The organism is Mesorhizobium sp. M0870, from assembly GCF_040319775.1.
Lineage (GTDB): Bacteria > Pseudomonadota > Alphaproteobacteria > Rhizobiales > Rhizobiaceae > Mesorhizobium.
This window is the reverse complement of the sequence record NZ_JAMYOI010000001.1, coordinates 112313-227655: the sequence shown is the minus strand read 5'-3', so window position 1 is coordinate 227655 and position 115343 is coordinate 112313. Positions and strand designations below refer to the sequence as shown.

The 115343-nt window shown below is 60.9% G+C and carries 98 protein-coding genes and 1 tRNA gene (2 of these 99 running past the window's edge); 52 read left to right on the top strand and 47 right to left on the bottom strand.

Annotated elements, in window-relative coordinates; genetic code table 11:
• The 16 genes from NKH97_RS01050 to NKH97_RS00975 form a co-directional block, all read left to right on the top strand.
• On the top strand, positions 1 to 912 hold the 3' portion of the coding sequence (locus NKH97_RS01050; protein WP_352795236.1) for a glycosyltransferase family 4 protein. It extends 231 nt beyond the left edge of the window; 912 of the gene's 1143 nt are visible here — the last part of the coding sequence; the start codon falls outside the window, past its left edge; its stop codon occupies positions 910 to 912.
• Positions 913 to 969: 57 nt separating this feature from the next.
• On the top strand, positions 970 to 1404 hold the full coding sequence (locus tag NKH97_RS01045; protein ID WP_127295725.1) for a hypothetical protein: 435 nt from the start codon (positions 970 to 972) through the stop codon (positions 1402 to 1404).
• A 152-nt stretch (positions 1405 to 1556) separates the two neighbouring features.
• Positions 1557 to 2615, top strand: a complete 1059-nt coding sequence (locus NKH97_RS01040; protein WP_352795235.1) for a Fic family protein — start codon at positions 1557 to 1559, stop codon at positions 2613 to 2615.
• Between the two features lie 656 nt (positions 2616 to 3271).
• Entirely contained in the window at positions 3272 to 3598 is a 327-nt protein-coding gene (locus NKH97_RS01035; protein ID WP_352441357.1) for a hypothetical protein, read from the top strand.
• A gap of 333 nt (positions 3599 to 3931) precedes the next feature.
• Complete coding sequence (locus NKH97_RS01030; protein ID WP_352441356.1) at positions 3932 to 4252, top strand: hypothetical protein; 321 nt, start codon at positions 3932 to 3934, stop codon at positions 4250 to 4252.
• Between the two features lie 121 nt (positions 4253 to 4373).
• Complete coding sequence (locus NKH97_RS01025) at positions 4374 to 5183, top strand: tyrosine-protein phosphatase (protein ID WP_352441355.1); 810 nt, start codon at positions 4374 to 4376, stop codon at positions 5181 to 5183.
• On the top strand, positions 5183 to 5965 hold the full coding sequence (locus NKH97_RS01020) for a polysaccharide biosynthesis/export family protein (RefSeq protein ID WP_031212196.1): 783 nt from the start codon (positions 5183 to 5185) through the stop codon (positions 5963 to 5965). Before NKH97_RS01025 ends, NKH97_RS01020 begins: the two co-directional genes overlap by 1 nt.
• Positions 5966 to 5994: 29 nt before the next feature.
• Positions 5995 to 8373 carry a GumC family protein gene (locus NKH97_RS01015; protein WP_352441354.1) on the top strand — a complete coding sequence of 793 codons (2379 nt, stop codon included), beginning with the start codon at positions 5995 to 5997 and terminating at the stop codon, positions 8371 to 8373.
• Positions 8261 to 9520 carry a tetratricopeptide repeat protein gene (locus NKH97_RS01010; RefSeq protein ID WP_352795234.1) on the top strand — a complete coding sequence of 420 codons (1260 nt, stop codon included), beginning with the start codon at positions 8261 to 8263 and terminating at the stop codon, positions 9518 to 9520. The genes NKH97_RS01015 and NKH97_RS01010 overlap by 113 nt, the downstream gene beginning before the upstream one ends.
• Complete coding sequence (locus tag NKH97_RS01005) at positions 9517 to 10848, top strand: O-antigen ligase family protein (RefSeq protein ID WP_352721789.1); 1332 nt, start codon at positions 9517 to 9519, stop codon at positions 10846 to 10848. Before NKH97_RS01010 ends, NKH97_RS01005 begins: the two co-directional genes overlap by 4 nt.
• A gap of 144 nt (positions 10849 to 10992) precedes the next feature.
• Positions 10993 to 11874 carry a glucose-1-phosphate thymidylyltransferase RfbA gene (gene rfbA / locus NKH97_RS01000; protein WP_023808535.1) on the top strand — a complete coding sequence of 294 codons (882 nt, stop codon included), beginning with the start codon at positions 10993 to 10995 and terminating at the stop codon, positions 11872 to 11874.
• 3 nt (positions 11875 to 11877) lie between these two features.
• On the top strand, positions 11878 to 12429 hold the full coding sequence (rfbC, locus tag NKH97_RS00995; RefSeq protein ID WP_023808534.1) for a dTDP-4-dehydrorhamnose 3,5-epimerase: 552 nt from the start codon (positions 11878 to 11880) through the stop codon (positions 12427 to 12429).
• A gap of 22 nt (positions 12430 to 12451) precedes the next feature.
• The gene (gene rfbB / locus NKH97_RS00990; RefSeq protein ID WP_352441351.1) at positions 12452 to 13522 is read left to right on the top strand and encodes a dTDP-glucose 4,6-dehydratase; all 1071 of its coding nucleotides are present in this window, start codon (positions 12452 to 12454) and stop codon (positions 13520 to 13522) included.
• Complete coding sequence (gene rfbD / locus NKH97_RS00985) at positions 13519 to 14421, top strand: dTDP-4-dehydrorhamnose reductase (protein ID WP_352441350.1); 903 nt, start codon at positions 13519 to 13521, stop codon at positions 14419 to 14421. Before rfbB ends, rfbD begins: the two co-directional genes overlap by 4 nt.
• Positions 14418 to 19001: a glycoside hydrolase family 99-like domain-containing protein gene (locus tag NKH97_RS00980; protein WP_352441349.1), complete on the top strand. Its 4584-nt coding sequence runs from the start codon at positions 14418 to 14420 to the stop codon at positions 18999 to 19001. Before rfbD ends, NKH97_RS00980 begins: the two co-directional genes overlap by 4 nt.
• A 54-nt stretch (positions 19002 to 19055) precedes the next feature.
• Positions 19056 to 20168 carry a polysaccharide pyruvyl transferase family protein gene (locus tag NKH97_RS00975; protein WP_352441348.1) on the top strand — a complete coding sequence of 371 codons (1113 nt, stop codon included), beginning with the start codon at positions 19056 to 19058 and terminating at the stop codon, positions 20166 to 20168.
• 199 nt (positions 20169 to 20367) lie between these two features.
• Here NKH97_RS00975 and NKH97_RS00970 read toward each other — a convergent pair whose 3' ends face one another.
• From NKH97_RS00970 to NKH97_RS00930, 9 genes are all read right to left on the bottom strand, one after another.
• Positions 20368 to 21261 carry a class I SAM-dependent methyltransferase gene (locus NKH97_RS00970; RefSeq protein WP_352795233.1) on the bottom strand — a complete coding sequence of 298 codons (894 nt, stop codon included), beginning with the start codon at positions 21259 to 21261 and terminating at the stop codon, positions 20368 to 20370.
• Positions 21262 to 21454: 193 nt separating this feature from the next.
• Positions 21455 to 22597 carry an acyltransferase family protein gene (locus tag NKH97_RS00965; RefSeq protein ID WP_352441346.1) on the bottom strand — a complete coding sequence of 381 codons (1143 nt, stop codon included), beginning with the start codon at positions 22595 to 22597 and terminating at the stop codon, positions 21455 to 21457.
• Positions 22598 to 22653: 56 nt separating this feature from the next.
• The gene (locus NKH97_RS00960) at positions 22654 to 24183 is read right to left on the bottom strand and encodes a glucosyltransferase domain-containing protein (protein WP_352441345.1); all 1530 of its coding nucleotides are present in this window, start codon (positions 24181 to 24183) and stop codon (positions 22654 to 22656) included.
• Positions 24159 to 24539, bottom strand: coding sequence for a GtrA family protein (locus NKH97_RS00955; protein WP_164748973.1), 381 nt, complete (start codon positions 24537 to 24539; stop codon positions 24159 to 24161). Before NKH97_RS00955 ends, NKH97_RS00960 begins: the two co-directional genes overlap by 25 nt.
• On the bottom strand, positions 24529 to 25479 hold the full coding sequence (locus tag NKH97_RS00950; protein WP_352441344.1) for a WxcM-like domain-containing protein: 951 nt from the start codon (positions 25477 to 25479) through the stop codon (positions 24529 to 24531). Before NKH97_RS00950 ends, NKH97_RS00955 begins: the two co-directional genes overlap by 11 nt.
• Positions 25476 to 26414: a glycosyltransferase family 2 protein gene (locus NKH97_RS00945; RefSeq protein WP_206517162.1), complete on the bottom strand. Its 939-nt coding sequence runs from the start codon at positions 26412 to 26414 to the stop codon at positions 25476 to 25478. The genes NKH97_RS00950 and NKH97_RS00945 overlap by 4 nt, the downstream gene beginning before the upstream one ends.
• Entirely contained in the window at positions 26411 to 27511 is a 1101-nt protein-coding gene (locus NKH97_RS00940) for a DegT/DnrJ/EryC1/StrS family aminotransferase (protein WP_164748809.1), read from the bottom strand. Before NKH97_RS00940 ends, NKH97_RS00945 begins: the two co-directional genes overlap by 4 nt.
• A gap of 157 nt (positions 27512 to 27668) precedes the next feature.
• Entirely contained in the window at positions 27669 to 28409 is a 741-nt protein-coding gene (locus NKH97_RS00935; protein ID WP_352441343.1) for an ABC transporter ATP-binding protein, read from the bottom strand.
• Positions 28410 to 28416: 7 nt separating this feature from the next.
• Positions 28417 to 29304 (bottom strand): ABC transporter permease, encoded by an 888-nt coding sequence (locus NKH97_RS00930; RefSeq protein ID WP_245273030.1) that lies wholly within the window; start codon positions 29302 to 29304, stop codon positions 28417 to 28419.
• A gap of 357 nt (positions 29305 to 29661) precedes the next feature.
• On the opposite strand from NKH97_RS00930, the gene NKH97_RS00925 reads away from it, so the two are divergent.
• The 3 genes from NKH97_RS00925 to NKH97_RS00915 all read left to right on the top strand — a co-directional run bounded on the left by NKH97_RS00925 (position 29662) and on the right by NKH97_RS00915 (position 33227).
• Complete coding sequence (locus NKH97_RS00925) at positions 29662 to 31596, top strand: SDR family NAD(P)-dependent oxidoreductase (RefSeq protein ID WP_352795232.1); 1935 nt, start codon at positions 29662 to 29664, stop codon at positions 31594 to 31596.
• Positions 31597 to 31629: 33 nt separating this feature from the next.
• Positions 31630 to 32565, top strand: coding sequence for a glycosyltransferase family 2 protein (locus tag NKH97_RS00920; protein WP_352441341.1), 936 nt, complete (start codon positions 31630 to 31632; stop codon positions 32563 to 32565).
• Between the two features lie 122 nt (positions 32566 to 32687).
• The gene (locus NKH97_RS00915; protein ID WP_352441340.1) at positions 32688 to 33227 is read left to right on the top strand and encodes a sugar transferase; all 540 of its coding nucleotides are present in this window, start codon (positions 32688 to 32690) and stop codon (positions 33225 to 33227) included.
• Positions 33228 to 33276: 49 nt separating this feature from the next.
• Here NKH97_RS00915 and NKH97_RS00910 read toward each other — a convergent pair whose 3' ends face one another.
• On the bottom strand, positions 33277 to 34224 hold the full coding sequence (locus tag NKH97_RS00910) for an NAD-dependent epimerase/dehydratase family protein (RefSeq protein WP_352441339.1): 948 nt from the start codon (positions 34222 to 34224) through the stop codon (positions 33277 to 33279).
• Positions 34221 to 35537: an O-antigen ligase family protein gene (locus NKH97_RS00905; RefSeq protein ID WP_352795231.1), complete on the bottom strand. Its 1317-nt coding sequence runs from the start codon at positions 35535 to 35537 to the stop codon at positions 34221 to 34223. Before NKH97_RS00905 ends, NKH97_RS00910 begins: the two co-directional genes overlap by 4 nt.
• A gap of 488 nt (positions 35538 to 36025) precedes the next feature.
• Between NKH97_RS00905 and cysD the strand changes: the two genes are divergently transcribed.
• Genes cysD through cysQ form a run of 3 tightly spaced genes read left to right on the top strand, consistent with a single transcriptional unit; the run spans position 36026 to position 39670 of the window.
• Positions 36026 to 36931: a sulfate adenylyltransferase subunit CysD gene (cysD, locus tag NKH97_RS00900; RefSeq protein ID WP_027035869.1), complete on the top strand. Its 906-nt coding sequence runs from the start codon at positions 36026 to 36028 to the stop codon at positions 36929 to 36931.
• Between the two features lie 2 nt (positions 36932 to 36933).
• Positions 36934 to 38871: a sulfate adenylyltransferase subunit CysN gene (gene cysN / locus NKH97_RS00895; protein ID WP_352758979.1), complete on the top strand. Its 1938-nt coding sequence runs from the start codon at positions 36934 to 36936 to the stop codon at positions 38869 to 38871.
• Positions 38872 to 38881: 10 nt separating this feature from the next.
• Complete coding sequence (gene cysQ / locus NKH97_RS00890) at positions 38882 to 39670, top strand: 3'(2'),5'-bisphosphate nucleotidase CysQ (protein WP_023808517.1); 789 nt, start codon at positions 38882 to 38884, stop codon at positions 39668 to 39670.
• A 15-nt stretch (positions 39671 to 39685) separates the two neighbouring features.
• Here cysQ and NKH97_RS00885 read toward each other — a convergent pair whose 3' ends face one another.
• From NKH97_RS00885 to NKH97_RS00870, 4 genes are all read right to left on the bottom strand, one after another.
• Positions 39686 to 40828, bottom strand: coding sequence for a DegT/DnrJ/EryC1/StrS family aminotransferase (locus NKH97_RS00885; RefSeq protein ID WP_023808516.1), 1143 nt, complete (start codon positions 40826 to 40828; stop codon positions 39686 to 39688).
• Positions 40829 to 41076: 248 nt separating this feature from the next.
• The gene (locus NKH97_RS00880; RefSeq protein ID WP_023808514.1) at positions 41077 to 42000 is read right to left on the bottom strand and encodes a carbohydrate kinase family protein; all 924 of its coding nucleotides are present in this window, start codon (positions 41998 to 42000) and stop codon (positions 41077 to 41079) included.
• On the bottom strand, positions 41997 to 42443 hold the full coding sequence (locus NKH97_RS00875; protein WP_023808513.1) for an RbsD/FucU family protein: 447 nt from the start codon (positions 42441 to 42443) through the stop codon (positions 41997 to 41999). Before NKH97_RS00875 ends, NKH97_RS00880 begins: the two co-directional genes overlap by 4 nt.
• Entirely contained in the window at positions 42443 to 43669 is a 1227-nt protein-coding gene (locus NKH97_RS00870; protein ID WP_352441335.1) for an ROK family transcriptional regulator, read from the bottom strand. The genes NKH97_RS00875 and NKH97_RS00870 overlap by 1 nt, the downstream gene beginning before the upstream one ends.
• Positions 43670 to 43878: 209 nt before the next feature.
• Here NKH97_RS00870 and NKH97_RS00865 point away from each other — a divergent pair, with 209 nt between their 5' ends.
• The 10 genes from NKH97_RS00865 (at position 43879) to bglA (ending at position 60205) form a co-directional block, all read left to right on the top strand.
• Positions 43879 to 44913, top strand: a complete 1035-nt coding sequence (locus tag NKH97_RS00865) for a sugar ABC transporter substrate-binding protein (protein ID WP_502895158.1) — start codon at positions 43879 to 43881, stop codon at positions 44911 to 44913.
• Between the two features lie 159 nt (positions 44914 to 45072).
• On the top strand, positions 45073 to 46134 hold the full coding sequence (locus NKH97_RS00860; protein WP_352441334.1) for an ABC transporter permease: 1062 nt from the start codon (positions 45073 to 45075) through the stop codon (positions 46132 to 46134).
• A complete protein-coding gene (locus NKH97_RS00855; RefSeq protein ID WP_352441333.1) occupies positions 46110 to 46919 on the top strand; it encodes an ATP-binding cassette domain-containing protein in 810 nt (269 codons plus the stop codon). Before NKH97_RS00860 ends, NKH97_RS00855 begins: the two co-directional genes overlap by 25 nt.
• 235 nt (positions 46920 to 47154) lie before the next feature.
• Entirely contained in the window at positions 47155 to 49623 is a 2469-nt protein-coding gene (locus tag NKH97_RS00850) for a glycogen/starch/alpha-glucan phosphorylase (protein WP_352609893.1), read from the top strand.
• A 106-nt stretch (positions 49624 to 49729) separates the two neighbouring features.
• A complete protein-coding gene (gene glgB / locus NKH97_RS00845) occupies positions 49730 to 51943 on the top strand; it encodes a 1,4-alpha-glucan branching protein GlgB (protein WP_352441331.1) in 2214 nt (737 codons plus the stop codon).
• A gap of 35 nt (positions 51944 to 51978) precedes the next feature.
• Positions 51979 to 53244 (top strand): glucose-1-phosphate adenylyltransferase, encoded by a 1266-nt coding sequence (gene glgC, locus NKH97_RS00840; protein ID WP_023808506.1) that lies wholly within the window; start codon positions 51979 to 51981, stop codon positions 53242 to 53244.
• Between the two features lie 3 nt (positions 53245 to 53247).
• The gene (glgA, locus tag NKH97_RS00835; protein ID WP_352795230.1) at positions 53248 to 54693 is read left to right on the top strand and encodes a glycogen synthase GlgA; all 1446 of its coding nucleotides are present in this window, start codon (positions 53248 to 53250) and stop codon (positions 54691 to 54693) included.
• Between the two features lie 3 nt (positions 54694 to 54696).
• The gene (locus NKH97_RS00830; RefSeq protein ID WP_352795229.1) at positions 54697 to 56325 is read left to right on the top strand and encodes an alpha-D-glucose phosphate-specific phosphoglucomutase; all 1629 of its coding nucleotides are present in this window, start codon (positions 54697 to 54699) and stop codon (positions 56323 to 56325) included.
• Positions 56326 to 56580: 255 nt separating this feature from the next.
• Positions 56581 to 58596, top strand: coding sequence for a glycogen debranching protein GlgX (gene glgX / locus NKH97_RS00825; RefSeq protein ID WP_352461321.1), 2016 nt, complete (start codon positions 56581 to 56583; stop codon positions 58594 to 58596).
• Positions 58583 to 60205: a beta-galactosidase BglA gene (gene bglA, locus NKH97_RS00820; RefSeq protein ID WP_352441327.1), complete on the top strand. Its 1623-nt coding sequence runs from the start codon at positions 58583 to 58585 to the stop codon at positions 60203 to 60205. Before glgX ends, bglA begins: the two co-directional genes overlap by 14 nt.
• An 11-nt stretch (positions 60206 to 60216) precedes the next feature.
• Here bglA and NKH97_RS00815 read toward each other — a convergent pair whose 3' ends face one another.
• Both NKH97_RS00815 and NKH97_RS00810 read right to left on the bottom strand, forming a co-directional pair.
• Positions 60217 to 61998 (bottom strand): TadG family pilus assembly protein, encoded by a 1782-nt coding sequence (locus tag NKH97_RS00815; protein ID WP_352752537.1) that lies wholly within the window; start codon positions 61996 to 61998, stop codon positions 60217 to 60219.
• Positions 61999 to 62454, bottom strand: coding sequence for a TadE/TadG family type IV pilus assembly protein (locus NKH97_RS00810; protein ID WP_164780233.1), 456 nt, complete (start codon positions 62452 to 62454; stop codon positions 61999 to 62001).
• 368 nt (positions 62455 to 62822) lie between these two features.
• Here NKH97_RS00810 and NKH97_RS00805 point away from each other — a divergent pair, with 368 nt between their 5' ends.
• The 4 genes from NKH97_RS00805 to NKH97_RS00790 all read left to right on the top strand — a co-directional run bounded on the left by NKH97_RS00805 (position 62823) and on the right by NKH97_RS00790 (position 68256).
• Positions 62823 to 64415: a peptide ABC transporter substrate-binding protein gene (locus NKH97_RS00805; protein WP_023808499.1), complete on the top strand. Its 1593-nt coding sequence runs from the start codon at positions 62823 to 62825 to the stop codon at positions 64413 to 64415.
• A gap of 164 nt (positions 64416 to 64579) precedes the next feature.
• A complete protein-coding gene (locus tag NKH97_RS00800; protein WP_027035849.1) occupies positions 64580 to 65503 on the top strand; it encodes an ABC transporter permease subunit in 924 nt (307 codons plus the stop codon).
• The gene (locus tag NKH97_RS00795; RefSeq protein WP_352441325.1) at positions 65496 to 66620 is read left to right on the top strand and encodes an ABC transporter permease; all 1125 of its coding nucleotides are present in this window, start codon (positions 65496 to 65498) and stop codon (positions 66618 to 66620) included. The genes NKH97_RS00800 and NKH97_RS00795 overlap by 8 nt, the downstream gene beginning before the upstream one ends.
• Positions 66621 to 66636: 16 nt before the next feature.
• Positions 66637 to 68256: an ABC transporter ATP-binding protein gene (locus NKH97_RS00790; RefSeq protein ID WP_023808496.1), complete on the top strand. Its 1620-nt coding sequence runs from the start codon at positions 66637 to 66639 to the stop codon at positions 68254 to 68256.
• Between the two features lie 33 nt (positions 68257 to 68289).
• On the opposite strand, the gene NKH97_RS00785 is transcribed toward NKH97_RS00790, so the two are convergent.
• From NKH97_RS00785 to NKH97_RS00765, 5 genes are all read right to left on the bottom strand, one after another.
• Entirely contained in the window at positions 68290 to 68634 is a 345-nt protein-coding gene (locus tag NKH97_RS00785) for a hypothetical protein (protein WP_023808495.1), read from the bottom strand.
• Positions 68635 to 68857: 223 nt separating this feature from the next.
• Positions 68858 to 69298 (bottom strand): hypothetical protein, encoded by a 441-nt coding sequence (locus NKH97_RS00780; protein WP_023808494.1) that lies wholly within the window; start codon positions 69296 to 69298, stop codon positions 68858 to 68860.
• A 6-nt stretch (positions 69299 to 69304) separates the two neighbouring features.
• The gene (locus NKH97_RS00775; RefSeq protein ID WP_023808493.1) at positions 69305 to 69520 is read right to left on the bottom strand and encodes a hypothetical protein; all 216 of its coding nucleotides are present in this window, start codon (positions 69518 to 69520) and stop codon (positions 69305 to 69307) included.
• Positions 69521 to 69621: 101 nt separating this feature from the next.
• On the bottom strand, positions 69622 to 69879 hold the full coding sequence (locus NKH97_RS00770) for a hypothetical protein (RefSeq protein ID WP_352795227.1): 258 nt from the start codon (positions 69877 to 69879) through the stop codon (positions 69622 to 69624).
• A gap of 573 nt (positions 69880 to 70452) precedes the next feature.
• A tRNA-Pro gene (locus NKH97_RS00765) sits at positions 70453 to 70529 on the bottom strand.
• 200 nt (positions 70530 to 70729) lie between these two features.
• On the opposite strand from NKH97_RS00765, the gene NKH97_RS00760 reads away from it, so the two are divergent.
• Positions 70730 to 72250, top strand: coding sequence for a phosphomannomutase/phosphoglucomutase (locus NKH97_RS00760; protein WP_352441323.1), 1521 nt, complete (start codon positions 70730 to 70732; stop codon positions 72248 to 72250).
• A gap of 11 nt (positions 72251 to 72261) precedes the next feature.
• Positions 72262 to 74499, top strand: a complete 2238-nt coding sequence (locus NKH97_RS00755; protein WP_352550709.1) for a mannose-1-phosphate guanylyltransferase/mannose-6-phosphate isomerase — start codon at positions 72262 to 72264, stop codon at positions 74497 to 74499.
• A 23-nt stretch (positions 74500 to 74522) separates the two neighbouring features.
• Here the strand turns inward: NKH97_RS00755 and betB are convergent, their stop codons facing one another.
• From betB to betI, 5 genes are read right to left on the bottom strand one after another with little or no spacing between them, the layout of a single operon-like run.
• The gene (gene betB, locus NKH97_RS00750; protein ID WP_352441321.1) at positions 74523 to 75986 is read right to left on the bottom strand and encodes a betaine-aldehyde dehydrogenase; all 1464 of its coding nucleotides are present in this window, start codon (positions 75984 to 75986) and stop codon (positions 74523 to 74525) included.
• Positions 75987 to 76031: 45 nt separating this feature from the next.
• A complete protein-coding gene (gene betA, locus NKH97_RS00745; RefSeq protein WP_352795226.1) occupies positions 76032 to 77684 on the bottom strand; it encodes a choline dehydrogenase in 1653 nt (550 codons plus the stop codon).
• Positions 77677 to 78678 carry a threonine/serine dehydratase family protein gene (locus tag NKH97_RS00740; protein WP_352795225.1) on the bottom strand — a complete coding sequence of 334 codons (1002 nt, stop codon included), beginning with the start codon at positions 78676 to 78678 and terminating at the stop codon, positions 77677 to 77679. The genes betA and NKH97_RS00740 overlap by 8 nt, the downstream gene beginning before the upstream one ends.
• Positions 78678 to 80207 carry a choline-sulfatase gene (gene betC / locus NKH97_RS00735; RefSeq protein WP_352795224.1) on the bottom strand — a complete coding sequence of 510 codons (1530 nt, stop codon included), beginning with the start codon at positions 80205 to 80207 and terminating at the stop codon, positions 78678 to 78680. Before betC ends, NKH97_RS00740 begins: the two co-directional genes overlap by 1 nt.
• Positions 80204 to 80794, bottom strand: a complete 591-nt coding sequence (gene betI / locus NKH97_RS00730; RefSeq protein WP_023812766.1) for a choline-binding transcriptional repressor BetI — start codon at positions 80792 to 80794, stop codon at positions 80204 to 80206. The genes betC and betI overlap by 4 nt, the downstream gene beginning before the upstream one ends.
• Before the next feature lie 200 nt (positions 80795 to 80994).
• Between betI and NKH97_RS00725 the strand changes: the two genes are divergently transcribed.
• Entirely contained in the window at positions 80995 to 82161 is a 1167-nt protein-coding gene (locus NKH97_RS00725; RefSeq protein ID WP_127292472.1) for an acetyl-CoA acetyltransferase, read from the top strand.
• Positions 82162 to 82186: 25 nt separating this feature from the next.
• Positions 82187 to 83191, top strand: a complete 1005-nt coding sequence (locus NKH97_RS00720) for an asparaginase (protein WP_352441316.1) — start codon at positions 82187 to 82189, stop codon at positions 83189 to 83191.
• Here NKH97_RS00720 and NKH97_RS00715 read toward each other — a convergent pair.
• Positions 83184 to 84560, bottom strand: coding sequence for a TIGR03808 family TAT-translocated repetitive protein (locus NKH97_RS00715; protein ID WP_352441315.1), 1377 nt, complete (start codon positions 84558 to 84560; stop codon positions 83184 to 83186). The two genes, NKH97_RS00720 and NKH97_RS00715, sit on opposite strands and share 8 nt — an antisense overlap.
• Before the next feature lie 121 nt (positions 84561 to 84681).
• Here NKH97_RS00715 and greA point away from each other — a divergent pair, with 121 nt between their 5' ends.
• A complete protein-coding gene (gene greA / locus NKH97_RS00710) occupies positions 84682 to 85155 on the top strand; it encodes a transcription elongation factor GreA (protein ID WP_352441314.1) in 474 nt (157 codons plus the stop codon).
• Here the strand turns inward: greA and NKH97_RS00705 are convergent.
• The 4 genes from NKH97_RS00705 to NKH97_RS00690 form a co-directional block, all read right to left on the bottom strand.
• Positions 85152 to 85538 (bottom strand): type II toxin-antitoxin system death-on-curing family toxin, encoded by a 387-nt coding sequence (locus tag NKH97_RS00705; RefSeq protein WP_352441313.1) that lies wholly within the window; start codon positions 85536 to 85538, stop codon positions 85152 to 85154. The genes greA and NKH97_RS00705 overlap by 4 nt on opposite strands.
• Entirely contained in the window at positions 85535 to 85765 is a 231-nt protein-coding gene (locus NKH97_RS00700) for an AbrB/MazE/SpoVT family DNA-binding domain-containing protein (protein WP_023760503.1), read from the bottom strand. Before NKH97_RS00700 ends, NKH97_RS00705 begins: the two co-directional genes overlap by 4 nt.
• A 70-nt stretch (positions 85766 to 85835) precedes the next feature.
• The gene (gene scpA / locus NKH97_RS00695; RefSeq protein ID WP_352441312.1) at positions 85836 to 87953 is read right to left on the bottom strand and encodes a methylmalonyl-CoA mutase; all 2118 of its coding nucleotides are present in this window, start codon (positions 87951 to 87953) and stop codon (positions 85836 to 85838) included.
• Positions 87950 to 89392: a methylmalonyl-CoA mutase subunit beta gene (locus tag NKH97_RS00690; protein WP_352441311.1), complete on the bottom strand. Its 1443-nt coding sequence runs from the start codon at positions 89390 to 89392 to the stop codon at positions 87950 to 87952. Before NKH97_RS00690 ends, scpA begins: the two co-directional genes overlap by 4 nt.
• 347 nt (positions 89393 to 89739) lie before the next feature.
• On the opposite strand from NKH97_RS00690, the gene NKH97_RS00685 reads away from it, so the two are divergent.
• Positions 89740 to 91287, top strand: coding sequence for a helicase HerA-like C-terminal domain-containing protein (locus NKH97_RS00685; RefSeq protein WP_023812775.1), 1548 nt, complete (start codon positions 89740 to 89742; stop codon positions 91285 to 91287).
• Positions 91288 to 91429: 142 nt separating this feature from the next.
• Here NKH97_RS00685 and NKH97_RS00680 read toward each other — a convergent pair whose 3' ends face one another.
• The 4 genes from NKH97_RS00680 to NKH97_RS00665 all read right to left on the bottom strand — a co-directional run bounded on the left by NKH97_RS00680 (position 91430) and on the right by NKH97_RS00665 (position 95500).
• Complete coding sequence (locus NKH97_RS00680) at positions 91430 to 92479, bottom strand: class I SAM-dependent methyltransferase (RefSeq protein ID WP_023812776.1); 1050 nt, start codon at positions 92477 to 92479, stop codon at positions 91430 to 91432.
• A gap of 158 nt (positions 92480 to 92637) precedes the next feature.
• Positions 92638 to 93720: an alpha/beta fold hydrolase gene (locus tag NKH97_RS00675; protein ID WP_352441365.1), complete on the bottom strand. Its 1083-nt coding sequence runs from the start codon at positions 93718 to 93720 to the stop codon at positions 92638 to 92640.
• 121 nt (positions 93721 to 93841) lie between these two features.
• Entirely contained in the window at positions 93842 to 94666 is an 825-nt protein-coding gene (locus tag NKH97_RS00670) for a L,D-transpeptidase (protein WP_023812778.1), read from the bottom strand.
• Positions 94667 to 94837: 171 nt separating this feature from the next.
• Positions 94838 to 95500 carry a haloacid dehalogenase type II gene (locus NKH97_RS00665; RefSeq protein ID WP_023812779.1) on the bottom strand — a complete coding sequence of 221 codons (663 nt, stop codon included), beginning with the start codon at positions 95498 to 95500 and terminating at the stop codon, positions 94838 to 94840.
• 157 nt (positions 95501 to 95657) lie between these two features.
• Here NKH97_RS00665 and NKH97_RS00660 point away from each other — a divergent pair, with 157 nt between their 5' ends.
• The 4 genes from NKH97_RS00660 (at position 95658) to NKH97_RS00645 (ending at position 98960) form a co-directional block, all read left to right on the top strand.
• On the top strand, positions 95658 to 96536 hold the full coding sequence (locus NKH97_RS00660; protein WP_023812780.1) for a branched-chain amino acid aminotransferase: 879 nt from the start codon (positions 95658 to 95660) through the stop codon (positions 96534 to 96536).
• 106 nt (positions 96537 to 96642) lie between these two features.
• The gene (locus NKH97_RS00655; RefSeq protein WP_023812781.1) at positions 96643 to 97239 is read left to right on the top strand and encodes a superoxide dismutase; all 597 of its coding nucleotides are present in this window, start codon (positions 96643 to 96645) and stop codon (positions 97237 to 97239) included.
• 323 nt (positions 97240 to 97562) lie between these two features.
• The gene (locus NKH97_RS00650; protein WP_023812782.1) at positions 97563 to 98000 is read left to right on the top strand and encodes a c-type cytochrome; all 438 of its coding nucleotides are present in this window, start codon (positions 97563 to 97565) and stop codon (positions 97998 to 98000) included.
• Positions 98001 to 98009: 9 nt separating this feature from the next.
• Positions 98010 to 98960 (top strand): cytochrome c, encoded by a 951-nt coding sequence (locus NKH97_RS00645; protein WP_352441310.1) that lies wholly within the window; start codon positions 98010 to 98012, stop codon positions 98958 to 98960.
• Here NKH97_RS00645 and NKH97_RS00640 read toward each other — a convergent pair.
• The 3 genes from NKH97_RS00640 to NKH97_RS00630 all read right to left on the bottom strand — a co-directional run bounded on the left by NKH97_RS00640 (position 98957) and on the right by NKH97_RS00630 (position 102269).
• The gene (locus NKH97_RS00640; RefSeq protein WP_023812784.1) at positions 98957 to 99364 is read right to left on the bottom strand and encodes an SET domain-containing protein; all 408 of its coding nucleotides are present in this window, start codon (positions 99362 to 99364) and stop codon (positions 98957 to 98959) included. The genes NKH97_RS00645 and NKH97_RS00640 overlap by 4 nt on opposite strands.
• A gap of 158 nt (positions 99365 to 99522) precedes the next feature.
• Entirely contained in the window at positions 99523 to 100149 is a 627-nt protein-coding gene (locus NKH97_RS00635) for a LysE family translocator (protein WP_023812785.1), read from the bottom strand.
• On the bottom strand, positions 100146 to 102269 hold the full coding sequence (locus NKH97_RS00630; RefSeq protein ID WP_352774662.1) for a S9 family peptidase: 2124 nt from the start codon (positions 102267 to 102269) through the stop codon (positions 100146 to 100148). Before NKH97_RS00630 ends, NKH97_RS00635 begins: the two co-directional genes overlap by 4 nt.
• A 164-nt stretch (positions 102270 to 102433) precedes the next feature.
• Here NKH97_RS00630 and NKH97_RS00625 point away from each other — a divergent pair, with 164 nt between their 5' ends.
• Together NKH97_RS00625 and NKH97_RS00620 are read left to right on the top strand one after the other, a co-directional pair.
• The gene (locus NKH97_RS00625; protein ID WP_352795223.1) at positions 102434 to 102802 is read left to right on the top strand and encodes an SH3 domain-containing protein; all 369 of its coding nucleotides are present in this window, start codon (positions 102434 to 102436) and stop codon (positions 102800 to 102802) included.
• 441 nt (positions 102803 to 103243) lie between these two features.
• Entirely contained in the window at positions 103244 to 103669 is a 426-nt protein-coding gene (locus tag NKH97_RS00620) for a Ros/MucR family transcriptional regulator (RefSeq protein ID WP_013532660.1), read from the top strand.
• Positions 103670 to 103810: 141 nt separating this feature from the next.
• Here the strand turns inward: NKH97_RS00620 and NKH97_RS00615 are convergent, their stop codons facing one another.
• Positions 103811 to 104239: a SufE family protein gene (locus tag NKH97_RS00615; protein ID WP_127292519.1), complete on the bottom strand. Its 429-nt coding sequence runs from the start codon at positions 104237 to 104239 to the stop codon at positions 103811 to 103813.
• A gap of 100 nt (positions 104240 to 104339) precedes the next feature.
• A complete protein-coding gene (locus NKH97_RS00610) occupies positions 104340 to 104693 on the bottom strand; it encodes a DUF5330 domain-containing protein (RefSeq protein WP_023812789.1) in 354 nt (117 codons plus the stop codon).
• Between the two features lie 537 nt (positions 104694 to 105230).
• On the opposite strand from NKH97_RS00610, the gene NKH97_RS00605 reads away from it, so the two are divergent.
• The 3 genes from NKH97_RS00605 to NKH97_RS00595 all read left to right on the top strand — a co-directional run bounded on the left by NKH97_RS00605 (position 105231) and on the right by NKH97_RS00595 (position 108310).
• Positions 105231 to 106961, top strand: coding sequence for an ATP-binding protein (locus NKH97_RS00605; protein WP_352774664.1), 1731 nt, complete (start codon positions 105231 to 105233; stop codon positions 106959 to 106961).
• A complete protein-coding gene (locus NKH97_RS00600) occupies positions 106936 to 107733 on the top strand; it encodes a peptidoglycan-binding domain-containing protein (RefSeq protein WP_352795222.1) in 798 nt (265 codons plus the stop codon). The genes NKH97_RS00605 and NKH97_RS00600 overlap by 26 nt, the downstream gene beginning before the upstream one ends.
• A gap of 229 nt (positions 107734 to 107962) precedes the next feature.
• On the top strand, positions 107963 to 108310 hold the full coding sequence (locus NKH97_RS00595) for a DUF1491 family protein (RefSeq protein ID WP_128302985.1): 348 nt from the start codon (positions 107963 to 107965) through the stop codon (positions 108308 to 108310).
• On the opposite strand, the gene NKH97_RS00590 is transcribed toward NKH97_RS00595, so the two are convergent.
• Positions 108288 to 109325, bottom strand: coding sequence for a hypothetical protein (locus NKH97_RS00590; RefSeq protein ID WP_352795221.1), 1038 nt, complete (start codon positions 109323 to 109325; stop codon positions 108288 to 108290). The two genes, NKH97_RS00595 and NKH97_RS00590, sit on opposite strands and share 23 nt — an antisense overlap.
• Before the next feature lie 188 nt (positions 109326 to 109513).
• On the opposite strand from NKH97_RS00590, the gene NKH97_RS00585 reads away from it, so the two are divergent.
• Positions 109514 to 109702: a hypothetical protein gene (locus NKH97_RS00585; RefSeq protein WP_023812794.1), complete on the top strand. Its 189-nt coding sequence runs from the start codon at positions 109514 to 109516 to the stop codon at positions 109700 to 109702.
• On the opposite strand, the gene NKH97_RS00580 is transcribed toward NKH97_RS00585, so the two are convergent.
• From NKH97_RS00580 to NKH97_RS00560, 5 genes are all read right to left on the bottom strand, one after another.
• Positions 109699 to 110268 (bottom strand): DUF1254 domain-containing protein, encoded by a 570-nt coding sequence (locus NKH97_RS00580; RefSeq protein WP_128302988.1) that lies wholly within the window; start codon positions 110266 to 110268, stop codon positions 109699 to 109701. The two genes, NKH97_RS00585 and NKH97_RS00580, sit on opposite strands and share 4 nt — an antisense overlap.
• Entirely contained in the window at positions 110261 to 110845 is a 585-nt protein-coding gene (locus NKH97_RS00575; RefSeq protein WP_352795220.1) for a DUF1214 domain-containing protein, read from the bottom strand. The genes NKH97_RS00580 and NKH97_RS00575 overlap by 8 nt, the downstream gene beginning before the upstream one ends.
• Positions 110846 to 110964: 119 nt before the next feature.
• On the bottom strand, positions 110965 to 113118 hold the full coding sequence (locus NKH97_RS00570) for a transglycosylase domain-containing protein (protein ID WP_023812797.1): 2154 nt from the start codon (positions 113116 to 113118) through the stop codon (positions 110965 to 110967).
• Positions 113119 to 113360: 242 nt separating this feature from the next.
• A complete protein-coding gene (locus NKH97_RS00565) occupies positions 113361 to 114800 on the bottom strand; it encodes an FAD-binding oxidoreductase (RefSeq protein WP_352795219.1) in 1440 nt (479 codons plus the stop codon).
• A 238-nt stretch (positions 114801 to 115038) separates the two neighbouring features.
• Positions 115039 to 115343: the final stretch of a dimethylarginine dimethylaminohydrolase family protein gene (locus NKH97_RS00560; RefSeq protein WP_352795218.1), read on the bottom strand. The gene runs 628 nt beyond the window's last position; only the last 305 of its 933 coding nucleotides appear in the window; the start codon falls outside the window, past its right edge; its stop codon occupies positions 115039 to 115041.

Genomic DNA, 115343 nt, shown 5'->3' with positions numbered 1-115343 from the left:
CGCTACTGGCGTCTCTTGCGGCGCGAGAGACCGCTGGCGTTTGTCGGCTTCACGATCAAGCCCAATGTGTTCGGCTCCATCGCGGCCAATCTGAACGGCATTCCCGTCATCAACAACATTTCGGGATTGGGGACGGCGTTCGTCCGCGGTGGTCTGCTGCTCAGGATTGCCAAGGCCTTGTACCGGGTGGCATTGGCCCGTTCCAAAATGGTTTTCTTCCAGAATGACGATGACCGGATGCTGTTCGTCGACGAACGTCTGGTTCGCAAGGATCGAACCGCGCTTTTGCCTGGCTCCGGGATCGACCTCGTGCGTTTTGCCCCGTTGTCCGAAGCGCGCACCGGGTCTGGCGCCATCGTCTTTCTTCTCGTGGCCCGGCTTCTCTGGGACAAGGGTGTCGGCGAGTTCATCACGGCGGCCCGTCGGGTTTGCCGTGAGGTGCCCGGAGTGCGTTTCCAGCTACTCGGCTTTCTTGATGTCGAAAACCGGACCGCGGTCAGCCGCGAGCACGTGGAAAAATGGGTTGGCGAGGGATTGGTCGAATATCTCGGCTCCACCGACGATGTGCGGCCTTTCATGCGTGCCGCCGATTGTGTCGTGCTGCCCTCTTACAGGGAGGGAACGCCGCGCTCGCTGCTCGAGGCGGCTGCGATGGGCAAGCCGCTGATCGCAACCGACGTGCCAGGATGCAGGGAAGTGGTGGACCACTCCGTCAATGGCTTCCTATGCAAGGTGAGGGACCCTGATGACCTTGCGAGCAAGATGGTCGAGTTTGCGCGGCTGGACGGCTCGTCCAGGGACAGGATGGGGGCACAGAGCAGAAACAAGGTCGAGCGGCAGTTTTCGGAAACGATCGTCATCGAGAAGTACATGCAGCAGATAGAAAGACTGAGCGCCCTTGCGACGAAATGAGCGGACCGGCCGCACAGGGTCGGATGGAGGATGGTTTTGTCAGTCAGGAGCATAGCGTTGCTTGCCGTCGTGGCTGTTTTGTTTGGTGTTGGCTTTCTGGGCATCATCGTGATGCAGAGGGGCGGCCCGTCCCCCGCGAAGCCGGTAGCCGAGCTCAAGCCGTTTGACGGCAAGCTCGCAATCCCATCGGTCGATGATCTACGCGTCGGCGGTCGCAAGATCCTGCTGTGCGGAGCGGCGTTTTCCAGGCCTCAGGCTATGCGCCTCCTGGTGACGGAAGCGGCGCGCCGAGACTACCAGGGGCTCGTCCTGGCCTGCAAACCTGTCGGTGCCGGAACACCTTGCGACGGCAAGATCGCCTCCAGGGTTGGCGATACCCTTGTTGTGCAGTGCTTGACGGCCGAGGGCGAAGATTTGGCCACCATACTTACGCAGGGCGGAATTCTCTGCGGCCAGCCGGTTCAGGCCGGCGCAACGTACAAACCTTGCTGAGCAGGTCGCCAGTAAAGACCGGAGCCTCTTGCGGCGAAGTGAGTGGGTCTTGTTCTCAAGCTGGCCGGCTGCCCGTATTTGGGTATTTATGGGTCCTTTCTTGGGTATGTCGGTTCTTGAATTTTCGGGTATTTGTGGGTATATTTGTGGGTATGACCCTGAAGATCGACTCTCTGCAAATTACCACCGAAATCCTTGCCCTGGTCTCGGAGATCGACGAATTCAAAGGGGCTTGGCGAGCGATGGGCGCGCTCGCTCCGGAGCGCCTATCGGCTCTGCGCCGCGTTGCGACCATCGAGAGCATCGGCTCTTCTACCCGTATCGAAGGAAGCAGGCTTACTGACGGCGAAGTGGAGCGGCTGCTCGCCAACCTCGACATCAAATTCTTTGAGTCCCGAGACGAGCAGGAAGTCGCCGGATATGCGCAGGTCATGGGAATGATCTTCGCACATTTCGATGCGATTGATCTGACCGAAAACCACCTGACACAATTACACCGTGACCTGCTGGCGTTCAGCAACAAGGATGAACGCCATCGCGGTGCATATAAGACACTTGCCAATAATGTCAGTGCGTTCGATGCCGACGGAAAAGAGATCGGCGTCATCTTCGAAACGGCGACGCCTTTTGATACGCCGAAGCGGATGAAAGAGCTCGTCGAGTGGACACGCGACACACTCAACGAGCAAAGCCTTCACCCTCTGCTCGTCGTCGCAATCTTCACGGTGGTGTTTCTGGAGATACACCCATTCCAGGACGGGAATGGACGGCTGTCGCGCGTTCTGACGACGCTCCTGCTGATGCGCAGCGGATATGTGTATGTGCCTTACTCTTCCCTCGAAAGCGTGATTGAGAACAGCAAGGAAGGCTACTATCTGGCGCTACGCCAGACCCAGAAGACGATCCGCAGCCCGAACCCCAATTGGCAGCCATGGGCTGTGTATTTCCTACGCGCTCTGCAGCAGCAAAAGCGGAGGTTGGAGAAAAAAATCGAGCGGGAGCGCCTTGTGCTCGGCACGTTGCCCGAACTCTCGCTGCAAATCGTTGAGGCCATCAATGAGCGTGGGCGCATAACCATCAGCGAGATCGTCAACTTGACAGGTGCAAACCGAAATACCGTCAAAAAACACTTGGCCATTCTGGTCGAAGCGAACCATCTGGCCCAACATGGAACCGGCAAGGGAACGTGGTACGGCCAAAATAGGCGGTAAAGGCTCCAAGTCTGAGGCACGTCGACTTGGTGAATTGGATCGAGGTGGGGGCATGGAGCCAGATCTCCATGGCCGAGAGATGAGGAATGGGTAGCCGAGCCGGCCGTCTACCCCCGTTGGCCGCGATTGGTATCGAGCCGATCTCGAATTACATGCTGTCAGCAGGAATATCTACACCGAAAATGTATCTATAATTCAATATATTAGCTTGGGTGTCGGAAGGTTTGGCGCGCTCAGCTTGGTCAAATCTTATCGAGCCAGTCACCACAGAAAGGAGACGTCAAATTTTTGCCCGATAATAAGAAACCTGTGAAAGTTAGTCGAAAACTATTAATGCGATTTGGCTAAAGTACTGTGCACGGACAGACACGCATCAGCTTAAATCGCTTCGCGCGCGCGAAACAGGTTGGAATTGTGGCCAAAAACTGGTACGCGCTGATGCACTGCCTTTGACTGGGTGCGTCTGAAGTGGTGCAGCAAGAAGGGATCGAAGACTGATGAACCTTGTGGTTAAAACTGCGCTTGCCGTATTTGTCGTGTCAATCGGGTTTGGTCCAGCTTCATCGTTTGCCCAGGATGCTTCGTGCAGCTGCGCGACACCCTATCAAGGTTCGGCAAACCCGATCGGATCCATCCGTTCCGCCATCGGTGATGTGATGGTGTCGCAGACGGCGGGCTATGGCGCTGCCAAGGTTGGAAGCGCGCTCGATTTCGGCAGCCGTGTGGTGGTTGGCGCCAAGGGCGAGGCCTCCGTTCTGGTCGGCGGCTGCAATCTGGAGGTTTCGGCCAATTCGAGCCTCGACGTTTCCCGCCTTGGCGACAACATTTGCCTCAAGCTTGTCGGCTCGGAGCAGACGGCTGCTATTCAGCCCTCCGGGGGCGGCGCTGGGTTCGGTCCGCCGGAGGCGATTTTCGCCGGGGCGCTTCTGACGTCTGGCGTGCTCGCGGCGACGCAGGACGACGACAACGGCGTCAGCCGCTGACGAAGATATGGCGGCGTCGGCCGCTGTAGAGAAGGGTCTGGATAGGTTGGCGGGGCCGGCTGGTTTGTTGGGTTTGTTAACCATATTGTTCTATTGCTTGGAGCGGGGCGGGCTGTAATTCGTACCAACAGGGCGAGTTACAGGTTTTGGTGGGGTAAAATGATGAGTTGCCATCGGTTCGGGGCTGCTTTTGCTTTTGTTGCATTCGTCGCAGGGGGCGTCCTGTTCGCCGCTCCCGAGGCTGTAGCTCAGCAAACCTGTTCCTGTCTTGCGCCCGTGCCGGCGTCCGAAGACGCGATAGGTCGTCTTACGCAGGTCCGGGGTGATGTCCAGATGTCCCAGGCCAGCGGCTATGCAGGGGTGGATGCCGAGGCGCCGGTGTATGCGGGCGCGCGCATCATGACCGGGGCGCATGCGTCTGCTTCGCTGGCTATCGGAGCCAATTGCGCGCTCGATATTCCAGCCAATGCCACCGTCAAGGTCGACCCTATCGAAGGCGGCATGTGCGTTTCGCTTGAGACACCATCTGCGACGATCGTACCCGCCAGCTCAGAACCTGGCATGCTGCCGGTTCTCTTGGGCGGCGCCGCCGTCGGTGGTGCCGTCGCCCTTATTATCGGCCTGCAGGATGACGACGACGCGGTCAGCCAATAGGCGGGATACGACCCCCGTTGTTTTGCGTAAATTTGTCAAATGCGTCATTCGCCTTCATGCGGGTGACGCGTTTCTATTTTTGTCGAGGCGAAGCTTTGCCTCCTCTCAACCAGAAACGCCAATGATCGACCTGCATTCACATATCCTGCCCGGTCTCGATGACGGTTCTCCTGACTTGGCCATGTCGCTGGAGATGGCACGGCTGGCAGTCGCCGACGGTACAACGCATATGGCATGTACGCCGCATGTAATGCCTGGGGTTTATGAGAACGCCACGCCAAACATTGCCGAGGCTGTTCAGGCGTTGGAACTGGAGCTTCATCGCGCTGCCATACCGCTTACCCTATACGTTGGCGCTGATGTTCATCTCGCGCCTGATCTTCCCGATCGGTTGAGGCTTGGTACGGTGCCGACTCTGAACGGATCCCGCTATTTCCTGTTCGAACCGCCACATCACATTCTGCCTCCGCGGCTCGAAGATTTCGCCGCGCGTCTCATAGGCGCCGGCTTCGTGCCGATCCTCACTCATCCAGAGCGGTTGACCTGGATCAAGGCGAATTACGACGTCATCGAGAGGTTGAATACGCTAGGCTGCCTTATTCAGCTCACGGCTGATTCTGTGACGGGGGCCTTTGGACGTACGGCGCTCTACTACTCGGAGAAGCTGCTGGATGAGGGCAGGGTGGATATTGTCGCCTCCGACACGCACGGCGCCAGCCGGCGGCGGCCAGGGCTTTCGCAGGCGGTTGTCGCCATCGCGAACCGGTGTGGGGAAGATGAGGCTTACAACATGGCAGTGAAACGCCCGGACGCGATATTGCAAAATCGGCCGCTCGTGCCCATCGGAAAGCAAAGCGCGAGGAAATCGGGCGGCAGCAGTGCGGGGCGGTTTGGCGGATTGGGCCGGTTGTTCAAGAGCGGGGCTCTTTGATGGGCATTTTCGATCTTGCAAGAAGTCATGCGGGCACCGTGCCCGCTTTGCTCGCATCGCTAGCAATATCTGCTTGCGCAAGCACTTCGTCGACATCGACGTCCTCCACCAGTTCTGTCGATGCGCTGCAGCCGATGGCGTCTTCATCGGCGCTCTCAGGCGGTGGTACGCTGCAGGTGGTCAAGGATCTCCCGCCGCCGCAGAATACCCAGAACGGCAGCGAGCAGCCGCTGTCTGCCAACGATGTACTCGAGGTCAGTGTGTTTCAGGTCGATAATTTGAACAGAACAGTTCAGGTCGACGCGGGCGGGCAGATTTCGCTTCCGCTGATTGGAACCATGACCGCAGCCGGCAAGACCGTTCGTCAGCTCGAGAAGGAAATCGAGACTGCCTACGGTGAAAAGTACTTGCAGTCGCCTGACGTGACGATTTTCGTCAAGGAGTCGATTGGCCAGCGCATCACGGTCGATGGTGAAGTCAACAAGGCCGGCATTTATCCGGTGTCCAGCAGCGCTTCCTTGCTCGACGCGATCGCCCTTGCCGGAGGGTTCAATCCGGTCGGTGATGCCGGTAAGGTCTTCGTCTATCGCAATGTCGGCCAAAACAAGCTGGTCGCAAATTACAATGTCGAGGAAATCCGCGCCGGCAAGAACCGCAACCCGCGGATCTATGGCGGCGACGTGGTCGTCGTTTTTGCTTCGAAGTCGAAAATCGCGATGAACAATTTGAAGGATGCGCTGGGCCTCGCCTCCAGCGCTGCCCGCATTGCGGTCATTCCGTAGACACGGACAACCCCAGGATCACCTCGCGTATGCTCGATCGCAACAGGCAGCCCCAACTTGCCGGACCCGGACATGGCCAGGCCCTGTCCGCGGACTCCTATTACGACGTGCCGCAAAACTACGGTCCCTATGGTCGCGACTATGCGGGCCAGGATGAGGGGTTCAACCCGCTCAAGCTGCTTTTATACATCGTCCAGTATCGCTGGCTGATCGTCATGATGGCAGCGGCCGGGCTCGTTGCCGGCGTCATCGTGACGATGATGCAGACACCAAAATATCTGGCGACGACGCAGCTCGAAGTTCTGGTGCCTTCGGCGAAAGTGTTTCAGGACATTGAGGTTGTTTCCGAAAACAGCGACGTCCGGGCCTTCCTGACCGCTCGGGAGAAGCTGAAGAGCCGGGCATTGGCTCAGCGCGTGGTGTTCCAGCTTGGGCTTAGCGAAAAACCGGATTTTCTGTTTCCGACGCCGAGCTTTTCCCCGAGCAATATTGTCTACCGTGCGTTCGGGATGTCCAAGTCACCCTCCATTGAGGAGAAAACGCCCGAAGAGCGCGAGGCAATTGCGATCAAGCGCATCCAGGAAGATCTGACGGTCAATCTGGTCACCAATACAAGCCTGCTATCGATCACCTTCGTCGATCAAAAGCCGAAATATGCAAGCGACGTTGCCAATCAGGTTGCGCAGAGTTTTATCGATCAACGTCTCGATCAGACCAGCGAGACCTCTGACCTGGCACGGCAGTTCATCCAGGAACAGGTTTTGCAAGTGAAGCAAAAGCTGCAGACCTCCGAAGAGGAACTGGTCACCTATGCAAAAGATGCCGGCATCACGGTTACCGGCGATGACAAATCGCTGATCGGCTCCAACATCGAAGCCCTGAACACCGCCCTGGCCACGGCAATCCAGGAGCGTCTTGATGCGGGGCGGGTGGTCGATCAGATAGAAAAGGGCCGCGGGTCGAGCCTCGGTCCGGTTCTGGAAAGCGAAGGTTTGCAGAAGCTTAGCGATAAGCTGGCGGATCTGACCAGCCAGTATCAGCAGAAATTGGGCATCCTGAAGCCCGGTTTTCCGGAAATGCAGCAATTGCAATCGCAGATCAAGGAACTGCAGCGACTCTACAACAACGGCGTGCTGGCGATAACCGATTCGTTGCGGCTGAAATATCAGGAAGCGCAGAACAAGGAAACCGACCTCAAGTCCAAGCTCGCGGAGATGGAGAGGCAGCAGGTCGTCTTCAACGACAAGAATATCAAATACACGATCCTAAAACGCGAAGTCGACTCCAACCGATCGCAGTATGACAGCCTTATCGCCAAGCTGAATGAAGTCGGCGTTAGCTCGGAGCTCAAGACGCAAAGCGCTGCGATAGTCGATTTCGCTTCGCTGCCCACAGCCCCCTATTCTCCACGTCTGAGCATCAATCTTGCAGTCGCTCTCGCGCTTTTCATGGCCCTGGCTGCATCGATCATCTACATCATCGAGTTGCTGAACAACACTTTCACCAACCCGGAGCAGATCGAGAAAGAGCTGGGGCTGGCGATGCTCGGCATCCTGCCGCTTGTCGGTGACCGCGAACTCATAGCCAGCATCGCCGATCAAAAATCCGGGCTCTCCGAGGCCTATCGTTCGCTGCGAACATCGCTGCAGTTCTCCGGTGCGGAGGGCGCGCCGCGATCGCTGCTGGTGACCAGTTCGGAACCGTCGGAAGGCAAGTCGACCACGTCGTTCAAGCTTGGCCAGGATTTCGCGGCACTCGGCGCAAGGGTTCTGCTTGTCGACGGCGATCTCCGCAAACCCAACCTGCACCGGCTGTTCGGCCTCGACAATGCGATCGGGTTGAGCAACCTGCTGACAAATACCGTTCGCAAGGACGATCTGCCGAGCATTTTCAGACCGACGAAATACCCCAATGTCACCGTGCTGACGTCCGGAACGATTCCGCCGAATCCGGCCGACCTGCTCTCGTCGCCGAAGATGGCGTTGATCTTGACCAATCTAGGCAAACGCTTCGATCTGGTCATCATCGACGCCCCGCCGGTCGTCGGTCTTTCCGACGCACCAATCCTCAGCCGGCTTGCCGAAGGCACATTGATGGTCGTTTCGACCAATCAGGTCACACGCAAGTCAGCCAAAACGGCACTCAAGCGTCTGCGCTCAGCCGGTGCGAACGTGATCGGAGCGGCGATGTCGAAATTTACGGTCAACAAGTTCGATTACAATTACGCCTATAAATACATGAACTATCAGTACTACGACTATGGCGCGAGTACCCCGAAAATTGAGGGCAAAGTCGATGACGGAGCAGGCCAGCCCGCTCACGCGAAATCTCCGGCGTTCAGGCGTTTGGTTCGTCGCCTCCGTTCTGGTGTTGGCGGTTTCGTCGATAGGGCTAAGTCGGCTTCTTGAGTCGGAAACGCCGGCCGTCTCGCTTGCGCTCGATCCCTTGAACACAGATGCCTTGATAGGCGAAATTGCCGGTCGGTTGAGCGAAACAGGCGACGGTGTTGATCTCGACGTCTTGGCGACAAAGGCGAAGGGCGCGCTTCGTTTCAATGTCGCGGATGCCCGGCTCTACAGCCTGATAGGCGAGATTGAGTATCGACAAGGTGAGAAAGACGAGGCTTTTGAACTCTTCGACCAGGCTCGAAAGCTGTCCAAGACTGAAATCCATTCGCTTCAGAGATCGATCGATCGCTCGATCGCAGTGGGCGATCTGTCAAAGGCCGTTGCCGAGATCGACACGTTGCTGCGTCGGTGGCCCGACAGATTTCCAGTCATTGCGGCGGGCATGCCGGCTATTCTTTCAAACCCGGACGGATATCAGGCTGTCCTGGCAGCCTTAAGGATCGAGGCACCGTGGAGGTCCAATCTTTTCTCCGCCCTTGGTAAGGATCCGCGGGGCCTGCGCGTCGCAAATCAACTGTTGCTGGACCTTGCCGGATCGAGCTCACAACCGACGTTGAAGGAGTTGTCTGCCGTAATCAACGGGTACATCCGGCAGAAGGAATACGAGGCGGCCTATCGGCTGTTCCTGTTCAGTCTGTCCGATCAGGAGCGGACACTGGCCGGATACATTTTCAACGGCGGCTTTGAGCATATCCTCAGCGACAAGCCATTCGACTGGCAGGTTCGCGACCCCTCCGGTCTGGAAATTACCTTTGCCGGGGCGCGCGATGTCGGCGAAAGCGATAGCGGAGCGACTGTTCGATTCCTGAATACGCCGGTGAAGAACGCCGCGCTCCAGCAATATGTCGAACTGCCTCCCGGCTCCTACAGGATTTCCCTGATCGCCTCCGCGAGAAACCTGAAGCTGCCCAAACAGTTGTTCTGGTCCATCAGATGCGCGGATCCGGCGGGCGAAATAGCGCGGTTCAACATTCCGGAAGGCACATTCAATCGGCGGCAGTTGAGCCTGGATTTCGCGATCGGACCAGGCGCGTGTCCCATGCAATTGTTGCGGCTGGAAACAGCTGCCATCGCTGAGAGCTGGCGATTTCGGTACGTTGGCACGCTGGTCATGCACAAATTGAGCATCGAAAGAGTTTCATCTTGAGAGAGCGGTCAACCCGGTCCACGGAATGGGAAAAATATCTGCTTGGGTCGGTTCTTTTCCTGTCAGTGCTGATTGGCGGCGGCACCGCGAGCGGTCTCTACACCGAAGCGCTGATCGAGGTGGCGGCGATTGCAGCGGCCGCGGCCGTCTTTTCAAGGCCGTCGGAGCACGGCATCCCTCGCTCGGCCCTGTGGTTGCTTGCTCTGGGCCTAGCCGTGTTCTGTTTTCAGATCGTGCCGCTGCCTGCCGCCCTGTTGAGCGGATTGCGGCCTGAGGTTTTACTTGCAAATCCATGGCTGAGCGGTGAAACCGGGCTGCGTTTCGTCAGTGTCGGCGTGGGACGTACGATCGAGTGTCTGTTGTACTTCGTGGCGATGGCTGCATTCTTTCTGAGCGTCACCCGCTTGCGCCCAGATCAGATCTACGGTCTTCTGCCCTTCTTTTTCATGGGTGTCATCTGTAACGGACTGGCTGCGGCGATCCAGTATTCGCTCTCCGACACGGTTGCCATACAGGGTTTGCTGCCGTTCACGATCAATGCGGGACTGTTTGCCAACCAGAACCATTTTTCAGCTTTGCTCTTCGTCTCCGTCCCCTTCGTCGTCTACTACGGCCTGTTTCGCGGGCACCTTCTGTCCGGGTCGCTCGGCTTGATAACGCTGCTGCTGTTGCTCCTGGCCGCCGGTTCGCGCGCCGGTATTCTGATAGGGCTGGCGATCACAATAATATCGGTTGTCTTTCTGTCCGCGCGCTCGAGGCTGGGCGGGTATGGAATACCCGCTGTCTTCATCGGGCTTTCGCTTTACACGATCGGGGCGTGGACGAAGATCGATGAGGAAGTGGTTGACCCGGCCTTTGGACGGGCCGAATTTGCCCGCACGACGATCGCGGGAATTGAAGAGAACTGGGCGACGGGCGTCGGCTTTGGCAGTTTTCCGAAAGTCTACCAGATTTACGAAAAGGGAGAGATGATCTTCAAGCCCTACGTCAATCACGCCCACAATGATTATCTGGAATTGGCACTTGAAGGTGGCGCGCCTGTTGTCTTTCTGGTCGCGGCCTACTCGGTATTGGTTTTTGCGTTTTCCCTTGCGGCACGGCGAGATCCGCTGCAGAAAATGGCATTTCTCTCAGTATCGTTTCTGCTCGTTCATTCCCTGGTCGATTATCCCATGCGAACGGCGGCGCTTGCGATGACTTTCGCCTATATGAATGGCATCATCTTTCACAAGGGATTCGCTGGGCGGTTAAGCCAGAGAGGCGAGTCGACCGAGGCCCATGATGACAATCTGCTTGTTCCCGTCAGGCCGGCCTTGGCAAGACGATAGCAATGCGTCGCCTGGAATTGGCCATGGATTGGCGCTGGACCGTGACCCGGTCGTTTGCCGAACGCCGAGATTGACAAGCCATTGCATGGAACCTAAGCACGGGCGGCTGGGGCCGGGGGGTTCAGGCATGTCAAGGAGAGCTTCTTGAAAGGAATTATCCTTGCTGGAGGCAGTGGAACGCGTCTTTATCCACTAACATTAGCAGTCTCTAAGCAAATTCTGCCGATATACGACAAGCCGATGATCTATTATCCGCTGAGCGTTCTGATGCTCGCGGGTATCCGTGAAATTCTGATCATTTCGACGCCGCGTGACCTGCCGATTTTTCGCGATCTGCTTGGCGATGGATCGGAGTTCGGCCTCGACCTGTCCTATGCCGAGCAACCGCAGCCCAACGGGCTGGCGGAGGCCTTCATCATCGGCCGCAATTTCATCGGCAAGGACAACGTGTCGATGATCCTCGGCGACAACATCTATTTCGGCGACGGGCTGTCGCAGCTTTGCCGCGACGCAGCCTCGCGCGAAAAGGGCGCTTCGGTGTTCGCCTATCATGTCGAGGATCCCCAGCGTTATGGCGTGGTTTCCTTCGACAAGGCCACAGGAACGGCGCTGACGATCGAGGAAAAGCCGCAGGTGCCGAAATCCAACTGGGCGGTCACCGGTCTCTACTTCTATGACAACGACGTCGTCGACATCGCCCCTGCCATCCGTCCCTCGGCGCGCGGCGAGCTCGAGATCACGGCGGTCAACAACGTCTACCTCGAGCGCGGCCAGTTGCATGTGCATCGGTTGGGGCGCGGCTTTGCCTGGCTCGACACCGGCACGCATGACAGCCTGCATGAGGCCTCGTCATTCGTGCGCACCATCGAGCACCGCCAGGGCATCAAGGTCGCCTGTCCCGAAGAGATCGCCTTTGAACAGGGTTGGCTGACAGTGGACCAGGTTCTGCGTCGCGCCGACCACCTGGGCAAGAATGAATATGCCGCCTATCTGCGCCGGCGTGTCGTCGACCTGTCGGAGGGCTAGGCGTTGGAGGTCAGGCCCCTTGGCATCGATGGCGTGCTGGAAATCGTTCCGAAGCGACATGGCGACGCGCGCGGCTTCTTCGTGGAAACCTACAATGCCGAGCGCTTTTCGCAGGCCGGCATAGACCTGGCCTTCGTGCAGGACAATCATTCCTATTCCGCCGCGGCGGGCGTCTTGCGAGGGCTTCATTATCAGCTTGCGCCGCGCGCGCAGGACAAGCTGCTGCGCGTCATCCGGGGCAGCATTCTCGATGTGGCGGTCGACATTCGCCGCGGTTCGAAAACCTTCGGAAAATGGGTCGCTCTCGAAGTATCGGCCGAGAAGGGCAACCAGATTCTGGTGCCGAAAGGCTTCGCGCACGGCTTCGTGACGCTCGTGCCCGACACCGAGGTCCTGTATAAGGTGACCGACACCTATTCGCAGGCGCATGATCGGTCGATCCGTTTCGACGATCCCGACATCGGCATCGAATGGCCGTCATTGACCGGCGGGTTCCAGCTCTCGGACAAGGACCTCAAGGCGCCGCTGCTGGCCGCCGCCGAGGTGTTCGCCTGATGGGTTACGTGAGGACAGCGGCATGAATTTTCTGGTGACGGGCGGTGCGGGCTTTATCGGTTCGGCGGTGTGCCGGCATCTGTGCGCCAACCCGGCCTATCGGGTGACCAATCTCGACAAGCTTACCTATGCGGGAAACCTGGCCTCGCTGCGGCCGATCGAGAACGCACACAATTATCGCTTCGCGCAGGCCGATATCTGCGACGAAAAGGCGGTGCTCGACATCCTCCGGCGCGACGATATCGACATCGTCATGAACCTTGCCGCCGAGAGCCATGTCGACCGCTCGATCGATGGGCCGGGCACCTTCATCGAAACCAACATCGTCGGCACCTACAAGATGCTCAATGCCGCGCTGGAATACTGGCGCGGCCTGCCCGAAGACAGGAAGAGCCATTTCCGCTTCCATCATGTCTCGACCGACGAGGTGTTCGGCGATCTTCCCTTCGACGGCGGCATGTTCGTCGAGGAAACGCCCTACGCCCCATCCTCGCCCTATTCCGCCTCGAAAGCGGCCTCGGACCATCTGGTGCGGGCCTGGCACGAAACCTATGGCCTGCCGGTCGTGCTTTCCAATTGCTCGAACAATTACGGGCCCTATCACTTTCCCGAAAAGCTGATCCCGCTGGTCATCCTCAATGCGCTCGATGAAAAGCCGCTGCCGGTCTATGGCGCCGGCGCCAATGTGCGCGACTGGCTGTTCGTCGAGGATCACGCGCGCGCGCTGGAACTTGTCGCGACCAGGGGACTGCCGGGCGAAAGCTACAATGTCGGCGGCAATTCCGAGCGGACGAACCTTGGCGTCGTCGAGACGATCTGCGATCTCCTCGACAGCAGGCGGCCGCGGGCAGGGGGCAAGAGCTATCGCGACCTGATTTCCTTCGTCACCGACCGCCCCGGTCACGATCGCCGCTATGCCATCGACGCCTCGAAGATAGGCCGGGACCTGGGCTGGGCGCCCAATGAGAATTTCGACAGCGGCCTCGCCAAGACCATCGACTGGTTTCTCGACAACACATGGTGGTGGGGACCGATCCGCGAGCAGCGCTATGCCGGTGAACGGCTGGGCGAAGCGCGCAAGGGGGCGGCGTGAGGCTGGTTGTCACAGGACGCGACGGGCAGGTCGCGGCAAGCCTCCTGGAGGCCGGCCAGGCGACCGCCGGCGTTGAGGTCATCGCCATTGGCCGTCCGCAACTCGACCTTTCAAGACCCGACACCGTGATCGAAGCCATCGCGGCCGCGAAGCCGGATATCGTCGTGTCGGCTGCCGCCTACACGGCGGTGGATCAGGCCGAGGATGAGCCCGATCTGGCATTCGCGGTGAACGCCATCGGCGCCGGCAAGGTGGCGGAAGCGGCGGCGCTGCTTGGCGTTCCCGTCATTCATCTTTCGACCGACTATGTCTTCGACGGCACCAAGGACGCGGCCTATGTCGAGACCGACGCGACCGCATCAGCCAGCGTCTATGGCGCCTCCAAGCTTGCCGGCGAGCAGGCGGTTGCATCGGCCAATCCGCGCCATCTGATCCTGCGCACGGCATGGGTCTACAGCCCGTTCGGCAAGAATTTCGTCAAGACCATGCTGCGGCTGGCCGCCGACCGCGACGAGATCGCGGTGGTGGCCGATCAATGGGGAAATCCGACATCTGCACTTGATATCGCAGACGCAATCCTGCATGCGGCGGCACAGCTGCACGAGGGCGCCGCCACATCCGGCATCTATCATCTGGCCGGAACCGGCGAGGCCAACTGGAGCGGCTTTGCCCGCCATATCCTCGACACAAGCCGCGTGTTGGGTGGTCCCTGGGCGCGGGTACGGGACATTGCTACGATGGACTACCCAACCAAGGCGCGCCGCCCCGCCAATTCCCGGCTGTCGAGCGCGAAATTCGCGGCGGCGTTCGCGTGGGATGCGCCGGACTGGCGGCAATCGACGGAGGCGGTGGTGCACCGACTCCTAGCCAGTGAGATGAAACAAGTATTGACGGCATGAACAAGCACCCGTCACCCGAGACCTTGCGCGATGCGATGCCTGCTGGCAAGGCACGCGCCAAAGCCAAAACGGCAAGGCCTGCAAAGCAGGCTCTTTCACTTCGTGACCTGTACGACGCGCATCGCGGCAAAGTGTCGGATAAATGGTCGATCTATCTCAGCACCTACGACGATATTTTTTCAGAGTATCGAGACAGGCCGGTTCGAATCCTGGAAATCGGAGTTCAGAATGGCGGATCCCTGGAGATATGGCAGAAATATTTCCCCAATGCTGAAATAATCGTTGGTTGTGACGTCAATCTGGCTTGCGGGAATCTCGTTTTCGACAGCCGGAAGATAAAGATCTCCGTAGGTGACGCCAATACTGATGAAACAGAGCGCGACATCATCTCGATGTCGGAAAAGTATGATATTATAATTGATGACGGATCGCACCTATCCTCGGATATAATACGCTCGTTCGCACGATATTTCCCCCATCTTTCCGAAGGGGGCATGTACATCGCCGAGGATTTGCATTGCAGTTACTGGCAGGAGTTCGAGGGCGGTCTCTACGATCCGCTTTCCTCAATCTCGTTTTTCAAACGCCTGCTTGATGTAGTCAACCATGAGCATTGGGGACTGGATCGTCGTCGGGTCGATGCCTTGGCGACTTTCGCCGACAGGCACAAAGTCACATTCGATGAGGCTTCTCTCGCGTCGGTTCATTCCGTCGAGTTCTTGAACTCGCTTTGCATTGTCACGAAGCTGCCTATTCCGGAAAACGTCCTGGGCGCGCGCAACGTGCACGGGCGGGTCGCGCTCGCCGACGGGAGCGTGGTTCTTCTCGACGAGACGAAGAGCAAGGCGATCGATCAAACCGGAAATCCATGGTCGTTGAAGGCAACAACGATGGAGGAGGAGATCGAAACCAACCGGAAATTGGTGGGGCATCATGGGGCGCGTATCGAGGCTTTCTCCAGCGAGATGGCTGAAATGCGAGAACAAATCCGGACCTACAAAGACGAGATCTCAAGCGCAAGGACACAAGTCAGCGCAAGAGACGACGAGATTGCTCAAGGGCGGACACAGATCATTGCGAGAGACAAGGAGATCGAGCTCCTGCAACAAAATTTGTCGATGGCGCACAGGGCGACGAGTGCGCTGCTTGCGGATCGCGACGAGGCGCGATCCGAGGAAATCCGGTTGCATGAGGTTCTCGATGCCGTTTATGCCAGCACATCCTGGCGAGTGACCAAGCCTCTGCGGGGGATTGGGAGCCGCGTCCGCGCTATCGGCGATGTTCGCATACGGGTCCGCCGCTTGGCGATTCGGGGTGCCTACGGTTGTTGGCACAATCTGCCGCTCTCCATCGACCTCAAGCGAAAATTGAAGAGAGCGGCGTTTTCGACCTTTCCTTCGCTGTTTGGCGTTACGAATGCCTACCGCGCCTGGAGAAGCATGGAGGCACCCCAAGCGCCTGTGGGCAGCAACGAGATGGTCTTGCGCGGGGCGCTGGTCAGTTCCGGCCCGATCTTCTCGCCCGAACCAGTCTATGTGCCGCTTCTCGATGCGCCGCCGTTGCTCCAGAAGCCGGTGCGCGTCATCGCGTTCTACCTGCCGCAATTCCACCCGATCCCCGAAAACGATGAATGGTGGGGACAGGACTTCACCGAATGGTCTAATGTCCGGCCCGCTGAGCCGCAATTTATCGGTCACCACCAGCCGCACGTGCCGGATACGCTCGGCTACTACGACTTGCGCGATACTGCTGTGCAGCATCGCCAGATCGAAATGGCAAGGCTCTATGGAGTGGAAGGCTTCTGCTTCTATTTTTATTGGTTCGGCGGCAAGAGGCTCCTGGAAAAGCCGCTCGAAAACTGGCTCGAGGATAAGCGCCTCGACATGCCATTCTGCGTCTGCTGGGCCAACGAGAATTGGTCGCGCCGCTGGGACGGAATGGACCAGGAGATCCTGATCGCTCAGGATCACTCCCCCCAGGATGATCTCGCGTTCATCGCCGAGGTCGCGCCCTATCTTCGTGACCCTCGCTACATCCGCATCAATGGCAAGCCGCTGTTGCTCGTCTATCGGCCAAGCCTGCTCCCGGCGGCGGCTGAGACAGCGCGGCGCTGGCGGACTTGGTGCCGGGAGAACGGCATCGGCGAGATTTTCCTGGCCTACACCCAGTCCTTCGAATCTGTGCCCCCCCATCGCTACGGGTTCGATGCCGCCGTGGAATTTCCGCCAAACAATTCCGCGCCGCCAAATGTCACGCATACAGTGACGCCGCTGCATGAGGATTTTGCCACGACCGTCTATGACTGGTCGGTATTCCCACAACGCAGCGAAACCTATTCATCCCGCAAATACAAGCTCTTCCGTTCGGTTTGCCCGGGCTGGGACAATACCGCACGCCGCAAGCGCGGCGGCACGGTGTTCATCAACAACACCCCCGAGCTGTATCGCAGATGGCTGGACAATGCCATTGAGGACACCTTGGCCCATATTAGCGAGCCATCCGAGCGGGTGGTTTTCGTCAATGCCTGGAACGAGTGGGCGGAAGGCGCTCACCTGGAGCCCGATAGCGTTAACGGCCACGCCTATCTGCAAGCGACCCGCGACGCTTTGGAGGCGGCGAAGGGGAAGTCCAAGGCCAGGATTGCAATCGTTTCCCACGACGCCCACCCGCATGGGGCGCAATTGCTGGCTCTCAATCTGGCCAAGGGATTCAAGCAGCTTGGTTTTGAGCCCGATCTCATCGTGCTGGGCGACGGGCCGCTGCTCGGCCGTTTCGCCCACGCCGCGACCGTGCACAGGATCGACTTGCCTGAACAAGGCGATGCCGATGTGTTGAAACGTCTGGCCACCATTAGAAACAACGGTGCCGAGGTCGCCGTCGTGAATACCACCGTATCCGGAAAGCTCATCCCGCTGCTGAAGCAGGCAGGGTTCCGCACCGTTTGCCTCGTCCATGAACTGCCCGGAATATTGGCGTCCTACGGTCTTGCTGACGCAGCCGCAGCCATTGTTGAGAACGCTGAAACGGTCGTTTTCCCAGCCGAGATCGTCAAAGCCGGATTCGAAGAGTTTGTTGGCCAACCGGTCAGCCAGTCGGTAGTCAGGCCGCAAGGACTCTATCTGCGTACGCCCTATCTCGCCGATGATCGCCGACAGGTCCGCGAGGCGGTTCGCGCAAGATTAGGGCTTTCGACAAACGCGAGCATCATCCTGTGCGCGGGCTATGCCGACCATCGCAAGGGCCTCGATCTTTTCCTTGATGCTTGCCTCAAGGTTGTGGCATCCAGGCCGGATGCGGTTGCAGTCTGGGTCGGTCATGTCGATACTGTCTTTCACGCCAAGCAAATGCGGCGGGTGAAGGAAGCGGGACTTGAGGGCAGCTTCGTCTTTGTCGGATTGGTGGAAAATCCGCAGGAATACTATTTCGCCGCTGATATCTACGCCTTGACCTCGCGTGAAGATCCATTCCCTTCGGTGGTGCTTGAGGCGCTGGATGCCACAGTGCCGGTCGTTGCCTTTGAGGGCGCTGGTGGCTTCCAGGATCTGCTGAAGCGGGATTGCGGAATCCTCGTGCAGGCATTCGACACCGATGCGATGGCCGAGGTCATTGGCAATCTGCTCGACAATCCAAGTGAAGCCCGGCGTCTCGCCAGCGTTGGCCGCGATATCGTCCGCCAGGAGTTCAGCTTCAGCCAATACCTGCATGATCTGCTGATTTACGCCGAAAAGCCATTGCCGCGGGTGTCGGTCATCGTGCCTAACTACAACTACGCCCGATACTTGGGCGCACGTCTAGGCTCCATTGTCGATCAGACGATAAAGCCCTACGAGTTGATCGTGCTTGACGATGCTTCGACCGATGATAGCGTCGAAGTCATCGAGAAATTTCTGGCCGGTTGCGACATTCCATACCGGCTGGTGGCCAATGCGCAGAATTCAGGATCGGTATTCCGCCAATGGATGCGGGGGGTCGAAATGGCGCGCGGCGATTATGTCTGGATCGCCGAAGCCGACGACCTCGCCGATCCCGATTTTCTGGCCGAGCTTCTGCCCGCCTTCGAACGCGAGGAGGTGGTGATGAGCTATTGCCAGTCGCGACAGATGGACGGCGCCGGCCGGGTCTTGTCCGAACACTATCTCGACTATGTGTCGGACATCGACCGGTCTCGCTGGACGAAACCCTACGTCGTGGACGGCCGCCGGGAAATCGCCGAGGCACTTTACCTCAAGAACACCATTCCGAACGTCAGCGGCGTCTTGTTTCGAAGGGAGGCGCTCAGGAATGCGATGGCCAAACACAGCGAAGAGATCATGTCGTTGCGCAACGCCGGGGATTGGGTGACATATTTGCGTCTGCTCGAAAATGGTTCGATCGCTTTTTCCCCGCGTTCGCTCAATTCACACCGCCGGCATCAGTCGAGCGTAACCATAGGAAATTTCGATCTCAGGCACCTACAGGAGATCAGGCAGGTACAGGCCGATACAATCCGCAGCCACGATCTTGGACCTGCCGCGCTCGAACGAGCGAGCATCTACAGCCGTGAACTCAGTGAACGATTTGGTATTCCAATTCAAGAATGACGACGCTGGTGACTGTGGGGAATTAGATGTCTACAGAGCGTCGAGGAGACTTTAGTGAGAGTTCTTTTTCTGGGAGCGTCAATAGCTCCGCATCCCGACCCGCAGATTGCCTTTGAAAAGAAATTCGAAGTCATTGGATATAACACCGGAAATCTTCTGATAGGACAGTCTCTGTTCGAGGAACTTCGCTTTGAAGAATTCGGGCAGGGGTTGGGCTATTCCCCGCAAGAGGCAAACGAACGTTTCGACATCATAGCTATCTCAGCGGCAAATTTCATTTTCAAGAATTTTGATTTGTCCTATTTGGCTGACTTCATAGAACCGACCAAGCTGCCATGCGTGGTCGCCGGCCTCGGTGCGCAAGCACCCGCCATCGGCAACAAAGTCACAGATATTCCCGAGGGCAGTAAACGCTTTCTTCATATAATATCCGAACGCAGCAAGACCGTGGGCGTGCGAGGTCATTTTACGGCCGAGGTCATGAATGACTTTGGGATAAAAAACGTCAGCGAGGTAGGATGTCCCAGTCTGTTTCGCAAATTGCGTCGTGACCTGAAAATAAAGCGGCCGGGAACAGACGCCAGCCTGAGGGTTTCGGTGAACGGATCACGAAACGTATTTTTGCATTCGGCCAATCCCGAAGCTGCCCGGCGCGTTGAAGCTGATCTTTTGAAATTATCTATCGATAGAAAGTATCCCTACGTCCTGCAGAACGAAGAACCAGAAATGGCAATGCTCCGTTCTGGAGAGGGGAATAAAACCGATTTAGAGAACGCTCAGGCAATTATCAACCAGCTGAATATGGGCATGGACCCGTCGCTCTATGTAAAGCATATCAAAGAGAACGCAAAAATGTTCTTCGACCTGGCGGAATGGGATAGTTACATATCAAGGTTTGATTACACTGTCGGGACACGCTTCCACGGAAACCTGATCGCGTTGACCAACGGCGTTCCCGCGACCATAATTTCCCATGACTCAAGAACCACGGAGATGGCGGAACTTATGAGCATCCCGCACGTCCCTGTCGGTAAAGTGGGACAATTGGACGTCCGCGAGCTCGTGCAGGCTGGCGACTATGATGCCTTTCAGCGCAAGTACACCGTTCTATATGATCGTTTTGCCCAGTTCCTTTCGAACAATGGAGCCAACCACAGGCTGGAATAGCACCATGAAGTGGTACTTTTTCGCGATGCGAACCGATCCGCGCGAGCACGCCAAGTGCGCCGCCGTCTCGGTTAAACGCGATCTCCCGCTATCCCTGCCGCGAAGTAGAAAAGGTGTGCCCATTTGGGAGAGTTGCCCCAAAGTGCGGCGACCCACCTTCGTTGCTTGCCAAAGCCCAGTCGCTAAACGGAGGGCTGCATCAGCACCGACACTTGGAACGGGTCAATGATCGATCGATCATGTCCCACATATCCCAACCGTCACCGCCCAAAAAGTCGATCTCGCAAGAGATGTCCCCATAGGTTTCGCCTTCGACGCCACCGTGAGGAAGATAAGCAAATCCGTTAAGGCGATGGTTCGACTGCATTTTCGCAGCGACCGAAGTCTTTCGAATCCCATCGATAAAAGGCCAGAATTCAATTGGTCGAATAGTGGCCACGAACAATCCACCAGGCTTGATGTGTTTGCGAACTGCCATAAGGCAGGCTTTCGCGCTCGAAGGCGCCAGATGTGTGAATACCGAGAATGCGAAGATCAGATCGAACTTCTGGTCGTCGACTGGTAGCACGGAAGGAATCCGCTCCGATTGAGCGAACATGCCAGGCAATCTTGCCTCTCTACACAAGCTGAGAGACTTATCCCAGGCGTCAATACCCCATATGGACGATGGATCGCTGTAGTAGTACATCATGCGCAAGATGCGTCCGTAGCCACATCCAAAGTCGAGAATATCAGAGCCCGCCAGCGGCTTTTTGGTATGTCGGGTATAATTGTTTTCAAGTTGTCGGGCGAACGACGCGGTTTGCCGGTACAGATCGAGACCGGATGCCCCGGTCCAGGTCTTCTGGACTTCGTCACTGGCCATCGCGGGCAGAAGACGTGACAAACTGGGATAATCCTTGTTCGGCAAGGAAATCATGAAGAGGCCGAAGTCGTCCAGGCTCATTCGGCGAAGAAAAACGAGAGCCTCTTCAGTTGTGCACCCGTTGGCCGCCTCGCGTTCGGCGGCATTCAAATGTGGGAAGGCTGTTGAGAACATGCTAATATTCTTGCTCTTTCTGGCGCTGCCTGGGAACACATAGCCGTCTAACATGCGACGGATTGCGGTCAACGAATTAATAGTCAAAGAAATCACCACAGAATACTAGCCCAGCTGGACTCGCTGATCCACGATCCAAATGGTTGGACTAACAATCTCGAATCGAGGGTTCTCCGTACCCTAAATGTAACACGCTGCCGCAGCCGGGCGATATCGGCGACGCCAAGGTTCGAAAGCGAAAAGGCCATTAAGCTGGCCAGACTCGACCGAAGCGAGATCGTAAGGCCATGCCGGGCCTTTCTATATACCGATAACTCAGCAAGGATAGTGGTATCAACATCGCAAGAGTTGCTACCACTGAGGCAAGGAACGGCAAGGATGCTCCATCGAAGGATGCGTAAACCGTCCGGTACAGGCCCACCCGATCCAGGATGACGATAACGACCGGATGCCAGAGGTAAATGCTGAAACTGGCGTTGCCGAGCAGCTTCGCAGCCGGATTCACGAACCATCTTTGCGGATACAGGGAAACTCCCACGACAGCGCTCGCCAACGTCACCGCCCAAGCGGTTTTGACGCCGGAACCGCCGCTTGACCCAAGTATCGTTCCGAAGAGTACGGCAATCTGGCTCGTGAAACAGATCAGGCCAACGATTGTCAGAAGACTGGCAGCAAAGACTATTCGGCCAATCTGGGGGGAAGTGCGACAAACCCCCAGCCAGACATAATATCCCGCTATCCCTGCAGCAAAATAGAACAGTTGAGCCACTAGAGAAAAGTGGCCAAAGAGCGCTAACGCGCCCCCCGTTCCTTGGAATGCCAACGCCCAGTTGGCCGCCAAGAATACTGCTACCGCAAGAAACACCACAGAACGAGCTAGACCGGTGATGGCAAACACCAGCAGCGGCAGGATGGCATAGAACGCCATCTCGACACCGATGGACCATGACGCCATGACGAATCCGGTCACGTGGTTCGGCACAAAGTTGAAGATGAACAGTGCTGAACTGAGGAATTGGGAAAGAGGGACTGTCGTCTTCCATACTATCCAGCAGAACGGTATGTAGAACAGCATTATGAAATAGAATAGAGGCGCGATGCGCAGCAAACGCCGAAGGTAAAATTCTCGCAATTCCTGCCGCGTCTCGATCCTGCCACTATACCCGACAAAGAGACCGAATGCGCTGACTATGTAAAACAGCGGCACTCCGTTGCCGAAATGCGTCGGCACGAACCATAGGTAGCCGGGGATCTGCAGTTTTGGCAGCGCAATCAGATGAACAAGGACAATCGACAACGCCGCGTAGCAACGCATTGCCAGAAGTCCCGGGAGCTCAATTCGCGAATGCGCATCCTTTACTACGAATCTCCTATCGATCTCGACGTTCATTCTGCCCTCGACTATCTTGCAGCGACCTTAATAATTCCCACACTGCTTCACGACGCTCAACGGCTAGCTGCTCCCTCAAGAGCTTGCTGATTTGAGGAGCTGGGCGTCTCACCGAGCCGTATCAGTACGATGTCGTCTTTGATTTCCACGCTACCGGGAGCCGGCCAAACAGGCATGGTCGAAAGATTGACGATCGTTTGAAGTACCTGTTCTTGGTTAGAACCACTCAAATTTGAATAGCCAAGCAATTTCATATAGTAGGCGATCCGCCAGGAATTACCCCCATTCCATTCGAAGAAAGAATAACCGACCGTCGAGTCGGAAGGCTTCGGATAGTTGGTCACAAATGGCTGCGCGCCAAACACACTTAAAGCATAACTGCGCTTTGCGTCAAAACCGGGCGTGGCCGACAGCCTGTCGTATATGGCTCCCGCCAAGAGAGTATCGTGCTTGTCGACCAGATAATTGGATGCTTGGCGATAGTTCTGAACGACCTGAATCTGGAAAAGCGCCACCGCCAGCAAGATGGCCGAGGCTGCGCGGATTCTGGAGTTTCTGCTCGTCACCGCGACATAGGCAAACAGCCATACGGCAATCGGCACCCCGATGAGGCTCCTGACAGGCATGCTGCCCGCGGCAAGGAAGTGAAAGCCGAAGGGAACAAGCAATGAAACGAAGGCAACTGCCGTCAACAGCAATTTCGTGCGGGGCAATTCCTTCAAGAGCGCCCAGCCGCCCAGGAGCAACAAGAGCGGGATTGCCCACAATGCAACGCCGTATGTGCGCTGGTCCAGGCCATAGATCCCGCCTATCGCCTCAATCACGCGCCCGACAACGGTGATAGGATGTTGAAGCAGAAAGTTTGGCTGGGAAAGCGAGTCGAAATACTCGTTTCTGCCGGGGGCGAACGATCTGAAAATGATGTCGCCGATGACATAGAACAATATTGCGCCGGCCAGCAGAATACCGATCCGAAGCAGGTCTTTCGGCAACGATACGCTGCTGCCGGACCGTGCTTGCAGAATTGAGATCGCAATGCCCAGGACCAGAATTGCCGGTGCGAAACTCTGATAGATCGAGATTGCGAAGGCGCCGACTCCCACAGCTCCGAGAAAGCGAGGGCTGAGTGGGGAAACCTCCTCCTTTCGGATCAGCCAAAGCGCTAGAGCGGTCGCGAACAGGCCGACGCCGATAGCGGCAATGTTCGAATAAAATTCGACGATAAAAAACCAGGTCGGGAAAGCACAGAAAATCGCAAAACATGCGTACTCAGCGATGGAGAGCTCTTGCTTGTTGATGACATCCATGACGAGGAGGTAGGCGGCCACGCAACCGGCGCCAAAGACGGCCGGAGCCAGGAAAGGCATGACCGGATGAGGAATAAGGAATCTCTCGATCAGATACGCGCCCCAGCGTCCCTGAAGAATCCAGATCGACGCGTCCGTTCTGAAGGCGGTTACTTCGTCATCGATTGACAGCGGAAAGGAAGCCAATTCGGAAAAATACATCGCGACGAAAATCGCAAAGAGATTAATGGCTGGTCGTATTGTGCTCGGTCGCGTCAGCATGATCTGCGGAGTATCCATCGAGAAATCACGAAGTTGAGGATGGTCGTGATGGCAAGGGTGACAAAGAAGGCTGCTGCAGCATTTTGCAGAACGCTTTCAAGCGTTTTGAGGGCTGCTAGGCCGAGCACGAACACGACCGCAATCGACGCCCCGATTGCCAGTCGATCGGCGATGCCCGTGCGGCCGCCGGGAAAGACGCGATCGGGATAGAACACCATTACGAACACAAGTCCTGTCAGCCAAGCGAGCGCGTAAGACAAACTTGAGGGCAGGACGACAAGGCCGGCAAAATAGACAAGGCTGGTCAGGGCGGTATTCAGTCCGCCGGCGACAAGAAACCGGACGGCGTCTCCGCCAATGCGATCAGCGGTCATCCTGCCTGACCGTATCCAGGAAATCCGCATAGTCCCTGATGTAATCGCCAGCATCATAGTTGTGCGAAGCCATGACCAGCAATGCTGTATCGGGTTGGAATTTATACTGAATTCCCCAAATGCCGGGCGGAATGTAGAGGCCGATCGAGGGTTCGGTCAACGAAACCTCTTTTCTCTCATGGCCGTCGTCAACGACAACGGACAGGCGGCCATGGGCCGCGATCAGGAATTGATGGCACTCGCGATGCGCATGCTCACCCCTGACCTTGTCGGAGGGAACGCCATAAACCAGAAAGGACCGGGCCGGCTTAAACGGTAGGTTTGCACCGAATTCGAGCGGGGCGAGTTCGCCTCGCAGATCGCTAAAATGCGGCAGCCGCCAGAGCTCGGTACCACCGACCCCAAGCGACATTTTCTCGCCCACTGCGCCGGGGAGGGTTTGCGTCAAGGCTGGCACGATCTTCGGGCCGGTCTGGTAGCCGACGATGACTGCGGGATTTCCGACCACGACGGCATTGGCAGGGACGCTCTTGGTCACCACGGCGCCGGCGCCGACCATCGCCTGGCGGCCGACGACTATGCCCGGCAGGATTGTGGCATTGGCGCCGATGGAAGCGCCGTCCTCGATCATGGTCAGCAGAAACGCCTCGGGATATTCCTTGGAGCGTGGGAAGCGATCATTGGTGAAGGTCGCATTCGGGCCGACAAACACACGATTGCCCAGGCGCACCCCGTCCCACAGTTGGACGCCGCTCTTGACAGTCACGTCATCGCCGACGATCACGTCGTTCTCGATGAAGACGTGATCGCAGATGTTGCAGTTCGAGCCGAGCACGGCCCCAGGCAGCACGTGAGCGAAGGCCCAAATACGCGTTCCGTCGCCGACATGGGAGCTTTCGCAGATACCCCGTTCGTGCACGAAAAATGGCTTGGCGTTCATTTCGCTGTTCCGTCAACGACGCGGCTGATGATCCGAAGTGGGCGCGATTTGGTGTTTTCAACTGCCCGCCAGAGATAGCAACCAAGAATCCCTTGGACTAGAAGGCTGGCCGAACCGAAGCCCGTGATCAGCAGCACCAGTGTCGTATAGCCAGCGGGGTCTATATTGCCAAGCAGCCGTGCAATCACGGTAACGACTGCAAATAGGAGACTTAGCGCACAGCCGGCAAATCCTACCCAGAGGGTGAGCATTATCGGAAAATCAGAGAACGAGAAAATGCTGTCCATCATGTATCGGAACCGCCGTGCCATGCCCCAGGCGCTTGTTCCGTGCTTTCGTTCGCGCCGCCGATAAGGCACGAATTCCCGCCTGAAGCCGACCCAGAAAAGTTGTATGACAAGCGAGCTGTTCGGCTCCTCGATCGAGAGGATCGCTTCCAGAACCTGACGGTTGCAGGCGAAGATATCCACTCCGCCACTCGGCATGCTGGGCAGGACGAGCCTGCGGTAGGCCGACCAGAAAGCCCTCGACAGAAATTTGGTCAAGGGCGGATCGCTACGCCCGGTTCGCTGCCCAAACACGACGTCAGCCTCGTCCTTTTCCAGCTTCGAAAAGAATTCGACGATCAGTTCAGGCGGCTCCTGCAGGTCGGCGGCCATCGCAGCGACCTGGTCACCCGAAGCGTGTTCGAGCCCGGTTCGAATAGCAGTGAACGAACCAAAGTTCCGGCTATGGAAGATGATCTTGTAATCATAGCCCGAGCCTTTCAATTCCTTGATCAGCAGCGGGCCGGATTCGTCCGGCGACCCGTCGACGACGAAGACGAACTCGATGTCGCTATGATATCTGGAGTGGAAATCGGCGACTGCGCCCAGGAGGGAAGGGATGTTCGCCTGATTTCGATAGATCGGGAAAACGATCGAGCGTGTTGTCACATTGTCTCCCATTCGCGGAGGGCCAGGCAAACCCGCTCTACCTCGTCGTCCCTCATATCGGGATAGCAGGGGACCGAACAGAGACGGCTGACGCTGGCCCTCGAAACGGTGAGATTTTCGCTCCCCATCATCGGTAAGTCCGCCCAGCCGACTTGGTCGCAATCCAGCACAGGGTAGTGTATGTCAGTGTCGATGCCGCGCTCTTTCATGAACGCCCTGAAGGCGTCCCGGTCGTCGCAAAGCGCGACCGCGAGGTGCGCGACAGCGCCTTCGCCACCTTCCAGGAACTGGAATCGACGCCCGGCAACCGACTTGTACTGGTCTAGGATGCCACGCCGCTGCTGGTTGCGTCTATCCACATCGCCCAGCAAAACGTCCAGTATCGCGGCTTGAACTTCATCCATGCGGGAGTTGCGGCCGTTGGGCACGCCGACATGATATTTTGAACTCCAGCCATATTGTTGCAGTTGCCGTACATGCGCGGCGGTTGCCGTGTCGGAGGTAAGAACAGCGCCGCCGTCCCCCATGGCTCCGAGATTTTTGGTTGGGTAAAAGCTGAACGTGGAGATATCCCCCAGCGAGCCTGCAACGTCGCTTCCGATTCTCGCCCCGTGCGCCTGCGCGCAATCTTCCACGATTGGAATGTGCGAGAGGCCAGCCTGCTCAAGTCCGTCCCGGATGGCGCGGACATCAACGACGCCACCATAGAGGTGGGTGGCGACGATCGCAGCGGTGTCTGCGCTGGCTGCTTTCAGTACCGATTGAAGGGCTATGAGTTGGCTGGCTGGTTCGATATCGACGTAGTGCGGAACGAGATCATTCTGCCAGCAGGCACAACTGGCATAGCCCCCCGCATTGGCGGCGACGATCACCTCGCGCCCGTCGTAGCGCTTGGTCACTGCGGCCAATGCAAGTTCGAGCGCATCCGTCCCATTGGCCACGAGAACGCATTCCGAAACACCTATGAATCTGGAAAAATTTGCCGCAAATCTTTTGCCGATAGCGCCATTGAGCCACCATCCCGAACGTAGCGTGTTCACTACCTCACTCTCGATTTCGACCTGGTAGCGCTGATACAGGCGCTTCAGATCATTCATGGGAACAGATTCTTGTCTCGTCATCGGTAACTCAACGGCTCGAGCGCAATTCATTTTAGTAACGTCCGCAGGGCGCAACGCTGGCATACTCAACTACAGCAGGTGCGACGAATTGGGAATCTGAACTGCGAGCATATAGTATCCGGGAAGAGTACCTTTAAGACTTAGCTCGCGTTCCAGCCCTCTTTGCAGGTTTCGTCGTGAAGGCTTCGACCCTTCCGTTCTTAAGCGTCATTCTCTTCGTACATACGCTTTCGAGCAGGCTCTCATTGTGGGTCGCCAGGACGATGATGCCTGCCTTCTCTGCCAGTTCATCCATGCGTCGCTTGGCTTTTTCTTGAAATTGGGCGTCGCCGGCGCCGATCCACTCGTCCATCAGCAGAATTTCGGGGTCAAGGGCTGTAGCCGCTGAGAAAGCAAGGCGAGCGGCCATACCCTGGCTATAGGTTTTGAAGGGGACATCGATAAAGTCGCCAAGTTCGCTGAAGGCGATGATCTCCGGCATTTTTTCTTGGATCTCGGCCTCGGTCCACCCGCTGATCAAACCCCTCAGAACAATGTTTCGCCGCCCCGTCGCTTCGGGGCGAAATCCTATGTTGATGTTGAACAAAGCGTCGACTTTGCCTTCAATGGCTACTGTGCCGGCCGATGGCTGATAGATGCCGTACAACACCTTGAGCAGTGTCGTCTTGCCGGCCCCGTTTGGGCCGACCAAGCCCAAACGGTCGCCCGCTTTGAGTTCAAAGCTGACATCTTCCAGCGCCTGCACGACCTGCTTGCCGCCGGATCGTCCGATTTTGCCTCCAAGACCACCCAGGCGCCGGTCAGGCGCCGTAAGCGTCAATTTTTCGTAGAGGCGGTAGGCGAGGCTGACATTGTCCAGCTTGATGGAAATCATTTTGAGCTCAGATCAGGAAAACGACGCGCTTGCGATATCCGCCCAGCAGCAGCAACGCAACCGCCCAGAAAGCCAAGGAGATGTAGGCTGTCACAACAAAGGGATGCGTTGGGAATTCGCCGCTCGCGATTGGCGCACGCACCACTTCCAGGAAATATGTGAACGGATTCCAATGATAGGCATAGTTCTGTATACCGCCTTGCCCATGATAGGCCCAGAAGACTGGCGTAAGAAACGTGCCGACTCGCATGATGTTGCCGACGATGAACTGAGCATCGGGAAAGAATGCGCCCAGGAATGCGAAAACCATTACGATTGCAGGGGTCGCGAGCACAATCAGCAACAACCCCGGGATCGACAAAAGCCACTCAGCGCTGATTCCCAAACCGCTCAGCAGCAGGATGACGATGCAACCCGCGACCGAATAGCTCGCTCGGATGATACATTGCACCGTCAGCCGCATCACATACACGAAGAGTGGCAGCCTCGTACCTTGAATGAAACTGGCTTCGCGCGAGAACAGGGGCACGCTCAGGCTGATCATCTCCATAAGGTAGAACCAGACAACTAGGCCGATCGAGGCATAGGCCGTGTATCCGGCCGAATCCGTGTCCTTGGTCTTGAAAACGAAGATGAAAGTGCCGATGAATGCCAGATAATTGACCAGCATCCAAAGCGGGCCGAGCGTCGTGCGTCTGTGCTGGTCGCCGATGTCCTCATGGGCAAGCGCAATCCAGACCCGGTGTAATCTCATGGCCTTTGAGATGTCGTCAAAAGCGCCGTTTAGTGCCGCAATCATAGCTGGGAGTATCGCAATCCGTTGTTCTGGCGCATTATTCTTCGCTGGCCATAGCGAACCACCAAGCCCGTCTCTAATAGCCATTTCGATGGGCATATGGCAACGCATTGCGTCGTAACGCGGTGGGGAGCAGAGTCAACTGCGGCAAAACTGAACGCATGCTGATGCTGTGTGGCTTATTTAGCGTTTGGTAATGTTGACTTTGCGGCAATCGCCCGAGCAAGATCCATGTTCTCCACTGGACGCCTCTTCCCGAAAAAACCTCTGGCTATGCCCTCGCCCCCGCAGTATGCGATACAGGACGGCGGGGGCCGGGGATGGCACTTGAGTAAGGTGGTTGGTCGCGAAGTATCTTCGTGTTCGCACCTCGCAGGTGTCGATGCCTTTGATCCTGGAGTCTTCTGCCGTCCAATGAATTCTTATCTCGAATCAGTATTAGGGCTCAGGCCACAGATGCGGCGCGCCTTCATCATGGTCCAGGACGTGGTCATGGTCCTGGTCGCCGTGGCGCTCAGCCTCGTCCTTTCGCGGTCTAATCTTTCGTTCGAAGCGCTCTCCAAGGAGGGTCTGGCGACATGGGCGGGCATCGTCGTCATCAGCCATTTGCTGTTCCGCTACAGTGGCCTCTACACCACCGTCTGGCGCTTCGCCTCAACGCCCGACTTCTTCAACATCCTGAAGAGCTGCGCGATTTTGACGTTCACTCTTTACATGGCGTCGCTGCTGCTGCGTTTTTACCGGCCGGTGGCGGGGCTCAACGAGCGTCAGTTCATCGTCTTCTTCCTTGTCTCCTTCACCATCATCTCGGCACCCCGGCTGTTCTACCGCTTCCTGCGTGACGGCGCGAGCTGGGGGATTCTGAGCCGCAAGACCGACATCAGACAGGCCAAGCGCGCTCTGTTCGTCGGCCGGCTCGACGAGGCCGACCTGATCATTCGCTTCACGCGCACGGCGCAACCGGCGGACTATTCCATCGCAGGCATCATGGCGACCGAGCGCGGCGCACCGTTGGGCACGCGGATTCAAGGTGTTCCCGTGGTGGCGGCCATGCCGCGCCTGATCGATGTCCTGGAAGACTATGCGACCGGCACCAAAAGCCTGGACCTGCTGATTTTCGGCAGCGGCGCCGAGCACGAAATCGAGGACTATTCGGAACTCGTGCGCATTGCCCGGCACGGCGACATAAATGTGGTGCAGTTCTCAGGCCTTTCGGAGTTGGAACAGCACGGAAAGCTGGTTCTCGACACCGTTGAGATGGAAACGATCCTGCGCCGTCCGGCGGTCGCGTCCGACATCCAGCGCATCGGCGCCTTTGTCAGCGGCAAACGCGTTCTGGTGACCGGCGGCGCCGGTTCTATCGGCCAGACGCTGGTCAAGCGGTCGCTGGAACTGGGAGCCGAGGCGGTGCTGGTCGCCGACAACTCCGAGTTCGGCATTTTCCAGTTGAGCCAGTATGTTGACGAGAAGGACCATGACCGGCTCAAGGTCCGCATCGTCGATGTCTCGGACCGGCGCCAAATAACGCGTGTCGTCACGGAATTCCGGCCGGACATCATCTTTCACGCCGCGGCGCTCAAACATGTTCCGCTGCTCGAGGAGAACTGGGATTCAGCCATTCAAACCAACATTTTCGGAACGCTCGTCTGCGCCGAGGTTGCCGCCAAGTGCGGGGTTGCGCAATTTGTCCTGATATCGAGCGACAAGGCGGTGGATCCCTCATCAGTGCTCGGCATGACGAAGCGGGCCGCCGAACAGATCATCAGCGCCTTGCATGGCGAGACGGGCGGGCGTGACCCGGCCACCAAGTTCATTGCAGTGCGGTTCGGCAATGTCTTCGGCAGCAATGGTTCGGTGGCGACCATATTCCAGGCGCAAATCGAGGCTGGGGGGCCCGTCACCATCACCGACCGGCGCATGACGCGCTATTTCATGACCGTGGCCGAAGCCGTCGATCTCGTCATCATGTCGGCGGCCGATGCCGCGTCGCGGCAGAGCGGACACGATTATGCCGTCTATATGCTCGACATGGGCAAGCCGGTGCCGATCCTTGAAGTGGCCGAAACGATGATCCGCTTGTCCGGAAAGAGCCCATACAAGGACATCGCGATCCGGTTCACCGGCATCAGGCCGGGCGAAAAACTTCACGAAACGCTGCATGGCGAAGACGAGGAACTCGTCGAACTCGGCATCTCGAAGGTTTTCGGCCTCAGCACGGACGTCGTGGAATGGTCGGATGTCCAGGTCGCGCTCACGGCGCTGCAGCAGTCGGCGAAAAACCAGGACAAGGCTGCCGCGCTCGCCGCATTGGCAGGTCTCGACCGCGCCAAGAAGGCCCGGGAAAGCCCTCATCAGGGCGCGATCCCGAAAACGGCCGGGCAGGCGAGCTAGGCCCGGTTCAGAATTCAGAAAGCGATCTTGGTCGTGAGCAAAGCAGATCTGCGCGTCGCGGTCCTGATGGGCACGAAGGATGGCGCGGCCTTCATCGATGAACAGCTGCAGTCCCTGCTCGCGCAGTCGCACCCTCTGGTCGACCTGTGGATTTCAGACGATGGCTCCGTCGACGGCACGACCGCCATCATCGAGACATGGAAATCCCGCTGGCGGCCCAAAGGTCGGATGACGCTGGTAGAGGGGCCGCGGCAAGGCTTCGCCGCCAATTTCCGCTCCATGATCGTCGACCGACGCATCGAGGCGGACTGCTATGCCTTCTGCGACCAGGACGATATCTGGGAGACCGACAGGCTGGAGAGCGCCATCAGCTGGATGCGGACCCAGGATGCGAAAACCCCGCTGATGTTTTGTTCGCGAACCGCCACCATGACGGAAACAGGAAGTCTTGTCGGCCATTCGCCGCTGTTTGCCCGGCCGCCAACCTTTCGCAACGCGCTTGTGCAAAGCATCGCCGGCGGCAACACAATCCTGCTCAACGCTGCGGCACGCGACCTGCTGGCCAGGGCCTCCACGCGGACCGGGTTCGTCAGCCATGACTGGTGGGCCTATCTCATCGTGACCGCCGCCGGCGGCATCGTCCGCTACGATCCGCGGCCGCTGGTGCGCTACCGGCAGCACGCGGCGAACCTGGTCGGCGCCAACGTGTCCTGGAAGGCAAGGGTGTCCCGGCTTGGCCGCCTGTTCAAGGGGGAATTCGCCGGCTGGACAGACCTCAACCTCGACGGTCTCGCCCTCAATCGCGACCTCCTGACCGAGGACGCGACGGCATGCCTCGACCTTTTCACCCGCGGGCGTAACGGCGGTCTTTTCCGGCGCTTGGCGGGCTTGCGCCAAAGCGGCGTCTATCGGCAGACCGTTTCCGGAAACCTGGGGCTCTATCTCGCTTTCGTCCTGGGGCGCATCTGAACATTGGCACGAGTGCGTGGCACGCTTGGTCAAAAGATCGGCTCATGCTACTTCGACCGGATTGACGGCATTTGCCTGCGGCGTTGCCTCGGGACTTCGGCAGGGAGTACTATCGGCCGTTCATGAAGGCAGCCAAGCAAATCTTCGATATTGCCGGTGCGGCTCTGCTGCTGGTGGCCACATCTCCTGTCTTGGCGCTCACCGTCCTTGCCGTTCGGGCATCGTCGCCGGGCCCGGCTATTTTTTCACAGGTGCGGGTCGGCCGTGACGGTCGGCTTTTTCGCTGCCACAAGTTGCGCACGATGTATGTCGGGACGCCGTCACTGCCCTCGCATGAGGCGCCGGTGGATTCCGTGACATCGGTCGGGAAGGTCTTACGGAAGTTCAAGCTCGACGAGCTGCCACAATTCTGGAACGTCCTGAAGGGCGAAATGAGCCTGGTCGGGCCGCGCCCCTGCCTGCCGACCCAAACGGAGTTGATCGAGTGTCGCAGGCGGCTGGGGGTTTTGGCGGCGCTGCCGGGCATAACCGGCCTGGCCCAGATCAGGGGCATCGACATGTCGAACCCGGAGCTTTTGGCTGAAACGGATGCTGCCTATCTCGGGACGGCGTCGTTCTGGCTCGACCTTCGGATCCTGGCTGGGACGCTCTATCGAAGCTGAGCGGAGCATGATCCCAAAACTGGAAGCCGGTTTTTGGGAAAGGTCATGGTCAAACAGGAAGTCGAGATTTATTGAGCCGCGCTAGCTCGGCCAGCCGCTCCAGCGTGCCGGTTTCAGGCACCCATCCTTGCGATATCAGCAGGGCAGGATCGCATATCTGTGTCGCGGTCATGCTGTCCCAAAATGCCTGCTTGCCCAGCATGGCAGCGGCCGGCCGCATCAGGCCTGCCGGCACGGTCATCAGGCGCATCGGCCGTCCGAAACCCCTGCGAAAGGCGGCGATGATGGCGGTGACTGCGACCGGCGGTACATCGGCGCCGACATAGATCGGGCAAAGTGACCCCGAATGGCTCAGCAGGTGCGACACCGCTCGCACTGCGGCCCCGGCAGACATCAGCGAGCGGATTCCCGTCAAGGCGCCGGTCGGCAGCGGCAGTGCCGTATCGGCCAGGCGCATCAGCGTCGCCAGATTTCCCCTCATGCCGCTTCCATAAACCGGAGGCAGGCGCAACACGGCGGCGTCCGAGCGGCCGTGTAACGCGTAAGCGTCCAAAACCTTGATCTCGCCTTCGCGCTTCGAGCGTCCATAGGCGCATTGTGGGGCAGGAAGCGTGTCCTCGTAGATCGTTGCGCTGACGTGCGCGCCGATCACCGCTCGGATCGAGGAGAGATGGATGAAGCGTCCGCTGGCCTGTGCCGCCGCTGCATGCGCCAGCCGCGCGCTCAATTCCACATTGACCGCCCTGTAATCGGCTTCGGTTGCATTTCCCTGATCATTGTTGAGGCCGGCGCAATGGACCACGTCAGTCATATCCCGGGTCAGTTCCAGGAAGGCGGCGGCCGGCGCGTCGAAACCGGGCATCGGCACAGTCTCGTTTTCCGAACCCAGCCTCTCGGGATGGCGGGAGGCGAGGCGAAGCTCGGCACCGGCTTCGCGAAGGTGGCGCACGACAAGACGCCCGATGAAACCTGTCGCTCCCGTGACCAGAACCTTCATGGGCTTGCCCGAAACAGCTCTTTGCTGACTACTCGCTCTTCCATCACTGGCGCAGGTGCCTGCTCTTCCAACAACGGAACCTGGCGGCCGGAGGCGAGATATGTTCCGCTCACCAGGAAGACCATCAGCACCGAGTCCAGAATGTCATGGCCGATCAGGATGCCTGTCATTCCGGCCGTCAGATAGGTGATCACCACGACGACAATCATGGTCGCGCCGAACCGCTCGCTCGGATCGCTGCTGTTTCGCAAGACCCGGACGGCATTTCCAGCGGCAACGATAAAGATCGCCGCCAGCGTCACGGCGCCCAGAATTCCCGCTTGCACCAAGGCGGTCAGGAAGCCGTTGTGAAAATGGTTGAAGCCTGTGTCCATCGCGAACTGCTCATGAAAGCCCTGCTTGATCAGAAGCTGGGTTGCACCCACACCGTGCCCGAACAGTGGCATGTCATGGAATGCTTTGAGTCCGATCTCCCAAAGCGCAACACGTATTCCCAGCGAGGTGTCGTAGTTGCCGCTGGCTCCAAGCGCACCCCAATCGGAGCGCAAAAAGTCGACCCGCCCGGATATCGCCTGGAAGCTGGAAGCGGCGATCACGACGCCGACCGCCGCCAGCAGCAGCAGCAGGCGAACGGCATTCCTGCCTCTGAGCCTGTGCCGGTTGATCAGCATGACGGCGATACCGGTGATCAGCAGTGCCAGCCAGACGATACGCGAGCCGGAATAGATGACGGCGATCGTCCCGGCCAGTGCCGCGTAGAAGAGGGGTGTCCGGGCTTGCTCAATACCGGACAAGGCGCCAGCCACACACATGACCACGGCAAGGCAGACGACGGTTGCGAACACGATCGGATTTCCAGCTCCCCCCTCGGCCCTGACGCCAATCCAATATTGCTGGATGACGGCTATGAGCAGCGCGACAAAGCAGGCGGCCATGCTGGAAAGCACGATGATGCGGGCAAGCGTGGTTTTCTGCGTGATGCTCCAGGTCGAATAGGACACGGGGAAAAACAGGAAGGTCACCAGCGGGATAAGATGCGGCGCATCCCGGGCGAACGAATTGTTGACGATGGAAGCCAGGAGATTGGAGGCGCAGTAGGCATAGATCGCGACCGTCATCCAGATCATGGGCCGGTCGGCGTTGAAGCGCCTTTTCCATAAAGCAATCAGCAGGACTGACGAAAGGCCTCCGCCATTGAATACGAAGCTGACCACCGATCCCAGAACCGGTGGAAAAAAGAAGCAAAGGATGGAGAAGTAGTTGTTGATCCGCGAAGGCGTGAATTGCTGTCTCAGGGATGAAAGCCGGGTCAATTTTCGGGCTCGCTGTCTTCGGCAAGTTTCATGCGGCGGATCTGTTTAGCGAAGTTGAATGCGCTCGCCTCGAAATTGCCCATGCCTCATGATGCACTTGCCCGCTTCCCGAGGCTGGTATAGCGGCTGCCCCCCATTTTCGATAGTGTATAGGGCAGATTGCCACCGAAAATCGGCGGCAGGCGCGGGCCGACCAGAGGAAGTCACTTGAAAGCCGCACACTGGTCCATTCAAGCAATATTTTCCCCGCGTTTTCTGGGCCGTTGAGCTTGCGGGCAGGAATTTCCGGGTTTGCCGGCATCTGTGGAAAATTCATTCTCGAACCATGTGCGGCCGGGCCAGTCTTGCATTGTTCTTGACAATGGCGATCTGCTAGAACGCCGGCACGAGAAAGATTGTCCGGAAACAAGGCTCGAACCGGGCGCGAAGAGCTCGATGATTTGAGGCAAGGTCTTCTGTTGGAAGATACGAAAGAACGCCCACGGCCCATGACAACAGCGCTTACGCATCTTCAGCGGCTTGAAGCCGAGTCCATCCATATATTCCGTGAGGTTGCGGCCGCTTTTGCCAAGCCGGTCATGCTCTATTCGGTCGGCAAGGATTCATCCGTGTTGATGCATCTGGCGATGAAGGCGTTTTATCCCGCCAAGCCGCCGTTCCCCTTTCTTCACGTCGACACGACGTGGAAGTTCCGCGAGATGATCGCCTTTCGCGATCAGATGGCGCAGAAACTCGGCTTCGATCTCCTGGTTCATGTCAACGAAGACGGCGTGCGCGACAACATCAATCCGTTCGACCATGGTTCGAACACCCACACCCATGTCATGAAGACCGTGGCGCTGCGCCAGGCGCTCGACAAATACGGTTTCGATGCGGCCTTTGGCGGCGCTCGTCGCGACGAGGAGAAATCGCGCGCCAAGGAGCGCATCTTTTCCTTCCGCAACGCCCAGCATGTGTGGGATCCGAAGAACCAGCGCCCCGAAATGTGGAAGATATTCAACACCCGCATCGCATCGGGTGAATCGATCCGCGTCTTTCCGCTGTCGAACTGGACCGAACTCGATATCTGGCAGTACATCCTGCAGGAAAGTATCCCGATCGTGCCGCTCTATTTCGCCAAGGAACGGCCGGTGGTGGAACGCGACGGCATGCTGATCCTGCGGGACGACGAGCGCATGAAACTGCGCCCCGGCGAGACAGTGGAGAACAGGCTGGTGCGGTTCCGCACGCTGGGTTGCTATCCGCTGACCGGCGCCATCGAATCGGACGCCGACACGCTGGAAGCCATCGTCGGTGAAATGCTGACGGCACGCACGTCCGAACGGCAGGGCCGCCTGATCGACCGCGATGAAGCCGGCTCGATGGAAAAGAAGAAGCGCGAGGGGTACTTTTGACCATGCGCCACATCATGGCAAAGAGCCTCGCTCCCACCGACGGCGTTCGCGACTATCTGGCTGCGCAGGAGAAGAAATCGCTGCTGCGCTTCCTGACCTGCGGCTCGGTCGATGACGGCAAGTCGACGCTGATCGGGCGCCTGCTGTCCGACACCAAGCAGATTTTCGAGGATCAACTCGCCGCGCTCGAACGCGATTCGCGCAAGCATGGCACGACGGGCGACGACATCGATTTCGCGCTGCTGGTCGACGGTCTGGAGGCCGAGCGCGAGCAAGGCATCACCATCGACGTCGCTTACCGCTTCTTCGCCACACCGAAACGCAAATTCATCGTTGCCGACACACCTGGCCACGAGCAATACACCCGCAACATGGCCACCGGCGCTTCGACCGCCGACCTGGCGATCGTGCTGATCGATGCCCGGCAGGGGGTGCTTCGCCAGACAAGGCGGCATTCGATCATCGCCTCGCTGCTCGGCATCCGCCACGTCGTGCTGGCCGTCAACAAGATCGATCTTGTCGATTTCGATCAGGCGGTTTTCGACCGGATCGTCGAAGACTACGGGCAATTCTCGCGCGATCTCGGCTTCCAGACCATTGTGCCGATCCCAATGTCGGCCCGTTATGGCGACAATGTCAGCCGCCGGTCGGAAAGCATGGAATGGTATTCCGGCCCGACGCTGATCGAGCATCTCGAAACCGTGTCGGTCGACGAAGCGATGGTCGAACTGCCGTTCCGTTTCCCGGTCCAGTATGTCAATCGTCCCAATCTCGACTTTCGCGGCTTTGCCGGCACGGTCGCCTCCGGCTCGGTTGCGCCCGGCGACGAGGTCGTTGTCGCCAAGTCCGGCAAATCCTCGCGCGTCAAGCGGATCGTCTCGTATGGCGGCGATCTCGCCCAGGCGGCCGCCGGCCAGGCCGTCACGCTCGTCCTCGATGACGAAGTCGAAATCTCGCGCGGCAACATGCTGGTTTCGCCTGCCGCACGGCCGCAAGTCGCCGACCAGTTCGCCGCCAACATCGTCTGGTTCGACGAGCATGCGTTGCTACCAGGCCGCTCTTACATCCTGCGCACCGAGACCGACCAGACCAGCGCCACCGTCACCGACCTAAAATATCGGATCAACGTCAATGACTTTGCCCATGAAGCGGCCAAGTCGCTCGAAATGAACGAAGTCGGCATCTGCAACATCTCGACGCGGACGCCGATCGCCTTCGATCCCTTCGCCGAAAACCGCACCACCGGCGCCTTCATCCTGATCGACCGCATCTCCAACGCCACGGTCGGCGCCGGCATGATCCTGCACTCGTTGCGCCGTGCCGAAAACATTCATTGGCAGTCGCTCGATGTCGGCAAGCGCGTGCGCGCCGACATGAAGAACCAGCGGCCCGCCGTGTTCTGGTTCACTGGGCTGTCGGGATCCGGCAAGTCGACCATCGCCAACCTGTTCGAAAAGAAGCTGTTCGCTACCGGCCGCCATACCTATATCCTGGACGGCGACAACGTCCGTCACGGTCTCAACCGCGATCTTGGTTTCACCGACGCTGATCGCGTCGAAAACATCCGCCGCGTCGCCGAAGTGGCGCGTTTGATGGCCGATGCCGGGTTGGTCGTCATCGTGTCGTTCATTTCGCCGTTCAGCGCCGAACGGCGCATGGCGCGCGAATTGATGGCCGATGGCGAGTTCATCGAGGTGTTTGTCGATACGCCGTTCGAGGAATGCGCCAGGCGTGATCCCAAGGGCCTCTATGCGCGCGCACTGAATGGCGAGATCAAGAACTTCACCGGCGTCGATTCCCCTTATGAAGCGCCGGAAACCCCGGAGATCCATCTGCGGACACTCGGCAAGTCGGCCGAAGAGATGGTCGACGCCCTGGAACACTGGCTGAACGAGCGCGACATTGCCGAAGACCAATACGATAGCGGCGGCGGCATCTGACGACAGGCTGATGCTCGAAATCTTCGAGCGCCTGGCCTTGTCGGCCGGGCGCGAGGTGATGCGCGTATTCCACGCCGGCTGTGCGGTTGACCGCAAGTCCGACGCCTCGCCGGTGACCGAGGCGGACCGCGAGAGCGAAAAGATCATTCTCGCCGGACTGCGTGCCGCATTTCCCGATATCCCCTGCGTGGCCGAGGAAGAAGCTTCCGCCGGCATCGTGCCGCCCGACCTGGACGGGGCTTTTTTTCTGATCGATCCGCTCGATGGGACCAAGGAGTTCGTTAACCGCCGCACCGATTTCACCGTCAACATAGCGCTGGTTCGCGATGGCGTGCCGGAAGTCGGCGTCGTCTTTGCGCCCTGTACGGGGCGCTTCTTTTCCGGCCAGCCGGGCAGGGCGGAATCACTCGAAATCGATGGCGATTACCAGGTCGTCGGCCGCCGGTCGATCGCGGCGAGAACGGCCGCGACGCCGCTGGCCGTCGTCGCCAGTCGGTCTCACAACACACCGGAAACCGAGGCCTATATTCGCGACCTGGGTGCCGCCGAAATCGTTTCGGTCGGTTCGTCCTTGAAATTCTGCCTTCTCGCCAGTGCCGAGGCCGATGTCTATCCGCGCTTCGGCCGCACCATGGAATGGGACACAGCGGCGGGCGACGCCATCCTGCGCGCCGCTGGCGGCATGACGCGCACGCTCGATGGCCAGCCTCTGGTTTATGGCAAGCGCAGGCAAAGCGACGACGAGGATTTTGCCAATCCGCATTTCATTGCCAGCGGCAGGGCTGCGGGCCCCGGCTAAGAAAGGCTCGGCAGCTTACTCCGCTGCGGCCTGCGCTGAATTCGAGCCGATATAGTTGCGGATCGTCTCGATGATTTGGTCCTGGTCGGCTTCGCTGAGATAGGGGTGCATCGGCAGGCAGAGGATACGCTTCGGCAGGTCTTCCGAAACGGCCAGGCCGGTCGGCGTGCGCGGGTAGTCGCGATAGGCGACCTGGGCATGCAGCGGCTTCACATAGTAGATGACCGACGGAATGCCCTTATCGCCGAGATGCGCCTTCAGCCCGTCGCGCTTGGGTGTCTCGATGGCGTACTGCGCCCAGGCCGAACGGCTGCCGTCCAGATTGCGGGCCGCGGTGACGATGTCGCCAAGCCCGTCGGCATAGCGCTTTGCCACCACCTGGCGCGCAACCATCTCGTCTTCGAGGATGGCCAGCTTCTCGATCAGGATCGCCGCCTGTATCGTGTCGAGCCGCGAATTGATGCCGACGCGGACATTGTCATATTGCGTTTCGCCCTTGCCGTGGAAGGCGAAGGATCTGAGCTGCTCGGCCAGCGCATCATCATTGGTGAACATCGCGCCGCCATCGCCGTAGCAGCCAAGCGGCTTGGCCGGATAGAAGCTGGTCGATCCGACATGGCCGAAAGCACCGCACATCTTGCCGTCGAGCGAACCGCCCATCGACTGGGCGGCATCCTCGATCACCATCAGCCCTTCGCGGTTGGCGATCGCCATGATCGCCTCGTAGTCGGCGGCAAGGCCGAACAGATCGACGGGAATGATTGCCTTCGGCTTCAGCCGGCCTTGCTTCTTGATCATGGCGATGGCCGCTTCGAGGCTGGCAATGTCGATGTTGTAGCTATGCGGGTCGACATCGACGAACACCGGCTCGGCCTTGGCCAGCGCCACCACTTCGGCGGTGGCGGCGAAAGTGAAGCTCGGCACGAACACCGCGTCACCCGGGCCGATGCCGGCCGCAAACAGCGGCAACAGCAGCGCGTCGGTGCCGTTGGCGCAGGCCACGACATGCTTGGTGCCGATATAGGCGGCAAGCTTATTCTCGAATTCGGTGACTTGCGGGCCAAGAATATAACGGCCTTCGTCGACGACACGGTCGATCGCGGCCTTCAGCCGGTCGCGGATTCGTTCGCGCTGCGCGCCAAGATCGATGAACTGCATGTCGGCCTCAAAACGGGTTAGCCAGATAATCGGCCGCTGGTACCAGAGTTGCGCTTGCCGAGAAAGCCGGGCAGGCGGAGCGCTAAATTGCCCAAGTGTCGCAGTCCGTTACCAGTATTTCCCGGCGAATGTCAGCCAGATGCCGGAAATCCGGGCTTCGTCGGGCGCCATCCCGCCCTCATAGCCCTGGAAAGAGCCCCTGCGAAACATAAAGTGATCGATTGGGCTCAGCTTATGTTGAGCGTTGCTCAGGCGATTTCATGTCGCCAGGGTGGATTGGCGCCGGCCCGCGACACGGTCACTGCCGCCGCCTTCGCGCCGAGCGCCAGCGCCTTGTGGATGGCGTCTTTCGACAAGCCGGAAATCGCCGCCTTGGTCAGCAGGCCCTGCTCATGCAAGGAGGCGAGGATGCCGGCGTTGAAGGTATCGCCGGCACCGACCGTGTCGACCACCTCGACCTTTTCCGGCATGACGGTGACGGCATGTTCCCTGGTATAGCCGACGGCGCCTTCGCTGCCATGGGTGACGACGATCAGCTTCGGGCCTCGATCCAGCCAGTTGCGGATGACATCCTCGTGCGAGCCGGCTTCGCCGAACCAGTTCAGATCTTCGTCCGACAGTTTCACGATGTCGGCCATCGCCATCATGGCGCGGATGCGCCTGAGGTGCTTGGCCTTGTCCGGGATGAAGTTCGGCCGGATGTTGGGATCGAGCATCATGACTCGACTTTCATGCTCGCGCCGCATGAATTCCTCATAGGCACTGCCGGCGGGCTCCGAAATCAGGCTGATGGCACCGAACAGCATGGCTTCGATCTCGCTGCCAAGCTGCGGTAGGTCGTCGACGGTCAGCATGCGGCCGGCGGTGTTCTCGTCATAGAAAGTGTAGGTCGCCTGGCCGTTGGTGAGCTTGACGAAGGCCAGCGTCGTTGGCCGTGGTGAGGTGTGCGCATAGGTGGAGCTGACCTTGCTTGCCCCCAGCGCATCCCGGAATTGGCCGCCGAACAGATCCGACGATAGGCCCGAAAAGAAGCCTGCCGGCGCGCCGAGCCGGCCAAGCGCGATCGCCGTGTTGAACACCGCGCCGCCGACATAAGGCGCGAAGGCCGGCTCACCCGCTGTCGTCGTGCGCGGCAGCATGTCGATCAGGGCTTCGCCGCAGCAGAGGATCATGGCTTCCTGGTCTCCGGCGGATGGATCACACCCTTGCGGATGATGATGTTGGCGTAGAGCCGCGGCTCGCTTGTCGCGACGATGGCGTGCGCCGATTTGACCCGTGCATAGAAGTCGGCGCCGGCCAGCGCAACCACCTTGCGGCCTGGCGCCCGTTTGGCGCAGATCGCCTCGATCTCATGATGGACGGGATCGGCAAGCGAGGGATCGCCCTTGACCGAGGCGCGAAACAGCGCCTCCGGCACGGCGTCATCGACAGGCAGGACACTCAATATCGCGTCGAGTACGGGGATAAGAGGGTGGCCATCGGCGCGCACCAGCCGGGTTGCCTGCTGTTCCGCCGGATAGTTTCCGTCGACAAGGGCGATTTCGTCGCCATGCCCCATGCCGCGCAGGATCGCCAGAAGCTCCGGACCGAGCAGCGCCGGAATTCCGATCAGCATCAGGCGCTCCTGGAAATCGTCGTCGAGCCGATCAGGAAGCGTTCGGAAAGTGGCAGGCTGGCGCCGCCGAGCGCCCGGGCATGGATGCCGACGGTTCCCTCGCGAATGGCGGGCAGCTTCAAGCCTTCGCCATCGATCGTGGCGATTGCCGCGATGATGGCGTCGACCAGCCGGCGACGCACCGCCTTCGGCATCCAGCCGTCGATCACCGCCGCTTCGAAATCGATGATCGAGGATGCGGCGACGATGGCGTAGGCGAGCGCTTGCGAGGCGCTGGCGATCCAGTCGTCGAGCTCGGGTCCGATCTCGCCCCAGTCTTCCGGCGAGGTCCACAGATGCGAAGCCTCGATGCCGCGCGCATTGAGCGCCTTTTCGAGCATGGCGATGGAAGCGACATCGATCAGTTGGGTCGGCTTGCCGTCCGGCCCGGGCACCGGCATGGAGCCGAGCGCTCCGGCATTGCCGGTCGGGCCGCCAAAAAGCCGGCCGTTCAGCACAATGCCGCCACCGGCAAAGGCACCGATATAAAAATAGACGAAGTCGCGCGCGGCGCCAGCCTGGCCGAAGACGAGTTCGGCGCCGCAGGCCGACGTGGCATCGTTCTGCAAATAGACCGGAAAATCGCATTGCGCCTGGATGTCGGCCCTGATGTCGCGGTGACGCCATTCGTCCATGACATCGCGCGGGGCGCCGGCGGTATCGGCCCAGTTCCACAATTCGAACGGCATGGCGATGCCGAGCCCGGCGATGCGCTTGTCTTGCGCGGGCGTCAGCTCGCCGCGCATCTGCCGCATGCCGTTGGCGACGAAGTCCACCGTCTCGCGCGGCGCCGGGTAGCGATAGGAATGCTGCAGCATCGAACGGACATGGCCAAGGAAATCTATCAATACCAGTTCAGCGCTGCGGCGGCCGATCTTCAGGCCAATGAAGAAAGCGCCTTCGGGATTGAGCGCCATCGGGATGGAGGGCTGGCCGATCTTGCCGCGCAACGGCGCCTGGCGCAGCAGAAGGCTTTCTTCCTCCAGCTCGCGCATGATGACCGAAACCGTCTGCGCCGAAAGCCCGGTCATGCGGGCGATGTCGGATTTCGCCAGACTGCCGTGCTGGCGCACCAGCGACAGCACCAACCGCTCGTTGTGGTCGCGCATGCCGCTCTGGTTGGTGCCGCGGTGAATGAGGCTGTCACTCACCTCGGGCGAACCGTGCCTCGCAATGGCGGTTTCCACCCTGTTCCTCCCGTCGTTTCCCCTCAATGCTTTTGGGCCAGAATGGGTGAATGAAGCAAGGCTGTCAATAATAAATAAGAGTGATTTAATTATTGACAGAGGCTTCGGCCTGGTGTCTGTTGAGGCAGCGTCCACGCTGGGAGAATTTCGTTGGATGCGCTGCAGGTGCCGGTTGGCCGGCATCGGAATGTTCCACTGGGAGGAAAATCGTGACCAATACAAAACTGTTGAAATCGACCGTGTTTGCCGCCGCGGCTCTGGGGTTGGTGGCGTTTGCGTCGTCCGCATCCGCGGCCGGTGTCGGTGCCTGTCTGATCACCAAGACCGACACCAATCCCTTCTTCGTCAAGATGAAGGAAGGCGCCACGGCGAAGGCCAAGGAACTCGGCGTCGACCTCAAGACCTACGCCGGCAAGATCGACGGCGACAGCGAGAGCCAGGTCGCGGCGATCGAAAGCTGCATCGCCGACGGCGCCAAGGGTATCCTGATCACCGCATCCGACACCAAGGGCATCGTACCGACCGTGAAGAAGGCGCGTGACGCCGGCCTGCTGGTGATCGCGCTCGACACGCCGCTCGATCCCATCGATGCGGCCGACGCAACCTTTGCGACTGACAATCTCGAAGCCGGCAAGCTGATCGGCGCCTGGGCAGCCGCCACGCTAGGCGACAAGGCCAAGGACGCCAAGATCGGCTTCCTCGACCTGACCCCGTCGCAGCCGACCGTCGACGTGCTGCGCGACCAGGGCTTCATGATGGGCTACGGCATCGATGTGAAGGATCCCAACAAGATCGGCGATGAGGACGATGCGCGCATCGTCGGCCACGATGTCACCAACGGCAACGAAGAGGGCGGCCGCAAGGCGATGGAGAACCTCCTGCAGAAGGACAACACCATCAACGTCATCCACACCATCAACGAGCCCGCCGCTGTCGGCGCCTACCAGGCGCTCAAGGCTGTCGGCCTCGAAAGCCAGGTGCTGATCGTCTCCGTCGACGGCGGCTGCCCCGGCGTGAAGTCGGTGGCCGAAGGTGTCATCGGCGCCACGTCGCAGCAATATCCGCTGCAGATGGCAGCGCTCGGCATCGAGGCGATCGCCGCCTTCGCCAAGGACGGAACCAAGCCGAAGCCGACCGAAGGCAAGAACTTCTTCGACACCGGCGTCAACCTGGTGACCGACAAGCCGGCCACCGGCGTGAAGTCCATCGACACCAAGGAAGGCCTCGCCAAGTGCTGGGGCTGATCCCGGTCTGACAGGCATCCAGGGAACCTGAGCGGCCGGGGCTTGATCCCCGGCCGCTTCGGGTGGACGATGGCTCGCGTGACCGCGAACAATCCCGGCAGCAGACCGGAAAGGCGTGGACTGGCGTCGGCGTTTGGCTGAAGCCTACGGGGAGTAAACATGGCTCAAGCTCAGGAATTCGAGAAGGTTCTCTCGAGCAGCGATACAAGCGTTGCCGCTTTTGACGAGCGCAAATCGGCCGTCAAGCGCATCCAGCATTTCCTGCATTCGACGCCGGCCGCGGTGCCGCTGATCGTGCTGGTTCTGGCGATCATCGTCTTCGGCATCACCATCGGAGGGCGGTTCTTTTCGTCCTACACACTGACGCTGATCCTGCAGCAGATCGCCATCATCGGCATTCTGGGTGCTGCGCAGACATTGGTCATCCTGACCGCCGGCATCGACCTGTCGATTGGCGTGATCATGGTGATTTCAGCGGTGATCATGGGCAATTGCGCGGTCAGCTATGGCATGCCGAGCGCGCTCGCCGTGGCGATCGGGCTTGCCGCCGGCGCGGCCTGCGGGCTGCTCAACGGGGTGCTTGTCGCCTACATGAAGCTGCCGCCCTTCATCGTGACGCTTGGCACCTGGAACATCGTCATGGCCACTAACTTCATCTATTCGGCCAACGAGACGATCCGCGACACCGATGTCGACACCCAGGCGCCGCTGCTGCATCTCTTTGCCATCAGCTTCAAGGTCGGCACGGCGGTGCTGACGCTCGGCGTCATTGCCACGGTCGTGCTCGTGATGATCCTCTGGTACGTGCTCAATCACACGGCATGGGGCCGCCATGTCTACGCCGTTGGCGATGATCAGGAGGCGGCGAAGTTGTCGGGCATCCAGACCAAGAAGGTGCTGATGACGGTCTACACCCTTGCCGGGCTGATCGCCGCTTTCGCTGCCTGGGTCTCCATCGGCCGCAACGGCTCGATCTCGCCGTCGGCCGCCGTCACCGACTACAATCTCCAGGCGATCACCGCGACGGTGATCGGCGGTATTTCCCTGTTCGGCGGACGTGGCTCGATCCTGGGCACGCTGTTCGGCGCGATGATCGTCGGCGTCGTCTCCATGGGCCTCAACATGCTGGGCGCCGATCCGCAATGGAAGGTGCTGCTCACCGGTGTGCTGATCATCGGCGCCGTGGCAGTCGACCAATGGATCAGAAAGGTTTCGGCATGACCACGACCCAGGAACCCATTCTCACCGCGCGTGGCCTGGTCAAGCGCTACGGCCGCGTCACCGCCCTCGACAACGCCGACTTCGACCTTTACCCCGGCGAAATCCTTGCGGTCATCGGTGACAATGGCGCCGGCAAATCGTCGCTCATCAAGGCGATTTCCGGCGCTGCCGTGCCCGATGAAGGCGAGATCCGGCTTGAAGGAAAACCCGTCTCCTTCAAATCGCCGATGGAGGCCCGCGAAGCCGGCATCGAGACCGTCTACCAGAACCTGGCGCTGTCGCCCGCGCTGTCGATCGCCGACAACATGTTCCTTGGCCGCGAAATCCGTAAACCGGGTTTTCTGGGCGATTGGCTTCGCATGCTCGATCGCCCGGCGATGGAAAAGCGCGCCCGCGACAAACTTACCGAACTTGGCCTGATGACCATCCAGAACATCAGCCAGGCTGTGGAGACGCTCTCGGGCGGCCAAAGACAGGGCGTTGCCGTGGCACGTGCGGCCGCCTTCGGCAGTCGGGTGGTGATCATGGACGAACCGACGGCCGCGCTTGGCGTCAAGGAAAGCCGCCGCGTGCTCGAATTGATCCTCGACGTCAAGAAGCGCGGCCTCCCGATCGTGCTGATCTCGCACAACATGCCGCATGTCTTCGAAGTGGCCGATCGCATTCACATCCATCGGCTGGGCCGTCGCCTCGCCGTCATCGACCCCAAGCAATATACGATGTCCGATGCCGTCGCCTTCATGACAGGAGCCAAGGCCCCGCCGGAGGCGGCGCTGGCGGCTTGATACATGTCGCCCAAAGTGGCTGGTGCTTGGCAACAGCGGCAAGCACGGAACAGGAATTTGAAGCGCGTCGCGCGGGCCGTCTTGACGCGTCACACTTCAGAATTGCCAAATTGCCGCAGGGGGCAAGCCGGATCGAACCTGTTTAAATCGATTGAATATATGGCGGTATCAGCTAGCATGGGCTGGGAGGAGCGATGAAAGCCGGTATGATCATGGCAACCGCACGAGAGGCATCATGACGAGCGCGATGACATCCGAACCCCTTCCGCCACTGCTCGAAAATCCTGATCCAAAGACACTCGCACGTGAAGTCTTGGTGGCCCTCAAATACAGGGTCGGCAAGGACACCACCGTTGCGACCCAGTACGACTGGCTGACCGCCTCGATCAAGGTCGTGCGCGACCGGATCGTCGATCACTGGATGCAGGCGACGAGAGAGGCTTACGACCAGAAGGAAAAGCGCGTCTATTATCTGTCGCTGGAATTCCTCATCGGCCGCCTGATGCGTGATGCCTTCTCCAATCTGGGCCTGATGGACAACATGCGCGAGGCGCTGTCGTCGCTGGGTGTCGACCTCGACTTGATTGCAGCACTCGAGCCCGATGCGGCGCTCGGCAATGGCGGCCTCGGCCGGCTCGCGGCCTGCTTCATGGAAAGCATGGCGACCGTCGACATTCCGGCGCATGGCTACGGCATCCGCTATGCCAATGGCATGTTCCGGCAGGAGATTCACGACGGCTGGCAGGTCGAACTGCCAGAGACCTGGCTTGATCACGGTAACCCGTGGGAATTCGAACGTCGCGAACGCTCCTTCGAGGTTGGTTTCGGCGGTTCGGTGGAATCGATCACCTCCAAGGACGGGCGCCTCGAACGCCATGTCTGGAAACCGACCGAGCATGTGCTGGCCGTCGCCTATGACACGCCCGTCGTCGGCTGGCGGGCCAACCGCGTCAACACGCTGCGGCTCTGGTCGGGGATGCCGGTCGATCCGATCCTGCTAGACAAATTCAATGCCGGTGACCACATCGGCGCGCTAGCCGAAAGCAACAAGGCCGATGCCTTGTCGCGCGTGCTCTATCCCGCCGATTCCCACAAGGCCGGGCAGGAACTGCGGCTTCGGCAGGAGTATTTCTTCTCCACCGCCTCGCTGCAGGACATCGTGCAGCGCCATCTGAGCCAATATGGCGACCTGAAGTCGCTGCCCGACAAGGCTGCGATCCACTTGAACGACACCCATCCCGCCATCGCCGTGCCGGAGTTGATGCGCCTGTTGATGGACGTCCACGGCATGGACTTCGACCAGGCCTGGGATATCACCCAGCGCACCTTCGGCTACACCAACCACACACTGCTGCCCGAGGCGCTGGAAAGCTGGCCGGTGCCGCTGTTCGAGCGGCTTTTGCCGCGCCACATGCAGATCGTCTATGCCATCAACGCTGAAGTGCTTCTGGAGGCGCGTGCTTCCAACCAGTTCTCGGACGAGCAGATTGGCCGCATCTCGCTGATCCAGGAAAATGGCGACCGCCGGGTGCGCATGGGCAATCTGGCCTTTGTCGGCTCGCATTCCATCAACGGCGTTTCGGCTCTTCACACCGACCTGATGAAGGAGACGGTGTTCGCCGACCTGCACAAGCTCTACCCCAATCGTATCAACAACAAGACCAACGGCATCACGCCGCGGCGCTGGCTGATCCAATGCAATCCCGGACTGACGTCGCTCGCCCGCGAGGCGATCGGCGACCGTTTTCTCGATGACATCGACGCCATTAAGGATCTCGACGGTTTCGCCGGCGATGCCGTCTTTCGCGACAAGTTCGCCGCCGTCAAGCGCGCCAACAAGGCGCGATTGGCCAACCTCGTCGCCGACCGGCTCGGCATCAAGGTCGATCCTTCGGCGCTTTTCGACATCCAGATCAAACGCATCCACGAATACAAGCGCCAGCTTCTGAACATCCTCGAGGCGATCGCCCTCTATGACCAGATCCGCTCGCACCCCGAGCGCGACTGGATGCCGCGCGTGAAATTCTTCGGCGGCAAAGCGGCGCCCAGCTACCACAATGCCAAGCTGATCATCAAACTCGCCAACGATGTCGCAAAAGTCATCAACCGCGATCCGGCCGTGCGCGGTCTGCTGAAGGTAGTGTTCGTGCCGAATTACAATGTCAGCCTTGCCGAGATCATGATGCCGGCCGCTGACTTGTCCGAGCAGATCTCGACCGCCGGCATGGAAGCGTCGGGCACCGGCAACATGAAGTTCGCACTGAACGGCGCGCTGACCATCGGCACGCTCGACGGCGCCAATGTCGAGATCAAGGAATGCGTCGGCGACGACAACATCTTCATCTTCGGCCTGACCACCGCCGAGGTCGCCGAGCGGCGCAACAACGGCTACGATCCGCGCGCCGTCATCGAAGGATCGCCCGAGCTGGCGCAAGCGGTCGCGGCTGTTTCGTCAGGCGTCTTCTCGCCGGACGATCCGGAGCGTTACCGCGACCTCGTCAACGGTCTCTACAACAGCGACTGGTTCATGGTCGCCGCCGATTTCGATGCCTATGCCACCGCCCAGCGCGAGGTCGATGCGGTCTGGCGCAACAGTCCCGACTGGTACGCCAGGGCAATCCGCAATGTGGCGCGTGTCGGCTGGTTCTCCTCCGATCGCACGATCCGCCAATATGCGAAAGAAATCTGGAACGTGCCTGCCTGATGTGATTGCATGAGGCCGCAAACAATGTGGTCCCGGTGGTGTGAACTTGAAAGTCGGATCACACCACTAGAAACAAACACTCGGTGCCGGGGAGGGACACTGCCTGATGAAGAAGCTGCGCGCGACCGCTGCGACAAGCGGGCCGGACGGACTGGCGGCAGCCAGCGATGTTGCGGCGATTGTTGCCGGCACGCATGGCGATCCGTTTGCCGTTCTCGGTGTTCAGGAGGCTGGGAAGGGTTTTGTGGCCCGCTGCTTTGTTCCGAATGCCGAATTCGTCACCGCTTATACGCTGACCGGCACCATCGCGGGTGAATTGTCCAGGCGCGACGATGGCGGCTTTTTCGAAGGCAAGCTCTCGATCAAGAAGCGGCAACCGCTTCGCTATCACGCGCGCAACGCCGGCGGCGACTGGTGGCTGACCGATCCCTATTCGTTCGGTCCGGTGCTCGGGCCGATGGACGACTACTACATCGCCGAGGGATCGCATCTCAGGCTGTTCGACAAGCTCGGCGCCCATGTCATCGAGCACGAAGGCGCCACGGGCGTGCATTTCGCCGTCTGGGCTCCCAATGCGCGGCGTGTCTCTGTGGTCGGCGATTTCAACGAATGGGACGGCCGCCGGCACTCGATGCGCGACCGCCGCGACACCGGCATCTGGGAGGTGTTCATTCCCGATATCGGTGCTGGCCGGCCCTACAAATACGAGATCATCGGCCCCGACGGCGTCAGGCTGCCGCTGAAGGCCGATCCGTTCGCCTTCAAATCCGAACTGCGTCCGGCCACCGCTTCGGTCGTTGCTGTGCCGCCGGCGCATGAGTGGGGCGATGAGGCGCATCGCAATTTCTGGCGCAATGCCGATCACCGGCGCGAAGCCATTTCGATCTACGAGGTTCATGCCGGCTCCTGGCAGCTTCGCGACGACGGTACGTTCCTGTCATGGGACGAACTGGCCGACCGGCTCATCCCCTATGTGGTCGAGACCGGCTTCACCCATATCGAATTCATGCCGATCTCTGAACATCCCTATGACCCGTCCTGGGGCTACCAGACGACCGGGCTCTACGCGCCATCGGCCCGCTTTGGCGATCCGGACGGCTTTGCCCGCTTCGTCGACGGCGCCCACCGTGCCGGCGTCGGCGTTATTCTCGACTGGGTGCCGGCGCATTTCCCGGTCGATGAGCACGGCCTGGCCAATTTCGATGGCACCGCGCTCTATGAACATGCCGATCCGCGCAAGGGGTTTCATCCCGACTGGAACACCGCGATCTACAATTTCGGCCGCCGCGAGGTGGTGTCGTTCCTGGTCAACAATGCGTTGTTCTGGGCCGAGAAATACCATGTCGACGGACTTCGCGTCGATGCGGTCGCCTCGATGCTGTACCTCGACTATTCGCGCAAGGCCGGCGAATGGATCCCCAACGAGAAAGGCGGCCGCGAGAACCTTGAGGCGGTCAGCTTCCTGCAGAAGATGAACAAGGAGGTCTACGGCCACCATCCGGGCGTGATGACCATCGCCGAGGAATCGACCTCTTGGCCGAAGGTCTCGGCACCGGTGCATGAAGGCGGGCTGGGCTTCGGCTTCAAGTGGAATATGGGCTTCATGCACGACACGCTGGAGTATTTCTCCAAGGAACCGATCTTCCGAAAGCACCACCACAACGACCTCACCTTCGGCCTGACCTACGCCTTCTCCGAGAATTTCGTGCTGCCGCTCTCGCATGACGAGGTCGTGCACGGCAAAGGCACGTTGCTTGGCAAGATGGCCGGCGACGATTGGCAGAAGTTTGCGACGCTGCGCGCCTACTACGCTTTCATGTGGGGCTATCCCGGCAAGAAGCTGCTTTTCATGGGGCAGGAGTTCGCGCAGCGCCGCGAATGGAGCGAGGCGCGCGCGCTCGACTGGAACCTGCTTGAATTCCGGCCGCATCGCGGCGTCTGGCAGACGGTGCGCGATCTCAACTATCTCTACCGTTCGCGCCCGGCACTGCATGGCCGTGATTGTGAGCCGGAAGGGTTTTCCTGGCTGATCGTCGATGACAGCCAGAATTCGGTTTTTGCCTGGCTGCGCAGTGCACCGGGCGGCAGCCCGGTGGCCGTCATTTCCAATTTCACGCCGGTGCCGCGTGACAATTATCGCGTGCCGTTGCCGATATCAGGCAAATGGCGCGAAATCATCAACACCGACGCTTCCGAATATGGCGGGTCCGGCAAGGGCAATGGCGGCATGGTCGAGGCACGGGCGGAGGGAGGAAGCATCTCCGCGACGATGCTTTTGCCGCCGCTGTCGACGATCATGCTTGAACTCGTTGCCGACTGAGCCATGTCGATATCGAGTAACTTGGGAGGGTAGAAATGGCAGACTTGAAACGGACCCAGCCGCTGGCGCGCGATGCCATGGCCTATGTATTGGCCGGCGGCCGTGGGAGCCGCCTCAGGGAACTGACCGACCGGCGTGCCAAGCCGGCCGTATATTTCGGCGGCAAGACGCGCATTATCGACTTCGCGCTCTCCAATGCTCTGAATTCCGGCATTCGCCGCCTTGGCGTTGCCACCCAGTACAAGGCGCATTCGCTGATCCGTCATCTGCAGCGCGGCTGGAACTTCCTGCGGCCCGAGCGAAACGAGAGTTTCGACATCCTGCCGGCCAGCCAGCGCGTCTCGGAAACGCAGTGGTATGAAGGCACCGCCGACGCCGTTTATCAGAACATCGACATCATCGAGGCCTACGGGCCCGAATACATGGTGATCTTGGCCGGCGACCACATCTACAAGATGGACTACGAGATGATGCTTCGCCAGCACGTCGACGCCAATGCCGATGTCACCGTCGGCTGCCTCGAAGTGCCGCGCATGGAAGCCACCGGCTTCGGCGTCATGCATGTCGATGCCAAGGACAACATCATCGCCTTCGTCGAAAAACCCGCCGATCCGCCCGGCATTCCCGATAAGCCGGAATTCGCGCTGGCTTCGATGGGCATCTACGTGTTCAAGACCAAATTCCTGATGGAGCAATTGCGCCGCGATGCGGCCGAGCCGGGCTCAAGCCGCGACTTCGGCAAGGACATCATCCCCTATATCGTCCAGCACGGTAAGGCGATCGCGCATCGCTTCGCCAAATCCTGCGTCCGCTCGACCGCCGAGAACGAGGCCTACTGGCGCGACGTCGGAACGGTCGACGCCTATTGGGAAGCCAATATCGACCTGACCGACATCACGCCTGAACTCGACCTCTACGACCGCGACTGGCCGATCTGGACCTATGCCGAATTGAAGCCGCCGGCAAAGTTCGTGCATGACGAGGATGGCCGCCGCGGTTCGGCCGTGTCCTCGCTTGTCTCGGGCGACTGCATCGTCTCCGGTGCGTCGCTCAAAAGAAGCCTGATCTTCACCGGCGCGCGCATCAATTCCTTTTCGACGCTGGAAGAAGTCGTCATGCTGCCCGACGTTCATGTCGGCCGGAACGCAAAGTTGAAGCGCGTGGTCATCGACCATGGTGTTAGGATACCGGAAGGCCTGGTGGTCGGCGAAGATCCCGTCCTCGACGCCAAGCGCTTTCGGGTCTCGGAGAAAGGCATCTGCCTGGTCACCCAGGACATGATCGACAAGTTAGGGCTCTAACGCATGCAGGTTCTGTCGGTCACGCCCGAGATCTTTCCGCTGATCAAGACCGGAGGGCTTGCCGACGTGACCGGCGCGCTGCCCATTGCCTTGGCGGGCAAGGGCGTGACCGTGCGCACGCTCATCCCAGGGTTTCCGGCCGTCATGGCCGCCTTCAAGAAGAAGCGGGCGGTTCTGCAATATCCCTTGCTGCAGGGCGGCAAGGCCTCCGTCCATTCAGTCCAACTCGCCGGGCTCGAACTGTTCGTGCTCGATGCGCCGCATCTGTTCGACCGTCCCGGCGGTCCCTACGGCAACGCCACCGGCGTGGACTGGCCAGACAATTGGCGGCGTTTCGCGGCGTTGAGCCAGGTCGGCGGCGACATCGCCGGTGGCGCCATCTCTGGCTACCAACCCGACATCGTCCATGCCCATGACTGGCAGTCGGCGATGACCCTGGCCTATATGCGCTACGGCAAGGCGGTCGGCGTGCCATCGATGATGACTGTCCACAACCTCGCTTTCCAAGGCCAGTTCGGCGCCGCCATCTTTGGCGAACTCGGCCTGCCGGCAGCGGCGATGGCGCTCGACGGCGTCGAATATTATGGCGGTGTCGGCTTCCTCAAGGCCGGCCTGCAGGCCGCCTGGGCGATCACCACGGTCAGTCCGACCTACGCGCAGGAGATCCGCTCGGCGGAATTCGGCATGGGCCTCGACGGCCTCATCAACATGCGCTCCAGCGATCTCTATGGCATAGTCAACGGCATCGACACCGACATCTGGGATCCGGAAACCGACAAGCACCTGGTGTCCACCTATACGGCTAGCACGCTGAAGGCGCGCGCGCCCAACAGGGTTGCCGTGGAAGACCGCTTCAGCCTTGAGCGCGACGACAGCCCGATCGTCTGCGTCGTCAGCCGCCTAACCTGGCAAAAGGGCATGGATACCTTGGCGACAGCGGTCGACGGCATTGTTGCGACCGGCGCGCGCCTGGCCATCCTCGGCTCGGGCGATGCCGGCCTCGAAGGCGCGCTGCTCGCCGCCGCCGCCCGGCATCGCGGCCGCATTGGGGTCGTCGTCGGCTACGACGAGGGGCTGTCGCACATCATGCAAGGCGGCTGCGACGCCATCGTCATTCCCTCGCGCTTCGAACCGTGCGGGCTGACGCAGCTTTACGGCCTGCGCTATGGCTGCGTACCCGTGGTTGCCCGCACCGGCGGCCTTGCCGACACGGTAATCGACGCCAATGAGGCTGCCGTTTCGGCCGGCGTCGCCACCGGCTTCCAGTTCGCGCCCAACAATGGCGGTGCCTTGCTGCACGCCATCCGCCGCCTCGTCGACGCACATGCCAGTCCGGCGGTCTGGGAATCGTTGCAGCGCCAGGGCATGAAGGCCGATGTGTCATGGGACAAGAGCGCGGAAAAATATGTCGAACTCTATCGCTCTCTGCTTTCGAAAAGGGTTGCCTGAAGCATGATACGCACCGTCCCCACCAAGCCTTATTCCGACCAGAAGCCCGGCACGTCGGGCCTGCGCAAGAAGGTGCCTGTCTTTCAGCAGGAGCACTATGCCGAGAATTTCATCCAGTCGATCTTCGACGCGCTCGACGGTTTCAAGGGCAAGACCCTGGTGATCGGCGGCGATGGCCGCTTCTACAACCGCGAGGTCATCCAGAAGGCCATCGCCATGGCAGCCGCCAACGGCTTCGGCAAGGTGATGGTCGGGCAGGGCGGTATCCTGTCGACGCCGGCCGCCTCGCATGTCATCCGCAAATACAAGACCTTTGGCGGCATCATCCTGTCGGCCAGCCACAATCCTGGCGGCCCGCATGAGGATTTCGGCATCAAGTACAATGCCGGCAATGGCGGCCCGGCGCCGGAAAAGCTGACCGACGCGATGTTCGAAAAGACCAGGGCGATTTCGAGCTTCAAGATCGCGGACATCGATCCGATCGACATCGACACAACAGGCACGGTCAAGGCCGCCGGCATGACGGTCGAGATCATCGACCCGGTCGCCGACTATGCCGAACTGATGGAAAGCCTGTTCGATTTCGATGCCTTGCGCAAACTGTTCAAATCCGGCTTCCGCATGCGCTTCGACGCCATGCACGCGGTGACCGGCCCCTACGCCAAGGAGATCCTGGAAAACCGGCTCGGCGCGCCCATCGGCACCTGCCGCAATTTCAAGCCGCTGCCGGATTTCGGCGGCCATCACCCGGACCCGAACCTCGTCCATGCCAAGCACCTCTATGACGAGATGATGGGACCAGACGCGCCGGATTTCGGCGCTGCCTCGGATGGCGACGGCGACCGCAATCTGATCATCGGCAAGGGCATTTTCGTCACCCCGTCGGACTCGGTTGCCATGCTTGCCGCCAACGCCCGCCTGGCGCCCGGCTACAAGGGCGGGCTGAAGGGCATCGCCCGCTCGATGCCGACCAGTGGCGCTGCCGACCGCGTCGCCGAAAAACTCGGCATCGCCCTCTATGAGACGCCGACAGGCTGGAAGTTCTTCGGCAATCTGCTCGACGCCGACATGGCGACGATCTGCGGCGAGGAAAGTGCCGGCACCGGTTCCAACCACGTCCGCGAAAAGGACGGCCTTTGGGCGGTGCTTTTGTGGCTCAACATCCTTGCCGCGCGGGGCGAAAGCTGCAAGCAGATCGTCGCCGAGCACTGGGCGACCTACGGTCGCAACTACTATTCGCGGCACGATTATGAAGAGGTTGAGAGCGACCGCGCCACCGCATTGGTCGACGAACTGCGCGCCAAGCTCGGCGCGCTGCCGGGTGCCAGCGTGCGCGGCATGACAATCGCCAGCGCCGAGGACTTTGCCTATCACGATCCCGTCGACGGTTCGATCAGCGAGCATCAGGGCATCAGGGTGCTGTTTGAAGGTGGTTCGCGGGTGGTCTTTCGGCTGTCCGGCACCGGCACGTCAGGTGCCACGCTGCGCGTCTATATCGAGCGCTACGAGTCGGACAAGTCGAGGCACGACCTCGACACCCAGGCCGCCCTTGCCGATCTGATAGCCGCGGCCGATGATATTGCCGGGATTCACAGCCATACCGGCCGCGCCGAGCCAAGTGTGATTACTTGAGGATGGCGCTGCACGCGCCCATAGCTCTCGCAGAGCGCCAGGTTAGATAATGACGGGCGTATGGCGCTGCACCCCCCTCTGGCCTGCCGGCCATCTCCCCCTCAAGGGGGGAGATCGGCAGTTTCAGCGCCTCGTTCCTCATGCTGCGTTGGCCGTTGGCGAAAGCGATGCGACGGTCCGATCTCCCCCCTTGAGGGGGAGATGCCCGGCAGGGCAGAGGGGGGTGCCTCGCGCTAACCTTGGCGGTATTTTCCAGTGACCCAGCTCGGCGCCACCGTCACCCGCGAAGGCATCCGCTTTGCCGCTTGGTCGCAGGCCGCCCGTCGGCTCTGGCTCTCGATCTTCGACGAGCAGGGCAATCGGGAAATCGAACGGCTCGAACTGCAGCCGGAAGGTGAGGGCGTCCATGCGCTGTTCGTTGCGGGCCTTGGCCAGGGCATCCGCTACGGCTTTCGCGCCGATGGCGACTACGCGCCGGAGCGCGGGCTGTGGTTCGACCCTGCCAAGCTCCTGACCGATCCTTACGCCGTCGAGATCGACAGGTCCTATGTCTATGACTGGCGGCTGGCCCAGCGCCGGGGCGAGGGCGCCGATACCGCACCGCTGATGCCGAAGGCGATTGCCGCTGCGCTGCCGAAGCCGGTGCAGGCTGCCCCGCCGCTATTCCAGCCGGGCGGCCTTATTTACGAAGTGCCGGTGCGCGCCTTCACCATGCTGCATCCGGACATTCCCGAAAAATTGCGCGGAACAGTCGCCGCACTTGCTCACCCGGCGGTTATCGAGCATCTGAAAAAACTCGGGGTTGGCGCGGTCGAACTGATGCCGGTGACCGCGTCGATCGATGAGCGACATTTGCCGCCGCTCGGGCTGCGCAATGCCTGGGGCTACAATCCCGTGACTTTCATGGCCCTCGATCCGCGTTTGGCGCCGGGCGGCATCATGGAGTTGCGAAACACGGTCGCCGTGCTGCGCGAGGCTGGCATCGGCGTCATCCTCGACCTCGTCTTCAACCACACCGGCGAGAGCGACTGGCTTGGCCCGACGTTGTCGCTGCGCGGTCTGGACAACCAGGCCTACTACCGGCACTCATCAGACGGCGGGCTGGCCAACGATACCGGCACCGGCAACACGGTCGCTTGCGACCATCCTGTCGTCCAGGAGATGGTCCTCGACACGCTTCGCCATTTCGTCAGGGATGCCGGCGTCGACGGCTTCCGCTTCGACCTGGCGCCCATTTTGGGCAGGGTCGAAGGAACATTCGATGCCGAGGCGTCGTTGCTGAGAGCGATGCGCGACGACCCGCTGCTGGCCGATCGGGTGTTGATCGCCGAGCCGTGGGACATCGGTTCCGACGGCTATCAGCTCGGTAATTTCCCGCCGCCCTTCCTCGAATGGAACGACAAGTATCGCGACGATGTCAGACGCTTCTGGCGCGGCGACGCCGGCATGGTCGGTGCGCTGGCGACCCGGCTTGCCGGTTCGTCCGATGTGTTCGCAACGAACAGGCAAAACGCCAGTCGGACCGTCAATTTCATCGCCGCCCATGACGGCATGACGCTCGCCGATATCGTGCGCTACGAGCGCAAGCACAACGAAGCCAATGGCGAGCAGAACCGCGACGGCCACAATGAAAACCTGTCCTGGAACAACGGCGCCGAAGGGGATGCGGACGATCCGGCCGTACCAACTGCTCGCCTGAACGATCAGCGCGCGCTGCTCGCCACGCTGTTTGCCTCACGCGGCACCATCATGCTGACCGCGGGCGACGAATTCGGCCGCACCCAGCAAGGCAACAACAACGCCTATGCGCAGGACAACGAGATCACCTGGCTCGTCTGGGCCGGCCGTGACCAGGCGCTGGAGCGCTACACGGTGGAACTCTCGAGGCTGCGCCGGTCGATGCCGGCGCTCTTCGATACAAGCTTCCTAACTGGCCAGCCGCAGGCAGGTTCGGGGACGCCGGACGTCGCATGGCTGACCGAAACGGGCACGCCGCTCGATGGACAAAGCTGGCAAGATCCGCAGCGGCACCGTCTTGTCATGATCCTGGGTGGCGCCAGCGACGACGAGCGCCGTCTCGCGGTGCTCGTCAACGGCGATCGTAGGGCCTGCATGTTCACCTTGCCTGAGCGTGAAGGATTTTGCTGGGTGCCAGCCCTCGAAACCGCCGAGCCAGCGGACAGCTCGCGACCGATATCGGGACGGGCGGTGATCTTCATGATCGAACGAGCGCAGGCCGGCACAGGGGAGAAGCGCAATGGCGGCAGGTGACAAGACCGGATGGTGGCGCGGTTGCGTCATCTACCAGATCTATCCGCGCTCCTTCCAGGACACGACCAGCGACGGCAGCGGCGATCTCGCCGGCATTACGTCGAGGCTCGCTCATGTCGCTTCGCTTGGTGTCGACGCAGTCTGGCTGTCGCCTTTCTTCAAGTCGCCGATGGCCGATATGGGCTACGACGTGTCGGATTACTGCGATGTCGATCCGATGTTCGGCACGCTCGAGGACTTCGATGCGCTGGTCGCCGAGGCGCATCGTCTCGGCCTGAAGATCGTCATCGACCAGGTGCTGTCGCATTCGTCCGACAAGCACGACTGGTTTGTCGAAAGCCGCGCCAGCCGCGATAACCCCAAGGCCGACTGGTACATCTGGGCCGATACCAAGCCCGATGGCGGCGCGCCCAACAACTGGCTCTCCGTCTTCGGTGGCCCGGCCTGGGAATGGGATTCGACCCGCCGGCAGTATTACATGCACAATTTCCTTGCCTCGCAGCCCGACCTGAATTTCCACAACCCGGAGGTCCAGGACGCGCTTCTCGACACGGTGCGGTTCTGGCTGGAGCGCGGCGTCGACGGCTTCCGGCTCGATACGGTCAATTACTATGTCCACGACCGCTGGCTGCGCAGCAATCCGCCGCTGGCGTCGAGCGTCGCCGGCACCAACGGCGAGACCAACACCTACCTCTACCAGGAGCATCTGTTCGACAAGACGCAGCCGGAAAACCTGGCGTTCCTGCGCCGCTTGAGGGCGCTGCTCAACGAATACGACAACCGCGCCGCGGTCGGCGAAATCGGCGATGAAGGCCGTTCGCTGCAGACGCTCGCCGCCTACACCTCCGGCGGCGACAAGCTGCATATGTGTTACACCTTCGACCTGCTCGGTCCGCAGTTCTCGGCCGCGCATGTGCGTGGCTGCGTCGCAGCCTTCGAGGCGGCCGTCTCCGACGGCTGGGTCTGCTGGGCATTCTCCAACCATGACGTCGTGCGCCATGTCAGCCGCTGGACAAGGCCGGATAGCGATCCCGACGCGGTCGCAAGATTCTCGATCATGCTGCTCGCCTGCCTGCGCGGCTCGATCTGCCTCTATGAGGGCGAGGAACTGGGCCTGGAGGAGGCGGAACTGGCCTATGAGGATCTGCGCGATCCCGTCGGCATCCGCTTCTGGCCAGGCGTCAAGGGCAGGGATGGGTGTCGCACGCCGATGGTCTGGGAGGCCGGCGCCGACAATGCAGGCTTCTCCACGGCCAAGCCGTGGCTGCCGATACCGGCCAGCCATCGCACCCACGCGGTCGACGTCCAGAATGCCGACACGGCCTCGGTGCTGAAGTCCTATCGGACCACGCTGGCCTTGCGCGGAGAGCATGAGGCGCTGGTATCAGGCTCGATCCGCTTTCTCGACGCCGAGGGTGACGTGCTCGCTTTCATTCGCGAGGGCGGCGGCGAAAGACTGCTCTGTGTCTTTAATTTCGCCGAGGGATCGGCCAATTGGCAGTTGCGGGGGGACATCGGAGCGGTTGTACAGCTGGATGGCAATGCCGCGGTCGTCGAGACCGAGCTTTTGCTGCCAGCGCTCGGAGCCTTTGTTGGCAGGCTCGACTGATACCCGGACCGTTACTGCACCAGCACCGCACGTCCGCATGTCGCGCCGGTGACCCGGACATCGGCTTCGCCGAGATGCACGCCGAGCGTATCGAGCAGATTGTAAAGCAATGTGTCGACTGGTGCGGTCACGGTTTTCAAGAGCGTCGTCACCGCAGGTTTCACTGCGCCGAGCAGGGCGGTTACGTCAAGCCCGAGGATACCCAGCGCGTTGACGGAGAGTGACAACTTGTCGACCAGTGATGTTGTCAGCGTCTGAGTCAGGTCCCGTGTCGGCGTCGTCTTGATGGTTTTGGCGGCGATCTCGGTTTTGTTGAAGACCAGGTTGGTCGGGCTGACGTTGGTGATATCGGCACCCGCCGACCCCTTCACCAGTATTAGCGGGATTTTTAGCAGCAACAGATTGAGGCTGACATCCGCTATGTTGGCGTCGGAGAACGACTGCGGGTTGCTGAAATCGGCGAAAGCGGTGGGGCTGTTATCGGCGTCGCTGGCGGCAAGGTTCACCGCGGCGACGCCGGGCTTCGCGGCAATGGTAACCTTCAGGCTGTCGGGGCCGGTCGGGCAGCTGATGTCGGTCAGCTTGGCCTCGGCGTAGGCCACTTCGACATTCAGCGGCAGCTTGACCGACAGCAGGCTGATGCCGCCGCCCAGGTTTGGATTGCCGACGCCGACCGTGACCAGCAGCTTGATGCGCGTTTGCGCGGTGCGCACCACGGTGCCGGCTTCTCCAACCGCCAGCCATGGCGAGGATTGCGGCGGTTCGCCGATGGCGATGGCGAGCGTGGTCGACAGCACCCCGGGAATGGTGGCGCCGAGGGCGACGTCGACCTGCTTCGAACCGTTTGCCAGTCCGGCAGCGGCCGTCAGCATTCCCAAGGCGCTGGCATCGACGCCGAGGCCGGCGGGCCTTTGCCCGAGGCCCAATTTGCCGACGGAGCCGAGATCGACCAGATGACTGAGCGGGATCTTTACCGTGCTGGTCGACTTGGACGCGATCGTCTGCAGGGCGACCTTGGCCGTGTTGCCAAGCCCGGGCACATTGGCCATGGCCGTGGCGATCTGGCCGACGGTCGCCTTCGATGCCAGCACATCCGAATACGACACGCCGGTCAGGTTCAGCTGTGTGGCAACGCCGTCGACGAAGGAGAGCACGCTCACATCCGCCGAGATCAGCGCGTTGTAGTCCATGACGCTGAGCGAGATGTTGCTGCCGAGAAGTCCGCCGAGAAGCGCGTTGAGGATGCCGCCATTGAGGCTGGCGAGCCTCGATCCGACCGAGAACGTCGCCTGCGGCGTCATGCTGGCGGTGGCTTGGGTGCCGATGACGGGAGTGGGGATCAGCGAACTCGCGAAATAGCGGGCAGGGATCTTCTTCAGGGTGACGCGGACGGCATTGTAGGGTGTTATGCTGGCCTGGAAACGCTGGCCCACATTGGCCCCGGATGCCACATATCTCCCGGGCGTGACCGTCACGACGGTTTTGCCGGCCGCCGGCTCGATCGTCTGTCCCGAGCTTTGAACGACAACCCCTGGCATGCCGTTGTCGGTCAGCGTGGTGACAACCGCTGTGTTGACTTTGGTCATGTTCGAGGCGGCGGTGATCGCCGCCAGATCCACCATTGCCTGTGCTTCGCGGCGCTCGGTGTAGATCGAGGCTTCGTCGATGGCCACCGCGGCCAGGGCCAGCGCCACCGGCGCGCTCAATGCCGCCATGACGGTGAAGTTCGCTTTCCTGTCACCCAGCATCAACCGGGCAAGCCGACCGATCCCATTGCACGCATGCAGCAGCATTTAAATGCCCCCGACCCTGATCGTTGACTGGCGCTTGATGGTGGTCCCGGGCATGGCTATGCCCGGGAAAAGGTTCCAGATCGGCAGGTTGCGGGCATCGTACTGGATGGCCACCACGAACTGGCTTCCATCGGCCGCGCTGTCGTTGGCCTGGTAGGTCAACTTGCTGACATCCACGAAGGGATATCCGCCGGCATTGTTGGTGACGAAGCTGGCCACGAGCGTCTGGCGCTCGGTCTGGTTCAGCCCGGCAATGGCCGTGCGGGCCGCATCCGCTGCGATCTGCTGGATCGAGTTGGCGGCGCCGAAATATATACCGTATGCAACCATTCCGAGTAGAAGAAGAATGAAGATCGGCGAGAGTAAGGCAAATTCAACCGCTGAAGTTCCACGTTCTTCTTGAAATTTTCGCACCAATTGGAAGACTTTGGGCAATTTACTTGCTCCGTTGCTCATAGCCGCCACGCGTCTGAGATCGAACTGTATAGAAGGCAATCGTAATGTAACCTGTGGTTGCTTAAGAACGCATTAAGACATTCCGGCAAACTGGCGTGGCTCCGATTCGCGGTGAAAAATGGCGTCGAGGTGAAGAAACCAAGTCAAGCTTCTGGTTTCGGCTGGTGTTTCAGCGGCCACGCCATAGCTTTCGTCCGCCTTACTTTGGGTGACCCAGAGAGTCTGTTGAAATAAAAATTCTCCGCGTTAGTGTCTGGGCACGAGCCGCAGGACGGGAACCAGCGGCGCGCTCAAAGGGGTCAGATATCGGCTCCAGGGCGTCAACACTTAATAGGCGCGCCAACGGCAGCGCCGACAGGGAGAACTTCATGCTGAAAAACATGCTGAAGGCGACGGTGCTCGCCACGACCATGGCGCTGGCCGCCGGCACGTTCTACACGCCGGCTTTCGCCGAGACCGTCTATAACAGAGGCAGCGCCGCCGAAGCGGAGACGGTCGATCCGCACAAGACCTCGACAGTCTACGAAGCCGATATCATACGCGACCTGTTCCAGGGCCTGGTCATGCATGACCAGAAGACGAACCTCATTCCGGGCGCGGCCGAAAGCTGGACAGTGTCCGACGACGGCACTGTCTACACCTTCAAGCTGCGCAAGGATGGCCTCTGGTCGGATGGCAGCCCGGTGACGGCGGACGACTTCGTCTATTCGTTTCGTCGGCTGGAAGACCCGGCCACCGCTGCCGAATACGCCTCGATGCTGTACCCGGTGAAGGGTGCGGAGGACGTCAACACCAAGAAGGGCAAGCCGGAGGATATGGGTGTCAAAGCGATTGATGCAAATACCCTCGAAGTCACGCTGAAGGCGCCGACGCCTTACTTCCTGGAGATGCTGACCCATCAGGCCACCTATCCGGTCAACAAGGCTTCGATCGACAAGCTCGGCGCCGACTGGATCAAGGCGGGTAATCTCGTTTCGAACGGCGCCTATACGCTGGCCGAGTGGATTCCCAACGACCACATGAAGCTGGTCAAGAATCCGAAATTCTGGGACGCCGCGACCGTCAAGATGGACGTCGTCAACTATATCCCGACCGAAGACCGCTCATCGGCGATGAAGCGCTTCGAGGCCGGCGAACTCGACAGCTACGGCGACCTGCCGACCGAACAGCTCGCTGACCTCAAGACCAAGTTCGGCGACCAGGTCCGCGTCGGACCTTATCTCGGCACCTATTATTATGCGATCAAGACCGACAAGGCGCCGTGGGACAATGTCGAACTGCGCAACGCCATCTCGATGGCGATCGACCGCGACTTCCTCGCCGAGAAGGTCTGGCAGAACTCGATGCTGCCTGGCTATTCGATGGTGCCTCCGGGCATCGCGGGCTACTCGCCGGCAACGGCCAAATACGCCGACATGTCGCAGATCGACCGCGAGGACGCTGCCAAGAAGACCCTCGAGAAACTCGGCTATACGCCCGAGCATCCCTTGAAGATGGAGATCCGCTACAACACGTCGGAAAACCACAAGAACACGGCCGTCGCCATCCAGGAACAGTTGAAGCCGCTCGGCGTCGACGTCTCGCTCGTCAACACCGACACCAAGACCCACTACTCCTTCCTCGAGCAGAAGGGCGACTACGACGTGGCGCGTGCCGCCTGGATCGCCGACTACAAGGATCCGGAGACCTTCCTCGGCATCACCCGCAAGGCCAGCGGTAACAACTATTCGAGCTATGTCAGCCCGGCATATGAAGCGGCCATGGACAAGGCGGCGGCTGCCGGCGGTAAGCCGGAAGAGCGCATGAAGGACCTCGCTGAGGCCGAGCGCATCCTTGTCGATGACGTCGGTAACATTCCGCTTCTCTACTACAGCTTCCACGACATCGTTTCCTCGAAGCTGCATGGCTTCGACGACAATGTGATGGATATCCATCCGTCCCGCTTCATCAGTAAGGACTGATCCTTAGCCGGGCCGCCGCGCAACTCAATGCGCGGCGGTGCTGGTTGGCCATCGCATCGGTCCGGAAACCGGAATCGATTTTCGGTATGTCGGTGCGAAGATTTGAAGGCTAGAGCGCAACCGTCCGGCTGGACGCGCGTTGCTCTGGATCAAGCGGGGCACCGATGCTGCGATACGTATTACGGCGGCTTCTGACCGCCATCCCGACGCTGTTCGTCATCGTGACCATGGCGTTTTTCCTGATGCGCGTCGCGCCGGGCGGCCCATTCAACCAAGAGCGGGGGCTGAGCCCCGAGATCAAGGCCAATCTCGAAGCCCAGTTCGGCCTCAACGACCCGCTCTGGCTGCAATTCGTCCATTATCTCGGCAATCTGCTGCGCGGCAATTTCGGCCCGAGCTACAACATGCCGGACTTCACCGTCACCGAACTCTTCGCCAAGGGCCTGCCTATATCGGTTCAGCTCGGCGCCTCGGCGCTCGTCCTGGCGCTGCTGCTCGGTTGTGTGCTCGGCACCATTGCGGCGCTTAACCAGAACAAGCTTGGCGACTATACGGTGATCGCGCTGGCGACGGCCGGCAGCACCATCCCAACCTTCGTCATCGCGCCGGTGATCCAACTCCTGTTCGGGCTGACCTGGAGGCTGCTGCCGATCGGTGGGTGGGGCGATGGCGCTTTCATCAACAAGGTCGGTCCGGTGTTGACGCTCGCTCTGCCGCAGATCGCCATCGTCGCCCGGCTGATGCGTGGCTCGATGATCGAATCCTTGCGGTCCCATCACATCCGCACGGCGCGCGCGCTCGGCCTGTCCGATTGGTCGGTGGTGGTCAAGCACGCGCTGCGCGGCGCCATCCTGCCGATCGTCTCCTTCACCGGTCCGGCGGCGGCGGCATTGCTGACCGGCTCGGTCATTGTCGAGACGATCTTCTCCATTCCAGGCGTTGGCCGCTATTTCGTCGATGCCGCGCTCAATCGTGACTACACGCTGGTGATGGGAACGGTGGTGGTGATCGCCATCTTTACCATTGTCTTCAACCTGATCGTCGACGTCATGTACGCGGTCGTCGATCCGAGGGTGCGCTATGACTGACATCGCAGCCACAGCCGCCCCCGCCGTCATCGGCCGTTCACTCTGGGGGGATGCCTGGGCGCGTCTCAAGGCCAATCGCGCCGCCATGTTCAGCCTGTACTACCTTGCCCTGATCGGTGTCGTCAGCGTATTCGGGCCGTGGTTCGTGCCACATCAATACACTACCATCTATGCCGACTATGTGCGCATGCCGCCAAGCCTGTCAGCCTATCCGAAGGCCGACATGGTCGAGACGGCGCTTACCGAAGCGATCAAGCGCATGCGGGTCGAGATCAAGGAGTGGCGGCAGGAAGGCAACCAGGTCTTCGTCACCGTCAAGTCGACCAGGCCGATCGACGATCGCAACATCCGTTATCTCGACCGTTCCGATGCCTTTGACGGCACCAAGATCGAGAGCAAGTCGCCCGACGGTCTTGAAGCGACGATGAGCGCCTCGATCAAGCAGCAATATTTCCTGTTCGGCACCGACAACACCGGCCGGGACCTATTGTCGCGCACGCTGATGGCCGGGCGCATATCGCTGGCCATCGGCCTGCTCGCGGGTGTCGTGGCGGTGGTCATCGGCGTGGTCTACGGGGCCGCGGCCGGCTTTGCCGGCGGCAAAATCGACGAGGTGATGATGCGCATCGTCGACGTGCTCTATTCCTTGCCCTTCATCTTCTTCGTCATCATGCTGGTGGTGTTCTTCGGCCGCAACTTCGTGCTGATGTTCCTGGCGGTCGGCGCCGTGCTGTGGCTCGACATGGCGCGGATCGTGCGCGGCCAGGCGCTGTCGATCCGCCGGCAGGAGTATGTCCAGGCGGCGGAAGCCATGGGTGTCGGCCAGCGCGGTATCCTGCTGCGCCACGTCATTCCCAATCTGCTCGGCCCGGTGGTCATCTACATGACGCTGCTGGTGCCGCAGGTCATCATCCTGGAGAGTTTCCTGTCATTCCTGGGGCTCGGCGTGCAGGAGCCGATGACCAGCTGGGGCGTGCTGATCTCGGTCGGCGCCAAGAACATCGGCACCGCCAACTGGCTGCTCCTGTTCCCCGCCTTCTTCCTCGTCTCGACGCTGTTCGCGCTGAATTTCGTCGGCGACGGCCTGCGCGACGCACTTGACCCAAGGGATCGCTAAGATGGGGATCGCCGAGATGGCTGCTTCCGAAACGATCCTCAGCGTCAAGGATCTGCGTGTCCGCTTCCGCACGCTTGACGGCGCCGTCGAAGCAGTCAAGGGCATCAACATCCATGTCAAATCTGGCGAGACCGTTGCCGTGGTTGGCGAATCCGGGTCCGGCAAAAGCCAGACGATGATGGCGGCGATGAGCCTGCTGGCATCGAATGGGGAAGCGACAGGCAGCGTCGATTATCGCGGCCGCAATCTTCTGACGCTTAGCAAATCCGAGCTCAACCAGGTTCGTGGCCGCAAGATCAGCATGATCTTTCAGGAGCCGATGACTTCGCTCGATCCGCTCTATTCGATTGGCAATCAGTTGATCGAGCCGATCCGCCGGCACCGGGGCCTGAATGCCCCCGACGCGCGGGAAGAGGCGCTCAAGCTGCTGCGGCTGGTGCATATTCCCGATCCCGAGCGGCGGATGAAATCCTATCCGCATGAAATGTCCGGTGGCCAGCGCCAGCGTGTGATGATCGCGATGGCGCTCGCCAACGACCCTGACATATTGATCGCCGACGAGCCGACGACGGCGCTCGACGTGACCATCCAGGCGCAGATCCTGATGCTTCTGGCCGAATTGCAGCGCAAGCTCGGCATGGCGATCGTCTTCATCACCCACGATCTTGGCATCGTCCGCCGCTTTGCCGACCGGGTCTATGTCATGCGCCAGGGCGAGGTTGTCGAGGAGGGGGAGGCGGAGGCCATCTTCGTCAATCCCCAGCATGCCTACACGAAAATGCTGCTGGCGTCCGAGCCGACCGGCAGCAAGGCGCCGCCGCCCGCCAATGCTCCGGTGCTGCTTGAAGGCAGAAATGTCGAAGTGACGTTCAGGATTGGCGGCGGGTTTCTTGCTGGTGAACCGCTGATGCTGCGTGCCGTCGATCACATCTCGATCCGGCTGCAGCGCAACCAGACCATCGGCATCGTTGGTGAATCCGGCTCGGGCAAGTCGACGCTCGGCCGCGCCTTGCTGCGGCTGTTGCCGAGCGACGGGCTTATCCGTTTCGGCGATCGCGACATTTCCCAAGCCGACAGGCAGGCGATGCGGCCGCTGCGGCGCCAGATGCAGCTTGTCTTCCAGGACCCGTTCGGCTCGCTGTCGCCGCGCATGACCGTCGGCCAGGTCATCACCGAAGGACTTCTGGTGCATGAGCCTGATCTCTCGGGCAAGCAGCGTGATCAACGCGCGGTCGACGCCTTGCGCGAGGTCGGCCTCGACCCCAACGCACGCAATCGCTACCCGCACGAATTCTCCGGCGGCCAGCGGCAGCGCATCGCCATTGCTCGCGCCATGATCCTGAAGCCCAGGCTGGTGGTATTGGATGAGCCGACCTCGGCGCTCGATCGCTCTGTGCAGAAACAGATCGTCGAACTGTTGCGCAAGCTGCAGGCGGACCACGAATTGTCCTATCTCTTCATCAGCCACGATCTGTCGGTCGTGCGCGCCATGGCCGACTACATCATCGTCATGAAACAGGGCAAGATCGTCGAGGAGGGGCCGACCGAGGCGATCTTCAGCGATCCGCGGCACGCTTACACACAGACGCTGATGGCCGCCGCGATCGACATGACGCGATTTCGCCTGAGCGCCTGAACCAGGCTTCGCACCGATACACTGGCTGTCCGCTCAATTTGTGGAGCTCGGGCACTTGCGTGCTCGCACAGCGGCAATGGCATCCTGTTGCTGCTTGAGCCGGTCGATCCTGGCTGTTTCACGGTTGGCCACCGCGGTCTTCACGCGTGAGCCGCCGAGCAGCCAGCGTGGAACATTGGTGTTGGCGACCTTGCCGCGCGTGATTGCCGTTTGCGAGATGTCACGGGCGACGTCTCCCATCGCCCTGTTGAGGTCGGTGCACGTCATCGAATCGTATTTCGCTGGATCGACGGTTCTGCCGAGCGATGAACAGCCAGCGACGAGAACCAGCGTCATCACGAGAATCAAGGGCGAGGCTGTGGTTGAATTCAAATTCATGTCGCACTCGGCCCGCCGTTCACTGACTCCATCAAGTTCACGACCCTAAGACCGACAGACCTTTTCGTCAAAATATGCGGCCTCGAAGAAACCTCCCACTGGGCCCGGCCTTTGCGGCCGACGCAGGAACATCTCAGTCACTGGAATTGCTATCTGCCGAGTGTTGGGCTCAATCGCTGGCAAACGGAGAGTACCGGTTCCGGCGACGTCGGGGCGGCCTTTCCTACGCTGCCTCGGCCACGAACCTCGACGGGGGGCAACCGCCGAGCACTGTCTGAGCGATGTCGGCGTCATTTTCATCGACATGCGCCGTCACCAGAACGACCCCTTCGGCAACCTCCTGATCATCCGCCTTTATGGCGGCCGTGGCGAATGTTCCAAACAGACCGGCAACGCCGCCACAGACCGCGCCAGCCACCGCTGTTGGCAATACGCCCGCAGCAACAGGATTGATGCCATAGGCCGCAACGGCACTCAGGCAGACCAACCCGCCGGCGGCAGCGCCAAATAACGATCCCAAAGCGGAAACCCGAAGAGATCCCGCCTCGTCATTGTAAGGCCCGATGATCGCGATCTGTACGCGAGGAATTCCGGCTGCCACCAAGTCGCTGGCGACCCGCGCCGCATCGACGGGGGAATCAAAAAGTCTGCAAATCGTCGGCATGGTCGCTTAACGCTTCTGGCTGTTCAGCGTCGTCTCGGTGAGGAATGACGCGGCAATCAGATCGTCAACCTCGATTGGGCCCTCGCCGCCCTCCATGATGGCTGCGACCTTCTGGAAGGTCTTCATCTCGTCTTCGGTAATCTGGGCTTCCGGCATCCTGGCTTTGATCTCTGTCATGCGCATGCTCAGGGCATAGGATTTCTTGGTCTCACGGTTCGACATGCTGCTGCTCATAGTTCATTGATCATTTTTTGCCCGCCACTCGAATTTGGGGCAAGGGCAAACGTTTCCAACCCTGGACTTCGGTCGGGGAGGGGTCGGACCTAAGTCTGGTCGTGGGCCGCAATGGTCTTGCCGACGGCGCCGCCAAAGCATGACCCAGGATGCGTGCGGCGCCCATGGTCATAGAACCCTACGGTACCATGGCGGCGGTGGTGCAAGCGCTGACCGTCTTCGTTGATGATCTTGACGCTTTCGTGATGTCGATGATGGGTTCTAACAACCACATCGGCTTCGGCTGCCGAAGCCACAACGGGCAGTCCAAGGGAAAGCGCCAACGCGCACATGATCATTGTTTTCATTGCAGTTTCTCCATTTTCTTAATTAGCCCTTCATTGGATAAACTGCCCCTGATCGCTTTGGTTCCGGTCGTCCGGCATCGACCCGAACGTTCACTGGTCATCGCTGGATCTCGTCAAACGGCGGAACATTAGGCGTGCCTGATGGTTTATTTCCCGCAGCCGGGATCACGATTTGGTGTCTGCTGCGGATCAGTCGGCAAAGGCTGGTCGGCCCGCGTTCTCTGCCAGAGGCGCGGGCTTCCCAGGCAACAGGAGAGAGATCATGAACAATATCATTTGGCTCGTTGGAGCTGTGGTCATCGTGATAGCGATCTTGAGCTTTTTTGGCCTCCGCTGAGGGGGACGCGCGTACCAGTCGGGATGTTTACCCGAAACTGTCCGCGAGCGCACGCATGAAGGCATCAGGCGGCCGGTTGACTGGTTACTGTCCAGTGCAACAGGCATCGCTGTCGGCCGGGTCACAGAGGCACGGCGAATAGAAATTCGCCCATCCGACTGGCGGGGGACGCGAGTAATCTCGCTTGAGGGGCAGGCAGAGCGCCGAAGTCGGGATGCGCTAACTCTTTGTTTCTCTGGTCGGAGTGGCAGGATTTGAACCTGCGACCCCCTCGTCCCGAACGAGGTGCGCTACCAGGCTGCGCTACACTCCGTGACCAGACCGCGGGCTTATAGCCGCCACACTTGGTTCCTGCAAGCGGCACGGCGGCACTTCTGTCGCATTTCGTCGGCTTTCGTCGAGCATTGCCCGAAAGGCCCGGATTCCCTTCCGGAATAAACGTGGCTTAAAGCCTTGTGTGCTAAGCCGCAGCCCTCGACAATTCGTAATTTCGGCCATTCGGAGTTTCCAGTCTTGTCCTTCAGCATCGTTGGCGACGCCCGGCCCAACAGTTTCGAATTCGAAACCACAGCGCTGATCAAGCCATCCGGCTTTCGCGAATATGATGCGCGCTGGTGGTTCGGCCATCCCGGCTCCGCGCAACGACCGGAACTCAATCTGATCGGCGTCCAGGCGCTCGGCATGGGGCTTGGTACGCTAATCCGCCGTCTCGGCGCCGGTCCCGATATCATTACCGGGCATGATTTCCGCTCCTATTCGCTGTCGATCAAACTGGCCCTGGTGTCCGGTTTGATGGCTGCAGGCGCACGGGTGAGGGACATCGGACTGGCGTTGTCGCCGATGGCGTATTTCGCTCAGTTCGCTTTGGATACGCCCTCGGTCGCCATGGTCACCGCTTCGCACAACGAAAATGGCTGGACCGGCGTCAAGATGGGTGCGGCGCGGCCGCTGACCTTCGGCCCGGGTGAGATGAGCGCGCTGAAAGCAATCGTGCTGTCCGGCGATTTTGACCTTATCGGCGGCGGCTCCTACGATTTCATCCGTGACTTTCGCGCGACCTATCTCGACGATCTGACCCGCGACAAGCGCATCGCCCGAAAACTGAAAGTGGTCGCAGCCTGCGGCAATGGCACCGCCGGCGCCTTCGCGCCGCAAGCGTTGCAGCGCATCGGCTGCGAGGTCATCGCGCTCGACGTCGAGCTCGACCATACATTTCCGCGCTACAATCCCAATCCCGAGGACATGCGGATGCTGCATGCCATCCGGGACAAGGTGCTGGCATCAGGCGCCGACATGGGCCTTGGCTTCGACGGCGATGGCGACCGCTGCGGTGTCGTCGACAATGAAGGCAATGAAATTTTTGCCGACAAGGTCGGTGTGATGCTGGCAAGGGATATTTCCAGCCAGCATCCCAACTCGACCTTCGTCGTCGACGTCAAATCGACCGGCCTGTTCCATACCGACGCAATGCTGCGCGCCAATGGCGCCGTCACTGATTATTGGAAAACCGGCCATTCCTACATCAAGCGCCGCGTCGCCGAACTCGGTGCTGTCGCCGGTTTCGAAAAGTCGGGTCATTTCTTTTTCAATCCGCCGATCGGGCGCGGATATGACGACGGCCTGGTCACCGCCATCGCCATCTGCCAGATGCTGGATCGCAGCCCGGGCAGTTCGATGGCCGATCTTTATCGCGCGCTGCCGCTGACCTTTGGCACGCCGACCATGTCGCCGCACTGCGCGGACGAGGTGAAGTATGGTGTGGTCGAACGGGTGGTTGCCGATTTTCAGGCCATGAAGCGGGATGGAAGGGTTTTCGCTGGGCAGAAGATCGCAGACCTCATCACCGTCAACGGCGTGCGCGTCGTCGCCGACGACGGCACCTGGGGGCTGGTGCGCGCCTCGTCGAACAAACCGGAACTGGTCGTGGTGGTCGAAAGCCCGGTGTCGTCGCAGCGTCGACGGGAGATGTTCGAGGCTGTCGACGCCGTGCTGCGCCGCAGCTCCGAGGTGGGCGCCTACAACCAGACCTTTTGAATGGTAGTTGAATGACCGAGCGGATCGTCAGTTTTGTCATGAGCGGTGGCGTCGGCTCGCGGCTGTGGCCGCTGTCGCGCGAGGACAACCCCAAGCAGTTCCACGATCTGTCCGGCGACGGCTCGATGCTGGCCAAGACCTTGCGTCGGCTGACCGCCCGGCTGGAAGGCGGAACGCCGATCTTCCTGATCGCCGCGGAGCGCCATGCTGATCGCGTTCACGCCGATCTTGCTGGTCTCGACCTCGCCGGCGGCGGTCCGCTGTTCGAGCCGACCGGGCGCAACACAGCCGCCGCCGTCGCACTGGCGACGCTGCGCACACTGTCTGAATTCGGCGATAGCCTGGTGCTGGTGGTGCCATCGGATCACGAAATATCCACCGCAAGCCAATTCTGGCAGAGCGTAGAAGCCGGCACCGAGGCAGCACGCGAGGGCAGGCTGGTGGTGTTCGGCATCAAGCCGACGCAACCAGAGACCGGCTACGGCTATATCGAGGTCGCGGCCGAAAGCGGCGGCACCTTCGACGTGTCGCGCTTCGTCGAAAAGCCGGATATTGCGACTGCGCAGAGCTATCTCAAGGCCGGAAATTTCTACTGGAACACCGGCATCTTCCTGTTTCGCGCCCGCACCATGCGTGACGCCTTCATAGCGTTGCAGCCGGATATCTGGCAGGCCACCGAAGCAGCCTACAAGGCAGCGACATCGGATCTGTCCGGCCTTTACATGCCGCTGGAACTCTACGCCGCCATTCCGTCGAATTCGATCGACTACGCCATCATGGAGCGGGCAAAAGACATCGCCATGGTGCCGGCCGGCTTCCGCTGGAACGATCTCGGCTCGTGGCAGTCGCTGCTCGATGTCGGCCCCGCCGACGACCGGGGCAATGTCATCATCGGCGATGTCGTCGCTATCGATTGCGAGAATTCCTACATTCGCAGTGACGGCCGCCTGCTGTCGGCGATCGGCATGAAGGACATCGCCATCGTTTCGACATCGGATGCCACCTTCGTTGCCCCGGTCAGCCACAGTCAACACGTCAAGAAGATCGTCGAGCAGCTCGAAAAATCGGGTCGCCTGGAAACCAGGTTCACGCCGGCGCATGACCGCGTCATCGAAAGCGGCGCCTGGCGCCGGCGCGTGCATCACTGGCTGTTTCAGGAGACCTTGCCGCTGTGGTCGACATCGGGGGTCGACGAACGCCATGGCGGCTTTCACGAAGCGCTCGGCCTGGACGCCTCGCCGTTGATGAAGCCCAAGCGCATGCGCACCATGGCAAGACAGGTCTATGCTTTCGCCGTCGCCCGGGCGCGCGGCTGGGACGGCCCGGCCGATCGGTTGATCAGCCACGGCATCGCCTTCATGGCCGGCAAGGGCCGCACCGACAAAGGCGGCTGGGTTCGCACGCTGAATGTCGACGGTTCGGTCGCCGACGCCACCGAGGATGCCTACGATCATTCCTGCGTGCTCCTGGCACTGGCGCATGCGCATATGTCAGGCAATCCCGACGCCTTGCGCCTCGGCGAGGAAACCTTCGCCTTTCTCGATGCGCATCTCGAAGACAGCCGCATGACCGGCTTTCTTGAGACATCGGACGGCAAAGGCGAGCGCCGCTCCAACCCGCATATGCACCTGCTCGAGGCCTTTCTCGCCTGGCACCAGGCGACCGGCGAGCGCGCCCATCTGCGGCGCGCGGCACGTATCATCGACCTCTTCCGCAGTCATTTCTTCGATCCGGAAAGCTGGACGCTTGGCGAGTATTTCGATGCCGAATGGAAACCCTCCACCGGCGAGAAAGGGTCATGGACCGAGCCCGGCCACCATTTCGAATGGGCCTCTTTGCTGGTAGATTTCGCCGGGCGTAGCGGCCAGGCCGAGTTGAGCGGCTTTGCCCGAAAACTTTACGCGTCGGCCACTGCCAATGGCCTCAACCGCGCCACCGGGCTTGCCTATGGCGCCGTCTCCAGGCAAGGCCTGCCGCTCGACCTGATATCCCGCAGTTGGCCGCAGGCCGAAGCCGTGAAGGCGGCGATCGCGCTGGATGGCTCTGGCGGCCCCGATCTCAAGCCGGAAATCGAAGCGCGCGTCGGCCGGCTGTTCCGCTGGCACATCGACCCGGCGCCGCTCGGCCTGTGGATCGATCGCATCGACGAGCGCGGCCGCTCGCTGGCATCGGACGTTCCTGCCAGCATCTTCTATCATCTGGTCTGCGCGCTGACGCAGTATCTTGATGGGACGGTGGAGAAGGGATGAGCCCGTATTGAGAGGCCGGCCTCTCAATACGGGCTCGCTACATCCCCAGTCTCGACATACACCGACTTCAGCTGCGAATAGAGTGCCAGTGCCGCCAGTGAATTCTCACGTCCGATGCCTGACTGCTTGAAGCCGCCGAACGGGATTTCCACCGGCGTCAGATTGTAGGCGTTGATCCAGCAGGTGCCAGCCTGCAACTCGGCGATGACGCGGTGGGCGCGCGGCAGGTCGCGCGTGAAGACGCCGGCGGCAAGGCCGAATTCGGTGTCGTTGGCGCGGTCGATCACCTCGTCCTCATCGTCGAACTTCAGCACGCTCATGACAGGCCCGAAAATCTCTTCGCGGGCGATGCGCATTGTGTCGGCGACGCCGGTGAACACCGTCGGCTCGACAAAGAATCCGCCTTGGAAACCCTGCAGCGACGGCACGTTGCCGCCGCAGGCAAGCGTTGCTCCGTCCTGCTTGCCGATTTCGATATAGCCGACCACCTTGTCATGCTGCGCCTTGGAGACCAGCGGACCCATCTGGGTTTCGGGGTCGAGCGGGTCGCCGATGCGGATTTTTTTGGTCCGCTCGACAAGGCGTTCGACGAAGCGGTCGTGAATGCCGTTTTGCACGAAGACCCGCGTGCCGTTGGAGCAGATCTGGCCGGTCGAATAGAAATTGCCGAGCATGGCGCCGCCAATGGCGTTCTCGATGTCGGCATCGTCGAACACGATCAGCGGCGACTTGCCGCCGAGCTCCATCGTCGCGTGCTTCATTTTTGAGCCGGCCAGCGACAGCACCTTGCGGCCGGTCAGCACCGAACCGGTCACCGACACCTTGGCGACGACATCGTGGCCGACAAGCCCGGCGCCGACATCGCCATAGCCCTGCACGACGTTGAACAAGCCGTCGGGCAGCCCGGCCTCGCTGTAGATCTCCGCCAGTGCGAGTGCTGAAAGCGGCGTGTTTTCCGATGGCTTGAACACCATGGCATTGCCCATGGCGAGTGCCGGTGCCGATTTCCAGCCGGCGATCTGGATCGGATAGTTCCAGGCGCCGATGCCGACACAGACGCCGAGCGCTTCGCGCCTTGTGTAGGCGAAGGGTCCGCCGAGATCGACCGACTCGCCATTGTAGGCGGCGACGGCGCCGCCGAAATATTCAAGGCAGTCCGCGGCGGAAGGCGCGTCCGCCACCAGCGTTTCCTGGATCGCCTTGCCGGTGTCCAACGTCTCGATGCGGGCGAGGTCGGCATTTCGGGCGCGCAATATGTCGGCGGCGCGGCGCAGGATGCGCCCGCGCTCGACCGGTTTCAGCCGCGCCCAAGCGGGCTGCGCCGCCCGCGCTGCCTCGACGGCGAGCTCCAGCACGTTCGGCGTCGCCGAACGTAGCATGGCGATGGTCTCACCGGTTGCCGGATAGATGACCGGCAGCGGCGCGCCGCCTTCGTCCTCGATGTAGCGTCCATTGACATAGTGCGATGCCGTGGGCTGGGCGCGCATGGTTTTCTCCAGATGTATTCGCTACCAAGTCCGTTCGACAATGCCCTATCGATCCGCGACCTGCCAGCGCGGATTGATCCATGGTTCCTGGTTGGACGGCGCCAGCGGCGTGCGGCCAAGGATGTGGTCGGAAGCCTTTTCGCCGGTCATGATCGAGGGTGCATTGAGATTGCCGTTGGTGACGCGCGGGAAGATCGAGGAATCGGCGACCCGCAATCCTTCGACGCCGATGACCCGGCACTCCGGATCGACGACACTCATCATGTCGTCGGCGCGGCCCATCTTGCAGGTGCCGCAAGGATGGTAGGCGCTCTCTGCGTGATCCCTGATGAAGATGTCGAGATCGTCGTCCGACTGCACGTGGCTGCCAGGCGATATTTCCTTGCCCCGATAGGGGTCGAACGCCGACTGGCCGAAGATCTCGCGCGTCAGCCGGATGCAGTGGCGGAACTCCGCCCAGTCGTCGGGATGCGACATGTAGTTGAAGTGGATCACCGGCTTCGATTTCGGGTCCGGCGAGCGCAGCGTCACAGAGCCGCGCGACTTCGAGCGCATCGGCCCGACATGCGCCTGGAAGCCGTGCGACTTGGCCGCCGCCTTGCCGTCATAACGGACAGCCGCAGGGATGAAATGGTACTGGATATCGGGGTAGTCGACGCCGGCGCGCGAGCGCACGAAGGCCGCCGCTTCGAAATGGTTGGTGGCGCCAAGCCCGGTCTTGAGGAACAGCCACTGCGCGCCGATGAGCGCTTTCGAGAACGGATTCAGCACCGAATTGAGCGTGATCGGCACCAATGATTCCTGCTGGATGTAGAGCTCCATATGGTCCTGCAGGTTGCGGCCGACGCCGGGTCTGTCGGCCACCACGGCAATGCCGTTTTCGCGCAAATGCTCGGCCGGGCCGATGCCGGACAGCATCAGGATCTTGGGCGAGTTGATCGATGATGCGGCAACGATCACCTCACGTCGCGCCTTAACGACCTGAATCTGTTTGAGAGCTTCGATCTCGACGCCGATGGCGCGTTGATTCTCGATGATCACCCGCCGCGCAAAGCCCTTGACCAGACTCACATTTTTGCGCTTCAGCGCCGGTTTCAGATAGGCCGATGCCGCCGACCAGCGGCGACCGCCACTGATGGTCTGCTCCATCGGCCCAAAACCTTCCTGCTTGGAGCCGTTATAGTCGTCGGTCAGCTCGAACCCGGCCTGGCGGCCAGCCTCGACGAAGGCGCCGTAGAGCGGATTTTTACGCGAGCCGCGCTGCACATGCAGCGGCCCGCCGTGACCGCGCCAGCCATCCTCGCCGCCATCCGAGTCCTCCATGCGCTTGAAATAGGGGAGCACGTCGGCGAAGCTCCAGCCGGCCGCACCCTCTTCGGCCCAATGGTCGAAGTCGCGGGCATGGCCGCGCACATAGACCATGCCGTTGATCGAAGACGAGCCGCCGATGACCTTGCCGCGCGGCGTCGCCAGCACGCGGCCGCCGAGATGCGGCTCCGGCTCGCTGGCAAAGCCCCAGTCGTAGAGGCTCATGTTGAGCGGGATCGACAGTGCCGACGGCATCTGGATCAGCGGCCCGATATCGGTCCCGCCGAATTCGATGACGATGACCGAATGCTTGCCGTCCTCCGACAGGCGATAGGCCATGGCCGAGCCGGACGAGCCGGAGCCGATGATGACGAAATCTGCTTCAAGCATGGTTCGTATGTGCCATAAAGTCGGCGAGCGAGACATTGCCGCCGGTAGCCACAACCAGGACGGTTTTGCCCGCCACATCCACCTTGCCGCCGAGCAGTGCCGCCAGCGACGCTGCGCCCGATGGTTCGAGCACCAGCTTCATGCGCTCGAAGGCGATCCGCATGGCACGCCGCACCGATTGGTCGTCGACGGTGATGCCGCGAACACCTGCCGTCTTCACCGCGGCAAACGGAGCATCGCCCGGCCGTCGCGACATCAAACCGTCGCATATCGATTTCGGCCCGATCGGCATCGTCTCGATGCTGCCATGTGCCAGCGACGAGCCCATGCCATTGAAACCTTCCGGCTCGACGCCGATGATCTCTGTGGCGGGCGACAGATAGTGGAAGGCAAGCGAAACGCCGCCGATCAGTCCGCCGCCGCCGACCGAGCAGAACAAAAGATCAGCGCTGGCACCTTTGGCTTCGAGTTGGTCGAGCGCTTCGAGGCCGGCGCCCGCCTGGCCGGCGACGATCTCCGGATCGTCGAATGGATGCAGCAGCGCCAGCCCCTCGGTCTCGGCGATCTCGCGTGCCTTGGCGGCCGCGACTTCCTCACGTGCGCGCTCGCCGTGGTCGGTCAGCACGACACGAGCGCCATAGCCTGCCGTGGCGTCGCGCTTGGCGGCCGGTGCGTCGATCGGCATGACGATGGTGACCGGAATGGCAAGCGCTTGGCCGGCGGCCGCCAGCCCTTGCGCGAAATTGCCGGAGGAGTAGGCGACGACGCCCTTCTTCGCTTCGTCAGCTGAAAGCTGCTTCAGCCGCCAATAGGCACCGCGCACCTTGAACGAGCCGGCCCATTGCAGCGATTCCGGCTTGATGAAGACGCGGGCCGCACCCGTCTCGCGGGCCAGTGCCGTCGATTCCAGCAGCGGCGTGATCTGCGTCGCCCTGGATGTGACGGCATAGGCCTGCTTGAGGTGGTCGAGGGAGGGGACGAGAAGGTCTGACATCATTCGCCTCGCGGATACCGCTTGCTGTCTTCGAGATTGTCGAGGTTCATGTGATTGCGCATGTAACGCTCGGACGCTTTTTGCAGCGGCTGGAAATCCCAGGGATAGTAGGCGCCGTTGCGCAGCGCCGGATAGACGACCCAGCGGCGCGCCTGGCTTTCACGCACGGCGGCGTCGAAGCCGGCCATGTCCCAACGCGCCTGGACCTTGTCCATAAATGCCGCCACCAAGGCCACATTGGCCGGGTCCTCGGCCAGATTGTCTCGCTCGAGCGGATCGGCTTCGAGATCGAACAGTTGCGGCAGATCGAGTTCGCAGTGGACGAATTTGTATCTGCCGTCGCGGAGCGCCACCAAAGGCGCATTGGACCCTTCGGCCGCATACTCCATCAACACCGGCGCGGTGCGCTCAATGCCCTCGGTGAGCGGCAGCAGCGACTGGCCGTCCGTCCATGGTGCGATCGCAGCGATGTCGATGCCGGCGAGGTCGCAAAGCGTCGGCGCCACGTCGAGATTGGAAACCGGCGCCTCGATCAGCCCGGCTGGCACGCCCTTGCCGGCAATCATCAGCGGCACCCGCGCCGAGCCCTCGAAGAAGCTCATCTTGAACCACAGGCCGCGCTCGCCGAGCATGTCGCCGTGGTCCGAGCAGAACAGGACGATTGTGTCGTCGGCCATGCGGGTGCGCTCGAGAACGTTCAGGATCTCGCCCAGCTTGTCGTCGACATAGGAGATGTTGGCGAAATAGCCCTGCCGCGAACGACGCACCTGTTCCGGCGTGATCTCGAAAGAAGGATAGTCGCTGGCGTGGTATAGCCGCCGGGAGTGCGCATCCTGCTCGTCATGCGCGATGAACCCGGTTTCCGGGTCCAGCGCCTGGCAGTGCTCGTAAAGATCCCAATACTGCTTGCGCGCGACATAGGGATCGTGCGGGTGCGACAGCGATACGGTGAGGCACCAGGGCCGATGGTTCGCATCATCCTGTTCGCGCGAAAGCTGATAGAGCTTCTGTGTGGCCAGGAACACGACCTCGTCGTCATACTCCATCTGGTTGGTGATCTCGGCGACGCCGGCGCCCGTCACCGAGCCCAGATTGTGATACCACCAGTCGATACGCTCGCCGGGCTTGCGGTAGTCCGGCGTCCAGCCGAAATCGGCCGGGTAGATGTCGGTGGTCAGCCGCTCCTCGAAACCGTGCAGCTGATCCGGCCCGACGAAATGCATCTTGCCCGACAGGCAGGTGTAGTAGCCGGCAGAGCGCAGATGATGGGCGAAGGTCGGGATCGATGAGGCGAATTCGGCGGCATTGTCATAGACGCCGGTGCGCGACGGCAATTGCCCGCTCATGAACGAGGCACGGCCCGGCGCGCAGAGCGGCGACGCCGTGTAGTTGTTGGCAAAGCGCGCCGAACGTGCGGCCAACGCCCTCAGGTGCGGTACGTGCAGAAACTCCGCCGGCCCGTCCGGAAACAGGGTTCCGTTGAGCTGATCGACCATGACGATCAGGAAATTGGATCGCTTAATTGTCACTGTTTGCGCCGCTCGCCAAGTTTGGTTTCGAGATAGTCCTCGACCAGCGCGATCGCGGTCGCGGCATCGGGCACGCCGTCTTTCAGCGCCCGCCTGATGTAGAGCCCGTCGATCATCGCCGCTGTCGCTTCGGCGGCGCGGTCGGCTTCGGCTCTGGGCAAGATGCCGACAAGCCCGCTCATCAGGTTCGAATGCAGTCGCCGCGCATAGACCCTGAGCAGTCGGCGCAACGCCGATGATTTCTGCGCCTCGACATAGAAGGCGAGCCAGGCGGCGATGGTTTCCGGCTGGAACTGGATGTCGGAGAAGTTGACGGCGACCACCGCCGAGACGCGCTCGCGCGCGGTATTGGCCGAACCAAGGGCGCGCAACGTGTCGGCGGTCAGTTCGGCCAGGATGTGGCGCATCGTTGCCAGCAGCAGCTCGTCCTTGGCGCCGAAATAGTGATGGGCAAGGGCCGACGAAACCCCTGCGCGCCCGGCGATTTCGGACATGGTCACGTCGAGCGAGCCGCGCTCGCCGATCGCCGAGATCGTCGCGTCGATAAGCGCCTTGCGGCGCAGCGGTTCCATTCCGATTTTCGGCATCTTGCAATGATCCCTTTCGAGTAGGATTATTTTTTATTGACGGGTCAATCAACAAAAAAATCAGCACTGGCGTCGCCTGTACCAAGCGATTGTCTGCTCCCAGCCCTTCACGAGGCGAGCAGGATTGTTTATATTTGAACAATAGAGGCGAAATGCGCCGTGGCCCACATGCTAGGCTGGCGCCAAGGATGGAGACCGCCATGACCGCATGCATCGTTGGCTGGGCGCATTCGCGCTTCGGCAAGCTCGAGGGCGAAACGCTCGAGAACCTCATCGTCAAGGTCGCTACGGACGCGCTCGACCATGCCGGCATCGGTCCCGACGAGGTCGACGAGATCGTGCTCGGCCACTTCAATGCCGGCTTTTCGGCACAGGATTTTACCGCCAGCCTGGTGCTGCAGGCCGACGACCGGCTGCGCTTCAAGCCGGCGACGCGCGTCGAGAACGCTTGCGCCACCGGATCGGCGGCGGTCCGCCAGGGCATCCGTGCCATCGACGCGAATGCCGCTCGCATCGTGCTGGTGGTCGGCGCGGAGCAGATGACGACAACGCCGGGGCCGGAGATCGGCAAAAACCTGCTCAAGGCGTCCTATCTGCCCGAGGACGGCGAGACACCGGCGGGTTTCGCTGGCGTCTTCGGCAAGATCGCGCAGGCCTATTTTCAGCGCTACGGCGACCAGTCGGATGCGCTGGCCATGATTGCCGCCAAGAACCACAAGAACGGCGTCGATAATCCCTATGCGCAGATGCGCAAGGATTTCGGCTATGAGTTCTGCCGCCAGGAGAGCGAGAAGAACCCGTTCGTTGCCGGCCCGCTGAAGCGCACCGATTGCTCGCTGGTCTCCGATGGCGCTGCCGCCCTTATCCTCGCCGACACCGCGACGGCACTGAAGATGCGCCGTGCCGTTGCCTTCCGCGCCAACGAGCATGTGCAGGATTTCCTGCCGATGTCGAAGCGCGACATCCTGACCTTCGAAGGCTGCGAACAGGCCTGGACCCGGGCGCTCAAGAACGCCGGCGTGACGCTCGACGATCTCTCCTTCGTCGAAACGCATGACTGCTTCACCATTGCCGAACTGATTGAATATGAGGCGATGGGCCTTGCCAAGCCGGGAGAGGGGGCCAAGCTGGCGCTGGACGGCACAACGGCTAGGGATGGTCGCCTGCCGGTCAATCCATCCGGCGGGCTGAAGGCCAAGGGCCATCCGATCGGCGCCACGGGCGTGTCCATGCATGTCTTGACCGCCATGCAGCTTGTCGGCGAGGCCGGCGGCATCCAGGTGCCGGGCGCAAAACTTGGCGGCATCTTCAACATGGGCGGTGCGGCGGTGGCCAACTACGTTTCCATTCTCGACCGGATCAGATAAACCGCCCGCATTTACGGGAGGGTTCATGACAAATCCGGTTCTGATCGAAGTGTTGCGCGGCGCGGTCGTCGAGAGCGCGCATCGCGGCTCAGTCGCGGTCTTCGATGGCGACGGCAAGCCTGTCTGGGAGATCGGCGACACGGCCAAGCCGGTGTTTCCGCGCTCGGCGGTCAAGGCGATCCAGGCATTGCCGCTGGTCGAAAGCGGGGCGGCCGATGCCTATGGTTTCGGCAACCGCGAACTGGCGCTTGCCTGTGCGTCCCATTCGGGCGAGCCGGCCCATGTCGAACTGGCGCGATCCATGCTGGCCAAGGCCGGGCTGGACGGTTCGGCTCTCGAATGCGGCACGCATTGGCCGTCCAATCATGATGCTGAGATTGCACTCGCCCGCGGCGGCGGCTCGCCGAACGCATTGCACAACAATTGTTCCGGCAAGCATTCCGGCTTCCTCTGCACCTGCGTCCACGCCGGCATTGCACATCGCGGCTATGTCAAGCCGGGACACGGCCTGCAGGAGATGGTGCGCGATGCCATGCAGTCGGTCACGGGCGCTGTCCATGGTGAGGACCAGCGGGCCATCGATGGCTGTTCGATCCCAACCTATGCGGTGCCGCTCAGGAGCTTCGCGCTCGGCTTTGCCCGCATGGCCACGACATCAGGTTTTGGCCCAGAGCGAGCCAAGGCTGCAAAGCGGCTGCTTTCCGCCTGCATGGCCGAGCCCTTCTTGGTTGCCGGCAGCGGCCGCGAAGACGTCGCGCTGATGCAGGCCGCACCAGGGCGGATTTTCACCAAAGGCGGCGCCGAGGGCGTCCATTGTGCCGCAATTCCGGAGCTCGGTCTCGGCATCGCGCTCAAATGCGACGATGGCGCCGGCCGCGCCGGTGAAGCCATGGCTGCCGCCGTCCTTGCCAAACTGTTGCGCGCCGACGAGGCCTTGGCGTTCAAGCTGAGCGAATTGGCAAACACGCCCATCGAAAACCGCAACGGTGCCAAGGTCGGGGCGCTGAGGCCGACAGCAGCCCTCAACTGACGTGATTGCGCTCGACGGTCAGATGCGCATAGCCGGTATTGTCCGATGACGTGAGATCGCCAGTCGCCGGTTCGGCCCAGCGCTGGCCGACAATGGCGCCGTTCAGCGCACCGTCGATGACATTGTCTGAAATGATGGCCGTACCGGCGCCCTCGACCACGGATACGACGATCCCGGTTCCGGCCTTGCGAATGATGTTGCCGGTGGCGACGACATTGCGCAGGTACGGGCCCCAGCCGATCTGCATGCCATAGAGCGGCGTGTTCTCGATGACGTTGTTGGAAACGGTTGTGTCGGCTTCGACGCCGATGCCAACGCCAAACCCTGGCGAGTCGGCGGGGTAGGGGCCGCTGGTCGACAGATTGCGCACAATGTTGCCCGAGCAGACGCCCATGCGGCCGCCTTCGTTGAAATTGACGATCGAGATGCCGTTGGCGGCACCGTCGACGATGTTGTTGCTGATGATGGCGCCTTCGAACGAGAATTCGGAATAGACCGCCGTTTCGCCCGAGCGCGAGCAGGTGTTGCCCGATATCTGCAGGTTGCTGGCGCTGTTGGCCCGGATCGCCGAGAAGGCGCAGTCCGAGACGATGTTGCCCGAGATGACGACATTGCCGGCGCGAAAGGCATTGATGCCGTTGCCGTTCTGCCCGGTTCCGCCGCCGCGTGCCTGGATCCGTTGGACGCGGTTGCCGGTGACCATGGTGCCGTCTTCCGCCGCCTGCCAGCGGTGCACGAGGATGCCGCCATTGGCGCAATCGGAGACGGTGTTGCCCGTGATAGACAGCCCGCCAGCCTCGACCGAGTAAATGCCGGCATCGGCGGCACCCGATATCTCGCTGCGCTCGACCCCGCCCGCCGCATGTTCCAGCGCCAGTCCGTTCTTGCCGCTGCCGGTGATCTGGCAATTGTCGATGGCGAGGTGCGCGATACGGCGCAGATCGAGCAGCCCTTGCGTGTAATCGCCCATCGTGCGGTTCGAACCATCGAAGACCAGACCGCTAAGTTCGATATGGTCGGCCTGTTCGGCCATGAACAGGTGGCCGTCACCGCCGTAAACGATGCGCGTCGCGCCCGGCACGCCGGAAAGACGCACGCGGCCGGGCAGCGAAAGATTGGAGACGACATAGGTGCCGGGCGGCAGGAATATCGGCATGTCGCGGCTGTTTGCGTCACGCAGGAGTTTGGCGAAGGCCTTGCTCTGATCGTCTGATGTGCCGGGCTGCACGCCGAGGTCGGTGGCATTGATCGAGCCGCGGATCGAGGCTTTCTCGATGCCAGTCAGGTTTGCGGCCACCGCCTTGCCAAGCGCAAGCCCCATGACGGCAAAGCCGGCGGTCCCGGTCAGCAGCGTTCGTCTGTTCAACATCGGCACAGAATCCCAGCGTTCAAGCCTGCTTATCGCAGGAATCGTGCCAGCCGTTCTGTCTCTCCTGCCGAGCGCGCGACAATGGCTTGTCGAGCAGCCTCTGCGGGCCTAAGTTCAGGAAATGAGCAGAGCTTTCACCCGCGAGGAAGACAGCGAAAATGCCATTGCCGGTGTAGGTGAACGGCCAGTCAGCCACCATCGCAATCTGGTGACGGAACGCGGCCTGGCGATGATCGACGAGAATCTTGCCGATCTGCGCGACATACTGGCGAAGGCCGAGCGCAAAGCCGACCGCGAGCGCATCGCGGTCGTGTCGCGCGACCTGCGCTATTGGACCGCCCGGCGTGAAAGCGCCGAACTCTCCGCACCGGAGCCGGGCAGCGACGTGGTGCGCTTCGGCATGGGCGTCACGATCGAAGGCGACGACGGCAGGAAGGTGCACTGGAAAATTGTCGGCGAGGACGAAGCCGATCCGGCCAAGGGTAGCATTTCGCATGTTTCGCCGATGGCCATGGCCCTGTTCGGCAAGAAGGTCGGCGACTTGGCCAGCGTCAACGGCAAGGAATGGGAAATCGTCAAGCTGTCCGAGAGCTAATCCTCGAGCTTGACGACATGGTCGCGGAAGAAAGCCGCGGCTCCAGTTTCATCGATCTCGCCAGCAGCGACCATCAAGACCAGTTGAATGACGTCCTGCTGGTCGGCCTCGACGCTCAATCCGTTGAAATAAAGAAACAGATCGGCCGCTGCAAAGGCAGTACGTTTGTTGCCGTCAACGAACGGATGATTTTTGGCGATGCCGAACAGGTATGCCGCCGCCAGTTCGCAAAGATCCGGATCGCCATAAATCTCTCGCTGCTGTGGACGGGAGAGCGCCGACTCCAGCATGCCTTCATCACGTATGCCTGCCGCCCCGCCGTGCAGGCGCAACTGCTCAGCGTGAAGCGACTCCACGAACTCCCTCAAATGATGCTCGGTCATTTCGCGAGCGCACGGTAGGCAACCTCGTACTTTTTCATCCGCTCGCGTGCGATCTTCATCTTACGCTCGAATTCCTCGGCGCTGTCTTCGGTGCGACGCAAACGAAGCTCTTCACCTTCCTGAACGATGACGATGCTGTCGCCTGCCTTCATGTTCAGACGATCGAGCAACTCCTTGGGCAGGATCACACCCTCGGAATTGCCAATCTTGCGAATGGTCGTGTTCATGACAGATATCCTGTTGCAATGCAGATTATAACTCGACCGGCGAGAAGTTGCAACAGATATTATAACAAGTCTAGGCCAGCAGCCGGTCCAGCAGGCGATCCGCTGCTTCCGGTATGACCGTGCCCGGCGGGAAGATCTCGGCAGCTCCCGCCTGCCGCACCGCGTCGTAGTCCTGCGGCGGGATGACGCCGCCGGCGACGATCAGCATGTCGCCGCGGCCGAGCTTTTTCAGCGCGTCGCGCAGTTCGGGGATCAGCGTCAGATGTCCCGCCGCCAGCGACGAGGCGCCGACGATGTGGACGTCCTGTGCGACCGCCAGCCTGGCGATCTCATCGGGTGTCTGGAACATCGCGCCGACGGTGACGTCGAAGCCGAGATCGGCGAAGGCCGTGGCGATGACCTTCTGGCCACGGTCGTGGCCGTCCTGACCCATCTTGGCGACCAGGATGCGCGGCTTGCCGCCGGTCTTCTTCTCGAAGGCGTCAAGCTTGTCCTGCAGACCCTCGACCACGGGATGATCGCCAAGCGCCTTGCGATAGACCCCCGAAATGGTCTGCACCGTGGCGACGTGGCGCCCAAAGGCTCTTTCCAACGCGAATGAAATCTCACCGACCGTGGCATTGGCGCGCGCGGCTAGGATGGCGAACTCCAGCAGGTTTTCGTTGCCCTGCGCAGCGCGGGTCAGCGCATCGAGCGCGCTTTCGACGGCGGCGACGTCGCGCGTGCCCTTCAGCCGTTGCAGCTTCGACAATTGCCGCGCCCTGACTTCGGCATTGTCGATCTTCAGCACGTCGACCTCGATGTCGGTCTCGGGCCGATGGGCATTGACGCCGACCAGCATCTGCTCGCCGGAATCGATGCGCGCCTGCGTGCGTGCGGCGGCTTCCTCGATGCGCAGCTTGGGTATGCCCTGTTCGGTCGCCGCGGCCATGCCGCCGAGCGCCTCGACCTCCTCGATATGGGCAAGGGCGCGCGCCGCCAGATCATGCGTCAGCCGTTCGAGATAGGCCGAACCGCCCCACGGGTCGATGATGCGCGTGGTGCCGGATTCCTTTTGCAGGATGAGCTGCGTGTTGCGGGCGATCCGCGCCGAATGGTCGGTCGGCAGCGCCATCGCCTCGTCGAAGGAATTGGTGTGCAGCGACTGGGTATGGCCCTGCGTTGCAGCCATCGCCTCGATCATGGTGCGGATGATGTTGTTGTAGGGATCCTGCGCCGTCAGCGACCAGCCAGAAGTCTGGCAATGGGTGCGCAGCGACAGCGAGCGCTCGTCCTTGGGCGAAAAATTCTTCTGCATCAGGGTCGCCCACAACAGGCGCGCAGCCCGCAGCTTGGCGACTTCCATGAAGAAATTCATGCCGATGGCCCAGAAGAAGGACAGGCGAGGCGCAAAGCGGTCGATGTCGAGGCCCGCCGCGACGCCGGCGCGGGCATACTCGATGCCATCGGCGATCGTGTAGGCGAGCTCAAGGTCGGCCGTCGCGCCGGCCTCCTGCATGTGATAGCCGGAGATCGATATCGAATTGAACTTCGGCATGTTCTTCGATGTGTATGAGAAGATGTCCGACACGATCCGCATCGAAGGTTTCGGCGGATAGATGTAGGTGTTGCGGACCATGAATTCCTTCAAAATGTCGTTCTGAATGGTCCCGGCGAGATCCTTCTGCGCAACGCCTTGTTCTTCCGCAGCGACGATGTAAAGCGCCATGATCGGCAGCACCGCGCCGTTCATCGTCATCGATACCGTCATCTCGTCGAGCGGAATGCCGTCGAAGAGCTGCCGCATGTCGAGGATGGAATCGATGGCGACGCCCGCCATGCCGACATCGCCGGCAACGCGCGGATGATCGCTGTCATAGCCGCGATGCGTGGCGAGATCGAAGGCGACCGACAGCCCTTTCTGGCCGGCGGCAAGGTTGCGTCGGTAAAAAGCGTTGGAATCTTCGGCCGTCGAGAAACCGGCATATTGCCGGATCGTCCAGGGCTGCTGGACATACATGGTCGGGTAGGGGCCGCGCACGAAGGGCGGCAGGCCGGGATAGGTGTCGAGATGCGGCAGCCCCTTGAGATCGCTTTGATTGTACAGATGCTTGGCAATGAGCCCTTCCGGCGTGGTCCGCTGGCCTTTGACCTCGACAGGCGTGCGGCGTGGCGGGATCCAGCCGATCTGGCCGAAGTCCGGGATCAAGAGCCGGCTCCGATCGATTGGTCGATGCGGACTGGAAACAGCGGCTCGCAGACGGCAACGCCTTCGGTGAAGGCCGGTCGCCGTTCCGCCGCCAGCGTCTCGACCGGGCGTTCGTCTTTTGATGGATAGAGCGTGGTGCCGATGATGGCCCGTTCACCTGTGCGGTAGGCTGCATTGCGCTGCTCCGCCGCTGCGTGGACGCGCTTCTGGATGTGTCCGTCCTGAAGGCTGGACAGGACACCGCCCTCGGCTTCGATCGTCTGCAATTCCGCCCAGGCCAGCTCGCACAATTCCATGGTCAGCGCCTCGACAGCGCCGGAACCATAGGCGGGATCGGCGACATGATCGATATGGCTTTCATTGGCCATGATCAGCTGCGTGTTGCGGGCAACACGACGTGCAAAACCCGCCGGCAGACCATGCGCGATCGTGTGCGGCAGGATGGAGATCGAATCGGCGCCGCCGCACGCCGCAGCAAAGCATGCAATGGTGGTGCGCAGGATGTTGGTCTCCGGGTCCATCGCCGTCATCATGCGAAACGAGGTCTCGGCATGGATACTGGCCGTGGATGTCGGGATCGAACAAGCCTCCTGCACCCGCGCCCAGAGCCTGCGCAGCGCCCGCATCTTGGCTATCGACAGCAACTGGTCCTGGTCGACGCTGAGTGCAAAACCGATATGAGGTGCGGCATAGACAAGCGGCTGCCGCGCCGTCTCGAACATTCTGAGGTAGGAGACAGCCGAAGCCAGCATGATGCCAAGCTCCTGCGCTTCCGTGGCGCCGGCATTGTGGAACACGCGCCCGTCAGCTTCCAGCAGCACGCCCGGAACGCCCATCGCGAAGAAATGCGCCAGCGACTGCGGCATGGAGGCCTGCAGCGCCTCGATCGACATGCGCAGCCGACCGGTTCCCGCGAAGATCGCCGCTGGATCGATGCCGAAGGAGAGGTTGAGCTTTGCCGGGTCCGACCGCCGCTTGCTCAGGAAAGCGACCAGCCAGTCGGCCACGGCGCGGCTCCAGGGATGGGCGTCGATGCGAACCTGGATGCGGTTGAGCGGTATGCCGTCCAGCACCGCCTCCAACGCCTCCGCCGTTCTCGGCAAGCCGTATCCGAACGCGTTCGGCGCCCCCTCGAAGACCAGCGACAATCCCGTGGCACCCTGTGCCACATCCTCCAGCGCTTGGCTTCTGGCGCGGTTGGTGTCGGGATCGTCGATTCGCTGGCTGACGATCCATGGCGATTTCGGGTTTGCGCGCACGATCGGTTCCGCCGCGGTGCTGCGGTCGTAGAGCGGTTCGATACGGATGTTGTCGTCGCTGTGCGAGACCAGCCTTTCCTCGAAGGAAGCGCCTGCCAAAGCCTTTTCCGCCAAGGCGAGCCATCGCTGGCGCTCGATGTTTTCGGGTTCCACGTCCTGGATCAAGGCTCCGGCGCCCATCCGTCCTCCTCGTTTCATGCGGCCGCACCGGCCGGGAGCGGTCCAGTCTACGGTCCCCGGTCCGATATCGCAATGCAATGCGCTTCCAGAGACCGGATTCGATCCATCAGATATAGGTCAGTCCGCGAGGACGACGATTGCCAAACAGCGGCAAAATCCGCAAGCTCCAAAAACCCGATTTGAAAGAATGGGGTGATTTGGACGAATGGCCCGGATTTGGACGAATGGCCCCGATTTGGACGAATGGCCCCGATTTGGACGAATGGCATTGTCGCTGTCCAATGGCCTCACTATACCTGCGGCAAGGCCACTGGCTTTAGACACATCAGTTTGCGGAGACCGTGCATATGGCTGACGACAGCAGTATTTTCATCGGCGCCAGCCGCAAGCCCGACGACAGCTATCAGCGTGCCGAGCAGCTGTTGCTGCAATATGGGAATCGTCATGGCCTGGTGACGGGCGCCACCGGTACCGGCAAGACAGTCACCTTGCAGATCCTGGCCGAAGGATTTTCCAACGCCGGCGTGCCTGTGTTCTGCGCCGACATCAAGGGGGATCTGTCGGGCATCGCGATGATGGGCACGGCACAGGATTTCCTCGTCAAGCGGGCCGAACAGGTCAAGCTCGATCCTTATGACTTCCAGGAATTCCCCGTCATCTTCTGGGACTTGTTCGGCGAACAGGGTCATCCGATCCGCGCCACGGTCTCGGAAATGGGGCCGTTGTTGCTATCGCGCCTGATGAACCTGACCGAGGCGCAGGAAGGCATCATGAACATCGCCTTCCGCCTGGCTGACGAGGAAGGCCTGCTGCTGCTCGACATGAAGGACCTGCAGGCGCTCTTGGCCAACATCGCCGAGCGTGCCGACGAGATCGGCTCACGCTACGGCAACGTGACGAAGCCATCGGTCGGGGCGATCCAGCGCACGCTGCTCGTCCTGGAGCAGCAGGGCGCGGCGAACTTCTTCGGCGAACCGGCACTGCGTATCGCCGATATCATGCGCACCACCCGCGACGGACGCGGGGCCATCAGCGTGCTTGCCGCCGACAAGCTGATGATGAATCCGCGGCTCTACGCGACCTTCCTGCTATGGCTGATGTCGGAACTGTTCGAGGTGCTGCCGGAAGTCGGCGACCCCGACAAGCCGAAGCTGGTGTTCTTTTTCGACGAGGCGCATCTTCTGTTCGACGAAGCACCCAAGGTGCTGATCGATCGCGTCGAACAAGTGGTCCGACTGATCCGCTCGAAAGGCGTCGGCGTCTATTTCGTCACGCAGAACCCTTTGGATATCCCTGAAAAAGTCCTGGCCCAGCTCGGCAATCGCGTCCAGCACGCGCTGCGCGCCTATACGCCGCGTGAGCAGCAGGCAGTCCGGACGGCAGCCGAGACGTTCCGGCCAAATCCCGATTTTGACTGCATGACCGCCATTACCCAGCTTGCCACAGGCGAAGCGCTGGTCTCGACGCTGGAGGCCAAGGGTGTTCCGTCCATGGTGCAGCGGACGCTTATCCGCCCGCCATCCTCGCGGCTTGGACCCATAACTGCCGCTGAGCGGCAAAAGCTGATCCAGGAAAGCCCGGTCGCCGGCCAGTACGATCAGGCCGTCGACCGCGAATCGGCTTTCGAAATGCTGCAAAAAAAGGCCAAGGACGCGCAGGATGCCGAAGAGCAGGCCCAGCAGGCCGGCAGCGGCGGCTCGCGCTGGACCATTCCGGGCTTCGGCAATGACGATCCCGCGCCGCAATCGGGTGGCAGGCGCACATCTGCACCGCGCCCGTCCAACCGCCAGACGGTGGCCGAGGCGGCGATCAAGTCGGTGGTGCGCTCGGTCGGCTCGTCGGTCGGAAGGGCAATCGTGCGCGGGATATTGGGCAGTCTTTCCAGGGGGCGGTGAGCTTCGGATCTGAGGCAGAGGCATCCGCTTTGGCGAAATGCCCGTGGCTTGAAGCCGCATCGGATAGGCGGCATTGAGCCGGTTTTGGCGGACAGACGTTGGTTGGCCGGTTCGAGGAGGGCCCGAACCGACCTTTTCTGCGTCAGGTCGCTTCGAGCACCATGTTGAGTGGGGTCTGGGCAGCCCGCCGGACACGAGAGAACCCACCCGACCGGATCACTTCCGTCAGCCGGTTCTCTCCTGCTTGAGCTCCGAGCGCGAGGCCCGTCTCCTGTGCCAGTGATGTGGGAACGCAGATCATCGTCGAGGCCGAGTAGTACAGCCGTCCGACCGGATTGATATTTTCCTCCAGAGTATCTCCCGCCATGGGTTCGACGATCATCCAGGTGCCGCCCTCTTTTAGCGATTTGCGAATATGCACCGCCGCGGCCTTTGGGTCGCCCATATCGTGCAGGCAGTCGAAGCAGGTGATCAGATCGAAGCCACGCCCGCCAAAATCTTGCGCCCGGCCGACCTCGAAATTCAGGTTCGTCAGTCCGTACGACCGGGCATGCGCGGTCGCGGCGGCAATCGAGGCCGGATGGAAGTCGTAACCTATGAAGCGGGAGGCGGGGAAGGCCTGCGCCATCAGGATCGTCGACAGACCGTGCCCACACCCAACGTCGGCCACCGATGCCCCTGCCTTCAACGTGGCGACGACACCGTCAAGCGCCGGCAGCCAGTCCTTCACCAGGGCATTGACATAACCCGGCCGAAACAGACGTGACACGGCGCAAAACAGACACCCTGCCTGATCGCCCCAGGCAACGCCTCGCCCGGTCCTGAAAGCCGATTCCACTTTTGGCTGGTTCTCGACCATAGCAGCCGCGGTGTCGAAACCGCCAATCAGATGGACCGGGCTGTCGGGTTCGGCAAATACGAATGACTGCTCGGGCGTCAGCGAAAACCGTCCATGTTCATAGTGCACGTAGCCGGACGCCGCCTGCGCCGACAGCCATTCGCGAACGTAGCGACGCGCGCATCCTGCAGCATCGGCAAGTTCGTTGGCCTTCGCAGGGCCGATTTCCTTGAGCGTTTTGTAGAGACCCAGCGCATCTCCGATCCGAACCAACGGCACGCTGACCGCACCACCAAGGTCGCCCAGAACGCGGCCTACCAATTCATTGAGCCTGGTTTCATTGAGTTGCGTCATGTCGGGTTCCTCCTGATCTTCGGACGACGGCTTGTCGCTCCGCCGATTCCGAGGATGAGACCCCCTCTGATGATGGGCATGATGCAGCAGTCCCGTGGGGGAAGTGAAAGCGAATGCAAATAGGGACAGAAGTCCCTTATTTGTGGTCTGCGAGGAACTCAATCGGGCTGGGGCGCTCGCTCTCTGTCGGACAGCGTCATCACGATTGCCTGCGATCGGCTGTGGACGCCGAGCTTGCTGAAAATCATCGACAGTTGATTGCGCACGGTCTTCACGCTCTTGCTCAAGCGCTGCGCGATCGCGCGGTTGTCCAGCCCCTGTTTGACCAGATCCAGAAGCGCCGCCTCGGCAGGTGTCAGGCCGGCCTCTCGGATTGCGCGCGGCTGCCTGGGCCGCTCATGTCCGAGGAAGGCATCGAGTTCATCCTGGAACACCTTCCAGGCTGGCTCGGTCGGCAGGAGAACATGATTCTTGCTTTCAAGCGGCAGGAAGCGCGCTCCAGGGATCGCTGCGGCAAGCTTGCAGCCTTCATCGAACGGCACGCGCATGTCCCCGCGGCTGTGCGCGATCAACGTCGGGACGCGGAGTTTCACCGCGAGGTCGAGGACGTCGATCCCCTGCATCTGCCAGAGCAGGCGGGCGGCTACGTCGGCGCTTGCCGTCACGCGCTCAAGATCGCCCCACCAGCGGTGCTGTTCTTGTGTCCCGTTGGGAATGAAAAGGTTGGTGAAGAACTGGCAGAACGCAGGATTTTCGCGTCCCCAGCCAATGCGCACGAAATTGACGAGTGTTTCGGCTTCCAACCGCTCGGCCTCGGTCTGCGCTCGAACTCTCGCACCCTGGCCGTAGGCATTCAGCAGCACCAGATGCGACACCCGCTCAGGATGCCGCAGCGCATAGGCGATGCTGAGAGCGCCGCCTTGCGAAAGACCGAGCAGAACGAAACTTGGCTGCTCGATGGTCGCCGTCACGGCGTCCAGGTCTGCGTGCCACGCTTCGATCGAGAGGTCGGCGACATGGCGATCCGACAGACCGCAACCGCGTGGATCGTAGCGCACAAACTGGTTGTGGGCCGAAAGGGCCTGGAGCCATGGCCGCCAAACCGGGCTTTCGAGATCATAATCGACATGGCTCAGCCAGTGCGCCGCCCGAACGATCACCTTGCCTTCCCCGCATGATGCGACAGCGATGCGGGTACCGTCCTCGGACGTGCAGAACCGTATGCTCTGGCTGAGTTTCATCACCACAGAATATCGCAGTGGGCCGCCACGCGACAGACCGGTCTCCGCCGATGCAGAATCGGTTCCGTTTCAGAGAGACAATCCGGTGAAGGAGCGTCGTAACCGCCGCCCCTTCGCCTGCTCAGAAGATCGAATTGGTAATCGCCTTGACCGGTCCAAGTAGCACCGAACCGTCCGGCACTCCGGCGTCGATCGGGATCGCCTGTCGGTTGGCCGTCGCCACCATGGGTTGGCTGGCGTCGCTGGTCACGACGACCGGCGTCTTCGAGGGCACGCGATCATAGAGGTCGATAATGTCCTGGTTCATCAGACGCACGCAGCCTGACGATACCGACTTGCCGATCGACCGCCATTCAGGCGAGCCGTGCAGACGATAGAGCGTGTCGACATTGCCCTGGAACAGATAGAGCGCGCGTGCGCCGAGCGGGTTCTTCAGGCCGCCGGGCATGCCGCCATTGTCGGCGCTGTAGGGCTTCAATTCCGGCTGGCGGGCTATCATTTCGTCCGGCGGCGTCCACTTTGGCCATTTCTGCTTCCACTGAACGACGGCGTCGCCGGACCATTCGAAACCGGCGCGGCCAAGGCCGACGCCGTAGCGTATCGCCTGACCGCCTGGACGAACCAGATAAAGGAAGTGGCCGGTGGTATCGACGACTATGGTTCCCGGCTTCTGTCCCGTCGGGTCGGGAACGATCTGACGCAGGAACTGCGGATCGATCTTGTCGACGGGGATGGCCGGCAAATCGAAGCCGCCGTCGCTGACTGCCGCGTACATCGTCACATAATCGGTCAGGGGCGGTTCGACATAGGCTGGCGGCGGCGGCTCGACCGGGCCCGGCCCGGTAGTGGCGCATGCGGAAACCGCGATCGAAGCGGCGCCCAGGGCTGCGGCGTTGAGAAAGCCGCGACGGCTCAGGCGAAAAGATTCGATTTCGGTTATGGACATGGTTGCCTTCTTTAAGTCTCAAATCGCAACAAAGCGTGAATTCGCCGACAGTTCCGCGGGGTGCCTGACAACACCTGGGGCGATAGGCGGTTCCGATTCTGGCCCGAACGTGGGCAAACAAAGGCGAAGCTGTGACCGAGCCGCTACTGTGGCGCCAGAGACACAGGTCTCCTAGCTGCCGGGCACAAGGGCTTCGAGCGACGGCAGGATAAGGGCCGGTGGGAAATCCTGGTATTCTTCGGGCTGGTTGGAACGGTTGATCCACACCGTGCGAAAGCCGAATTTGGTGGCGCCTGCAATGTCCCAGCGGTTGGAGGACTGGAAGGAAACCGCGCCGGGGTAGAGGCGCCAGCCGGTGGCGACCATATCGTAGACAGCCGGATCGGTCTTGAAGCGCCGCACCCTGTCGACGGAATAGATGTCATCCAGAACCTGGTCGAGCGCGGCGGATTTGACCGCTGCCTGCAGCATTTCGGGCGAACCGTTTGACAGAATCGCCAGCCTCGCTCCCGAAGCCTTGAGCGCCTTGAGCACGGCCGGCACTTCCGGATAGCAATCCAGCCGCCAGTAGGCATCCAGCAATATCGCCTTGAGACCGGGGTCGGCCGAGGGAACCTTGCGCAAGGCGAAATCGAGCGCCTGTTCGGTCAGTTGCCAGAAATCGGCATAGGCGCCCATCAGCGTGCGCACCCAGGAATATTCGAGCTGCTTGGCGCGCCAGATCTCGGACAACAATTGGCCGTCCGGCCCGATCCGGTCTGCATGACGGCGCACGGCGGCATGCACGTCGAACAGCGTGCCATAGGCGTCGAAGACATAGGCGGCGTATTGCATGACAACAGTTTTGAGGGCAGGTGCGACAAGGTGCAAGCTTTGATTGCATTGCGCCCCGGCACTGGCCTCAACAAAACTCCATGATGCCGGTTGACGGCGCCCGCCAAAGCATCTTCCAATGGCCGTCACACGAGACCGATTGAGGCGGGACGACACGATGACACTGGCGGCTGCGGCGCAATCCGCGACATGGACTTTCGTCGATGGTGATTGGCACGAGGGCAACGTCGCCATTCTGGGGCCGCGCAGCCACGCCATGTGGCTCGGCACTAGCGTGTTCGACGGTGGCCGCTGGTTCGAAGGCGTGGCGCCGGATCTCGACCTCCATGCCGCCAGGGTGAATTCCTCGGCGATCGCGCTCGGCCTGAAGCCGAACATGAGCGCCGACAAGATCGTCGGGCTGACATGGGATGGGTTGAAGAAGTTCGACGGCAAGACGGCGGTCTATATCAGGCCGATGTACTGGGCCGAGCATGGCGGCTATATGGGCGTGCCGGCCGATCCCGCCTCGACCCGCTTCTGCCTTTGCCTCTATGAATCACCGATGATTCCGGCGACTGGCTTTTCGGTGACCGTGTCGCCGTTCCGGCGTCCGACCATCGAAACCATGCCGACCAACGCCAAGGCCGGCTGCCTTTACCCCAACAACGGTCGGGCCATTCTCGAAGCCAAGATGCGCGGCTTCGACAACGCAATGGTGCTCGACATGCTGGGCAACGTCGCCGAGACCGGAACCTCGAACATCTTCCTGGTCAAGGACGGTCACGTCTTTACGCCTGCGCCGAACGGCACCTTCCTGTCCGGCATCACCCGCTCGCGCACGATAACGCTGCTCGGCGAATATGGCTTCAGGACCACGGAAAAGACGCTGTCGGTGCGAGATTTCCTCGAAGCGGACGAAATTTTTTCGACCGGGAACCATTCCAAGGTGGTGCCGGTCACGCGTATCGAGGATCGCAATCTGCAACCCGGGCCGGTGGCCAAAAAGGCGCGCGAACTCTATTGGGCTTGGGCGCATTCGACTTCCCCTGCTTGAGCGGATAAAAAGGCGACCGACGCTTCATCCGGAGTTGTCCCAATCCATTCCAGACCTATCTTACTCCGGTATCGACACCGGATTTTTCCACGAGGGAGTACTATCCATGGCCTTTGAATTGCCCGCTCTGCCTTACGACTATGAGGCCTTGCAGCCTTACATGTCGAAAGAGACGCTGGAATATCACCACGACAAGCACCACAAGGCGTATGTCGATAACGGAAACAAGCTCGCCGCCGAGGCCGGCTTGGGTGATCTGTCGGTCGAAGAGGTGGTCAAGCAGTCGTTCGGCAAGAATGCCGGCCTCTTCAACAATGCTGCCCAGCACTACAACCATATCCATTTCTGGAAGTGGATGAAGAAAGGCGGCGGCGGCAACAAGCTGCCGGGCGCCTTGCAGAAGGCAGTCGATAGCGATCTTGGTGGCTATGACAAGTTCAAGGCCGACTTCATTGCCGCCGGCACGACTCAGTTCGGTTCCGGCTGGGCCTGGGTCTCGGTCAAGGATGGCAAGCTGGCGATCTCGAAGACGCCGAACGGCGAGAACCCGCTCGTTCATGGCGCGTCGCCGATCCTTGGCGTCGATGTCTGGGAGCACTCCTATTACATCGACTATCGCAACGCCCGGCCGAAATATCTCGAGGCGTTCGTCGATAGCCTGATCAACTGGGACCATGTCCTCGAATTGTACGAAAAGGCCTGATGCATGTTGCCCAAAAGTGCGCAGCGGTTTTGGGATAACGACATGCACGAAAACAAAGACTCAAACCGCGTCGTTCGAGTCCGCTTGAACACAGCGCGTTTGATGTCCTGATCGATCGTAGAGAAGCCCCGCGCGATGAACTGCTCCCCCGAAGGTTGATGCCCAACTTTCGGGGGGCAGTTCGAGCGGGGCTTTTCTTTTTCTGCGTCGAGATTCCCGTAACAACAAAGGTCTGGCAAAAATCATCAGGGGGAAGGGAATTTTCCCCCTGATGCATCCGTTAACGTCCTGTCCCGAAATGCCTTCATCATGGAGCCAATTGAATGAGAAAGCTTGTTATCGCCATCTCTATGCTCGCACTCGCGGCCTCGGCGGCTTTTGCCGACCCGATCCTCGATCGGCAGGCACTGATGAAGGAACGCGGAAAGATCGTCGGCGGCCTGTCGAAAGTGGTCAAGGGCGAGGAACCCTTTGATGCGGCGGCTGTGTTGACGCAACTTCAGGCGCTGCAGGCGAATGCCGACAAATTCGATGCCGATGCGCTGTTCCCGGCCGGCAGCGACACCGGCGACACCACGGCCTCGCCGAAGATCTGGGAAGACATGGCTGGCTTCAAGGCAGCGGAGGACAAATATCTCGCCGACGTCAAGGCTGCGGTCGCTGCGGCTCCCGCCGATGCCGACGCGCTGAAGGCGCAAGTCGGCGCTATCGGCTCGGATTGCGGCACCTGCCATCAAGGCTACAGAATCAAGAAGGGCTGATCACCAGCCATGGCATGGCTGAAGAAACTTGTCGGCGCCGTCGTCATTCTGGGCGGCGTCGGTGCAGTTGCCGGGTGGGTCCTGTCGGCGCCGGTGAGGCTCGACAGGGAAACCTTGGCCAAGCTCGGTCCTGGCGACGCAGCCAGGGGCAAGCGCATCTTTTATGCCGGCGGTTGCACATCCTGCCATGCAAAGCCGGGCTCACAGGGCGACACGCGGCTTCAGCTCGTTGGGGGCCTCGAACTCAAGACGCCCTTCGGAACCTTCGTGCCGCCCAACATTTCGCAAGATCCCAAGGACGGTATCGGCGCATGGTCTGTCGAGGACCTCGCCAATGCCATGCTGAAGGGCGTGTCGCCTTCTGGTGAGCATTTTTATCCGGCGTTTCCCTATGCATCCTACGCGCGCATGAATCCGGCCGACATTGGCGATCTCTATGCCTTCTTGAAGACGTTGCCGGCCGTCGCCGGCAAGGCGCCGGGCAATTCGCTCGATTTCCCCTTCGATATCCGCCGCGGCATCGGCCTGTGGAAATTGCTCTACCTCAGCGACCAGCCGGTTGTTGCCTTCCCCGAAGGCACGCCTGATCCGGTGATATCAGGCCGCTACCTGGTCGAAGGGCCAGGCCATTGCGGCGAATGCCACACGCCGCGCGATCTTGCGGGCGGCACGAAGAAGAACGAATGGCTGGCGGGCGCCGTGGCCGCGGAAGGCAGTGGCGTCGTGCCGAACATCACATCAGGCGAGGGCGGTCTCGCCGAATGGTCGGAGGCAGATATCGCCAACTATCTCGAAACCGGCTTCACGCCCGATTTCGATTCGGTCGGCGGCGCCATGGTCGACGTCCAGCGGAACATGGCCGAACTGACGCCGCAGGACCGTGCGGCCATCGCCGCCTATCTGAAGGCGATCCCGGCGCATCCAAACGGCTATCCGGCCCGCAAGAAGACGGCGAACTAGACCGGGTCTGCGGATAACAGGTGGCGGTCGCCGAGAAAATCGAAGCCCGTTTCGAAGAAATGGTTGTAGTTGCAGGTCAGCTCTTCGCCAGGCGCGATGTCGCGCAGCGCAAAGCTCTCCTCGGGTGAGGAGACGTCGCAGTTCGGCTCGTCGGCATGGTTCATATAGCGCGCGTCGTCGGCTTCGAAGACGATGTAGTTCGGATCGCGGCGGTCGGGATAGGAGTAGCGATCGAGATAGCTCTTCACCGGGCCGGCCACGCGCTCATAAGTCTCGACCTCGATGAGCCGATCGAACCTTGGGTCCAGCTTCCAGATCAGAGTGCCGCGAGGAATGTGGTTCTTGGCAAAGACGCCGATTCCCTGGATAGGCGATTTGTCGAGATAGACGTCGACGAGCAGCATAATGGACCTTTACGCGATTGGAGGCTGTCAGGCCGGGAAAAGCCGCGCACTGGGTAGCGCGCGGTCACCGCAATTGCGAGTGAAAATGAGCAACGGGAACTTCAAAAAGTCCTGATCACCCAGCCCTCCGGAAAGGGCGCGTCGATCATCGTCTGGAGTCAGCGTTGCTGCAGCGCCAGACGGACGCCCAAAGCGCAGTAGATGCCGCCGACAACTTTGCCCTGCCATCGTAACACTGACGGATTTCGGCGCAGGAGCGTGCCGAGCCGGCCAGCGCTCACGGCAAAGACGACCGTGCTGAAAAGGCCCAGTACGACGAAGATGACCCCCAACGCGGCCATCTGAAGCATCACCGTTCCGTTTTCAGGCCGCACGAACTGAGGCAGGAAGGCGAGGAAGAACAGAGCGGTTTTGGGGTTGAGCACTTCGGTCAGGACAGCCTGTCGAAACGCCTTGCCGGCAGAGATCGCAAGCGCGCCGGCAGCCGGATTGGCCGGTGTTTTCTCCATGATCGCGCGAATGCCGAGATAGATCAGGTAGGCCGCGCCGATGTACTTTATGACGATGAACAGCGTCGCCGACGCGGCGATGACCGCCGATATGCCGATCATCGCCATGACGGTGTGAAAGACATCGCCGGCAGCGATCCCGGCGCCCGTCGCGATGCCGACCTTGGTTCCGGAACTCGTTGCCCGGGCGATCGTCAGCAGGGTGGCGGGGCCTGGAATGAAGACGAAGCCGAAAACGACCGCGATGTAAGCGATCAGAGTGGTGAGGTCGATCATTTGTTGGTTGCTCCCGTAGGCTGCGCCTTGCCCATCACTTTCAGCGCGAAGGAATAGGTGTAGGCGATCTCTTCCAGCCGCGAAAACCGGCCGGAAGCGCCGGCATGGCCCGAATCCATGTTGATCTTGAACAGAACCGGATTGTCCCCGCTCTTGCGATCACGCAGGCGGGCCACCCATTTGGCCGGTTCCCAGTAGGTGACGCGCGGATCGGTGAGACCGGCCAGCGCCAGGATCGGCGGATAGTCGTGATCAGCGACATTGTCATAGGGCGAGTAGGCGGCAATGGTCCGGTAGTCGTCGGCGGACGCGATCGGATTGCCCCATTCGGGCCATTCCGGCGGCGTCAGCGGCAGGGTCGCATCGAGCATGGTGGTGAGCACATCGACGAAGGGAACCTCGGCGACAATGCCGCCAAAACAATCCGGCGCCATGTTGGCGACGGCACCCATCAGCATGCCGCCGGCCGAACCGCCCTGCGCGACGATACGGTCATGCGCCGTGTAACGCTCCGTGACCAGATGGCGCGCGACGGCGATGAAATCGGTGAACGTGTTCATCTTGTTCTCCCGCTTGCCCTCATCGTACCAGCCATAGCCCTTGTCCTTGCCGCCGCGAACGTGAGCGATGGCGAAGACGAAGCCACGGTCGACCAGCGAGAACCAGTTGGTGTTGAAGGCGGCCGGCACGGTGATGCCATAGGAGCCGTAGCCATAAAGCAGGCAAGGTGCGGATCCATCCAGCGGCGTGTCGCGATGATGCAAAAGCGAGATCGGCACCAGTTCGCCGTCGCTGGCCGGCGCCATCAGGCGCCGCGTGACATAGTGGTCCGCATCATGGCCGGACGGCACTTCCTGGGTCTTCAGCAGCACCCGCTCGCGGGTGCGCATATTGTAGTCGAACACCTGCGCCGGCGTCGTCATCGACGAGTAGGAAAAGCGCATGATCTCGGTGTCGTACTCATAAGAACCCGACAGTCCGAGCGAGAAGGCCTCCTCGTCGAGGGACAGAAGATGCTCCTCGCCGCTGATCCGGTCGCGCACGACGATGCGCGGCAGGCCTTCCTTGCGTTCGAGCCGGACCATGTGGTCCCTGAAGCCGATCACCGACAGGATCAGCCGACCGGGCTCATGCGGCACCAGTTCCTGCCAGTTGGCGCGCACGGGATCGCCCGCCGGTGCCGTCATGATCTTGAAGTCCTTGGCGCCGTCGGCATTGGTCAGGATGAAGAAGATATCGCCGCCTTCTTCCAACTCGTACTGAAGGCCAATCTCGCGCGGCGACACCAGTTTCGGCTCGGCAAACGGATCGTCGGCGCGCATCAGGCGGTATTCCGAGGTCTCGTGATCGTTGATGCCGATCATGATCCACTCGTTGTTGCGGGTGCCGTCGACATTCATGAAGAAGCCGGGATCGGTTTCCTCATAGATCAGCCGGTCGCTTTGCGGGCTGTCGCCAAGCGCATGGAACAGCACCTTCGACGGGCGGTGGTTGGGATCGAGACGTGTATAGAAGAAGCCGTCATTGCCAGCGTTCCAGACACCTGAACCGCCGGTGTCGGGGATCTGGTCCGCAAGCTCCCTGCCGTCGGCAAGGTCACGCACGCGAAGCGTGTAGAATTCGGAGCCCTTGTCGTCGAATGCCCAAAGCAGCCTTGCGTGGTCGGCCGAATGGTCGACGCCGCCAAGACGGAAATAGGCCTTGCCCGCGGCCTCCGCGTCGCCATCGAGCAGGATATGCTCGGCGCCGCCGTCGCGTGGCATGCGGAAATAGCGCGGCTGCTCGCCACCAAGCTTGAAGGACGAGCCATAGGCATAGGGTCCGTCCTTCATCGGCACGGAAGAATCGTCTTCCTTGATACGGCCCTTCATCTCCTTGAAAAGCTGCTTCTGCAGTTCGACCGTGTCGGCCATCAGCTTCGACTGGTACGCGTTCTCCGCCTCGAGTTCTACGCGGATTCCCGCATCGAGCAATGACGGGTCGCGGAACATCTCCTGCCAGTTGCCGGCCCGCAGCCAGGCATAGTCGTCGGTTCGCGTGATGCCGTGATGCGTGTCGGAAACCGGCCGCTTCTCGGGCGTAGGCGGGCTGACGATCGGAAATATGGATGTCTTGGTCATTGCGTCTCGCTTTGCCAGTATCTTGAATGGGCCAGTATCTTGAATGGACCATCTCAAATGGAGAAATATCTTGAACGGCGAATGAACACGCCGCTCAGGGCAGGTTCAAGAGCCACAGCGTATGGGTTGTGTCGGCTCCAGGAGATGAGCCGGGAGGAGAGATGATGACTATTTGGTCTCGGACTGCTGCGGCTTTCGCCGTTGCTTCACTAACTCTGGCCTTTGCCGGCCAGTCTCATGCGACCGTATTCGCGGCTTGGCAAGTGGCCAATGTGCCGTTCGGCGATACGCTCAATCTACGCAAATACCCTTCGGGCACATCCCAGAAGCAGGCGGGATATCCGAACGGGACCGTTCTGCAGATGAGCGGGCGATGCACCGGCGGAATAAACCTGCTCGACATCGCCAACCAGCCGGCATGGAAGCAGGAACAGAAGATTCGCTATCGCTGGTGCGAAGTCTGGCATGATCCGGCCCAGAACGGCAATTTCATCACCGGCTGGGCCTATGGCAAATACATCACCCCGCAATGATTGACGCGGCAGCAATCAGCCGATCGGTTGGATGACAGGCATGCATGATTGCTTACGTATGACCACGGCAACCTATGGTTTTGTGGATAAATGTGAACAACCAATATTGCTCGGGCGATAGCCAAGCAAGATCAAACATTAAAACCCGTTTCGTGAGTTGCCACGAATGTAACGGCGATCTGACGTTACGTCAGCCGCCGCCGGCGGGAGCGCGAAATATCGATAAATTACACAATGCACGAAAGATTGAAGCTGATCGTGGAATAATTGATCAATATCGTTCAATATAGCGTAAGGGCCGAATTGACTTACTTGGTCTCCGCGCTCATTGATGTGCCCGCGACACGAATCGTAGAAACTCTACCTGCACAAAATTCGTGCGATGCCCTGCTTGTAAAAAAGGGCGCAGATCGATGTAACTCTTGTTGGGGCCCGAAGACCATGGATATTGTCGAAACACCTTCCAGAAACAGCGATGCGCTGATCGAATTGACCGCCGATGTGGTGGCCGCCTATGTCAGCAACAATCCCGTGCCGGTCGGCGAATTGCCGAACCTGATATCCGATGTCCATGCTGCGCTCGGGCGTGTGGGCGGAACCGCCGAACAGCCGCCTGCCGACAAGCAGAAGCCGGCGGTCAACCCGAAGCGGTCGGTTCATGACGACTACATCGTCTGCCTTGAAGACGGCAAGAAGTTCAAGTCGCTGAAGCGTCATTTGATGACCCACTATGACCTGACACCGGATCAGTATCGCGAAAAGTGGAACCTTGACCCGACCTATCCGATGGTTGCACCCAACTATGCGGCTGCCCGGTCACAGCTTGCCAAGAAGATGGGCCTCGGCCGCAAGCGCAAAGCGCGGTAATCGCTGCCAGAGCAATTCCAGCGCATAGAGCTTTCCCTTGGGAATTGCGTTAAAATAAGCCAGATCGGATCGACATCAACGGCGCCTTCGGGCGCCGTTTGATTTTTGCGCGCCGCGACGCGCGGATCGGGTGTGGAGGTGTCAGGCGGTCTGCTTGAGCGCTGCCTCGGCGTCGCGCTTGATGCGCTTGACCATCGAGCGAAGGCCGTTGGCGCGCTGCGGCGACAGATGTTCGTCGAGGCCGAGTTCTTTCAATGTCGCTTCCGCATCGGTCTGCTGGATTTCGCTGGCGGTCCTGCCGGAAAACAGCGCCAGCATGATCGCAACCAGCCCACGCACGATATGAGCGTCCGAATCGCCGGTGAAGGTGATGACTGGGTCGGCTCCAGCTCCGCGTTCGGTGGTCAGCCAGACCTGGCTCACGCATCCCGGCACCTTGTTGGCGGCGCTGCGCTGCTCGTCGGGAAATGGCGGCAGCGCCTCGCCGAGTTCGATGACATAGCGATAGCGGTCTTCCCATTCCTCGAGGAACGAAAAATCGTCGCGGATCGTCTGGATCGTGGTGGTCATGGCCCGGATATAGTCACGCGGCGGCGCCGCGTCACGGAAAAAACAAGGACACCGCGGGCGTCGAGAGGGCAGACAGCCCGCGGTGCGCCGTCGAAACGGCTTAATTCTGAGGCGGCAGGTTGACGGTCTCGGGCAAGACGATTTCTTCGGGCAGGCTGCCGGTCATCGTGGATGTGTCGGGGCTGGCGGCGGACTTGTCGTCCATTATCGCTGCCGCGATCTTGGCGGTCTCCTTGGCGCGGGCGGTGATGGTGTGCATTGCCGACTTGCCGGTCTCGCAGACATCGGGCTTGCGTTCGCAAATGCCGGCGATATCGCCAACCGCTTCGCGTGCCGCAAACAAGGCCTGGATCGGCCCGACGCTTTCGCGGCCCGATTCATCGGGGCCGACAGTCAGCGGCAGCGCCAGCAGCACCAGCGAAAACCAGAAAGCCATTCTTATGAGGAAGACCATGCCCTTGCCCTCTCGTCGTGACCGGATCATGCATCCATATGGCATGACCTCTTTTGTAGGCAGGATCTTGGCACACAGGCGCAAAGGACGGCTTGCAGGCAAAGAGAGAATTTTCCTCAAATTTTAGGCAAATTCGAGACGAAGCGTTCTGCAATCGTTTTGTCTCAATTGCCAGTGATTTTCCTTAACAACAAATAACCATATATCCCCATGATTTTCCTGTATTTTTCTTGGAATGTGGAAGTCCGAGTGCCGTGTGCGCTCTGTCCGATAGGTGCCGTCGCCGGATAACTCTCCGTTTACTATGGCTGCATTTGCCCGTGCTTTCGGCGGCCGGCATCCCGATATTTGCCGCAGGCCAGGGCCTTGGTCGGCCCTGCCTTATCCATTCCTTAAACGCTGGATGCGAGTTTCAAAGCCAACCAGAACCATCTGCAAAGCAGAGCTGTCCACGACAAGTGCGAGTGCGTTGAGTTGAGTTCAATCAAGGCCAGATACGTTGAATTGCCTGGCGCGATTTCTGCCGGTTGCGAACGTATGGTCCATCCGTCCATCCTTGGGCGGAGCGACCGCGAGCGCCAGCGCCGTTTCATCGGCGTCATGCTCGCCGCTCCTTTCTTTGCCGCCGGCGCCGCGGTCACGCTGGTCACTTCAGGCATGGGCGTTGCCGTCACCATGGCCGCCATCTTCGCCGCCTTTGGCCTGTGCTGGTTCGTCGCCTTGCTGGTGGCAGCGACCGGCAAGATGGCGATGGCGAGTCGGGTCGCCCTGGTGCTGGCCGGCATTTCGCTCGGCAGTCTCATTGCCGCCGCGGGCGGGTTGGGTTCGCCTGTCGCCATGCTTGTCTTGGCGCTGCCTTTCGAAGCCTGGTGGATCGGCGGCTCGCGACGTGCAGCACTGTGGGGAGCCGTGTCGGCCGCTGTCGCCATCCTGGCTCAGCCTTTGGCTGGAACCGTATTTCCTTTCGCAGGAGCGCAGATCGCGGCGTGGCACTGGCTGGTGCCGTTGGTGTGGGCGCTGACACTGATGCCGCGTGCATCGGCGTTTCAAAACACCGCCGACGCGGCTGTGGTCGACACTGCCGACCGGCTCGAAGACATCATCGATGCGGTGGTCTTGCGCGTTGCCCGTCATGGCGAGGTACTGGACGCGTCGCCAAAGGCCCGCACGCTTTTGAAACTGCCGCCCGAACTGCTGTCCGGAAACGGCCTCTTCGATCGCGTCCATCTGTCGGATCGCGTTTCCTATCTCAGCGCGATGGCCGACATGCGCGACGGTGCGCTGTCGCGCCGGCTCGAATTGCGCATCCGGCTGCCTCAGAACGGCAATAGCCTGACGGCCGACAATTACCGGCCGTTCTCGCTTGATCTGGTGCGTGGTGAGGAACAGGGTGGCGTCTTTACGCTCGTCCTGCGCGAGAATGACGAGATCAGCCGGTTGCGCGAGGATCTCGCGGCGGCCAATGAGGCGGCCGCATCCGCCGAGGTGGCGAAGGGGCGCTTCCTGGCGGTGGTCAGCCACGAACTGCGCACGCCGTTGAATGCCATCATCGGCTTCTCGGATATGCTGCTGCACGAGATGTTCGGCGCCTTCAAGGATCCGCGCCAGAAGGAATATGTCGGCTTGGTACGGGATTCGGGCCAGCATCTGCTCGCCGTCGTAACCTCGATACTCGACGTGTCCAGGATTGAATCGGGCGTTTACGCGACCGAACCCGAGCCGTTCCGGTTCGCGGAAGCGGTCGACATGTGCCAGTCGATGATGCAACTGCAGGCGCAGGCCAAGAACATCGATCTGCGGGCGCAGATCGCGCCGGACGCCGGCGACATCAATGCCGATCAGCGCGCCGTGCAGCAGATGCTCATCAACCTGGTCTCCAACGCGATCAAGTTCACCCCCGACGGCGGCGACGTCGTCGTCGGTGCCAAGCGGATCGGTTCGCGCCTGCATTTCTGGGTCAGGGACACCGGCATCGGCATCGCCGAGGAGGATTTCGCCAATCTCGGCAAGCCCTTCATGCAGATCCAGAACGACTATACCCGCCGTTTCGAGGGGACTGGTCTTGGCCTTTCACTTGTCAAGGGTCTGGTGGCGCTCCACGAAGGCACGATGTCCATCGAAAGCATGCCGGGCGAGGGCACCACGGTGACCATCAGCCTGCCGGTGAACGGACCGAAGGGACATCAGGCGGAGAAGGCCGGCGTGCTGACCATGCCTGTAGCGATGGCGAAAGGGGACAGAAATGGCTCGCTCCGCAAAACAGGCTAAGGCGGTCAAGCGCCGCAGCAACGCCTTTCAGGACGGCGCTGTCGTCGTCGGCGGCATGATCTCGCGCAACCCTGTCCTGGTGGGCGGCTCGACGGCATTCCTGGTGACGCTGTTCTACGTCTCCGCAAATGCCTTGTGGTACCAGCCTTTCCCGCATGCCGGCGCATTCTTCGCGACCCGCAGCATTGCGGGTTTTCCGCACGCGGCGCCCGACGAGCCGGAAACGACGTTCAACATCGTGCGGCCATCCGGCGCGCCGGCACCGATCAAGGGCGATCCGGTTGTCGAGCAGGTGCAAGGCATATTGAAGGATCTCGATTTCTATTCGGGAACGGTCGACGGCATTTCCGGACCCAACACCCGCAAGGCTATCCAGGACTATCAGCAGAAGGTTGGGCTCAACACGTCCGGCGAGATCGACGCGCTTCTGCTCGATCAACTGGGCGCGACGCCGAAAACCGCTTCCGTGGTACCCAGGCCGCAGCCGCGTCCGGATACGTCGGCCGCCGTTCCGGTGTCTTTGCAGACAGGTTCGGGACAGACAAATTCCGGACAGGCGAATGCCGCGACGCAAGCGCCCGATGCCCGCATCGTCAAGATCCAGGCCGGGCTCAAGGCGTTCGGCAATGACGACATGCAGCTGGATGGTGTCGTCGGCGCGCGCACCAAGGCAGCGATCAAGGAATTCCAGTCGCTGTTCGGGCTGCCGCAGACCGGCGAGCCCGATGAGATCGTCTACGTCAAGATGCGCGAGATCGGCCTGACCAACTGACGGCTGAAACGACGGCTCGCCCAGCGGGGGAAATATCGACAAAGCAATTCCAGGAAAAGTGTGAAACGGTTTTCCGTCCGGAATCGCGTCAAACAAGGGCTAAAGTAGTTTGCCGTTTCCTTGAAACGGCAAACTACTTTAGAGAACCCGCCTGCCTTGTTCTCATGCATGCCGTTGTTCCAAAACCGGGACCCACCTTTTGGGCGACATGCATTCGCGGAGTTTTCTCATGCGTGTCACATCGGATCTGTGGGTCTCGGCCCTGTTGCGCCGGGTTTTCAGCGCCGGTGGATTTGCCGCCGTGGTCAAGCGCGGCGCGACCGAGGCCGGCGCTGTGTTCGTGCTGGCGCGGGGCAGGCTGGGTGAGGTTGCCCTGTTCGGGCCGGCGCCGCAGACAAGCTATGATTCGGCCAAGCCCGACGACCGGTTTTTCACTCTGCTCGGAGCCGGCGAGGATGCCGCGGTGCTCGACGCTAGGCTGGAAAGGGAGAAAAAGTTCGATCCCGATATCTGGGTGGTCGAGATCGAGGCCGGCACCGTGCCCGTCGAGGAGCTTATTTCCGTGAAGACGCCCTGAGGCCGGAGGTATCAGCCGCATCGTCGCTGTTCGAAGCGGTGCCTGTATCGCTGTTGGCAGGTGCTGCGCCGCGAACCGCCCTTGAAAGGGTTTCCGCCCGCCACGACCGCATCTTGTCCTGGGCCGCTTCGCGATGCAGCAGCCGGTAACGGTCGAGGAAAGTCCGGATAGCCTGCGGATGCGGGAACTGGCTGGGATAGACGGCAACCGTGATCAGGAAGGCCCTGTCTTCGCTGAGGTCGAGCGAGCGTAAGGCGGCAAGCAGCGAGGCGTAATTCTGGTTGGCGGTGAGCGATCGCGCGATCTCGAAATCGATATCGAGTGCATCGGCGAGCGCGGTTTGGAAGAACGCGGCGTTTCCCGTCAGAGCTGTCTCGCGCAATTTCACATAGGTGTCGGCGCCCTTGAAAGGATCGGCGCCCGTCGCTGCCGCCTCGTCGCCGGTGCGCATCATCGAGCGCAGCCTGCGCCGTGCATTCTCAGCCGCGATGCCGAGTGCCTGTTCCCGGGCCAGCTCGCCGGAGGCGCTTTCCGCGCTCGCTGGCGCGATCTTGTCTGCTGCAGCGGCGTTCGCATCCGGGTCCGGCGCACGCACCAGGGTTGGCCTCTCGAGGGCCCTGATCAGATCAGCAATGGTCGGGTTCAAGCTCTTGCGGCGCGCGATGGCACGCGCATGCGGCAGGCCATGTCGCCCGATCAGGGCGATGAGATCGATGTCGCTGACGGCGCGTGAGCGGATGAGCAGCGGCGCGGCAATGTCGACCGGTTCCTCGCAAAGGCGGCGCACCAGGGCGGCGGGGGCGTATTCGCATTCGGAAAGGGCGGCTGCCACGTAACGGCGAGATTCGACGGACACGTCATTGAACAGCGGCAGTGTCAGGTCTTCGAGTTGACCGATTTCGCGACGTGAAGGGCGGGTGAGCGAGCAGAACGCCGACACCGCGGCGCGGAACAGCCTTTCGGCCTTTCCCGAGTTTTTTCGCACCGCAATTTGCCTGAAGTCCGAAGATGACACGAAGGATACGCCCGTACTCGACACAAGCTTGGCCGCGCTCGACCGGGACTGTGCCGGTTTCGCGAGCGCCAAGAACAAAGATCAAGTTAGCGGCGATCCGTTAGCGTTCCGTTAACCCTCTGCCGGCCTTAATGACATTTGGAGGCGTTGCGTTGTGCTCCGGGGAAACCGAGAGGAATGCGCGAACCATGGGCATGGTACTGTCTTTCGTGCCGCGTACGGCACCAAACACCAGAGTAAAGCAAACCGCTGAAATGCCGGCGGCGGTGATCATCTTTCCCGGCATCCGCTACGAGCGGCCGTGTGCCGGCGAAGTGCGGCCGGTCGATCCCGACAAGCCGGGCTCGCCAGGGACGAAGCCGGTCCCGCATCACTAGAAGTCCTGCAACTCGCAGGAACTCTGTTCGAAGAAGTGCGACACGATCGGCTTCCAGCTGCTGTCGGGCACGAAGGCGCGGATGACGAAGATGCCTTCCTCGATCGGCGCTTCGACGAAGATCGCCCCCTGAAGATCCTCGGGAAGGTCCTTGCGCACGTCGATCATTTGCGCCGGCGTCAGCACGACGGCATCCAGAACGCCGCCGGTCGCTGTGTGGTCGTTGAAGGAATAGATGTTGTGGCCGCTGCGGTCATAGACCGAGACCGACCAGAACGGGACATGTCCAGGTGCCTTGACGCGGACCATGCCTTCGCCCAGATCGAACCGGCAGGCCGTCGCGTAAAACAGCGGGTCGACGGATTTCACCACGGGCGCGCCACCGGCCTCGGCATCGAGCCGCGTCATCTTGTAGAGATCCGACGCCATGGACAGCCGCGACCAGGCATCGCGTTCGGAAAACTCGGGCACCAGCAGCAGCACGGCGATGTGCACGATGCCGGCGCCGAGCAGCCCGAGCAGGACAGCATGCAGAAGTCCGCGCATCGCAGCGTAAAAACTACGCATTGCAGCCGACCTTGACGATATGCGGCAGCGAGACGTCCGACAGGCCGGTGCTGCTGGCGATCGGCGTGTCGTAGAAGGTCAGCACGAAATACATCCTGCCGGAGCCGTCTGTCAGCAGCCAGTTGCCCGGCATCGGGTGATGGCCGGCGGAAATGATCACCGAATTGTCGGGCTGGCGCACCACCCCATAGGATTGCAGCGCCGCCAGCCGGGGTTTGCCGGTTTCGACCACGCCGAGCGACTGGTCGGCGGCATAAAGCGTCCAGAACCGTGCCGTCGGGAAACCACCCTCGATTGTGTAGGTGCATTCGCGCTTGAGCTCGGCGCCGCCCGTGTCGCGCTCGGCGACGAAGGACAGCCCCTCGGCGCGGCCGAGCGCAAGCACACCCTCGCGCGCCACGCGGGCCTTGGAATAGGGATCGGCGGCCGGCGTGCCGATATCGGGAAAGGCCGTCCATTGGCCGATCCTGATGGCGCCGACACCATCCTGGACTTTCAGCGCATACCAGACGCTGCCGCCACCGCCGACGATGGCTATGGCAAGCGAAAGCAGCGTCAGGAAGGCATTCTTGAGCATGAGGGGCCGGGAACACGAAGAGTTGCCGCTCGGGGATATCGCGGCGCGGGGCCTTGTGGCAAGCGGGCCGATGGATTTGCCGCCCCGGACCAGTTGAAAGACCTGCCCAGTCGGAAAGATCACAGCGCCGACAGCGTCTCCGGCGGTTGAGGCGTACTGAGGACGGGGGCCGACTGGAACAGCGTGGTCATGTCCCGCAGCGTCTGGGTCGTGCGGCTGGACAGCACCGGCGGCCGCTCGGCCGCCGCATTGGCCGCCGCCTGTTCGTCGCTCTTCTTCAGCGCTTCCTCGGCCTTGGCCGCGATCTCCTCGTCGACGAAAGGTTTGTCGATGCCCGGGATCGGCTTGAGGTCGATATTCTGGTGCGCGTAGACCATCAGTCGCTGCCACACCATCGCCGGCAGTGAGCCGCCGGTCATGTTCTTGGTCGGCGTGAAGTCGTCATTGCCCATCCACACCGCCGCCGTGTAGTTGCCGGTGAAGCCGACAAACCAGGCGTCGCGGTAGGACTGCGTCGTGCCCGTCTTGCCAGCGACGACGATGTTGGGAAGTTGAGCCCGCCGCGCGGTGCCCATCACCGGCACTGCCGCCAGCATGGTGTTCATCGATTTCAGTGCCTGCTCCGACAGCACCCGGTGCGGCGGCGGCGCATCCTTGGCGAAATCATAGACCACCTCGCCGGTGCGGGTGACGAGCTGGCTGACGCCGTGCCGGGAGCCGACGAAGCCATTGTCGGCGAACACGCTGTAGCCCGTCGCCTGGTCCATCACGGTCATGCCCGAGGTGCCGAGAACCATCGTCTTGTGTGCTTCGATCGGCGATTCCACACCCATCGCCTCGGCCATGGCCTTGATCGGGCCGATGCCGAGATGATCCTTGGCCAGCCGCACCGGCACGGTGTTGATCGATTTGGCCATTGCCATGATCAAGGTGACGTTGCCCGCCGACCCGCCGTTGTAATTGTGCGGTGACCAGCTGCCCCAACTGATCGGGCCGCCGGAAATAATGGAGTTGGGAGTGAAGCCGTGTTCCATCGCCGTTGCGTAGACATAGGGCTTGAATGACGAGCCGGTCTGGCGCAGCGCCTTGGTGGCGCGGTTGAACTGGCTGGCGCCGTAGTCGCGGCCGCCGACGATGGCGCGCACGGCGCCGTTGGTCTCGATGACCACGACCGCGCCCTCGGTGACGTTGTACTCCTTGCCGAACTGGCGCAGGTGGAATTCCACCGATTCTTCCGCCGCCTTCTGGATGTTGGCGTCGAAGGTCGTGTGGGCGACGAGCGAGTGCTGGCCGGGCTTGGCGATCTTCTTGACCTCGTCGAATGCCCAGTCGAGGTAATAATCCGGGCTCTTCTGTTCGCCTCGATCGACGACGTCGGCCGGATGCAACCTTGCCTGCAAAACCTGGCCCTCGGTCATGAAGCCGGCATCGACAAGGTTGGACAACACCACATTGGCGCGCGCACGCGCCGCCGGCAGGTTGATGTGGGGGGCGTATTTGGTCGGCGCCTTGAACAGACCGGCCAGCATCGCCGCTTCGGCGAGGTTCAGGTCCTTGACGCTCTTGCCGAAATAGAAGTCGGCGGCCGCCTCGATGCCGAACGTGCCGCCGCCCATATAGGCGCGGTCGAGATAGAGCTGCAGGATTTCTTTCTTCGACAGATTGGCCTCGAGCCACAGCGACAGGAAAGCTTCCTTGATCTTGCGCTCCAGCGTGCGCTCATTGGTGAGGAACAGGTTCTTGGCCAATTGCTGGGTGATGCTCGAGCCGCCCTGGACGACGGAGTTCGCCCGCACATTCTCGAAGATGGCGCGCGAAAGGCCGAGCACATCGATGCCGTAGTGATCGAAGAAGCGACGGTCCTCGGTGGCAAGCACCGCCTTGATGACGTGATCGGGCATCTCGTCGACCGGCACGGAATCGCGCTGGATGATGCCGCGCTGGCCGATCTCGTTGCCATAGCGGTCGAGGAACGTGACGGCGAAGTCGCCCTGGGCGCGCCAGTCGCCGGCAGTGTCCTGGAAAGCCGGAATGGCCAGCGCCAGCATCACCACGATGCCGACGGCGCCGAGCGTGAAACCTTCGCTCAGCAGTTCGATGATGCCACGGCGCCAGCCGTTGACGCGGAAGCGCCGCGAGAAGATCGTCGCCGATTCCCAGAACTGGCGCGCCTTGAAGCCGATCTCGTAGAGCGAGGAATCGATCCACGCGTCGAGCGCCAGCAGCCGGGCGGCGATCGGACCTCTTCTCTTGCGCGGTTCGGGACTGGCCATTCGATATCCGGCTAGCAATTGCACGACCTGAGAACCGCAAACCGGCAATTTCAGGGCGATGCATTCCACAAGACTATTCCTCCATTTTTCCAGCACTCACAAGGGCGGCGAAGACACAGTATCGGGTTTGTTGCTGATGGGCCGGGCCGGGAATACAACTCGACGCCAACAGCATGTGACAGCAAAAGCCCGCGCCTCCAGCGGCGACGTGTGCTTTTTTATCACTGCAGCACGGGCGCGCCTCAAGCAGCTCGCAGGCTTTCTTTCGGGCGCAAATTCTGGTTCATGCGGAACAGGTTCAATGGGTCGTAGCGCTGCTTGATTTCCAGAAGCCGTCGATGGTTGCCACCATAGGCCGCTTCGACCCGGTCGACCTCGTCCTCCGGCATGAAGTTCACATAGGCGGTGCCGGCGGCATAAGGCTTGGCCGCCTCGTAGATTGAACGAGCCCAGTCGGTGCAAGCCTTGTCCATCGTCGGTTCGCGCCAGCGGGCGTGAACGTTCATGACGAAATGCGAACTGCGCTGTGGAAACGCCGTTGCGTCCTCCTTGACGCGACCTGCCGCGCCGCCGACATGGCCGATAAATATCTCGCATTCGGGTCCCGGCAGCCTGGCTATTGCCCCCCTGACGACCGCAGCCGCCTCCTCGGAAAACTCGGTGAAGTCATGGCTCTTCCAGTAGTTGCGGGCGCCGGGCGTGAGCAGTGGGTCGAATGCCTGCTGCCAGCCGGTGAACGGGCTGGGGCCCACGACATCGGCAATCGGCGTGCCGATGGCTCGAAGTTTTTGCGTCGCCTTTTCGCCTGCCTCGATGTCGCCGCAATAGCACATGGCCAGCACCAGAACCTCCTTGCCATGCCACTCCGCGGGCAGGAAGGGCAGCGGCGGCGCCTGCCGCATGACCACCCAGCAGGTCAACTCGTCAGGTGCGGTCTCGAGCGCCTTGCGATACTCCCGCAGCACCTTTTCGGCATCGGCGAAGGGATGGACGACAAGCCCCGCCAGCACTTGCGGTCCAAACTCATGGAGTTCGAACTCGAATGCCGTGACGACGCCGAAATTGCCGCCGCCACCGCGCAGCGCCCAGAACAAGTCGGGATTTTCGGCATGGCTGGCCCGGAGCAGTTTGCCATCGGCGGTGACCACATCGACGGAGGCAAGATTGTCGATGGTCAGGCCGAATTTGCGGGTGATCCAGCCGAAGCCGCCACCCAGCGTCAGGCCAGATATGCCGGTGGTCGAGTTGATGCCGGTCGGTACCACCAGCCCGAAGGCCTGCGTTTCCTTGTCGACATCGGCAAGCGTCGCGCCAGGCCCGACCCATGCCCGCCGCGCAGCGACATCGACCCGCACCGATTTCATCAATGACAGATCAATCATCAGGCCACCATCGCAGACCGCACTTCCGGCAATGTTGTGGCCGCCGCCGCGCACCGAGACGAGAAGCCTGTTCTCCCTGGCGAAATTCACGGCACTGATGACATCAGAAGCTCCGACGCAGCACACGATCAGCCCGGGCAGCCGGTCGACCGTGGCATTCCAGACGGTCCGTGCTTCGTCATACGCGGCATCGCCTTCGCTCAGCATTTTGCCGCGCAATTGTGCCGAAAACGCTTCCAGGGCTGCGGCGTCGACTGTCGTTTTGCCGCGTTCAAGCGTGGTGAGGCTCATGGTGTTCATGGTTTCCTCCCGATTTGCAGATGAGCTGTCCTCTCCCAAAAGACGTTTTTTACTGTGCGCTTATATTAGTTATCGCGCAAGTTTCGCATCGGGCAGCGTTGCGACTCGCAAGCGGGGCACACGGTGCCGCCAGCCGGCGATCTCAGCCGTTTTGCGCGCGCGACCTTGCACCCTCGGCCGCCCGGATGCCGATCATGCTGACGAATGTGAGCGAAGCAGCGTAGCGCTATCCCACTCCTCAGGCCGGTTCGCGCTTCAGCGCCTGCGCCATGCAGTGGATGCCGCCGCCGGTCTTGGAAATCTCGCTCATGTCGACGGCCGCGACCTCGAAACCGCGCGCCTTGAGCTGGCCGATCAGCGTCTGGCTGGAGGTCGGTGCGATCACCCGGTCCTTGCCGAGCGACATGAAGTTGCAGCCGAGCGCCATCGTATCCTGGAACGGCACGTCGATGATCTCGTGGCCCTTGCCCTTCAACCAGTCGACAATGCCGGGTTCGGTGCAGGCGAGGCAGACAGCGGTCAGTTTTTCGGCGATCGGCACCA

Coding starts and splice junctions, on each gene's coding strand:
- NKH97_RS00625 (WP_352795223.1), top strand. CDS start 102,434: ATGACTATTTGGTCTCGGACTGCTGCGGCTTTCGCCGTTGCTTCACTA.
- NKH97_RS00910 (WP_352441339.1), bottom strand. CDS start 34,224: ATGAAGGTTCTGGTCACGGGAGCGACAGGTTTCATCGGGCGTCTTGTC.
- cysQ (WP_023808517.1), top strand. CDS start 38,882: ATGCTCGAAATCTTCGAGCGCCTGGCCTTGTCGGCCGGGCGCGAGGTG.
- NKH97_RS00570 (WP_023812797.1), bottom strand. CDS start 113,118: ATGGCCAGTCCCGAACCGCGCAAGAGAAGAGGTCCGATCGCCGCCCGG.
- NKH97_RS00715 (WP_352441315.1), bottom strand. CDS start 84,560: ATGTTGAACAGACGAACGCTGCTGACCGGGACCGCCGGCTTTGCCGTC.
- bglA (WP_352441327.1), top strand. CDS start 58,583: ATGGCGGCAGGTGACAAGACCGGATGGTGGCGCGGTTGCGTCATCTAC.
- NKH97_RS00565 (WP_352795219.1), bottom strand. CDS start 114,800: ATGAACACCATGAGCCTCACCACGCTTGAACGCGGCAAAACGACAGTC.
- glgA (WP_352795230.1), top strand. CDS start 53,248: ATGCAGGTTCTGTCGGTCACGCCCGAGATCTTTCCGCTGATCAAGACC.
- NKH97_RS00950 (WP_352441344.1), bottom strand. CDS start 25,479: ATGAACGCCAAGCCATTTTTCGTGCACGAACGGGGTATCTGCGAAAGC.
- NKH97_RS00915 (WP_352441340.1), top strand. CDS start 32,688: ATGAAGGCAGCCAAGCAAATCTTCGATATTGCCGGTGCGGCTCTGCTG.
- glgC (WP_023808506.1), top strand. CDS start 51,979: ATGGCAGACTTGAAACGGACCCAGCCGCTGGCGCGCGATGCCATGGCC.
- NKH97_RS01010 (WP_352795234.1), top strand. CDS start 8,261: ATGACGGAGCAGGCCAGCCCGCTCACGCGAAATCTCCGGCGTTCAGGC.
- NKH97_RS01040 (WP_352795235.1), top strand. CDS start 1,557: ATGACCCTGAAGATCGACTCTCTGCAAATTACCACCGAAATCCTTGCC.
- NKH97_RS00830 (WP_352795229.1), top strand. CDS start 54,697: ATGATACGCACCGTCCCCACCAAGCCTTATTCCGACCAGAAGCCCGGC.
- betI (WP_023812766.1), bottom strand. CDS start 80,794: ATGCCGAAAATCGGAATGGAACCGCTGCGCCGCAAGGCGCTTATCGAC.
- cysD (WP_027035869.1), top strand. CDS start 36,026: ATGACAACAGCGCTTACGCATCTTCAGCGGCTTGAAGCCGAGTCCATC.
- NKH97_RS00930 (WP_245273030.1), bottom strand. CDS start 29,304: ATGCCCATCGAAATGGCTATTAGAGACGGGCTTGGTGGTTCGCTATGG.
- greA (WP_352441314.1), top strand. CDS start 84,682: ATGAGCAGAGCTTTCACCCGCGAGGAAGACAGCGAAAATGCCATTGCC.
- NKH97_RS00860 (WP_352441334.1), top strand. CDS start 45,073: ATGGCTCAAGCTCAGGAATTCGAGAAGGTTCTCTCGAGCAGCGATACA.
- NKH97_RS00815 (WP_352752537.1), bottom strand. CDS start 61,998: ATGCTGCTGCATGCGTGCAATGGGATCGGTCGGCTTGCCCGGTTGATG.
- NKH97_RS00665 (WP_023812779.1), bottom strand. CDS start 95,500: ATGCAATACGCCGCCTATGTCTTCGACGCCTATGGCACGCTGTTCGAC.
- NKH97_RS00935 (WP_352441343.1), bottom strand. CDS start 28,409: ATGATTTCCATCAAGCTGGACAATGTCAGCCTCGCCTACCGCCTCTAC.
- NKH97_RS00880 (WP_023808514.1), bottom strand. CDS start 42,000: ATGATCCTCTGCTGCGGCGAAGCCCTGATCGACATGCTGCCGCGCACG.
- NKH97_RS01030 (WP_352441356.1), top strand. CDS start 3,932: ATGTCCCAGGCCAGCGGCTATGCAGGGGTGGATGCCGAGGCGCCGGTG.
- NKH97_RS00855 (WP_352441333.1), top strand. CDS start 46,110: ATGGATCAGAAAGGTTTCGGCATGACCACGACCCAGGAACCCATTCTC.
- NKH97_RS00725 (WP_127292472.1), top strand. CDS start 80,995: ATGACCGCATGCATCGTTGGCTGGGCGCATTCGCGCTTCGGCAAGCTC.
- NKH97_RS00720 (WP_352441316.1), top strand. CDS start 82,187: ATGACAAATCCGGTTCTGATCGAAGTGTTGCGCGGCGCGGTCGTCGAG.
- NKH97_RS00960 (WP_352441345.1), bottom strand. CDS start 24,183: ATGGATACTCCGCAGATCATGCTGACGCGACCGAGCACAATACGACCA.
- NKH97_RS00575 (WP_352795220.1), bottom strand. CDS start 110,845: ATGCTCAAGAATGCCTTCCTGACGCTGCTTTCGCTTGCCATAGCCATC.
- NKH97_RS00595 (WP_128302985.1), top strand. CDS start 107,963: ATGCGTGTCACATCGGATCTGTGGGTCTCGGCCCTGTTGCGCCGGGTT.
- NKH97_RS00650 (WP_023812782.1), top strand. CDS start 97,563: ATGAGAAAGCTTGTTATCGCCATCTCTATGCTCGCACTCGCGGCCTCG.
- NKH97_RS00885 (WP_023808516.1), bottom strand. CDS start 40,828: ATGCAGTTCATCGATCTTGGCGCGCAGCGCGAACGAATCCGCGACCGG.
- NKH97_RS00800 (WP_027035849.1), top strand. CDS start 64,580: ATGCTGCGATACGTATTACGGCGGCTTCTGACCGCCATCCCGACGCTG.
- NKH97_RS00635 (WP_023812785.1), bottom strand. CDS start 100,149: ATGATCGACCTCACCACTCTGATCGCTTACATCGCGGTCGTTTTCGGC.
- NKH97_RS00785 (WP_023808495.1), bottom strand. CDS start 68,634: ATGAATTTGAATTCAACCACAGCCTCGCCCTTGATTCTCGTGATGACG.
- NKH97_RS00770 (WP_352795227.1), bottom strand. CDS start 69,879: ATGAAAACAATGATCATGTGCGCGTTGGCGCTTTCCCTTGGACTGCCC.
- NKH97_RS00970 (WP_352795233.1), bottom strand. CDS start 21,261: ATGTTAGACGGCTATGTGTTCCCAGGCAGCGCCAGAAAGAGCAAGAAT.
- NKH97_RS00780 (WP_023808494.1), bottom strand. CDS start 69,298: ATGCCGACGATTTGCAGACTTTTTGATTCCCCCGTCGATGCGGCGCGG.
- NKH97_RS00660 (WP_023812780.1), top strand. CDS start 95,658: ATGACACTGGCGGCTGCGGCGCAATCCGCGACATGGACTTTCGTCGAT.
- glgB (WP_352441331.1), top strand. CDS start 49,730: ATGAAGAAGCTGCGCGCGACCGCTGCGACAAGCGGGCCGGACGGACTG.
- NKH97_RS00690 (WP_352441311.1), bottom strand. CDS start 89,392: ATGGGCGCCGGAGCCTTGATCCAGGACGTGGAACCCGAAAACATCGAG.
- NKH97_RS01025 (WP_352441355.1), top strand. CDS start 4,374: ATGATCGACCTGCATTCACATATCCTGCCCGGTCTCGATGACGGTTCT.
- NKH97_RS00675 (WP_352441365.1), bottom strand. CDS start 93,720: ATGAAACTCAGCCAGAGCATACGGTTCTGCACGTCCGAGGACGGTACC.
- rfbB (WP_352441351.1), top strand. CDS start 12,452: ATGAATTTTCTGGTGACGGGCGGTGCGGGCTTTATCGGTTCGGCGGTG.
- NKH97_RS00940 (WP_164748809.1), bottom strand. CDS start 27,511: ATGAATGATCTGAAGCGCCTGTATCAGCGCTACCAGGTCGAAATCGAG.
- NKH97_RS00805 (WP_023808499.1), top strand. CDS start 62,823: ATGCTGAAAAACATGCTGAAGGCGACGGTGCTCGCCACGACCATGGCG.
- NKH97_RS00645 (WP_352441310.1), top strand. CDS start 98,010: ATGGCATGGCTGAAGAAACTTGTCGGCGCCGTCGTCATTCTGGGCGGC.
- NKH97_RS00685 (WP_023812775.1), top strand. CDS start 89,740: ATGGCTGACGACAGCAGTATTTTCATCGGCGCCAGCCGCAAGCCCGAC.
- NKH97_RS00700 (WP_023760503.1), bottom strand. CDS start 85,765: ATGAACACGACCATTCGCAAGATTGGCAATTCCGAGGGTGTGATCCTG.
- NKH97_RS00580 (WP_128302988.1), bottom strand. CDS start 110,268: ATGCGTAGTTTTTACGCTGCGATGCGCGGACTTCTGCATGCTGTCCTG.
- NKH97_RS00600 (WP_352795222.1), top strand. CDS start 106,936: ATGGCTCGCTCCGCAAAACAGGCTAAGGCGGTCAAGCGCCGCAGCAAC.
- NKH97_RS00655 (WP_023812781.1), top strand. CDS start 96,643: ATGGCCTTTGAATTGCCCGCTCTGCCTTACGACTATGAGGCCTTGCAG.
- betB (WP_352441321.1), bottom strand. CDS start 75,986: ATGCGCGCCCAGCCCACGGCATCGCACTATGTCAATGGACGCTACATC.
- NKH97_RS00955 (WP_164748973.1), bottom strand. CDS start 24,539: ATGACCGCTGATCGCATTGGCGGAGACGCCGTCCGGTTTCTTGTCGCC.
- NKH97_RS00605 (WP_352774664.1), top strand. CDS start 105,231: ATGGTCCATCCGTCCATCCTTGGGCGGAGCGACCGCGAGCGCCAGCGC.
- NKH97_RS00630 (WP_352774662.1), bottom strand. CDS start 102,269: ATGACCAAGACATCCATATTTCCGATCGTCAGCCCGCCTACGCCCGAG.
- NKH97_RS00850 (WP_352609893.1), top strand. CDS start 47,155: ATGACGAGCGCGATGACATCCGAACCCCTTCCGCCACTGCTCGAAAAT.
- NKH97_RS00875 (WP_023808513.1), bottom strand. CDS start 42,443: ATGCTGATCGGAATTCCGGCGCTGCTCGGTCCGGAGCTTCTGGCGATC.
- NKH97_RS00620 (WP_013532660.1), top strand. CDS start 103,244: ATGGATATTGTCGAAACACCTTCCAGAAACAGCGATGCGCTGATCGAA.
- NKH97_RS00965 (WP_352441346.1), bottom strand. CDS start 22,597: ATGAACGTCGAGATCGATAGGAGATTCGTAGTAAAGGATGCGCATTCG.
- NKH97_RS00790 (WP_023808496.1), top strand. CDS start 66,637: ATGGCTGCTTCCGAAACGATCCTCAGCGTCAAGGATCTGCGTGTCCGC.
- NKH97_RS01035 (WP_352441357.1), top strand. CDS start 3,272: ATGGTGTCGCAGACGGCGGGCTATGGCGCTGCCAAGGTTGGAAGCGCG.
- NKH97_RS01020 (WP_031212196.1), top strand. CDS start 5,183: ATGGGCATTTTCGATCTTGCAAGAAGTCATGCGGGCACCGTGCCCGCT.
- betA (WP_352795226.1), bottom strand. CDS start 77,684: ATGCTTGAAGCAGATTTCGTCATCATCGGCTCCGGCTCGTCCGGCTCG.
- NKH97_RS00640 (WP_023812784.1), bottom strand. CDS start 99,364: ATGCTGCTCGTCGACGTCTATCTCGACAAATCGCCTATCCAGGGAATC.
- NKH97_RS00610 (WP_023812789.1), bottom strand. CDS start 104,693: ATGGTCTTCCTCATAAGAATGGCTTTCTGGTTTTCGCTGGTGCTGCTG.
- NKH97_RS00670 (WP_023812778.1), bottom strand. CDS start 94,666: ATGTCCATAACCGAAATCGAATCTTTTCGCCTGAGCCGTCGCGGCTTT.
- NKH97_RS00775 (WP_023808493.1), bottom strand. CDS start 69,520: ATGTCGAACCGTGAGACCAAGAAATCCTATGCCCTGAGCATGCGCATG.
- NKH97_RS01015 (WP_352441354.1), top strand. CDS start 5,995: ATGCTCGATCGCAACAGGCAGCCCCAACTTGCCGGACCCGGACATGGC.
- NKH97_RS00585 (WP_023812794.1), top strand. CDS start 109,514: ATGGGCATGGTACTGTCTTTCGTGCCGCGTACGGCACCAAACACCAGA.
- NKH97_RS00810 (WP_164780233.1), bottom strand. CDS start 62,454: ATGAGCAACGGAGCAAGTAAATTGCCCAAAGTCTTCCAATTGGTGCGA.
- NKH97_RS00980 (WP_352441349.1), top strand. CDS start 14,418: ATGAACAAGCACCCGTCACCCGAGACCTTGCGCGATGCGATGCCTGCT.
- NKH97_RS00755 (WP_352550709.1), top strand. CDS start 72,262: ATGACCGAGCGGATCGTCAGTTTTGTCATGAGCGGTGGCGTCGGCTCG.
- NKH97_RS00795 (WP_352441325.1), top strand. CDS start 65,496: ATGACTGACATCGCAGCCACAGCCGCCCCCGCCGTCATCGGCCGTTCA.
- NKH97_RS00740 (WP_352795225.1), bottom strand. CDS start 78,678: ATGTCAGACCTTCTCGTCCCCTCCCTCGACCACCTCAAGCAGGCCTAT.
- NKH97_RS00615 (WP_127292519.1), bottom strand. CDS start 104,239: ATGACCACCACGATCCAGACGATCCGCGACGATTTTTCGTTCCTCGAG.
- NKH97_RS00680 (WP_023812776.1), bottom strand. CDS start 92,479: ATGACGCAACTCAATGAAACCAGGCTCAATGAATTGGTAGGCCGCGTT.
- NKH97_RS00705 (WP_352441313.1), bottom strand. CDS start 85,538: ATGACCGAGCATCATTTGAGGGAGTTCGTGGAGTCGCTTCACGCTGAG.
- NKH97_RS00925 (WP_352795232.1), top strand. CDS start 29,662: ATGCGGCGCGCCTTCATCATGGTCCAGGACGTGGTCATGGTCCTGGTC.
- cysN (WP_352758979.1), top strand. CDS start 36,934: ATGCGCCACATCATGGCAAAGAGCCTCGCTCCCACCGACGGCGTTCGC.